We start from the raw sequence: 110391 nt of genomic DNA, 5'->3' as shown, positions 1-110391 counted from the left end.
CGGCGGCCAGCGCCGTCGCCTGGCCGGTCTCGCGCGCCAGCCGGATCGCCTCCTCGTAGCGCGCGCGGGCCACCGCGGGACGGTCGCTGGTCGCGGCGTCGCGCGCGGCCAGCCAGAGCGGGAACGGCAGCGCGCCGACGGCGCCCTCGGCGCGGGCGGCGTCGATCGCGCGGGCGATGAGGCGGCGCGACTCGGAGCGCTCGCGCAGCCACAGCGGGCCGAGCGCGGCCGACGTCAGCAGGCGGGGATCGCGGTGCAGCGCCTCGGAGCCCTCCAGCACCTCGATCGCCTCGCGCACCAGCGCCGCGCCCTCCTCCCCGCGCCCGTTGTAGATCGAGGCCATGCCGAGCGCCAGGCGCGCGAGGAAGACGTCGCGCTCGCCGGGATCGGGGTCGGCCCCCAGCGCGTCGTGCGTGCGGACGGCCGCGACGAGCATCGCCGCCGGGCGCGCCGCGTAGGCACAGGCGTTGGTCGCGTCGGCCAGCAGCGCGACGGCGTGGTCCGGGTCGCGCTCGGCGGCGGCCACGAACAGGTCGTAGGCCTCGGCGACGCGGCCGGCGCGCAGCGCCGCGTGCCCGCGGTGATGGGCGACCTCGGGGTCGTCGTCGGCCGCGCCGACGGCGGCGAGCAGGCGGTCGGCGCGCTCGCCGTGGCCGGCCAGCCACGCGGCGTCGGCGGCGGCCAGCAGGCGCGTGCGGCGCCGCGCGTCGTCGCCGGTCAGCCGCGCGGCGCGCTCGTGGGCGGCGGCCGCGGTGGCGTAGGCGCTGCGGGCGCGGGCGCGCGCCCCGGCGGCGTCGAGCTGGGCGGCGACCTCCTCGTCGGGGCCGGTCGCGGCGGCGGCCAGGTGCCAGGCGCGGCGGTCCGGGTCCGCGACGGCGGCGGCCAGCGCGCGGTGGGCGGCGCGGCGCTCGGCGGGCGCGGCGCAGCGGTAGGCGGCGGAGGCGGCCAGCGGGTGGACGAAGGTGATGGTGTCGGTCAGCGTGACCAGGCCGCGGTCGGCGGCGGCGTGCAGCGCGTCGGGCTCCAGGCCGAGCGTCGCGGCGGCCGCGACCAAGGCCTCCATGTCGCCCGTGGCCTCGGCGGCCGCGAGCGCGAGCGCCCGGCGCGGGGCGTCGGGCAGCGCCTTGACGCGCGCCGCGTACGCGCGCTCGACGCTGGTCTCGATCGGCAGGGCCACGGTGTCGGAGACCGCGGGCGCGACCGCGGCCAGCTCGGCCAACGCGAGCGGGTTGCCCGCGGTGCGCTCGTAGGTGAGGTCGGCGACGTCCGGCGGCAGCGGGCGTCCGGCGCGGTGCTCCAGCAGCGCACGGGAGGCGTCGCGGTCCAGGCCGGTGAGCCGCAGCGTCGGCAGCGAGCCGTCGTCGAGCGTGCCGGGGCGGGTGGCGACGAGCACCGCGGCCGCGTCGGCCAGCAGCCGGCGGGCGGCGAACGCGACGGCGGCCAGCGAGGCCTCGTCCAGCCACTGCGCGTCGTCGAGGGCGACGAGCAGCGGCCGCCCCTCGGCGGCGGTGGCCAGCAGGCCGAGCGTCGCGGCGCCGATCGCGAAGCGGTCGCGCTCGCGGCCGGCGTCGAGCGCGAGCGCGACGCGCAGCGCGCGGGCCTGCGGCTCGGGCAGCGCGTCGAGGAGCCCGAGGAGCGGCCGCAGCAGGCCGAGCAGCCCGGCGAACGGGACGTCGGCCTCCTGGTGGACGCCGCGGGCGCGGAGCACGAGCATGCCGTCGCCCTCGGCCTCCGCGATCGCCTGCTCCAGCAGCGTCGTCTTGCCGATCCCGGGGCCGCCGGAGAGCACCAGCACGCCGCTGGTCCCCAGCCGCGCGGCGGCCAGGGTCTGCTCGATCCGGGACAGCTCTCGGGTGCGGCCGAAGAACATGCCGCGGCGATCGTACGCCCGGCCGGCCGCCGTTCATGTACGGCTAGCGCGACCTACAGCTGGTAGTCGAGCCAGATCCGGTGGGTGCGGTCGGCGTCGATCGCGATGCCGCCGGTGCCGGTGAGGCCGGCCAGCTCGTCCGTGCCGGAATCCGGAACGATGAAGAACACCTCGTTGGAGCGGTCCTCACCGGAGGTCGAGGCGCTGTGCACGAAGTTGAAGGCGCCCGCGCGGCCGTCGACGGTGCCGGTGAACGACTCCAGCGCGACGTAGGTCCCCAGGCCCTTGTCGGCGTCGAAGGCCGAGGTGAAGATCGTCGCCGCGCGGCCCTCGATCGCACCGGTGAACGTCTTGGTCATGGTCGCGACGCCGACCGGCAGCGCGGTCGTGACGTCGGAGGCCGGGACCGGCGCGGGGGTGAACTCGGCGACGGTGAAGGTGGCGTCGGCTCGCATGGCCGCGGATCTTAGGCGTCCAGGGCGGCGCGCAGGTAGCGGTCGGGCGCGTCGAGGAAGCCGCGCATCAGGCGGACGGCGTCGAGCGCGTCGTAGGAGCACGGCGCGGCGCCGTCGGCGTCCAGCTCGTAGATGCGCGCGCCGGGGGCCGCGAGCAGGATCGGGGAGTGCGTGGCGATGACGAACTGCGCGCCGGCCGCGGTCGCGCGGGCGATCACGGCGAGCAGCGCCAGGCACGACGTCGCCGACAGCGCGGCCTCGGGCTCGTCGAGGATGTACATGGACTCGCCCGCGAAGCGGTGGGAGGCCAGCGCCAGGAACGACTCGCCGTGCGACTGCTGGTGCAGCGGCCGCCCGCCGTACAGCGACAGGTCGGGCGAGTGGATGTCCTGCTCGTCGACGTAGGCCGCGACGTTGAAGAACGACTCGGCGCGCAGGAAGTAGCCGCCACGCGGCTTGGCCGCGGTGAGGACGGGCTCCAGCGTCTCGTCCAGGACGGGGCGCGGCGTGGCGGGCAGCGCGCCGGAGCGCTCGTACTCCCCGCCCTGCTCCGGGAAGCCCAGCGCGGCCGCCAGCGCCTCGATGATGGTGGACTTGCCGGTGCCGTTCTCGCCGGCCAGCAGCGTGACCGGCTGGTCGAGGCGCAGCTGCGGCAGCTGGGCGACCGCCGCGACGTCGAACGGGTGGCCGTCGCCCCAGGCCTTGTCGGTGCGCGCGAGCCCGGCGAGGTACGGCCCGCGGCCGAAGCTCCGCCGGTCGCGCGGCCTCATCGCGCGGCGCGCTCGCGCAGCGTGAAGTAGAGGACCGCGGCGGTGAGCGCGGAGATCGGCGCGGTGGCCGCGTTGAACAGCCAGGTGATCGCCGCGCTCGCGCCGTCGCCGAGGCCGTGGGTGAGGACCGCGACGAGGAAGTTCGCGACGGCCAGGCCGACGAAGACGATCAGGATCACGACGAACACCGGGCCGCCGTTGCCGCGCACGAGGTCGTGGCTGCGGCGGAACGCCTCGAGCAGGCGCGTGCGCTCGATGACGATCACCGGCGCGACGACCGACCAGATCGTCAGCAGGAACAGGCCCGGGACGATCAGGAGCACGAGGCCGATCGCGACGCCGAGGCCGTTGACGATCGCCGCGGCGATGAGCGTGATCAGCACGGGCGTGACCGAGGCGAAGAGCCCTTGCACCGACTGGTCGCGCCGCCCGTCCTGCACGTCCTGGACCAGCTCCACCACCATGCCTTGATAGAAGGTCGACAGGACCATCGAGACGACCGAGACGACGACGCCGAGCACGTTGCTGAACGCGACGACGACGATCGCCTGGATCGCGAAGACGACGAGCGCCGCGGGCAGCAGCACCGCGATCTGGTCTCGGTAGATCTGCAGGGCCCGGTTGATGACCAGGCCGGGGTCGAGCGGAAGGTACGCGGACATGGGTGCGCGGAGCCTAAGCGATGGGCGCGTCAGGTCGCCTTCGGCAGCGCCTTCGGCGGCGCGGCCGGGACGATCACGCCCTGGGCGCCGATCCGCTGGGCCTCCGCGACCGAGACGATCCGGCGCCCGAACGGCCGCAGGCACACGTTGATGAGCTTGAAGTTCGCGATCCCCAGCGGGATCCCGATGATCGTCAGGCACAGCAGGATCCCCGTCACGAGGTGGGCCAGCGCCAGCCACCAGCCGCCGAGGAGGAACCAGATGACGTTGCCGATCGTCGAGCCCGCGCCCTTGTCCGGCTGCGGGATCACCGTTCGGCCGAACGGCCACAGGCTGTAGATGCCGATCCGCACCGCCGCGACCCCGAACGGGATCGTGATGATGAAGATGAACGCCAGGATCGCGGCGATCATGTAGGCGACGAACAGCCAGAACCCCGCGAGGACCAGCCACACGACGTTGAGGACGACACGCATGCGCGAAGGCTACGTCTCCCACGGCACGCTGTGTCCCCCTCAGCGATGGCCTGACACCGAAGATGACGAGGACATGGCGCTCGACGCTGGGCCGGCGGACGCGGAGGTGGCGGCGGACCTGCTGGCGGTCGTCACCCGCGTCGCGTCGCGGCGCGCGCTGAGCGATGAGCTCGCCACGCGGGCGCCGTGAGGGGACATGGAGCCTCGACGGCGCCTGTCCCTACGGCGGCGCCTGGGACGGCCGATCTTCGTGCTGACCCACCATCCCGAGGACGCGCGGCCCGCCGAGGGCGTCACGTTCCTGGACTGCGACGTGGCCGAGGCCGTGCGGATCGGCCTTCAGGCGGCCGACGGCGAGAACCGAGGGCATGTCGTTCGTCAAGCGGTCGGACCCGACCGAGCCCTACACCTATCGTCGTCGGACGTCTTAGGTCTGGTAGCGTCCGACCACGTGGAGACGACCGCGTCCGCCGTCACGTCGCGCACGAGCCTGCGCCGTCGCCACGCCAAGCGCCTGATGATCGTCGGTGGCCGCGCTCACCCCGCGCTGGCGTCGGCGATCGCCGCCCAGCTCGGCATCGAGCTCACCCCCGCGACGCTGAAGACGTTCGCCGGCGGCGAGACGTACTGCCGCTACGAGGAATCCGTCCGCGGCGCCGACGTCTTCGTCGTCCAGCCCACGTGCGCCAACCCGGAGACCGGCGTCGGCCTCAACGACGCGCTGATGGAGCTGCTGCTGCTCGTCGAGGCCGCCCGCGGCGCCTCCGCGCACCGCGTCGTCGCGGTCACGCCGTGGTTCGGCTACTCGCGCCAGGACCGCAAGAGCGCGCCGCGCGAGCCGCTCTCGGCCCGGCTGGCCGCGCGTCTGCTGGAGACCGCGGGCGCCGACCGGATCCTCGCGATGGACCTCCACGTCGGCCAGATCCAGGGCTTCTCCAACCGGCCGGTCGACCACATGACCGCGCTGCTGATGCTGACGCGGCACTTCGCCGAGCGGGACCTGCCCAACCCGGTCGTCGTCGCGCCCGACGTCGGCCGCGCCAAGCTCAACCAGAAGGTCGCCGCGCTGCTGGGCTCCGACCTGGCGATCCTCACCAAGGACCGCCCGGCGCACCAGGAGGCCGAGGTCACCAACGTCATCGGCGACGTCGAGGGCAAGACCGCGATCATCATCGACGACATCATCGACACGGCCGGGACGCTGCGCGCCGCCGCCAAGGCGCTGCGCGCCAACGGCGCGATCGCCGTCCATGCCGCCGCCACGCACGCGGTCCTCTCCGGCGACGCGCCGAAGAACCTCGCCGACGGCTTCGAGGAGGTCGTCGTCACCGACACGATCCCGCTGCGCGCGGGCATGCCGCCGAGCGTCCGCGTGCTGCCGACCGCCGAGCTGCTGGCCGACTGCATCCGCCGGATCTTCACCGACGACTCGGTCTCGCAGGCCTTCGCCGGCGAGAACCAGCTGTTCTAGCCCTCAGTCGGTGCGGCGACGCACCACGTGGAAGCTGAACATGTCGCCGCGGTGGTAGTCGCGCGAGTACAGGACGATCCCGCCGGTGTCGTCGAAGCAGCGCTCGATCGTCAGCAGCCACGGCTCGTCGACGGCGTCGGACGGCATCGTGTCGCGCAGGTCGTCGGGCAGCCGCGCCGCCCGGATCTGCGCGGCCGACGACTCCGGCGTCGCGCCGCGGTCGCGCAGCCACTGGTGCAGTGAGCCCGAGAAGTCCTGCTGGGCGACGTCCTCGTCACCCAGCAGGCTCGCGCGGAAGCTGTTCAGCGAGAGCACGAGCGGCTTGGTGCCGCTCGTGCGCAGCCGGGCCAGGCGGACGACCGCCTCGCCCCGGGCGATGCCCAGCGCGGCGGCCTCCTCCTCGTCGGCCTCGGCGACCGAGACCGAGACGATCTTCGTCCGGGGCGAGAACCCCAGGGCGCGGAGCATCTCGGTGACGCCCTCGAAGTGCGTGATCGGCCGGTTGACGCCGAGCCCCGCGACCGCGGACACGAAGCGCCCGCGGCCGTGGTGGACGTCGACGAGCCCGTCCTGCTCCAGCAGCTTGAGCGCTTCGCGGATCGTGCCACGCGCGACCCCGAAGCGCCCGACCAACTCGGACTCCGACGGCAATTGCTCACCGGGCTTCATCTCCCCGATGAGGTCCCGCAGCGCATCGCGCAGCTGAACCACCATCGAGCGCCGATCACGCGTGTCGATGCTCACGCCGCCAACAATACGTCAGACGTCCGACGCCGGAGCGGGCCAATCAGCACGAGCGCTTGTCCATGGCGGCCTTCGCCTCGGGCGAGTTCATGTTGTCGCGGGTGATCGTCGTCGAGCCGGTGCCGATCTTGGCCTTGACGGGCTTGCCCTCCAGCGCGTTGACGGCCTGCTCCACTCCGAGCCGGCCGATCTCGGCCGACTGCTGAGCGATCAGCGCCTGGACCAGGTTCTGCTTGAGCTGCTCGACCTGCACCGGGCCGGCGTCGAAGCCGACGATCTTGACCTGGGCCTGCTTGCCGGCCTCGCGCAGGCCGGTCGACGCGCCCTCGGAGGCGAACGAGTTGGTGGCGAAGACGCCCTTGAGGTCGGGGTCGCGGGCCAGCGCGGCCTTGACGATCGACGCGGCCTTCTCCGGCTTGTTGTCGTTGTACTCGCTGGCCACCAGGTCGAGGCCCAGCTCCTTGGCGCCGTCCTTGAAGCCCCGCCCGCGCAGGTCGTCGGTCGAGACGCCGGCCTTGAAGCCGATCAGCAGGACCTTGCCCGAGCCGCCGATGAGGTCGGCCAGCGCTTTGGCCGCGGCCTTGCCGCCGGCGTAGTTGTCGGTGGCGATCTGCGAGGCCGCGATGTCCGCGCGCTGCAGCGTCGTGTCGACGAGCACGATCTTCGCGCCGTTGTCGGCCACCTGCTTGATGGGGTTGTAGAGCGCGGAGTCGTCGGTCGGCGCGATCAGCAGCGCGTCGGGCTTGGAGGCCGCGACCGCATTGACGATCGGCGTCTGCTTGGACGGGTCGAACTCGTCGGGCGACTGCACGTTGAGCGACACGCCGAGCTTCTTGGCCTCGGCCTGGGCCCCGCAGGCCATCGTGATGTAGAACTCGTCGCCCTTGACGCCGGTGACCAGCGTGAGCTTCTTGCCCGACGACGAGCCTCCGCCGCTCGCGCTCGACGAGCTGTCGTCGCTGCCGCAGCCGGCGACCGCCAGCGCGGCGGACGCGGCGACCACCGCGGCGAAGGAAGGCAGTCCAGGGTTCATCGCATCTCTCCAGTGATGGGGGTGGGAACAGCCGCGGGTCGGGCCGCCTCGAGGGCGGCCGCGGCCCGCAGGACCAACGGTTCGGCGTGTCGTGCCCCCACCAGCTGCACGGCCGGCGGCAGCCCGTCGGCGGTCCGGCCGAAGGGCAGCGTCAGCGCGGGCTGCTGGGTGAGGTTGAACGGCCAGGTGAAGAGGGTCCAGCTCGGCCGGCCGTCGCCCGGCCAGGCGTCGGGCAGCGTGGTGGCGGTCGTCGCCATCGACGTCTCGGCGCCGAGGTCGGCGAGCGTGCGCGCGGCGGCGAAGGCGGCCGGCAGCGCCGCGGCGGTCATCGGTTGCGGCTGCGCCGGAGCTGGTCGAGGTACACGGCCGCCACGAGCACCGCGCCGACGGCGATCTGCTGCCAGAACGGCTGCACGCCGGTGATGACGAACCCGTTCTGCAGCACGGCCGGGATGAACACGCCGAAGACCGTGCCGAGGATCGACCCGATGCCGCCGAAGAGGCTCGTGCCGCCGATGACGACCGCGGTGATCGACTGCAGGTTGTCGGTCGAGTGGCCGCCGATCGTCGTCGTGCCGAAGCGCGCCAGCGACAGGAAGCCCGCCAGCCCGGCCAGCACGCCGGCCAAGGTGTAGACCTTCATCAGGTGCCGGTCGACGTCGATGCCCGCGCGCCGCGCCGCCTCCGGGTTGGAGCCGATCGCCAGCGTGTAGCGGCCGAAGCGCGTCTGGGCGAGCAGGATGCCGAAGCCCAGCGCCACGCCGAGCGCGATCACCACCAGCCACGGGACCTGTCCGAAGACGCGCCCGGTGCCGATCCCGTCGATCAGCTTGTAGGGGATCTCGCGCTCGTCGATGCCCTTGGTGATGACCAGCGCGGCGCCGAGCGCCATGCCGAACGTGCCCAGCGTGACGATCAAGGGCGTGATCTTGGCCTTGGCCACCAAGAACCCGTTGAGCAGCCCCCACGCGCCGCCGGCGACCAGGCCGCTGATCAGCCCGACGACCACCGTGCCGCCGTTGTCGCCGCCGGTCGTGTGCATCATCTTGGCCGAGATCACGCCCGCGAAGACGAGCGTCGAGCCGACCGCGAGGTCGATGCCCGCGGTGATGATCACGAACGTCTGGCCGACGGCCAGCACGAGCAGGATCGCCGCGTCGGTCGAGATGTTGCGGCCGTTGTCGACCGACAGGAACGTGCTGGGCTCGAGGATCGAGAAGGCCACGATCAGCCCGACGAGGATCAGGCCGATCCACAGGCTCGACACCGTCGCCAGCCGCGCCCACCACGCCGAGCTCTCGGTCGGCACGGCGTCGTCCAGCTCCGCCTCCTCGGCGGCCAGGGTCGCGTCGGTCCGGCTCATGCTGCGTCCTCCGTGTGCTCGATGGCGCCGGTCATGGCGCCCACGATCTGCTCCATCGTCACGTCGCCGCGCGTGAACCGCGCGACGCGGCGGCCGAGCCGCAGCACCTCGACGCGGTCGGCGACCTCCAGGACCTCGGGCATGTTGTGGCTGATGAGCACCACCGCGATGCCGCGCTCGCGCACGCGCTTGATGAGGTCCAGGACGTTGCGGGTCTGCACGACGCCCAGCGCGGCCGTCGGCTCGTCCATGAAGACGACGCGGCTGGCCCACATCACCGCGCGGGCGACCGCGATGCCCTGGCGCTGACCGCCGGACATGGCGGCCACCGAGGCCGACGTGTCCTGGATCTTGACGCCGAGGTCCCTGAAGGACTCGTCGCCGCGGCGGCGCATCTCGCGCTTGTCCAGGAACCCGAGCTTGCCGAGCACGCCCGGCCGCGTGATCTCGCGGCCGAGGTACAGGTTGGAGGCGGGCTCCAGCTCGGAGGCCAGCGCGAGGTCCTGGTAGACGACCTCGATGCCGGCCTCGCGGGCGTCGACCGGCGACGCGAAGTCCACCGGCTTGCCCTCGACGAGGATCTGGCCCTCGTCGGGGCGGTGGACGCCGGCCAGGGTCTTGACCAGCGTCGACTTGCCCGCGCCGTTGTCGCCGACCAGCGCGACGACCTCGCCCGGGAAGACCGTGAAGCTCGCGCCGCGCAGCGCGCGGACGCGGCCGAAGCTCTTGACGACGCCGCGCGCTTCCAGAAGGGGAACCCCACCCACCCCCGCCGTCGTCGTGCCGGCCGGCGCGCTCATGCGCCGATCACCTGCACCACGGCCTCGCGGTACAGCGGCCCGTCGAGCTCGACGAAGTAGATCGTCTGCCGGCCGCCCATCACCATCTCGCCGTCGGCGATCGGGAACATGCACTGGAAGCCCAGCAGCGCGCCGCGCAGGTGCGAGGGCGCGTTGACGGCCATCTGGCCGTCGGAGTGCAGGAACCGCGCGTGGCGGTAGTCGCCCTCGGCCGGCGCCAGGCGCTGGAGCATCTCCACGATGTCGTCCTCGAGGTCCGGCAGGCCCTCGTTGACCGTGATCGCGGTCGTGGTGTGCAAGGTCATCACCAACGCGAGGCCGTCCTGGACGCCGGTCTCCCGGACCATGTCGCGGACCCGCTCGGTGATGTCGATCGTCTCGGTGTCTCCGGTGGTCTGGATCCCGAAGCGGATCACCCGCGACGTCATGCCGCCACCTGCGCGTTCATGTTGAGGAGCTCCCTCGCGTTGGTGTCGAAGATCTTGCGCTCCAGCGACGGGCGCAGCCCGAGCCGGCGCACGCCGTCGGCGACGCGCTTCGGGTCGACGCGCGGGTAGTTGGAGCCGAAGAGGACCTGGGCGTGGAGGCTGCGATCCAGGGCGTCGAGGCCGACGCGCTCCAGCGTGTGGCGGATCGACTCCGGCGGCGTGCCGCTGTGGAGGATCGACGTGTCCAGGTACACGTTGCGGTGCTTGAGCGCGAGCATCACGGACTCGTCGACCCACGGCCAGCCGAAGTGCGGGATGACGATCTTGAGGTCCGGGAAGGCGTGGATGACCTCCTCCAGCGCCAGCGGGTGCGCCTTGGAGGAGCGGCCGACGCGCGCCCAGCTCAGGCCGCAGTGGATCAAGACGGGGATGTCGAGTTGGAGGGCCTGCTCGTAGACCGGGAACGCGTGGTCGCGGTCGGCCGGGTCGAAGAGCTGCAGGGCCGGGTCGAGCTTGAGGCCGACCAACCCGTACTCCTTGACGGCGTGCTCGAGCTTGGCGGGCGCGTCGGCCTCGTTGGGGTCGACCGAGGCGAAGCCGATGACGCGGTCGGTCTGCTCCATCAGCCAGGCGACCCCCTCGTTGGACACCACCTTGGCGCCGTGCGCGGTCGTGCAGTCGATCGGCAGCACGACGGCCTGGTCGGTGCCCGCCTCGTCGAGGTGCAACTCGTAGGTGCGCAGCGGCTGGGGCGGCATGAACAGGCCGAAGACGTCGCGGACGGCCCGCGGGAGGTCCGGGTCGCGGTCGAGGAGCTCGGCGACCTGGACGGGATGGGTGTGGATGTCGATCACGAGGGGTCGGTCGGGTTGGTGGGGTCGGGGATGGACGGGAGCGCGACGCCGAGCGGCTTCGCGGCCGCGACGGCTTCGGGCGCCGTGGCGTGGCGCGCGGTCGCGCGGGAGACGTAGAGGCCGGCGGCGGCGGACGCGAAGGCGAGGGCCTGGCGCAGCGACCAGCCGGCGAGGTGGGCGAAGAGGAAGGCGGCGTTGAAGCTGTCGCCGGCGCCGACGGCGTCGACGGCCTCGACGGCGATCGCGTCCATGCGCTCGGTCGCGCCGTCGGCCGTGAGGGCGACCGAGCCCTCGGCGCCGCACTTGACGACGATGAGGTCCGGGCCGTGGGCCCGCAGCGCGCGGGCCGCCGCGAGCGGGTCGCGCTCGCCGGTGATCGCCGTGGCCTCGTCGAGGTTGGGCAGGAAGATCGTGGTCGCGGCGAGCATCTCCTCGACGCCCGCGACGGTGGCGTCGCTCCAGCCGTCCGGGTCCCAGCCGGTGTCCAGGACGGTGCGGCGACCCTCGGCGCGAGCGCGCGTGAGGAGCCGCGCGCCCGCCCCGGGGTCGAGGCCCGGAATCGAGAAGAGGCCGACGAGGCAGAGGACCGGCGCGGCGGACCCCGTGGACCACCGGCGCTCGATCAGCGCCTCGTCGAGCTCGCCGAGCGACGCGAAGTGCGACAGGAACGCCCGCTCGCCGTCGGGGCGGACGGCGGCGACCGAGATGCCGGTGGCGCCCTTGGAGATCTCCACCCCGTCGGTGGCGACGCCGGCCGATCGGAGGTCTTCGAGGATCGTCGCGCCCTGGTGGTCGTCGCCGACGTTGGCGATGAGCGCCGTGGGCACGTCGAGCTTGGCCAGGCCGAGCGCGAGGTACCCCGCCTGGCCGGAGGTCACCAGCGCGTGGCTGGTGCCGGCGACCTCCTGCCCCCACTCCGGGAGCGCGGGGACGCCGCGGACGATGAGGTCGGCGTTCAGGTTTCCGACCACGCACACGGCGGGCTCGCGGCCGAGGCCGCTGGTGGTGTTGGTGTCGCTGTTCAAGGCCAACTTGTTGGACGTCTTACCTGCCATCCGGGACCCTAGTGGTCCCGGACAGCAGGGTCAACCGCGGTGGATCTAGTACTCGACCCGGCGGTAGTAGCGGCGGGTGGTCAGCGGGTGGTCGCGCAGGACCTCGAGGTGCGCGCTGAGGCGCTCCAGGACCGCGGCGAGCAGGACCGGGGTGATGAGCGCGCGGACGCCCTTGGACACGCCCGGCAGCTCGAAGCTCGCGGGGTCGACGACCTCCAGCTTGTCGGTCACCGTCGGGACGAACGACTCGACGCGATCGGCCAGCGCCCGCGCCTCGTCCTCGCTCTTGAGCAGCAGGACGCTGACGCCCTGCTCGACGAGCTCCAGCGTGCCGTGGAAGAAGTCCGACGCGTGGACCGGCCGCGTGCGGATCCACTGCATCTCCTCCAGGATGCACGTGCCGTAGTACCAGGCCTCGGCCCAGGCCGAGCCCCCGCCCACGATGATGTGGTACGGCTCGTCCTTGTAGGCCTCGGCCAGCGACGCCGCGCGATCCTCGAAGCCGCGCTTGACCTCGACCAACGCGTCGGGCAGCAGCGCCAGCTCCTGGACGATGGCGTCGTAGCCGCCGCCGTCGCCGTCGCCGTCCAGCTCGCCGCGCGCGTCGAGGATCGCCAGCGCGATCAGCAGCGACTGCAGGTAGAACGACTCCGACGAGGTGTCGTCCGCGGCGAAGTTGGTGAAGTTGACGTCGGCGCCCTGGGCGACCGGCGTGTCCTCGTGACCGGTCAGCGCGATCACCTTGGCGCCCTTGGCCTGGGCGAACTCCATGACCGCGACGCTCTCCTTCGTCGTGCCCGAGAGCGACGGGATGACGACGATCGAGTTGGCGCCGAGCGCGGCGGAGTCGGTCAGCACGATCTCGGCGGCGTGCACGAGCTGCATGGGGAACGCCGAGCGGCGCTGCAGCAGCTGCGCGGCCGGGAGCATCAGCACGCCGGCGCCGCCGGCACCCAGGAAGTACACGTTCTCCGCGCCGCCGTCGAGCAGCTCGCCGACGGTCTCGCGGATCGGCTCGGCGAGGGCCACCGCACCACCCTGGATCTTGCGGAAGCGCTCCTCGTCGAAGTTCAGCATGCGTTGGGGTCCTTGGTCGGGTTGAGGGGAGTCGACCTGCCGAACTCGTAAGACGTCCGACAAGTTGGCGTGGACCGTATGCCGCCCTTTGGCGCTTGTCAAGCGAGGGTGTACAACCTGATGAGCGGGCGGCGGCGGACCTCGCCACGCCGGGCATCGACCGCCCGGCGTGGAGAAGGCGTACGCCTCAGGCGTCGACGCGCGGCAGCGCCGCGACCTGCGCGTCGCCCGCCACGCGGCGGACCTCGGCCGGGATGTCGGTGAGGGCGACGTTCCGGACCATGTCGAGGTCCTTGCCCAGCGGCGAGAAGAAGTTGTCGTAGTGGGTCGGGACGACGTAGCGCGGATCGAGCTTGGGCAGCACGCGCTCCCAGTAGCGCGGCGTGACCTGCCGGCCGGCGACGCCGGCGAGGAAGACGTCGACCGCGCGGTTGGGAAGCTCGGCGTCCTGGAGGTCGGCGCTGCCCTGGTGGTAGATCGAGATCCCCGCGACCTCGATCCGGATCCCATACACCGCGCCGCACCGGTACCGACCCGGGGCCAGGCCGTCGAGATGGTCGCACGTCAGCGGCCCGTCCATCGGGACCTTGCGACCGAAGAGGAGCTTGGAGTGGCGGCTGGGGATGAACGTGACGACGAACGGGCCCAGCTCGTACGGGCGGTGCGTGGCGACCTCGACCGCTTGGCGCTCCAGGCCATGCAGGCGCATCAGGTGGGTGAGCGACGCCGACCCGTACGCCTTGGTCGCGTGGATCCTCGCCAGCGCCGGCGCGTCGACGGCATGGTCGAAGTGCGTATGGCCGACGAGGACACCCGCCACCGGCCCCGGCGCCTGGGCGTAGCGGGCGAGCATTCGCGCGTCGGGGAGCGCGGTCCTGCGCAGCAGCAGCGACCGCAGCGGCACGCGCGACACGTAGGGGTCGATGAAGAGCGAGACGTTCTCGTAGGTGATGCGGTAGCCGGACACGCCGAGCCACCGGATCTCCAGACCCGCGGGCAGGTCGACGTCGACCCGCTCCAGCTCGGCCATCGCCTGTAGGTCGTCGGTGCCGGTCATGGTGCTGCGGATCTTGACGATGTCGCGCGCGGTGAGCCTCACGTTGTCGACTGCGCCGCCGGCGCCTTCCTCGTCGCCGTCTCCCCCGCCCTGTCGCGTTTCTCCTTGGCGGGCAGCGTCACGTCAGACGACCACCGCACCCCCAGCGTCGCGGCGACGTCCACGACGCGGTCCAGGCTGGCCGACCGGTAGCGCTCCTTCTCGTAGCGCTGGATCTGCTGCTCCTTGAGCCCGAGCCTGTCCGCCAGATCCTTCTGCGTCCATTGGCGGGCGATCCGGGCCTCGATCAGCGCCTCAGGCAAAGCCTCGAGCCCGTTGAGCCTGCGGACCCGCACCTTGCCCTCGCTCACCCGCCGGTACCGCGTGAGCTGCTTGTTGAGGTCTTTGAGATCGCACTCCATCGCCTCGACCATCGCCGCGTGCACGCGCGGATCGACACCCCGACGTGGCTTGGCCTCACGGGCCTCCGCGATCGCCTGCTCGAACTTCTCGGCTTGGGCAGCCGTGATGCGGTACTGACGCTCGTTCGTGATCACGTGAGGTCCTCGAGGTCGATCCGGATGATGCCCTTCGCGGCGCATCCGCGATAGCGCCTCTTCTGCGAAACGCGAGGCGCCTTGATCCGCCGCAGGCTCGGATGGAGGTCATCCCAGCTCACGCCGTCCGCCTCCAAGCAGCCGTCGAAGCCTACGGGCAGCTTAGCTTCGACACAACACGAAAGTTGTGTCAAATGCAGGTGAAGCGTCCTCGATCTCGTTGTCGCTCAGACCAGGACCACGGGCCGGTGGTAGGCGTTCACGACATCGCGCGAGACGCTGCCGAGCACCGCGCTCTTGAACCCCGACAGACCGCGCTGCCCCATCACGATCGCGGGGGCGTCGAGGTCCTCGGCCGCCTGCGCGATCAGCTCGGCGGAGCGGCGATCGGCGACCTTCAGCAGCGGCTCGGCCTCGAAGCCGGCCTCCCGCGCGATGGCGACGCCACGGGCCACGATCTCCTCCGCCTCCGGCTCGCTGTGCACCGGCGCGTCGATGCTGCCGCCGCTCAACGCCTGCGCCACCCCGAGCGACCGCTCGGTCGGCTTATAGGCGTACAACAACCGCGCCGGCCGTCCACGACCCACCAGGATCGGCGCGATCCTGATCGCCCTCTCCGCCGCCTCCGACCCGTCGTAGCAGAGGACCAGGGGCCCGCTCGGGTTCTCGACGCTCATCGGTTGCCTCCAGTGTGGTCGTGTCAGCGTGAGCCGTCGCCGCTGACGCTACGCCTCTGGGCAAGCGCTGTGAAGCGCAGGGCGCGCTGCGGTCGACGCGCCGAAGACCTGGCAGCGCCGGCAACGTCAGCACGCGCTCACTCGCGCCGCCTTGCCCGGCGTCGCGGTTGGAGGCGGTTGACGTTGGCGCAGCCGCGAGCCGGTCGCTCACGTCCTCGTCGTCGCGTGGTCCGCGGAGCCGTCCAGAGCGGGAGGGAATCACTCTCGCCCCCTCCCAAGAGCACGAGACCGCACGGGACGGCGAACCATCCCGGACAACCCCACTGTGACGCCGGATGTCTCCCGAAGGACGCCGAGCGCCGATCTCTCGTCGCCCCATAAACACGCAGCAAATCTGAGCGCCTTCTTCTACACAGCGAAATGTTTAAAGGACCGGCTTTCCAAGTCAATCGGTCGTGTTCGGTACGTCGTGCGGTGGGCAAGTGGGGTGCGTCGGTCCAACCATGGAGGCGACCACCGTCGGTCAGAGCCGTCGCCTCTCCAACAACCCATAGGAGTTCTCGATGTCCTTCAGTTCTCGGCGTCTGATGCCGATGCTGGTCGGCGCCTTCGGTGCGCTGGCCGTGATCCTGCTCCTGGCCCTGTCGTCGCCCGCGGCGAAGGCCAGCCCGTTCTGCGGTGGCCAGACCGTCAGCCCCAACAACCCGTGCTACGGCGCGGCGCGCGCGCTGAACGGCGTCAACGGCTACGGCGACTCGCACTCGGTGTGCGTCGGCGCCGACATCCTCGCCGGTCCTTGCTCGAGCGGACCGGGGCAGATCGCGACGATGAACCTCGGCTTCACGTACACGGGCGCGCCATGGATCGCGGACAACGCGTCCGGGCCGACGGTCGTCCACGGCGACACGTTCTGAGCCATGAGCTCGGCTACGGTGAGCCGGCGCGCCTGCGCCGGCTCACTCGCCGCGCTGACGCTGGCCGCGGTCGCGGTCGGGTGCGGCGAGACCACGAACGAAGTCCCCGCCCGCCCGATGGCGGCAGCCTCCACGCCTGCCACGCCCGCGGTCGTCACGCGCGTCCCCGCGGCGCAGGCGGCGACCTTCGCCCTGCTGCGGACGGCCCCCGAAGGGCTGCCGCCGGCGATCCGCCAGACGCTGCGGACGCCGATCGCAGGCATGAACTACGCGCTCGCCCAACGCATCCCGGCGCCCGCCGCGGGCCGCTACTGGCTCGTCCCGGGACGCGGATACCTGTGCGTCGTCTCGCAGACGCCCGACACGGCCGGCGTCGGGACGGTCTGCTCGAAGACCGCGCAGGCCCGCACGAGCGGCGTCGCGACGACCTCGATCCCACGCGCGGGCCAGAACGCGCCGGTGACCGGCCCACGGCTGATCGTCGGCGTCGCGCCCGATGGCGCCCGGGCCGTGATCGTTCACACGCGCGGCAAGATCGCCGTCGCTCGAGTAGTCGACGGGCTCTTCGTACGCCGGGACGACAGCGTCGACCCGCCCGATCGAATCACCGTGCGCCGGTGAGTCGCACACGTCGGGCCGCGGTCTTCCGGAGTGCCTCGTGGATCGGGACCGACGAAGCCGGAACGCGAACCGCTCCGCGACCGCGCGGATCCCCTTCACTTGCAGGAGATCCTTCGAGCGCCCCGGGCTGGACTCGAACCAGCGACCCACGGCTTAGAAGGCCGTCGCTCTATCCAACTGAGCTACCGGGGCAGTGTGGGGATCCTCGCACGTGGCGAGCGTGGTCGCGACCGATAGCGTGCCGGAGCGATGGACGATCCGTATCGGATGTATCTCGTCGTCAGGCGTGGGGCGTTTGAGGATCTCGCGACGGGGTGTGTGCTCGCGGGGGCGGCGGCGGTCGCGTGCCTGCGTCGGTTCGAGGCCGATGAGGCGTGGAGCGAGGCCGTGGACGCGTGGCGGCAGCGCCCCGGCAAGGTCACGCTGCGCGCGCGTGGTGGGCAGTGGGATGCGGTGCTGCGCGAGGAGGACTTCGCGTACGCCGGCGACCTCGACGGCGCGGCGGTGCTGGCGCTGCCGCCGCGGAGGCGGTCGGCGCGGAGCGAGACGCTGACCAAGTTGCAGGCGATGGCGTCGGAGCTGGAGCCGGTGCCGACGGTCGAGGACGTCCCACCGGCCGGCGACAGCGACCGCCTCGTCTACGTCATCAACCCCAAGATCGAGATGTCGACGGGCAAGACGATGGCCCAGGTCGCGCATGCCGCGACGGGGGCGGCGGCGACGGGCCGGGTGGAGCCGTGGGTCGCGAAGGGCTGCCCCGCGCGCGTCGTGGTGCCGAAGACCGGCCGAGCCTTCGACGAGCTGTGCGCCGGCGACCGCCTGGTCGCCAAGGTCGAGGACGCCGGCCTGACCGAGGTCCCGCCCGGCACCATCACCGTGCTGGCGATCGCATAGGGTCGCCAGGACATGAGCGACAGCGTCGACCCGACCGGCCAGGACCTGAAGCGCTACCTCGCCGAGGACGACGGCGAGCCGGTCGTGATGCTGAACCTCCTGCGCTTCAAGCCCGGCGGCGGCCGCGAGTCCTACAACCAGTACTCGCGCGCGATCGTGCCGTTCCTCGAGCAGGTCGGCGGCGAGGTCGTCTACTTCGGCGACACGTCCACCCCGCTCGTGCAGCCGCCGGCCGGCAACGACTGGGACGCGGTGCTCCTCGTCCGCTACCCGTCGCGGCGGGCGTTCTCCCAGATGGTCGCCGACCCCGACTACCAGGCCATCACGCACCTGCGCACCGAGGCCCTGGACGCCGCGGTGCTCCAGCCGACCGCTACGCGGCGCGGCTGAAGACCCAGCGGCGACCGATCAGGTACGTCGCCACCGGCATCACGGGCATCAGGACGGCCTGGGCGACGATCGGGCCCCACCCCACGCCGTCGACCAGGAGCGCCAGCAGCAGCAGGTTCAGCAGCGTCGCCCCGCCCTGCGCCGCCAGCCAGGACACCCAGCCGCGCAGCGTCGGCGTCGCGCCCTTGAACGTCCAGTGCTCGTGCAGCCAGTAGCCGATCGACGCGGACACGACGAAGGCGATGAGCGCGCCCAGCAGGTACGGCACGCCGAGCAGATGCAGGGCCGTGTATCCGCCGAAGTACGTCGCGGCGTTGAACCCGCCGACCAGCCCGAACCGGATCAGCTCGTGGATGCGCTGTCTCGTCGCCATTCGCCCGTAGGTCTACAGGACTAGATTGTCAGGAGGATGGATGCCCGGGGCTACCAGGTTCTGACCGCCGCGGCGCCGGCCGAGGCCTTACACGCGTACGCGCGCGAGCGCGAGGAGGCGGGCGACGGCCTGCTCGTGCGCGAGGGCGCCGCCGGCCAGGTGGAGCTCGCGGCCCGCGCGCCCGCCGGGGCGGGCGCGATCGACCCGTACGCCGTTCTCCCCGCGGCGCGCGCGGCGCTGCTTCCGGACGCCGTCACGACGGCGCTGACGCGGGACTTCGGCGGCGACGCCCCGCTGCTGTTCGACGCCGCCGAGACCACCGCCGCGGCGCCCGAGGACGGGCCGTACCGCGACGCCACCTACACCGCGCTCGCCGCCGAGCCGGAGACCCTCGTCACGCTCGTCGTCGCGCTCGGCGACGCGCACGTGGAGGTCCACGACGCCTCCCAGACGATCGCCACCACCCCGTTCTCCGGTCGCTACGCGCACTTCAACCCCGAGCGCGACGGCGACGACGCGATCGCCCGCCACCGCGAGGAGCTGGCGTCCGCGCTGGACGCCGGCGAGCGCCTCGCCCTGAGCGCCGGCGACGTCGTCCTGCTCGCCGGCGGCACCGTCCACCGCGCGCCCGAGGGCCCGACGCTGGTCGCCCACGCCTGCCCCGCGCGCGTCAAGCCCGGCTGGTTCGCCTACCGCCCCGAGCGCGCCCGCTACGCCTCGATCGACGGCGGCCGCGCCTGGATCGCCTCCCAACACTACGACCTGGTCGACGCGATCGAGCCCGAGAACGCCCCGGCGCCCGAGGCGATCGAGCAGGTCGAGGAGGCGCTCCGGCAGCACGACCGCGACCTCGCCACCGACCCGTCGCCGTCGCCGACGCCCACGCCGGACCCCGCCGCCGGCCCGCGCCGCGCCGGCGGCCTCGTGGACTCCGTGCGCGGCATGCTCGGCCGCCGCGGCCGCCGCTGAGAGCGCGCCCGCGCCGGCCTACCGGCTCACAGCCGCGGCTCCAGCCACCGCGGCGTGGTGAACCACACCAACTTGCGAAGCGCGTCGCTGACGGGGCCGGGCTCGCGACCCGCCTCCTCGGCGCCCTCCGCGCGCCGCACCGCGTCCCGGACGACCACGCCGCCGAGGAACCGCGCGGGCTCGGGCGGCAGGTAGGACGGCGGCCCGGAGCTGATCGCGTTGTTGGTGTACTCGTCCTGGAGGTCGAGCGCCCGGTGCGCCGCGATCCGCCCGAGCAGCACCGACGGCGCCACGCCGTTGCCCGAGAAGCCGGTGACGTACTGCACGCCCTCGCCGAGCGACCCGGCGAACGGCATGTGGCCGGGCGCGCGGTCGACCGCCCCGCCCCACGCGTGCGTCAGCTTGACGTCGCTCAGCTGCGGGAACCAGCGTCGGAAGCCCGCCGCCACGATGTCCACCGTCTTGGGATCGGTGAAGTGCCGCGGCATGACGTGCCCGCCCGGGCCGATCGCGCCGCCGCCGCGCCCGAAGGCGATCCGGCCGTCGCGCGTGACCTGCGCGTAGTGCACCAACAAGCGCGTGTCCCCCAACAACTCGCCGCCGGTCCACCCCAGCCGCTCGATCCGCTCCGGGATCGGCTCGGTCAGGACGATGTGCGAGCCGACCGGGACGACCGCGCGGCGCAGCTCGCGCACGCGGGCGGCCCAGGCGCCGAGCGCCAGCACGACCTTCCCCGCCGTGACGTGCCCACCCGGCGTCACGACCGTCGCGGGCTGCCCGCGGCGCAGCGACGTCATCGGCGTGTGCTCGAAGATCCGCACGCCGCGGCGCAGCAGCGCGCGCCGCAGCCCGCGCACGAGCAGCGCCGGCTGGATCGCCGCGCCCTCGCGCATCAGCGTCCCGTCGAGCAGGACGGGCGAGCCGGTCCGGGCCCGCAGCTCGTCGCCGGAGACCCGCTGCAGCGGCGGGCGTCCCAGACGCTCCGCGACCTCGATCTGGTGCTCCCAGCCGCCCGCCTGCGCGGGCGCGGTCGCGGCCACGAGCGCGCCCGACCGCCGCATGTGGCAGTCGATGCCCTCGATCCCGCAGACCTCCTCCATGCGGTCGATCGCCCACGTCGACCGCTCGGCCAGCCACGCGGCCTGCGCCGCGCCGAAGCGCTCCTCCAGCTCGGCGATCTCGTCGACCCACGACGTCGCCCAGCCGCCGTTGCGCCCCGACGCCCCGAAGCCGCAGCGGCGGGCCTCGACCACGACGACGTGCAGCGACGGGTCCAGCGCGACCAGCTCATAGGCCGTCCAGAGCCCCGCGAAGCCGCCGCCGACCACGCACACGTCGGCGCGCAGCGCGCCCTCCAGGGGCGCCGCGACGTCGTCGTCCCGCTCCAGCGCCTGCTGGAGCCAGAAGACCGACGACGCGGTCCGGGTGGCGGGATCGCGCGTGGCCGACACCTACAACTGCTCGATCAGGTCCGCCGCGCGCACCGTGCCCGGCGCCGCCCGCAGCTCGCGCGAGATCGCGGCCAGCCGCGCCGCGACCGCCTCGTCGCCCAGCAGCCGGTCGACCGCGCCGCGCAGCTCCTCGGGCGCGTGCCCGTAGGTGTCCAGCCGCACGCCGAGGCCGGTCTCGTGGATGCGCTGGGCGTTGTCGTACTGGTCCCAGAACAGCGGCAGCAGGACCATGGGCTTGCCGAAGGACAAGGACTCGGTGACCGTGTTGTTGCCGCCGTGGGTGATGACGAGATCCACGTGCGGCAGGACCGACGTCTGCGGCAGGAACTCGGCGCCGACCATGTTGTCGGGCAACGTGAGCTGGTCGTGCTGCGGGCCCTTGGAGACGATCACCCGGTGCCCGGACGACGCCATCGCGTCGATCAACCCCTGCATCAACGCGACGTCCGCGCTGCCCAGCGAGCCGAGCGACAGGTAGATCAGCGAGCCCGGCCCGTCGGCCAGCTCGGCCGGCACCTCCCAGGCGTCGTCGGTCGTCCGCACGGCGGCCTGGAGGTTGTGCCACGTCGGCCCGAGCGGGCGCGCACGCGCGTAGTCCACCGCCTCGGGGTACAGGTACAGGTTGAGCCAGTCCGACTCGTGGACGAACTCGCCCTCGGGCAGCGGCGGCGCGCCGCGCTGCTCGCAGAACGCGCTGAACGACGCGTGCAGCTCGGCGTGGGCGGCGTGGTACTCGTCCCAGTAGGCGGCCCAATCGGATCGGTCGTCCGTCGCGTAGCCGGAGAACGGCGGCGGCACGTCGTCGTCCTTGACCTCCGCCGGGTTGCACGACACCACGCGTACCCACGGCCGGCCCGACGCGAGGATCGCCGGGAACGTCAGGACGTTGTCCTCGACGATGACATCGGGCTGGACCTCCGCGATGATCTCGGCCAGCCGCTCGTCGACGTAGCGCGCGCCGTCCAGCAGCGCCTCGAACGTCGGCGCGGTGAAGTCGCGGATCTGCTCGATCGTCGGCTTGCGGAACACCGGCGCGGTGTCGCGGATGAAGTCCTTCCAGAACTGGCCCGGGACCTCCTCGACCTCCGGCGGCGGCGTGAGGCGCATCAGCCGCTCCTCGAAGCCCTTGGCCTCCAGGGTCCCGGCGAAGGACTCCTCGACCACGAACACCACGCGGTGCCCGCGCCGGCGCAGGACGTCCCCGATGCCCACGCAGTTGTTGGTGGGGCCGTAGGCGCCCTCGGGGAAGAAGATGATGGTCTTGCTCATGCGACGGCGACCTCGCCGACGCCCCAACCGTAGGCCATCTTGTGGATCTCCAGTACCAGGAAGGACTCGGTCGACGTGACGCCGTCGACCAGATGCAACCGCTTCAACAACTCCGTGAAGTGCCCCGTGTCGCGGCAGACGACCTCGACGATCGCGTCGAACGACCCCGCCAGCGCGGCGACGTAGGACGTCTCGGGGAACTCGGTCACCGCCGCGCAGACGGCGTCCATCGACCCCGGCCGGATCTTCAGCCCGATCAAGGCCATGCGGTCGAAGCCGATCCGGAGCGGATCGGCGATGCCCACCACCTGCAGCACGCCCGCCTGCTCCAGTCGCTGCGCGCGGTAGCGGACGACGGACTCCGACACGTCCAGGTCGGCCGCGATGCGGCTGTAGGGCCGCCGGCCGTCCGCCTGGAGGGCGGAGATGATGCGCTTGTCGACGTCGTCGAGCTTCACGGATTCCACAACCTTGCCTCACTGAAGTTGCGTGATCTAGGGTTGTCGACGTCAGAAGTACCGAAATCAGCAGACCCATGTCAAGCGAGAACGTAGATCTCGACGCGCTCCAGGAGGCGCGCTGGTTCGCCGGCAAGGGCCGGGCGATCGCCGGCGCGCGCGTCGTGGCGGAGCCGGCGGGCGGCGCGCTGCGGGTGGCGGAGATCGCCTACGCCGACGACGGACGCGGCGCGCCGGTCGAGCGCTACCTGCTCGGCGCGGAGGCCGTGCGCTGGGCCGACCTGCTGCGGGCGCCCGGGGAGCTGGAGCTGCGGGTCACCGACCGCGCGCTGCTGGACGCGCGCGGCGCCGAGGCGGTCCCGTCGACCGACCAGTCCAACACCTTGGTCACCATCGACGACACCTTGCTCGTCAAGGCCTACAGGAAGCTCGAGGCGGGCGTCCACCCCGAGGTCGAGCTGGGCGCCGCGCTGGCGGGCACGCCGGCGCCCGTGCCGCGCCACGCCGGGTCGCTGCACTGGGGCGACACGGCGATCGCGCTGCTGCAGGAGTTCGTCCCGGGTGCCGAGTCCGGCTGGGAGGCGCCGATCGAGGCGGTCGCGGCGGCGCTGCGCGCGGGCGACGCGACGACCGACGCGCTGATCGCGCCCTACGCGGCGGCGGGCGAGGCGGCGGGCGCGCTGCACGCGGCGCTGGCCGACCGGCTCGGGACCGCCGAGGATCCCGGAGCGCCCGCGCGCTGGGCGGCGGACGCGCACGCCGCGCTGGACGCCGCGGTCGCGCTGGAGCCGCTCGCGGCCGAGTCAGAGCCCATGATCCGCGCGGGCCTGCACGCCCTGACCGCCGCGCGAGCGCCCCGCGTCGGCCGCGTCCACGGCGACCTCCACTACGCCCAGCTCCTGCGCACGCCCGACCGCCTGCTGATCGTCGACCTCGAGGGCGACCCGACCGCGCCGCTGGCCGCGCGCCGCCGCCCCGACACGCCGCTGCGCGACCTCGCCGCGCTGCTGCGCTCGATCGACCACATCGGCACCGCGGGCTCGCGGCGCGCCGGCTGGGCCGGCCCCACGCGCTTCGTCGCCGCCGCGAGCGACGCCGCCCGCGAGGCCTACGAGCGCGCGACCGGCGCGCCGGTCGACCGCCCGCTGCTGGCCGCCCTGGAGCTGGCGAGCGAGTGCCGCGAGCTGGTCTACGCCCACCGCGTGGTGCCCGAGTGGGCCTACGCGCCGCGCGCCGGCCTCACGCGACTCCTCCAACAAGGACCGACCCCATCATGAACCCCGACGGCTTCCTCGCCGACGTCCTCGACGAGCCGCGCACCCTCGCCCACCTCGCCGACCACGCCGACCCCGCGCCGCTGCGCGACGCCATCGCGCAGGCGCGCCTGGTCGTCCTGACGGGCATGGGCTCCAGCCGCTTCGCCGCGCTGACGGCGGCCGCGCGGCTGCGCGCGCAGGGGGTCGCGGCGGTCGTCGAGTACGCCTCGACCGACCTCCCGACCAAGCCCGCGCCCGACGTCCTGGCGATCGGCATCAGCGCCACCGGCACCAGCGCGGAGACCGTCGCGGCGCTGGAGCGCCACCACGGCACGAGCCGGACCATCGCCATCACCAACGCCGACGACGGCGGCAGGCTCGGCGCCCTCGCCGACCGGACGGTCGCGCTCCACGCCGGCCCCGAGACCGGCGGCGTGGCGTGCAAGACCTTCCGGGCCACGCTCGCCCTCCTGCTGCTCGCCGCCGGGGCGGACCGGGCCTCGCTGGCCCGCGCCGCCGACGCCCAGCAGGTGCTCCTCGACGCCCGCGGCGACTGGGTCGACCCGCTGCTCGACGCGCTCGACCCGGGGCGCACCACCTACGCCATCGCCCCGGCCTCGCGCATCTCCTCGTCTTTGCAGTCCGCGCTCATGCTCCGCGAGGGCCCGCGCGTCCCCGCCGACGCCACCGAGACCGGCGACTGGTCCCACGTCGACGTCTACCTCACCAAGCACCCCAACTACACCGCGCTGCTCTACCCCGGCTCGCCCTACGACGCCGAGGCGCTGGACTGGCTGCGCGAGCGTCGGAGCACCTACATCTCGATCGGGCGCGCGATCCCCGGCGCCGCGCTGCACATCCCCTTCCCCCACGCCGACGACGACCTCGTCGCCGCGCTGGTCGACGTCACGGTCGCCGAGCTGGCCGCCGCCACCTGGTGGCGCCGCCGCCTGGACTCCGACGCGATGCCGTAGCGGATCGATCGCCAACGATCAAGCGCTTCGCGACGCGAAGCACAACGTTGGCCGTCCCCCGACCACGGGAGTTCCGACGCTGACGGGAACGCCTCGCCCGAGACCTCTAGGCTTGGCCTACAAGAAGTCGGGACGGCCGGATTCGAACCGGCGACCCCCTGCTCCCAAAGCAGGTGCGCTACCAGGCTGCGCCACGTCCCGTCGTGGCGAGTCTAGTGGTGTTGTCCGAACGCCCCAAGAGCGCGCGACGCGATCGGGGGATCCTGCGTCAAGGGGAGGGTGGACGCCTTGGCGGGTCTGGTCGCTGACTTTGAGTAGAACAGACGTCCAGGATCACCCTGGGCGGCCACATGACGCGTCGCCGGCGGCCGAACACCGGAGGGAGGCCGGCGACGAGGTCCCACGTCGTCCGTCCCGGTCCTCCCCTCCCTCCTCCGACCCTGATGCCTGTGCCCCGAGCCGCCATGCGCCGACTCCGATTCCTGCTGCCCGCCCTCGCTCTCCTCGCGACGCTGCCGGGCCTCTTCGCCACCTCCGCCGACGCCGCCACCTGCCGTGGCGCGCACCTCAAGCCGTCCCGCGCGCACGCCGCCGCCGTCCGCCACGCGACGCTCTGCCTGCTCAACCGCCAGCGCGCCGCCCACGGCCTGCGGCGCCTGCGCTCGCAGCCCTCGCTGTCCACCGCCGCCACGAGGTACGCGCGGCTGATGGTCGCCCAGCGCTTCTTCGACCACGTCTCCCCCGCCGGCTCGACGATGTCCTCGCGGATCCAGCGCACCAACTACCTCAAGAACACCCGCTCCTGGTCGTTGGGCGAGAACATCGCCTGGGGCGCGAGCGGCCAGGAGACGCCCGCGCGGATCGTCAAGGCCTGGATGCACTCGGCCGGCCACCGCGCCAACATCCTCAACGGCGCGTTCCGCGAGGTCGGCGTCGGGATCGCCCTCGGAGCGCCCAACGGCGGCTCCGGCGCGACCTACGTCAACGACTTCGGCCGGCGAGCGTAGCGCTCGTCGGCGAGGGCCTCGGATACCGTTGGCCGCACCATGGCCGACGTCCAAGCTTTCCGCGCCCTCCGCTACGACCTCGGCGTCGTCGGCTCCCTGCAGTCGGTGATCGCCCCGCCCTACGACGTCATCGACCCCGAGCAGCGCGCGGCGCTGGCCGCGCGCTCGCCGCACAACGTCGTCAACATCGACCTGCCGCAGGCGCCGCTGGGCGGCGACGCCTACGAGGAGGCCGCGCGCCTGCTCGACCTGTGGAAGCGCCAGGGCGCGGTCGTCCGCGACGCCGAGCCCGCGATGTGGGCGCTGCAGCAGGACTACGCCGCGCCCGACGGACGCCGGCTCACCCGCCGCGGGATCTTCGCGCGCGTGCGCGTGGAGGAGTACGGCCCCGGCCGGATCCGCCCGCACGAGCGCACGCATCCGGGCCCGAAGGAGGACCGCCTGCGGCTCACGCGCGCGACCCAGGCCAACCTGTCGCCGATCTTCAGCCTCTACGACGATCCGGGCCAGGACGCGTGGGGCGCGGTCGCGCCGTTCACCTCCGAAGACCCGTTCGGCACCGCCACCGACGCCGACGGCACGCTCAACACGCTCTGGCGGATCACCGACGGCGCCGCGCTCGCCCGCGTGCGGATGGCGCTGGGCAAGACCGAGCTGCTGATCGCCGACGGCCACCATCGCTACGAGACGGCGCGCGTGTACGCCGAGGAGATCGGCGGAGCCGGCCATCACGGCGAGGGTGGCGACCATCATCGCGGTGGAGAGGGCGATCACCGCTACGTGCTGATGTGCCTGGTCGCGCTGCAGGACCCGGGGCTGACGATCTTCCCGACGCACCGGCTGCTGAACCAGGTCAAGGATCCCGAGACCCAGCAGAAGCTCGGCGCCTACCTGCGCGAGGCCTTCGAGGTCACGCCGATCGACCGGGCCGAGCTGGCGCCGCCAGACGACCCGACCGCGTCGACGCCCCTGACCATGGGCTACATCGACAGCCACCACCGGCAGGCCTACCGGCTGGTGCTCAAGGACCAGGCGATCGCCGACGCCGCGCTGGCGTCCTATCCCGAGCCCTACCGCCACCTCGACACCGCGGTGCTCGAGGCGCTGATCCTCCAGGGCGTCCTGGGGATGACCGAGGACGACGTCGCCCACCTGAACGGCCTGGGCTACTCGCGAACCGACGAGGAGGCGCTGGCGCTCGTCGAGTCCGGCGAGTACGACTGTGCCTTCTTCCTGCGCGGCGCGCCCGTCCAGCAGGTCCGGGACATCGCCGCCGCGGGCGTGAACATGCCGCCCAAGTCCACGTTCTTCTACCCGAAGGTGCCAACCGGACTGATGTTCAACCCATTGGCCTGATCCGTTTGCCATCATCGAGGCCATGAAGGCCACCGCGACGCGGTCGGGCTCGCTCCGTCAGGCGATCCGCATCCGCGACCACCAGCTGACCATCGACGAGCCCTCCGACAAGGGCGGCGAGGACAGCGGCCCCAGCCCCCAGGAGATGCTGGCCGCATCCCTGGCGGCGTGCACCGCCATCACGATGGAGATGTACGCCAAGCGCAAGGGCTGGGACGTCGGCGACGTGGAGGTCGCCTGCGACTACACCCCGGCGGAGCGCGGCTGTCCCACCCGCTTCAACCTCGTGATGCGCTTCCCGGACTCCCTGTCCGACGAGCAGGTCGAGCGCCTGCGGGTGATCGCGGCCAAGTGCCCGGTCCACCGCACGCTCGAGGGCGAGGTGATGTTCGACGAGCGTGTCGAGCGGGTCTCCCTCGCGAGCTGAGCTGAAGCGGCTCCTCGACGGCGTCCTCCTGGATCCCCGGGAGGCCGCCGCGCTCGACGTCCACGGCCGCACCGATGCGGCCGTGCTCGTCCCGCTGTTCCTCGACGCCGCCGGCGCGCCGCGCGTCGTGCTGACGCGCCGCCGCGAGGACCTGCGCCGCCACGCCGGCGAGATCTCGTTCCCGGGCGGGCGGCAGGATCCCGAGGACGAGGACCTGTGCGCGACCGCGCTGCGCGAGGCCGAGGAGGAGATCGGCCTGGCGCCCGACGGCGTGGAGCTGATCGGCGCGCTGCAGCCGACGCCGACCATCGCCACCAACTTCTCCGTCTATCCGTTCGTCGGCCTGATCGAGCCCGGGCAGACCTGGCTCCCGGCCGAGGCCGAGGTCGCCGAGGTCCTGGAGCTGCGGTTGGACGACCTGCGCGACGGCTACGGCCGGCGCCGGCTGACGCGGCGCGGCGTGCCGTTCCGGACCGACACCTACGTCGTCGGCGACCACCTCGTGTGGGGCGCGACGGCGCGGATGCTCGGCGACCTGTTCGAGCGGCTGGACGCGGCGGCGGCCGCGGCGACGACGCCGTGACCCGCGTCCCCGTCCTCCTGGACTGCGACCCCGGCCACGACGACATGGTGGCCATCCTGCTGGCGGCCGCGTCGCCGGCGCTGGACCTGCGGGCGATCACGACCGTCGGCGGCAACGGGTCGCTGGAGCAGGTGACGCGCAACGCGCTGCTGGTGTGCACGCACGCCGGGATCGTCGACGTGCCGGTGGCGGCGGGCGCGCCGGAGCCCCTGCTCGGCCGGCCGTCCGGCCACGCCTCGCGGGTGCACGGCGAGTCCGGGATGGACGGCGCGGACCTCGGCGAGCCGACGGTCGCGCTGGATCCGCGCCACGCGGTCGACCTGATGGCCGACGTGCTGCGCGCGTCGCCCGAGCCGGTGACGCTGATCCCGACCGGGCCGCTGACGAACGTCGCGCTGCTGCTGACGCGGCACCCGGAGCTGGCGGCCGCCGGTCGGATCCGCGAGATCGTCCTGATGGGCGGCGCGATCGCCACCGGCAACTGGCAGCCGTTGGCCGAGTTCAACATCTGGTGCGACCCGGAGGCCGCGCACGTCGTCTTCTCCAGCGGCCTGCCGGTGACGATGTGCGGGCTGGACGTCACCCACCAGGCGCTGGCGATCGAGGACGTGCTGGCGCGGCTGCGCGCGATCGGCTCGCCGCTGAGCGCGCTCGTGGTCGACCTCCTGGACTTCTTCGCCGACCGCTACCGGTCGCTCTGGGGCTTCCCGGCCGCGCCGGTGCACGACCCGGTCGCGGTCGCGCGCGTGATCGCCCCGGAGGTCGTGCGCTGCGAGCCGGCCAACGTCGTGATCGAGCTGCACGGCGAGTTCACGCGCGGCGCGACGGTCGTCGACCGCTTCGGCGTGACCGGCCGCGAGCCCAACGCGCAGGTCGCGCTGGACCTCGACCACGGCGCGTTCTGGGCGCTGGTGGTCGACGCGGTGGCGACGTTGAGCGTGCCTCGCGCCTGACCCGCGACCTGCGCGGGTCGGACGCGACGCGCCGATCGGGTCAGCCGCGGGGTGCCGCGAGCACGCCGTCGATCTCGGCCAGGATCGCGCTCGCCCAGGCGCCCTCGTCCGCGCGCGGCGTGTCGAGGATCGCGTACGGGATCTCGTTGTAGGCCGCCATCTTCTCGACGACCGCGGCGCCCTCGGGCGTGCCCTCGTAGACGACCCCGCGCACGGTCGTGTCGATCGTGCGCTCCATCATCATCGTCAGGCGCGAGCCGTGGAGGTCGCCGTCCGGCGCGCGGCCCATCAACCACAACAACACGGTGACGTTGTCCAGGCCGTAGCGCAGCGTGCCGATCCGGTCGGGATCGCCGAGGTAGGCCTCGCCCCCGGCCGCCTCGATCTCCTCGCGGAAGGCCTCGTTGCGGGTGACGAACCGGACCGCGTGGCCGTCGGCGCTCAACCGGCGCGTCAGCTCCAATCCGGGCCGGCCGCCGCCGACCATCAGGACCCTCACGCGTCGCTCCGCAGGCCCGCTTCGTACTCCTCGCGGGTGATCTCCGGCAGCCCTTTGGCGCGGCGTCGTTTGTTCTTGGCGTCGAGCATCTGGACGACCTCCAGGTCGGCGAGGTGGTCCTCGCGGCGCTTGAGGGACTCGGCCATGTGCGCGCCGACGTCGGCGCGCAGCGAGTCCTCGGTGAGCTCGGGATCCCCACGCCGCCGCCGGCGGACGTTGGCCGCCTCGAGCATCTGGTCGAGGTCGTCGATCTCGTTCTGGATCTCGAGCTCGGCCGAGCGCGTCGGCCGCCAGTCGAGGGCCTCCGCGCCGGTGCGCGGATGGAACAGGCCGAGCAGCAGCAGGGCCACGACCAGCCCGCCGACGACGCCGAGCATGATGACGGCGAAGGGGTCCACGGCGGCCGAGTCTACGCCCGTATAGCGTGCCGGGCATGGACGCACCGAAGGTCATCGGCGTTGTTGGCGCCGGCACGATGGGATCGGGCATCGCGCAGCTCGCGGCGCAGAGCGGCGCGACGACGCTGCTCTTCGACGCGATGGAGGGCGCCGCCGAGAAGGGCGCCGACCGCGCGCGGGCCGGGATCGCCAAGTTGGTGGAGAAGGGCCGCCTGTCGGGGGACGCCGCCGAGATCGGCGCGCGGCTGGAGGCGATCTCGTCCTACGACGGCTTCGCCGACGCCGAGCTGATCGTCGAGGCGGCCCCCGAGCGCCTGGCGCTCAAGCACGAGATCTTCGGGGAGCTGTCGCGCGTCGCGCCGGGCGCGGTGCTCGCGTCCAACACGTCGTCGATCCCGATCACGGCGATCGCGCGGGCGACCGCCGACGCGTCGCGCGTGGTCGGCATGCACTTCTTCAACCCCGCGCCGCTGATGAAGCTCGTCGAGGTCGTCGCGGGCGTCGCGTCGTCGGAGGACGCGCTGGAGCTGGCGCGCGCCACCGGCCGCGCGATGGACCGCCGCGTGATCGACGCCGTCGACGGGCCCGGGTTCCTCGTGAACCGGTGCAACCGGCCGTTCACGCTGGAGTCGCTGCGGCTGCTGCAGGAGGGGATCGCGTCGGTCGAGGAGATCGACCAGATCGTCCGCGCCGCCGGGTTCCGGATGGGGCCGTTCGAGCTGCAGGACCTCGTGGGCGTCGACGTCAGCCTGGAGGTGTCGAAGTCGTTCTACGAGCTGAGCTTCGGCGAGCCGCGCTGGCGGCCGAGCGTGCTGAAGGCGCAGAAGGTCGCGGCCGGGCACCTCGGGCGCAAGAGCGGCCAGGGCTGGTACGAGTACCGCGAGGGCGTGCCGCACCGCGAGGAGGACCCGCCGTCGCCCGAGCCGGGCGTGCCGGACGACGTGACGGGCGCGGTCCTGATCAGCGGCTTCCTGCCGCTCGCCGACGAGCTGCGCGCGCTGGCCGACGAGGCCAGCTTCGCGGTCGCCGAGGAGGCCGACGGCGACGTGCCGTGGCTGATCGTCGAGTGCGGCCCGTCCGAGGACGACGCCCCGCCGCTGCAGGGCGCGCCGCGCGTCGTGCTGTGCGCCGAGGGCCCGCTGCAGGCGCTGGACCAGGGCGGCGCGGCCGCGGGCTTCCACGCGCTGTCGCCGGTCGGGCTGGTCGAGCTGACCCGCACCGAGGCGACCTCCGAGGTGGCCGCCGACCGCGCCGAGCAGTTCTTCTCCGCCCTGGGCCGCCCGACCGTCTGGGTCGCCGACGCCCCGGGCCTCGTGCTCGGCCGCATCCTCGCCCAGGTCGTCAACGAGTGCGCCTTCGCCGTCGGCGAGTCCGTCGGCTCCCCCGAGGACATCGACGCCGGCATGCGGTTGGGGTTGAACTACCCCATCGGCCCGCTCGAATGGGCCGACACCGTCTCCCTCGACCACATCGTGATGATCCTCGACGGCCTCTTCGACGAGTACCGCGAGGAGCGCTACCGCACCGCCCCGCTCCTGCGCCGCGTCACGGCCTTCCACGACCACGAGCACTTCGGGCACGACCACGGCGAGCCGTAGGCCGCGGGCGCACCGCCGTGCCACGACGCGAGCCGCGGTCCAACCACGGGGAGCCGTAGGCCGGCGGGCGGCCGCGCTTCGCGGCGTCTTCGCCACGAAGCGCAAGCGATTCGCAGGAGCCGTGATCGTCTCGCTGTGCGCGCCGTCACCATGACGCACCGGTGAGCGGCCTCGAACAGATCGCCTACGACAACGCCATCCGCGCGCTCGACAAGCAGGAGAAGCTGGTCGAGGACCTGCGGGCGCGCACCGGCGTGCTCCTGGCGGCCGCCTCGCTGGCGGTCTCGCTGCTGGGCGGGCGAGCGTTCGCCGACGATCGCCCCGTTCCGCTGGTCGTCGCCGCCCTGGCAGCGCTCGTTCTCGCGTTCGCCGGAAGCCTGTTGGTGCTGATGCCACGCGCGTTCGTCTTCGCCGTCGCGGGCCCGCCGGTGTACGAGCGCTACTACGGGATTCGCGACGACCCGGCGGAGATCCACCGACGGATCGCGTATCAGCTGCATCGGTTCTGGGAGCGCAACGAAGCGCTGTTCGTCCCGGTGGACCGTGCGTTCCGGGTGGCCGTGTGGAGCCTGGTCGTCGAGATCCTGACCCTGGCCGCGTTGGCGTCGGGTATCTTCTAGACACGATGGCTGACAAGGCGACGCCTCCTCCGCCTCCGCCGCCGATGCCGGAAATCGGGTTGCCGGAGTTCAGCTACCCGAACGGCAAGCCGCTGAGCGTCCGGGTGCTGGACTGGCTCTTCGGCGTCAGGGACACGCCGCGCTAGCTCTCACGTCCGCGCCCCGCGTAGCGTTGTAGGGGCAGTGAACCGGCCGTTTCAGAGATTCCTCGACGAGCAGCGGGAGCCGGTGTTCCGGTTCCTCGTGGCGTCGGTGGGCCGTGAGGCGGCTGACGACTGCTTCCAGGAGACGTTCCTGGCGGCGCTGAAGGCGTGGCCGAAGCTGCGCGCCGGGTCGAACGAGCGGGCGTGGGTGATGACGATCGCGCATCGCAAGGCGATGGATCATCACCGGGCGCGCGCGAGGCGGCCGGTGCCGGTGGAGGAGGTGCCGGAGGTCGCGGTGCACGACGCGCCGCTGGCCGACGACGAGACGTGGGCGCGGGTCCGGGCGCTGCCGCCGAAGATGAAGGCCGCGGTGCTGCTGCGCTACGCGGGCGACCTCACGCACGCCGAGGTCGCCGTCGCCCTGTCCTGCTCGGAGGAGGCGGCCCGCCGCTCCGCGCACGAGGGCCTGAAACGACTGCGTGCCCAGATGAGCCCGACATGACCGACAGCACCAACGACTCGACCCCCGCCCTCCCGGCCGTGGACGCCGCCGCGCTGGACGCCGCGACGCGGCGCTTCCTCGACGCCGCGCGACCGGACGTCGCCTACGCCGTCCTCGACTCGCCGGTCGGCGAGCTGGTCGCGGCGGTCACGCCCACCGGCCTGGTCCGCCTCGCCTACGAGGACTTCCACGGCGGCGTCGACCCGATCCTCGAGGACCTCTCGCGCCGGCTGAGCCCGCGCGTGCTGGAGGACCCGCGCCGCCTCGACGCCGTCCGCCGCGAGCTGGACGAGTACTTCAACAACACGCGGACGGACTTCGACCTGCCGATCGACTGGTCGCTGTACTCCGACTTCGGCCGCCGCGTGCTGCAGGCGACCGCCGCGATCCCGTTCGGGCACACCGCCAGCTACGGCGACGTCGCCGCGCGCGCGGGCAACCCGAAGGCCTCGCGCGCCGCGGGCCGGGCGCTCGGCGCCAACGCGATCCCGATCGTCGTGCCGTGCCACCGCGTGATCGGCACGAGCGGCAAGCTCACCGGGTACACCGGTGGCATGCATCGCAAGGAGGCGCTCCTGCGGCTGGAGGGCATCGCCTTCTGAGGCGACCCCGGGCTGTGTGGTGGGCCCTGGGGTCTACCGTGCCGGGCGCTGCGGCTTGGCCGCGGCGGCGGGCGTCGTCGCCGGCTTGGAGGCCTGGGCGACGGGGGTGACCTTGGGGTACTGGAAGGTGTGCTTGGGCTGCTGCATGGTTCTCTCTCAACTACGCATGGGAGCGGCCGGAGTTTCGGCGCGGGCGTATTAAGCGATGTTGTTCGCCATAAGCCGCAACGTTCCTTGCTCGCAGTTGACCTAGTCGTTGGTTCCCTTCAGCAGGCACGGGATCGTCGCCGACGACGAGCCGCTCGCGCCGTCGGCGTAGGAGAACGCCCCCAGGAACGGCCAGCCCGGCTCGGCGCACGACGTCGGCGCCTCGATGAACGGCACCTTCTTGCGGCCGATCCCGCCGACCTTCACCTCGAAGCTCGTGATCGCCGCGTCGTTCTCCTCGCCGACGGTCATGATCCGCGGCACCGGCAGGTCGAGCACCCAGCCGTAGCGGCCCGCGGTCTTCTTCAGCGTCCCGGGCATCGGGATCGACACCGTCCCCAGCGCCCGCGCGTAGACGACCAGCTGCCGCCCACCGGCGACCTTCGGGCCGTTGTACACCGTGACGGTCGCGTCGAACGTCGTCTGCAGCGCGGCGGCGACCGCCTTGCCGCTGCCGACCCGCGACGCCGCCGGGCACGCCGCCGGCCCGCGCTTGGTGATCGTCGCGAAGCCGCAGGTCGCGAACGCCTCCGGGTGCACCCGCGCCCCGCGCGTGAACGAGAAGACCATGTGCCGGACCGGCGACGGGACCGTGCCGTCGTCCATCCCCAGCTGCGCGCCGAGCACGAGGTTGACGATCCACGGCTTGCCGCCGGGCTGCTGGCGCACCAGCTCGGCGCCGACGTCCAGGCGCTGGGTGTGGCTCGCGGCCCGCGCGCCGGCGGGCGCGCACGCGAGGGCGCAGACGAGGGCGAGCGCGCCGACGGCGAAGGTGCTGCGGATCATCGAGGTCTCCTCCGGTGCTGCGACGATCGGGACGAGCGGGGATTCTCTCCGCGACGGCCGTTCCCTGCCACATAGGGCACTGATCTCACCCTCGACCTGAGCGTTAGGTCAGGTCTCGCGCACCGTCGATTACCAGGAGCAAACGGTCTCCATCGGCGAGATCCCGCGTTCCTCAAGCCAAGTTCACCCTTTGGGATGACGAAGATCAGCCATCGGGTGGATGTCGGCGCCGCGGAGCCCGGAATACGGTCGCAGTCCGTGTCGCGGGAGCTCGCGATCCAAGGAGGAACCCGAGACGTCGGCACGGGATGGCAGGGGAAGGTCAAACCATCAAGGAGGAGGACTGGTGTCCCTCAGAAGTAGCCTTTGGCGCTACCTCGGACTCCTCGCGGTTGCCGCTCTGGCGGTCGGCGTCATGGCCGGCCCGGCGTCCGCGAAGAAGATGTCCGCGAAGCAGCGTGCCGCGGTCCGCGCGCAGCTCAAGAAGGAAGTCAAGAAGAACCCGAAGGTCGTCGCCCGGAAGTCGTTCATCAAGCGCGCGTCGCTGGTGAACTTCAAGCTCCCGGTCACGATCGCCCTCCGTGGCGGCCGCACCGCCACGAACCCGAACAAGGCGACCGTCGACCTCGGGGCCTCGCTCGGCACCCGTGAGATCGACCTGGGCGGCTCGCTGTCCGCGGAGCTCGTGTTCCACGACTCCTACGACGGTGGCGCGCTGGGCAACGTGGATCTGTCGATCCTGCCCTCCGCCAACCACCACCTGTCGTCGACGTCGATCCCGCTGCTGTGGAACGACCAGGTGTCGAAGGGCACGACCCGCTACGACGCCAACTCGCTGGGCATCCCGGAGAGCGCGGGCCTGTCGGGCTGCGGCGACTTCCTCGGCACCAACGCCCTGCCGTTCGGCTCGGCCCTCGCCGCGAGCGGCACGGTCGGTGGCATCCCGCAGCCGGGCGGCCTGCCCGGCTACCCGTTCATCGACCCGTCGGTGAGCGCGTCCACCCCGGCCGGCTTCCTGCCGATCACCCCGGGCATCGACTCGATCGACCAGGTCAAGGCGGGCGTGACGGTCGGTGACGACAACGTCGTCGGCGGCAACCCGAACCCGTTCCCGTACTCGGCGTCGTCGCAGCCCGGTGGCTTCACCGCCCCCGGCGCCTCCGACACGGTGCTCCGCACCAACGCCCTGAGCCTCGACATCGCGGCCGCGGGCACCGAGGTGCCGCAGGCCGCCAACGCCGACGGCGTCTCGGGCTCGCAGAACATCGTCATCGGCAAGTCCGGTGGCCAGGCCAACCTGTTCGGGAAGATCCCGGGCAAGAACTACGGCATCGACGTGACGGTGTCCCTGAAGACCCGGATCAACTCGATCCTGCGCGTGGTCGACCAGGACTCCTTCGGGTCGCCGCTGATCACGGGCAACAACTACCCGGCGGGCATCTTCAACTGCCGCCAGATCTGGACCGGTGGGATCGACAACTACATCCCGTCCGTCCGCCTGGCCGGCAACCTGAAGATCTCCCCGGGCATCACGGCCGACGGCAAGCTCCGCATCGCCAAGGCGACGGTCTCCTCGCTGCCGGGCTCCGAGGCCCGCTTCGCGGTCGCCGCCTGCCTGGCGCCGTACGCGAGCTACGACGCCCCGCAGAACGGCTCGGACACCACGGCGCCCACCATCCCGGCGGGCTCCGCGGCGACCGGCCCGGGCGGCACGGTCCCCAACGGCGGGCTGCCCGCCGACACGGGCCACTCCCGTCCGGCCCCGAGCGGCGTCGCGTGCAACGCGGACCCGACGGCGCTCGTCGCCGCCAGCGCCCTCAGCCCCGCCTCGGTGTCGAAGCTGACGCCCGCCGCGGCGGCCGACGGCTACACGACGACCAACAGCGGCTCCGCCGTCACGGTCGGCGCTGACCTGAACGTGTCCGGCATCTCGCTCGACGTCCTCGTCGGCGACGTGGCGGCCAACTAGGTCCACCCCACACACGGGCTCACGCCCACGTTGTTCAGGTAGTTCAGGTGGGACGCGGGCCCCGGTCTTCGGACCGGGGCCCCGACCCTCCGGCAGGGAACGAAACTTCTCCGGGAGAGAGACAGGATGTCCACCCTCACGCGACTGGTCGCCCTCTGCGCCGTCGCCTTCGCCCTCGTCGCCGCGAGCGTCAGCGCCGCCCCCACCGGCGCGACACCCTCCGTGCCCAGCGCGAGCGCCGCCGCCACGACGTGCCCGGCGCAGATCCTCAAGAACGGCAAGCTCGCCAACGCGTACGAGAAGTACTACAAGTACGCGTACAAGAGGATCAAGGGCACCAAGAAGTACCGCAAGGTCGTGGTCTCGGCCAAGCGCAGGATCATGGTCTCCTGCGCGCGCACCTGCGTGCGGACGAAGACCAAGAAGGTCAAGCGCTACAGGTACAAGACCGTCGTCCGCAAGGGCAAGAAGGTCAAGGTCCGCACCGGCAAGCCCAGGACCGTCAAGGTCACCGTGCCGATCTACAAGACGGCCAAGCGGACCGTGACCGTCAAGAAGGGCAACCGCCTGGTCAAGGTCAAGAAGAAGGTCCGGGTCTACACCTACGAGAAGTGCAAGACCTCGACGAACAGCTCAGCGGGCACGCCGGTCAAGATCACGATGCTGGACGGCTCCTACGCGCTGCTGGACTTCGGCGCCTTCCAGCGCCAGGCGCCGATCACGGGCACGCTCACCGGCCTGATCCCCGGCGGCTACAAGCTCAGCCAGGACAACCAGATCAACCTCACGCGCGGCAACCTGCAGCTCGGCCGCACCGACGTCTTCATCGACGACGACTGCCACGGCGGCCAGGTCTCGTCGGCGATCCGCACGGGCACGCCGACCAACGTCAACCTCGACCCGACGCGGCAGTCGATCTCGACGCTGACCGCCGAGGGCGGGGTGACCGCCACGGCCTACACGAAGATCCAGCTGCCGCTGGAGCTGCGCAACGACGACGACGGCTGCGACCAGCCCTACATCACCACGGGCTACACGGAGTTCACGCAGACGTTCTTCCTGAAGGGCAAGATCGGCAAGACGACCGGCCTGGCGAAGCTGAACCTCACCTCGCCGCCCGACCCGCTGGACGTGCAGGCGTGTCTGTCGCCCGGCTCGCCGACCTCGCCCTGCAACAACTCGGCGATGATCATCCCGCTGCCGATCATCGTGTCGACCAACCTCACCGTGAGCATCAAGGTGGGGTGACCCGACGTGCGACGGAGGACCGCGATCGCCGTCCGGGTCGCGGCCGCCGTCGCCGGAGCCGGGGCCGTGGCGACGGCCCCGGCGGGGCCCGTCCAGGGCGCCGAGCTGGCCCTGCCGCCGGCGGGCTATTGCGTGCCCGCCCCGGACGACCCGGCGTACGTGCCGAGCACCGTGGGGGCGCCCGGCGCGGTCGCGACCAAGCCGATCGCGATCCTGGACACCGGGGTGGACCCGACCGCGCCACCGCTGGCCGGCCGGGTCCTGCCGGGCTGGGACGCGGCGACCGGCGCGCCGGTCGCCGACGACTGGGACGGCCACGGCACGACCGCGGCCGGGCTCGCCGCGGGGGCCGGACCGGGGATGGCCGGCGTCTCCCCGGCCTCGCCGATCCTGCCCATCCGGATCTACGCCCCGGGCCTGCGCACGGCGCCGCTGAGCGTGGTCGTCAAGGGCATCGCCCGGGCCGTGGCCCAGGGCGCGGGCGTCGTCGTGGTCGAGGGCGCGGTCGCCGACGCGGCCGCCACCGAGGACGAGGTCCGCGCGCTCTCCAAGGCCGTCGACGCGGCGCTGGCCCAAGGGGTCATCGTCGTCGCGGGGATGGCCGACCAGTCGGTCGCCGACCCGTGGCTGCCGTCGAGCCTCCCCCACGTCCTGGTCGCCGGCGCGGCGACCGCGACCGCGACGCCGGGCCGCAGCGCGCCGGTGGACACCGGGCCGTGGCTGGACCTGCTCGCGCCGGGCGAGGGCGTGACCGGACCGCTGCCGCTCGCGGTCTGCCCGCACGGCTTCGGGTTCTCCAGCGGCTCCTCGTTCGCCGCGCCGCAGCTGGGCGCCGCGGTCGCGATCGTCCGGGCGGCCCGCCCCACGCTGACGACCGCGCAGCTCTTCGAGGTCGTCCGGCGCGCGGGCACCGACCTCGGCGTCGCCGGCCGCGACGACGACTCCGGCTACGGCCTGCTGAGCCTCCCGGCGGCGCTGTCGGCCGCGCCGCCGGCCAAGGACACCTCGCCCGAGCCCGACGACGACCCGTTCTGGGTCCGGTCCAAGGCCTACGCCAAGCTGCACCCGGCGCTGCTGACCAGGACGAGGATGCGCTTCAAGGCGGTGGGGTCGGTCAGCCCCGCCAAGGACCCGGCCGACGTCTACCGGATCGCGCTGGTCAAGCGCGAGCGGGTGGTCGTCTCGGTCACCGCCGCCGACCCCGACGCGCTGCTGGAGCTGGCGATCATGGACCCGCGCGTGGAGGACTTCGACGTCACCGACGATGTCGACGAGTGGGCCGACGTCGCCACCGGCGGCCTGTCCGACGACCCGCGGCTGGAGCTGACCGCCAGGCGGTCGGGGACCTACTACGTCGCGGTGACCGCCCAGGACGCGGTCGACCCCGACGACCCGACGGCCACGGCGGCCGAGGTCGTCCCCTACACGATCAGCGCCTACAAGCAGCGCAAGAAGGCCAAGGTCAGGAAGAGGAAGCGCTAGGCATCGACCATCTAGGCCGCGCGCCGTCCCGTCGCGAGGAACAGGCTCACGGCCTCGGTGCGGTTGGCCGCCCCGAGCTTGCGCAGGATGTGACGCACGTGCGACTTGACCGTCGCCTGCGAGATCACCAGCGCCTGGCCGATCGCCGCGTTGGACGCGCCGTCGGACATCAGCCGCAGGACCTCGAGCTCGCGCGCGGTCATCGACGCCAGCCGGCCCGGCGCGCCCGACAGCTCGCCGTCCAGCTCAGTCCCGGCCATCCGGGCCTGCGCGGACGGGTCGTCGGCGACCGCGTCGTCGCCGTCCTGGGCCGCGCGCCGCAGGCCGCGGCCGGCGATGTCGTCCATCGCCCAGCCGATGCCGGTCGCGAACGTCCACAGCAGCTCGCGGTCCAGCTCGTCCAGCCCGCGGTCGGTGCCGAAGTGGTCGGCGTGCAGCAGCCCGACCGTGTGCCCGTCGCGGACGATCGGCGCGATGACGTAGGACGTCGTGCGCGCGACATGGGTGAGCGGCCGGAACAGCCCGCTCGCCTTCTGCGTGTCGCGGACGAGCACCGGCATCTGCCGGACGACCGCCTCGTGCTCGGGGGCGCAGCGGTCCAGCCGGGGCCGGACGGCCCGGGCCAGCCGGGCGAAGTCCGCGGCCATGATGGGGTCGGCCTCGAAGCTGACGCTCGCGAAGGCGAGCCGGTCGCCGCGGATGTGGGACAGCATCGCGCGCTCGAACCCCACGCCGCGGCAGATCTCGCGCGGCGCCGCCGCGACCAGGCGCGCGACCGAGTCGAGGCTGGACAGCCTCGTCATCGCGCGCTGCACGCCCCGAAGCCGACGGGCGGCCTCCGCGACGGGACCCGATGGATGAGTGAGCACATCCATGGCAGACAAGTGACCCTTTCTCCTCCCTAAGAAGGACGCGATCGTACCCCCGGTTTGGGTGGTAAGCAAGAGTCAGGGTTCCGGAGTGTCAATCTGGGCCCATCGGATCGGCCCACCGGAAAGCGGTAGACGAACGTCCGGTGCCAACGGGGCCGAAAATGCGGCCAACGCGGCGCCCGCGCGCTCATCCGCAGGCCCCATGCGACCGATGGCCGGACCGGCGGGCACGGATGCCCGCCACTCCTCCGCCATGGACGGCCGCCGCCCCTCGCCCCTCGTCACGCTCGTCTGCGCGCTCGCCCTCGCCCTCGCCTGCGCCGGCCCGGCGGCGGCCTCCTCGCCGTCCGGTCCTCCCGCCGCCCGCTGGCCGGCCGGCGGCTCGACGCTGCGCGCCGCGCTGGCGATCGGCGCCGAGCGCTGGGGCATGGCGCCCTGCCGCGGCCGCGTCGCGGTCGGCTGGGCGCCGCTGGGCCGCGCGGTCAACGCCCGCTCCTCCTGGGCCAACGACGTCGACCCGTACCTCCAGCCGTCCTTCAACGTCGACTGCGCGATCGCGCTCTCCACGCAGGTCGAGTGGGACTGGCCCAAGCTCTGCACGGTCGTCGTCCACGAGGTCGGCCACCTCGACGGCCACGAGCACGCCGATGACCCCGACGACGTGATGTACCCCGCCTACCTGGCCCCGGTCGCCGAGTGCGCGGCGACGCCCGAGCCGGTCGAGACCGGACCGCCGGCCGCGCCCGCCAGGCCCGCCGCCGCGCGGACGACCGCCAAGCCGCGCGCGGCGGCCCGGCGGCGGGCCGCCGCGGCCCGGCGCCGCGCGGCCGCCCGGCGCCGCCACCGCTAGCGGCCCGTCCTTCCGGGCAGTGGCGCCGCGCCCCCGCGCGCGGGTAGGATCGCGCGGTCGTATGGACCGCCGCCCGTCCCGGGGCGGCCAGGGGAGAACATGGGTCATCACGCAAGGACGCTCACGGCGCTCGCCGCCGCGATGGTCGCGACGCTCCTCGGCGCCGCGCCCGCCGGCGCGCACGCCGTCGTCGTGCGCGCGGAGAGCACGACCGCCACGTCGATCGGCTCGGCGTTCGTCGACCGCGTCGCGGTCGACACGGCGGGGCCGGTCACGATCGCCGACGCCAACGATCCGACGGTCACCGCCACCTGCGCCGCCGACAGCCCGGTCGCGGCCCTGACCGCGGCGATCGGCGCCCCGCAGGTCCGCACGATCAAGGACCCCACCAGCGGCGCGTGGCTGATCTCGCTGGTCCGCGGCCTCGCCGAGCCCGCCGGCACGCCCGCCTCCCCGCCCGCCTGGTTCTGGCGCGTCTACGTCGACCAGGGCCCGGTCGACCACGGCGCCAACACCTACAACACGCAGGAGGCGTGCACCTCGTCGGTGCCCGCGGGCTCGGAGGTCCTGCTCTACCAGGCCTGCGGCGCCAAGACCACCGGCTGCTTCCCCGGCACGCCGCTGTACGGGCGCGTCCGCGAGGGCGGTCCCTACGACGTCGCGCCGCAGACCGTGCCCGGCCGCGACGCGCCGGTCGTGATCCGCACGCGCGGCGACGGCGGCCCGACCGGCGCGACCGTCACGACCGACGAGGGCGCCCGCTCGGTCTCGCTGGACTCCGGCCCGCTCTTCGGCCAGACCAGCGTCGGCTTCACGACCTACGGGCCGCACACCATCATGGTGTCCAAGGGCGACGGCAGCCGCCCGCCGGTCCGCCTGCCGGTCTGCGTCAGCGAGGGCAACGACGGCTACTGCGGCTCGACCAAGGTGCAGGCGCCGCCCGAGATCCCCTACGTGATCCCGTCGCCGTGCGACACCAACGGCCACGACGGCTTCTGCGGCACGCCCGACACGTCGGGCCCCGTGACGCACGTCACGAACATCGCCAACAACAAGGTCTTCAAGGCCAGGAAGGGCCCGGGCCAGGTCAAGGGCACGATCGAGGTCGACCCCAACAGCGTCCAGGACGTCCGGCTGCGCCTCACCCGGACGGTCACGGTCAAGACCAAGGTGAAGGTCAAGACCAGGAAGCGGCACGCGAAGCCGCGCTACCGGACCAGGACGGTCAAGCGCTGCTCGGCCTGGGACGACGGCACGCTGCTGATGAAGACCACCAAGAAGTGCGGCCCCTCCGCGGGCGCGTTCTTCCCGGCCGACCTGACCGACCTGCGCGACGGCTTCAGCTACGCGTTCGCGCTGACGCTCCCGCGCGGCAGCTACGTGCTGGAGGTCGTCGCCCGCGACGAGAACGGCTTCAAGGACGCCCCGGCCGCCGGCCGGAACGTCCTGAAGTTCACCGTGAAGTAGAGGCAGCCGCACGGGCGCGGCGCGCTACGCCTGGGTCGGCGCCCACTGCGCCTCGGCGAGGTCGCCGGTCTCGGCGAGCGCCTCCGGCGTCGGCACCTGCGGCGTGTCGCGCAGGTACCACTCGGCGTCCAGCGCGGCCTGGCAGCCGCTGCCCGCGGCGGTGATCGCCTGGCGGTAGGTGTGGTCGACCAGGTCGCCCGCGGCGAAGACGCCCGGGCGGTTGGTGCGCGTCGAGCGGCCGTCGACCTTCACGTAGCCCTCGTCGTCGGTGTCGATCACGCCGTCGACGATCTCCGAGGTCGGCTCGTGGCCGATCGCGATGAACGCGCCGCCGATCTCGACGTCCTCGACCTCGTCGGTCCCGCTGTGCTTCAGGCGCGCGATCCGCTTGAACGGGCCCTCGCCGTCGAGGAACGCCTCGACCACGTACGGGGTCTTGAACTCGATGTTCTCCATCGCCCGGGCGCGGGCCTCCATGATCTTGGAGGCGCGGAACTCGTCGCGGCGGTGGACCAGCACGACCTTGCGGCCGAACTTGGCGAGGAACATCGCCTCCTCCATCGCGGAGTCGCCGCCGCCGACGACCATGATCACCTGGTCCTTGAAGAACGCCGCGTCGCAGGTCGCGCAGTAGGAGACGCCCGAGCCCGACAGCTCGGCCTCGCCCGGGACGCCCAGCTTCTTGTGCTCGGCGCCCATCGAGAGGATCACGGTGCGGGAGCGGTAGACGTCCTGGCCGACGTGGACCTCGTGGATCCCGCCGGGCTCCTCGGCGAGCGTGACGCTCGTGGCCTGGTCGGTGACGTAGCGCGCGCCGAAGTCCTCGGCCTGCTCGCGCATCTTGGTCATCAGCTCGGGGCCCTGGATGCCGCCGCCCGGCCAGCCGGGGAAGTTCTCGACCTCGGTCGTCTGCTGGAGCAGCCCGCCCCACATGAAGCCCTCGATGACGAGCGGGCTCAGGTTCGCGCGAGCCGTGTACAGCGCGGCCGTGTAGCCCGCCGGGCCACTCCCGATGATGATCACGTTCTCGACGTCGGCCATGCTGTGGTTCCTTCCCGTTTCAGGTCGCTTCAGTTTGTATAGTACCCGTTCCCGGACGGGCGTTACGTCGGGCCCTGCGCTGCTCGGTCCAGCGTGCCACGGTGCGCCGCAGCTGGAAGTAGGCGATCGCGCCCGGGATCGTCGGCAGGTAGAAGGCGAAGAGCCGGTAGGTCAGCACGGCCACGACGATCGAGTCCTTCGACTCGCCGCCGAAGGCGACGAACGCGCCGATCATCCCGCCGTCGACCCCGCCCACGCCGCCCGGCAGCGGCAGCAGGTTGGCGAGCATCCCGACGAAGTAGCCCATCACGACGACCGCCCACGGCGGCGCCTCGCCGAAGGCCTGGAACGAGGCCCAGAGCACGGCGATGTTGAAGCCCCAGTAGGCGATCGAGCCGACCAGCGCGAGGTCGCCCTGGCGCACGAGCGACACGCTGATCCGGATCCCGGAGGAGATCGCCGCCGGCAGGTTGGCCGCCTTCTGGGCCAGCCTCCCGACCCGGCCGTGGCGCTGCGCGTAGCCCTCCAGGCGCCGCTGCAGGTCGGTCGGCGTCAGCGACGCCAGCAGCGCGAATGCGAACGCGATCAGCCCGATCATCGCCGGCAGCAGCGTGATCGCCCAGTCGTCGTTGCCGGGCAGGACCCCGAGGTAGAGGCCGAAGCCGCCGAGCACGACCGCGGCCATGTAGACGCCGTAGGTCAGCACGAGGAACGCCAGCGTCTGGTCGGCGACCGCGCGCTTGGGCATCCCCGCGCGGCGCAGCGCCCACGCGGTCAGCGCGATCCCGCCCGCCCCGCCCGCGGCGAAGACGCGCGTGGCGGCCAGCCCGGCCATCGTGATCTCGTAGGACTCGCGCGCACTGAGCCGGAAGCCGTCGCGCACGTAGACGCCCTGGAAGAGGACGACGTAGCCGGCGAACGACAGCAGCGTGAACACCAGCGCGACGAGCAGCCACAGCGGGTCGCCGTCCTTGACCTGCTGCCACGTGTCCCCCAGCCCGGCCAGCTGCGGCAGCACGACCGCCAGGAAGACGATGCACGCGACGACGAAGACGCCGCCGATGACCAGCGTCCGCCGGGTGACCTTGATGATGGGGATCTGCTCGTCGTCGTCGACCTCGTCGAGGTCGTCGTCGCGATCGACGGCGCTCGTGTCCGCCGTCATGGATGCGCCAGCCGTTCGAGCCGCTGCAAGAGGCGGCCGACCCGGCTGACGGCGGGCGCCACCGCGGGCGCGGCGGCGCGGACGCTCTCGGTCAGCGTCGCGCCGACGAGGAGGTCGATCAGGTAGTGCTCGCCGAGGTAGACGAGCGCGAAGCCCAGCGTCAGCGCGTAGGACCACCCCACCGCGCCCTCCACGGGCCCTGCCTCGGTGAGGAGATGCGCGGCCATCAGCGATGTCGCGAAGTGCAGCGAGGGCATGGCGGCGAGGGGGTTGCCTCCGAGCACACTGTAGAGCGGCTCCCAGCTGTCGCGCCAGAACGCCTCGCCGTGCTCGACCATCATCCGGCGGACGGCGACGTCGCCGCTCTCGCCCAGGCGGCCGTGCAGCGACGCGTACCACGGCGGCGCGGTCGGCACGGCCCAGTAGCCGACCAGGCCGAGGTCGAAGACCGCGTACGTCAGCGCCGCCGTGCGCGGGAAGCGGTCCGGGTGGCGCCACAGGATGTAGGCGACGGTCCCGTGCGGGAAGAGGAACCACAGCCAGTGCGACCACACGAGCACCTGGTCGCGCTTGCGGATCCGGTCGGGCACCGCGAACCACCTCTGCAGCCGCACGTTGGGCATCTCGCCCAGGCCCAGGATCCGGTCGACGCGCACCGGGTAGTCCAGGTGGACGCGGCGCTCCAGCGCCTCCGGATCGTCGTTGGGCATCTGGTAGGTGACCGTGTAGGCGTACATCTGCAGCATGCAGAGGGCCACGTCGCGCTTCGTGGAGCGCGGCAGGACGATGCTGAGGGCCAGCGGGGCGGCGACCGCGGAGGCGGTGACGACGGGCGGCGGGATCCGCGCGCGCCTGCGGACGAGCGGGACCGCGACACCGGCCGCGACAACACTCCACGCGGCGACGCGGACGGCAGAGGACAGGCGCACGAGGCGAGGATTCTATTGCGCGAGGCGGGCGGCACCTTGCGACGGCGCGGCGACGCCGCGATTGTCGATACCTTCGCGAGCGGTGAGAGGCTCGCGCCACGAAAGGTCGGCCGCCCTGCGTACCCTCATGGTCTTCGCGTGAGCGCCCTCGACACGGAGCTCCAGCCCGGGGACGAGATCGCCGGATTCCGCGTGACCGGCGTCGCCGGTCGCGGCGGCATGGGCGTCGTGTACCGCGCCGAGCAGCTGGACCTCCAGCGCCCGGTCGCGCTGAAGCTGATCGCCACCCCGCTGGCGCGCGACGAGGACTTCCGCGAGCGCTTCGTGCGCGAGTCGCGCGCCGCCGCGGCGATCGACCACCCCAACGTGATCCCCGTCTACAGCGCGGGTGAGGAGCGGGGCCGCCTGTACCTGGCGATGCGCTACGTCGACGGCGAGGACCTGCGCACGCTCGTGCACCGCGACGGCCCGCTGAAGCCCCACCGGGCCGCGTCGGTGATCGCGCAGGTCGGCAACGCCCTGGACGCCGCCCACGCGCGCGGCCTGGTGCACCGCGACATCAAGCCCGCCAACGTCCTGCTCGACGGCGACCACGCCTACCTCACCGACTTCGGCCTGACCAAGCGGCTGACCGGCGAGACGACGATGACGGGCTCGGGCCGCTGGGTCGGCACGCTCGGCTACATCGCGCCCGAGCAGATCCGCGGCGAGGGCGTCGACGCGCGCGCCGACGTCTACGCGCTGGGCTGCCTGCTGTTCTACATCTTGACCGGCGTGGCGCCCTACCGGCGCGACTCCGACGAGGCCACGCTCTACGCGCACCTGCACGACGCGCCGCCCGACGCGCGCAAGCTGTCGCCCGACGTGCCGGCGGAGCTGGCGCACGTGGTCGAGCGCGCGCTGGCCAAGGACCCCGACGACCGCTACCCGTCGGCGGGCGACCTCGGGCGCGCGGCGCTGGCCGCGGTCGGCGGCGGGCCCGCGCCGGGCCCGGAGCGGACGGTCGCGCGCGGCGCGGCGGCGCCCGGCGGCTTCGCCGACGACGAGACCGTGGTCCCCGGCGGCGCGGCCACCGCGACGGCGACGATGCCCACCGCGCCGGCGCGCGGCGACCAGCAGCCGGGGCCGACCGCGCGCGGGCTGCCGCCGTGGCTGACGCCGCTGCTGTCGCTGCTGGCCGGCGCGGCGGTCGTGCTGATCGTCGTCCTGCTGGCCACGCGCGGCGACGACCACCACGCCGCGGGGACCGGCGACGCGACGCGGACCACGACGACCCCGGCCAAGACGGGCCCGATCGCGACCAAGGACTTCCGGGTCGACCCGCGACCCAATGCCATCGCCTACGCGGCCGACCGCGTCTGGGTCGGCTCGTCGCGCAGCAACCGGCTCATCGGGCTGCCCGCGTCGGGCGGCGGCACGCCGCGCCGGATCCGCCTGCCCTGGAACGGCGGGACGACGTCGATCGCCGCGGGCTTCGGCTCGCTGTGGGTGACCAACGGCGACCAGGGACGGCTGGTGCGGATCGACCCCAAGAGCGGGCACGTGCAGGCCGACCGGCTCGTCGGCGCCGGCCAGGCCGTCGTGGTCGCCACCGGCGCCGGCGCCGTCTGGGTCGGACGGCGCGCCGCGAAGTCGACCGACCCGCCGTCGTCGGTCGTCAAGATCGACCCGCACGGGGGCACGACCGAGGACATCCCCTTCGGCGAGGAGGGCATCGGCGACATCGCGACCGGCGGGGACTTCGTCTGGATCGCCAACCACCGGCGCGCCAAGCTCAGCCGCCTGTCGCCGCGCACGGGCGAGCGCATGTCCACCAACATCGGCCGCGGCGCCCACCGCGTGACCTACGGCGCCGGGCAGATCTGGGTCACCAACTACGACGACGGCACGGTCACCCAGAACACGCGCGCGCTCGACAACCCGGCGACCGCGCCGCTGAACATCCGCGGGCCGCAGGGCATCGTGGTGTCCAACGGGTCGGTGTGGGTGGTCAGCAACCTCGACGACCAGGTCGTGCGGCTGGACCCGAAGACCGGCAAGACGGTCGGCGACGCGATCGACGTCGGGCGCAACCCGTTCGCGATCGCCGCGCACGGCAAGCGGCTGTGGGTGACCAACCTGGCGTCCGGGTCGGTCACGCGGCTCACGCTGCCGTAGCCCGTTGTCCTACAGGTCGCGCTGCGTGACCAGGCCGCGCTGGAACGCCTCGGCCACCAGCCGCGAGCGCTTCTGGTTCTGCGGCAGCGACTCGATGCCGAACTTCTGAAACAGCGAGCGCAGGTGGGCCTTGACCGCGTCGACGCTGAGGTGCAGCTCGTCGGCGATGTCCTGGTTGGTCGCGGGCGTCGCGAACTCCGCGCCCTTGTAGGGCCGCGCCAGCGCGACGAGCACGGCGCGCTGGGTCGGCGGCAGGTCGCCGAGCGCGACCGGCTCGCCGGCGGCGACCGTGCGCTCCACCGTCTCCTCGGCGTCGGGGCGGCGGTAGGCCAGCGTGGTGCGGCCGATCCGGATGACGTCGCCGTCGCGCAGCCGCAGGCGGCCCGAGACGCGCGTGCCGTTGACGAACGTCCCGTTGCGGCTGAGGCCGTCGTCGATGATCGTCCACTCGCCGGCGATCCGCTCCAGCTCGGCGTGCAGGCGGCTGACCTCGGTGTCCCACGGCAGCGGCACGTCGTTGGACTCGGCGCGCCCGACGCTGAGCCGGTCGCCCTCCAGCGCCAGCAGGCGCTGGCGTCCGTCGCCGTCGCGCAGCACCAGGAACGGCGCGCCGTCGCGCTCGGCGCTCAGGCGCTCCCGCACCTCGGCGGGCGAGGCGGCGTGGGCGGCGAGCGGGGAGTCGTCGGACGCGGACATCTGCGTCCGCAGGCTAGAGCGCGGCGCGGATCGCGCGGAACCCGCGGCGCGGATCGCGCGGCACTCGCCGGCATGGAACGCGCGGCACTCGCCGGCGTGGAACCCGCGACCGGCGCGGACACCGCGCGCCTCACCGGTGCGCCCACACCCAGGTGTGAGATCGCCACACCTGGGGTGATGAGGTGTAGCCCCGGGGGTGCTGGGAGCGCGACGCGCGCGCGGCGACCATGTCGGACATGAGCAGTCCGGTCCTCTCCTCCCCCAAGCCGAACCCCGCCCGCCCCCGCGTGCCCCGCGCCGGCTCCGCCTCCGACGAGGCCCTGGTCGCCGCCACGCGCGCCGGGTCCGACGCCGCCTTCACCGCGATCGTCCAGCGCTACGAGGCGCCGCTGGTCGCCTACGCCCGCCAGGTGCTCGGCGGCCACCACCACGACGCCGAGGAGTGCGTGCAGGACGCGTTCGTGCGCGCACTGTCGTCGCTGCGACGCAACGACGCCGAGATCGCGCTGCGCCCGTGGCTGCACGCGATCGTCCGCAACCGCTGCCTCGACCAGCTGCGCAAGCCGCAGCGCACGACCGACCTGGAGCCGATGCAGGCCGTCCTGGCCGACCACGGCCCGGGCCCGGTCTCGATGATCGCCCACCGTCAGCGCCTGTCCGACGTGGTCGACGGCATGGAGGCGCTGCCCGAGCGCCAGCGCCGCGCGCTGGTCATGCACGAGCTGGAGGACCGGTCGCACTCGCAGATCGGCCGCGTGCTCGGCGTCTCGGCGGGCGCGTCCAAGGCGCTGGTCTGCCGCGCGCGCCAGGGTGTCGCGGCCGCGCTCGGCGGGCGCACCGCCGCCTGAGCTCCGGCGGCGCGGTTACCCTCATCGACGATGAGCACCGCGCGGGCCGCCGAGCCCCACGCTGCCCAGCGCGCCGTCCCGCGCACGCCGCCCTCGTGGCTGCCGGTGGCCGCCCTCTTCCTGATCGCCGCCGTCGTGTACGCGGTGCTGGCGCTGCGATCCCCGCTGCCGATCCTGTTCCCGGACGAGTTCCGCTACTCGCACTTCGCGCGCGGGATCGCCGACGGGACCGGCACCGCCTGGCGCGGCGCGCCCGCCAACCAGACCGCGATGCTCTACGTCTACTTCCTGGTGCCGGCGTGGGCGCTGCTGTCCTCCAGCGTGGACGCCTGGCAGGTCACCAAGGTGATGGGGACGGTCGCGCTCTGCGCCCAGGCGTTCCCGGTCTGGTGGCTGGCGCGCGACGTGCTCGACGGCGACCGCCGCCTGGCGCTGCTGTGCGCGGCGCTGTCGCTGCTGGGCACGTGGATGGTCACCAGCGCCGAGACCGTCACCGAGGTGCTGGCCTTCCCGCTGAGCACCGCGTCGCTGTGCTGCGCGGCGATGGCGCTGCGCCGACCGGGGTCGCGTCTGGGCTGGCTGGCGCTGGGCTTCCTGGCGCTGGCGACGTGGGCGCGGCTGCAGACCGCGGTCCTCGCGCCCGCGTTGGTGGTGGCGTTGCTGATCGACGTCGTCCGGGCGCGCGGGCCCGAGGCCCGCGCGGCGCGCGTCCGCGCCCACGGCGGGCTGCTGATCGTCGCCGGCGCCGCGTTCCTGCTCGCGGCGCTCGTCGCGCTGGCCGCGCCCGACGCGTTCGGCGACTACGGCGGGTTCTTCCACTTCCGCCCCGACCTGGGCCGGATCGTCGACAAGAGCGCGCTGCAGCTGGCCGAGCTGGCGGCGGTCGCGGGCTTCCTGCCGGTCCTGCTGGCGGCCGGCGCCGCGGTCTCACCGCGCGCGTGGCGCGACGACCGCGCCGGCCCGCTGCTGGCGGTCTTCTGGCCGGCGGCGATCGCGACCGTGCTGCTGTCGGGGTTCTTCCTGGCCGGCTACACGCCCGCGCTGTCGGCGATCGGGCGCTACGTCACCTACGCGGTGCCGCTCGCGCTGATCCTGATGGTCGTGCTGCTGCGCGAGCGCGCGGCGCTGCTGACGCGGGCGTCCTACGCGGTGGCGGCCCTGGCCGCGCTGGGCTTCGTCTTCCGCCCGGCCGTGCAGATGATGGGCGAGGAGCGCGCGACCTGGGGGCTGGCCTACCGCCTGCACCAGCTCAGCGGCGTCGGCGTGGCGGTCGGGCTGACCGTGGTGTCGCTGGCGCTCGTCGCGCTCGCGGCCCTCGTGCCGCGCGGCCGCGCGCTCATGGCCGCCACCGTCGCGGTCGCGCTCGTGCTCGTCGTCCAGTCGCAGGCCGCGTGGTGGCAGGTGACCGACACCGGCCGCGCGTTCCGCTCGGTGATGGCCGACGACCTCGAGTGGGTCGACCACCACGCGACCGGCGACGTCGCGCTGCTGGCGATCACCCAGAACGCGCCGCAGTTCGACGACATCGACTTCTTCAACCGCAAGATCACCCAGGCCTACGAGCCCGAGGAGGGCATCCTCGGGCGGGCCGTCCAGGGCAAGGTCTGCTCGATGCGCTTCGACACCAGCGGCCTGCTCGTGCTGGGCCGCGGCTGCGGGCCCACGCCGCACCGGTTCCTGATCAACGACCCCTCGGCGCGCGTGACGTTCCAGCACGAGCGCGCCGCGTGGTCGGAGCCGACGATCGGGCGGCTGGTCGAGGTCGATCCGAGCAGGCCGACGCGCGCGCGGTCGCTCGTGGTCCTCCCCTGCCCGCGCCGGACGCCGGGCTTCAGCGCCTCCTCGCCGGACATCGTGCCCGCCGACGCGCCGATCGAGTGCGCGCGCGACCTGACCGCCGCGCTGTGGCTCGACGCCGACGCGACGCTGGTCGTCCGCTACCGCGGCGGCGCGCGCGACGAGCACGTGACCGTCGGCGGCCGTGTGCTCTCGGTCCCGCGCCGGGTGGACACGACCGTGCGCGTGCCGGTGAAGGCCGGCTACTCGCAGAGCGTCGTGTCGCAGTCGTGGCGCTCGAGCGTCGGCACGCCGACGATCGCGTCGGTCGACCTGGACGACGGTGCCGGGGGCACGACCCCGCTCGCATGAGCGACTGGGTGTTCGGCTACGCCTCGCTGGTGGCGCTGCCGGACGCCGCGCCGGCGACGCTGCGCGGGTGGCGGCGCGTGTGGGGCGTGGCGATGGACAACTCGATCGCCGTCCCTGGGTACAAGGTCTACGAGCGGCCCGACGGCGCGCGCCCGGCGTGCGCGGTGGCGTTCCTGGACCTGGAGCGCGACGGGGCGGGCGGAAGCGGCGAGGCCGACGCGGTCGAGGTCGACGGCGCGCTGATCGCCGCGGGCCCCGAGGCGCTGGAGCGGCTGGACGCGCGCGAGCGCCAGTACCGCCGCGTCGAGGTGACCGACGCGCTGGCGGACGCCCCGCCCGCCGGCGATCGCGTCTGGACCTACGTCGGCCGCGGCCCGGGACGCGCGCGGGTGGCCGCCGGGCGCGCGGGCGACGCCACGGTGGTCATCCAGCGCGCGTACGCCGAGCGGGTCGAGCGCGCGTTCGCGGCCCGCGGCGCGGACGCGCTGGCGCGCTACCGCGCCAGCACCGAGTCGCCGCCGTTCCCGGTCGTCGAGCTGGCGCGCGTCGACCTGCCGCCGACGGCGTAGTCGCGCGCGTCGGCGACCAGCGCCGCGATCAGGCGGCTGGTCTCGTCGACCTCCGGGTGCCACTGGACGCCCAGCACGAAGGCGTGGCCGGGCAGCTCGATCGCCTCCGGCAGCTCGTCGAGCTCGGAGCGCCCGGTCACCACGAGCCCGTCGCCGACGGCGTCGACGCCCTGGTGGTGGTGGCTGAGCGTGCGGTGGGACTCCTCCCCCGCCGCGCGCGCGGCCAGCGACCCGGCGGCGAGGCGCACCTGGTGGTCGGCGCCCTCGAACGAGCCCGGGGTGCGCCGGTGGTGCTCATGGCCGTGGGACTCGGGCAGGTGCTGCAGCAGCGTCCCGCCGCGCGCGACGTTCAGCACCTGCATCCCGCGGCAGATGCCCAGGAACGGCATGTCGCGGTCGATCGCGCGGTGCGCCAGCGCGATCTCGAACGCGTCGCGCTCGGGGTTGGTCCCGTTGGTCTCCGGATGGCGGTCGGCGCCGTAGGCGGCGGGGTCCACGTCGGAGCCGCCGGCGAGGATCAGGCCGTCCAGCAGGTCCAGCAGCGGGTCGGGGTCCTCGACGGCGCCGGGGTCGGGCGGCAGCAGCAGGGCGATGCCGCCGGCGCGCTGCACGGCGTCCGCGTACTCCCGCGGCAGCAGGTGCGCCGCGGTCGTCCACACGCCCCACGTCGCGGTCTCCGTCGCCCCGCACAGGCCGATCACTGGTTTGGCGGGCATACCTTCAACGATATTCGCCCCGCCGGAGCCTTCGTCGCGCGCGGACCGGGCGCGGTCGGCCGGCCGGACAGCCAGGAGCCGTAGGATCCCCGCCCATGAGCACCACCGAGCTGGAGACCGTCAAGATCCACCGCCGCGGTGGCGTCGCGACCGTCGAGCTGTCGCGACCGGAGACGATGAACGCCTGGAACAAGCAGTTCGGGCTCGACCTCGGCGCGGCCATCGCCGAGGTCGCCGCCGACGATACCGCGCGCGCCGTCTGCATCACGGGCGCGGGCCGCGGCTTCTCCTCCGGCGCGGACCTGCGCGACATCTCCGACGAGCAGACGCCCGAGGGCCGACCCGACGTCTACAAGGTGCTCACCGAGCGCTACCACCCGATCATCACGGGGATCCGCACGATGCCCAAGCCGGTCGTCGCCGCCGTCAACGGCCCGGCCGTCGGCATCGGGCTCAGCCTCGCGCTGGCCGCCGACCTCGTCGTCGCCAAGGAGTCGGCGTACTTCCTGCTGGCCTTCGTGAACATCGGCCTGGTGCCCGACGGCGGCTCCTCGCTGTTCGTCCCCGAGCGCGTGGGGTTCACGCGCGCGATGGAGATGGCGATGCTCGGCGAGCGCGTCGCGGCGCCGCAGGCCAAGGAGTGGGGCCTCATCAACCAGTGCGTGGCCGACGACGCGTTCGACGCGACGGTCGAGCGCCTGATGGACCGCCTGGCCACCGGCGCGACCGGCTCCTACGCGGGCATCAAGCGCCAGCTCAACGCGTGGCTCTACGCCAAGATCGACGAGCAGCTGGAGCTCGAGGCCCGGATCCAGCGCGAGTCCGCCAACTCCGACGACTTCGTCGAGGGCGTGATGGCGTTCCTGCAGAAGCGCGCCGCCGACTTCAAGGGCCGCTGACGGCCCGGCAGGTCACGGTCGGGCGTCAGCGTCACGACGACCGACACGCTGTACGGCCCCGAACCGAGCAGGTCCGCTGCTCACCTCACCCGAGGGAGCGACCGCCGGAGGGCCGTTCATGAATAGAATCCGCGCCGCCTTGGACACCTCACGCCTTCGCAACCTCATGACTTCGCGCCGACTCATCTTCACCCTGCTTGCCGTCGTCGCGGGCGCGCTGCTTCTGGCGCCCGTCGCATCGGCGGATCTCCTCTCGCCGGAGTCGGGCGGTTCGCCGAACGCCGACGACATCGACACGCTCTACTGGTTCATCTTCGCGGTCGCGGCCGTCGTCTTCGTGGGCGTCGAGGGCGTGCTGCTCTACTCGATCTTCAAGTTCAAGGCGCGCAAGGGCGCCGTGCCGGCCCAGATCCGCGGCAACACGCGCCTGGAGATCGGCTGGACGGTCGGCGCCGCGGTGATCCTCGTGATCCTCGCCACGCTGACGTTCATCAAGCTGGACGGGATCCGCAACCCGCCGGACTCGTCGGCCAACGGCCTGCAGCTGGCGGACACCTCCCGCCGCCTGCCGCCCAACGGCAAGTCGCTGAACATCTGCGTCAACGGCCAGCAGTACATCTGGCGCTTCACCTACGCGCAGGACTGCAAGTCCGGCAAGAACCTCGGCGAGCCGTTCTCCTACGAGGAGCTGGTCGTCCCGGTCGACACGACGGTGACGCTGGACATCAACGCCCAGGACGTCGCGCACGCCTGGTGGATCCCGAAGCTCGGCGGCAAGATGGACGCCATCCCGGGCTACACGAACCACACCTGGTTCAAGATCCCCGGCAAGCTCGCGGGCACGACCTTCTTCGGCCAGTGCGCCGAGCTCTGCGGCCGCAACCACGCGAACATGACCGCGCGCGTCAAGGCCGTCACCCCGGAGCAGTTCACGCAGTGGCTGAACGAGCAGAAGGCCAACATCAAGTCGGCCGAGGAGCAGGGCGCTGCGCAGCGCAAGCAGCTGCAGTCCGGCTCCACCACGAACCCGTAGTCCCGAGGACCTGACACAGAGATGGCCGCCACCGTCGAAGCACCCACCACCACCGTCACGCCTGTTCCGCAGGTCGTCGCGCACAAGGTCGACAAGCCCGCCACCGGCTGGGTGTCGTGGGTCACCACGACCGACCACAAGCGCATCGGGATCATGTACCTGGTCCTGACGTTCGCCTTCTTCCTGATGGGCGGCGTCGAGGCCCTGCTGATCCGTCTGCAGCTCGCGGTCCCGAACAACGACCTGCTGACGCCGCAGACCTACAACGAGCTGTTCACGATGCACGGGACGACGATGATCTTCCTGTTCGTCGTCCCGATCATGGCCGGCTTCGGCAACTACTTCGTGCCGCTGATGATCGGCGCGCGCGACATGGCGTTCCCGAAGCTCAACGCGCTGTCGTTCTGGCTCCTGGCCGCCGGTGGCCTCGTCTTCTACGCGTCGGTCTTCTTCTCCCCGCCGGAGTGCGGCTGGACCTGCTACTCGCCGCTGAGCGACACGGAGTACCTCCCGTCCGGCGGCGTCGACGCCTGGATCTTCCTGATCCACCTCACGGGCCTCAGCTCGCTGGTCGGCTCGATCAACTTCTACGCGACGATCGCGAACATGCGCGCGCCCGGCATGGGCTGGGGCCGCCTGCCGCTGTTCGTCTGGGCGATCCTGACCTACTCGGTGCTGCTGATCCTGGCGCTGCCGGTCATCGCCGCCGCGGTCACGCTGCTGCTGACCGACCGCCACTTCGGCACGAACTTCTACGACGCGTCCAACGGCGGATCGCCGCTGCTGTGGCAGCACCTCTTCTGGTTCTTCGGACACCCAGAGGTGTACATCATGGTGTTGCCGGGCTTCGGCATCATCTCCGAGGTCCTGCCGGTCTTCGCCCGCAAGCCGATCTTCGGCTACAAGGCCATCGCCGCCGCGACGCTCGTGATCGCGTTCCTCGGCCTGCTGGTCTGGGCGCACCACATGTTCACGACGCCGTCGCCGTCGCTCGTCCTCATCTTCTTCATGATGAGCTCGTTCCTGATCGCGGTCCCGACGGGCGTCAAGATCTTCAACTGGATCGCGACCCTCTGGCGCGGCACGATCGAGTACACGACGTCGCTGCTGTTCGCCGTCGGCTTCATCGGCACGTTCCTCATCGGCGGCATCACCGGCATCTTCGTCGCGGTGTTCCCCGTCGACTGGCAGCTGCACGACACGTACTTCGTCGTCGCGCACTTCCACTACGTGCTGATGGGCGGCGCGGTCTTCACGATCTTCTCGGGCCTCTACTACTGGTTCCCGAAGATGTCGGGCCGCCTGCTGAGCGAGCCGCTGGGCAAGGCCTCGTTCTGGTTCATGCTGATCGGCTTCCACGTCACGTTCCTCGTGCAGCACTCGGCCGGCATGGAGGGCATGCCGCGACGGATCTACGAGTACTCCAACACCAACGACCTGGCGGCCCTGAACCTGATCTCGACGATCGGCGCGTTCATCCTGGGCTTCGGCATCCTGCTGACGCTCATCAACGTGCTGAAGTCGGTCAAGGGCGGCGCCGTCGCCGGGCCGGACCCGTGGAAGGCGAACACGCTGGAGTGGTTCACCCAGTCGCCGCCGCCGGTCAACAACTTCGACGCCGTGCCGCGCATCCGCTCGGTCGAGCCGATGAAGGACATCCGCCGCCAGATCATCGCCCAGACGGGCGCGGCGGAGCCGGCGTACATGACGGCGATGGAGGCGGGTCGCCTGCCGAACGACGGCCACTAGGCCCTCGTTCGCTGTTAGGCTCGCCACGCCATGGAGGCTTCTCGCGCATCTGGCACCGCCGCCGCGCTCCCGGCATCGTCGGGAGCGCGCCAGCTGGTCGCCGACCTCGTCGCGCTGACCAAGCCGAAGGTCCAGTCGCTGCTGCTGCTGACCACGGTGACGACGATGCTCGTCGCCGGGTCGCCGTCGATCGGCCTGATCCTCGCGACGTGCATCGGCGGCTACCTCAGCGCCGGCGGCGCGGGCGCGGTCAACCACTGGTTCGACCGCGACATCGACGCGCAGATGGCGCGCACGGCCACGCGGCCGATCCCGTCGGGGCGCATCGCCCCGCGGACCGCGCTGTGGTTCGGCATCGCGCTCGGCGTCCTGGCCTTCGTCTGGCTGACGCTGACGACCAACGTCCTGGCGGCCGCGCTGTCGTCCTCGGGCTTCGTCGGCTACACGCTGCTCTACACGGTCTGGCTCAAGCGCCGGACGTGGCAGAACATCGTCTGGGGCGGCGCCGCGGGCGCCGTGCCGCCGCTGGTCGGCTGGGCCGCGGTGACCGGCGGCCTGACGGGCCTGCCGATCTACCTGTTCGCGATCGTCTTCTTCTGGACCCCGCCCCACTTCTGGGCGCTGTCGCTGCTGATGAAGGACGAGTACGCGAAGGTCGGCGTGCCGATGCTGCCGGTCGTCCGCGGTGAGGACGAGACGCGCCGTCAGATCCTGCTCTACAGCATCCTGCTCTACGCGGTGACGCAGCTGCCGTTCTGCGGTGGCGGCGGCCTGGACTACCTGTACGTCGCCGCGTCCGCCGTCCTCGGCCTGATGTTCATCGCGTTGGCCGTCGCGCTGCAGCGCCTGAAGACCCGCAAGGCCGCGCTGCGGCTGTACCTGTTCTCGTTGTTGTACCTGGCCCTGCTGTTCGCCTCGATGGTGGCGGACGTCAAGCTCTAGGGCCTTTCTGGGAGAATCAAGACCCGTATGGATCGCAACCTCGCCCGCAAGAACGTGCGCACCGGCCTGATCGCCGCCGCCGTCTGCTTCGTCATGTTCGGCCTGACCTTCCTGGCCGCGGCCATCTACGTCGCATGAGCCGAGATCCTGAGATCCCGCCCGTCGGCGAGGAGATCCACCTCCCGGGTGGCTCCGTCCAGCCGCTGCTGCTGACCATCGGCATCACGGTCGCGCTCGTGGGCGTCACGACGTCCTGGATCCTCTGCGTCTTCGGCGGCGTCCTCGCCCTGTGGACGCTCATCCGCTGGATCGGCGACACGCGCCGCGAGATCGGCGAGCTGCCGCTGCACCACGACCACGGTCACGCCCCCGCCGCGCCCGCCTCGGGCGCGCCGAGCGGCGGCGAGCAGCACTAGCCGCCCGCTCCGCACCACACGCTTCGCTCGAAGGGCGGCCCTCTGGGTCGCCCTTCGTCGTCGTGGGGGTCAGGATGTCGGCGATGCCCCGCACGACGATCGACGACCTCCTCGCCACCGCCCGCGCCCGCCTGGCGCGCCTCTCCCCTCCTGATGCGGCCCGCGCCGCCGCGAACGGCGACGCGCTCCTGGTCGACGTCCGCTCCGAGACCCAACGCCGCGCCGACGGCGCGATCCCCGGCGCGGTCTGGCACCCCCGCAACGTCCTCGAGTGGCGCGTCGACCCCTCCGCGTCGCACCACGACCCGCGCCTGTCGAGCGACCTCGACGCGACGCTCGTGATCGTCTGCGACGAGGGCTACCAGTCCTCCCTGGCCGCCGCGACCCTCCAGGACCTCGGCTTCGCCCACGCGACCGACCTCGTCGGCGGCTTCCAGGCCTGGCGCGCCGCGGGGCTGCCGGTGGAGCCGGCCTCCTGAAGCTCCGGCCCTCCTCTCACCAGATCCAGAGAACCCACCGGCCGCCGCGGTAGAGGTAGATCGCGTATCCCCCGGCGACGAGGGTGACGAGCAGCGCGCCGGCATGGTGCAGGCCGAGCACGGCCGCCACCGCGGCGATCCCCGCGTAGTACATCCAGGCGGCGCTGCGGCGCGCCCCGTTGCGCGCCTCGCGCGTGACGTCCCGGCCGCCGCTGAACAGGTAGGCGGCGTAGCCACCAGCCGCCACCGCGATCACCAGGGCCGGGGCCCAGGTGAACCCCGCGATCAGCGCCACGCCCGCGACCGCGCCCCAGGCCAGCCAGGCCCGTGCGCGGGCCGTCCCGTCGCCACGGACGCCGGTGATGTCCCGACCTCCGCGATAGAGGTGGTAGGCGTAGCCGCCGAACAGCGCCACGGCGAGCAGGCTCGAGGGCTGCGAGAAGCTGGAGATCAGCGCGACCGCGGCCAGGATCCCGCAGACGACGACCGCCGTGGTCACGCGCGGACGGGACTCCGCGGCCGGCGGCACGTCCTCGTCGACCGCCGGCGCGTCCGACGGAACCTCAGGGTCATCGATGGTGGTGTCGATCATGGGGCGGCGACCATCCGGGAACCGCCGCGTCGATGTCAAGCCACGTCGAGCGATCCTCGACGATCGAGCAGGAACCTGGCGCTCAGCAACGCTGACTACCTATTTCTGGGACGCAACCAGGACCGATGTTCTATGGCCCCGCCGGGCCCCGGCGGATGCAATGCGCGGCTCGATGCTCGGAAATCCCGACCGACAGCGGCGCCGTTCGCCACGCGCCATCACCCTCCTGACCGCGGCGATGGCGCTGGCGGCCCTGGCCTTCGCCACCGGCTGCGGAAGCGAGCGCAGCACCGCCGCGTACTGCAAGGCCTACAACTCCGGCTTCGACAGGATCAAGTCCGAGTACCCGGACGTCGACCAGTACAGCCACGCCAAGAACCCGTTGCTCCTGCTGCTCCGGACGACGAGCGCGCTGGGCGACATCGTCGCGCTCATCGGCGACATGGCCGGCGCGGCGCCCGACGACATCAAGACCGACACGCAGCGGGTCCACGACTCGATGCGAAAGCAGCTCGACCTGGTCGGCGGCACGAGCGGCTCCGCGGCCACCGGCGACCTGAAGGGCCTCCTCAGCGGGATCGGCGGGGCGTTCGTCGACTCCATCACCAACGCCGGCGCGTATCAGCGCATGGACGCCTACATCGTCGCCAACTGCGGAGGCAGGCACATGTTCTCGGCGAGCCCGCAGACGTGATCGACCAGGCCTGCGCGGCGCCCGTGCCGGTCCCGGTGCCCGCCCCGCAGGAGCGGGTCGTGCTCGGCTCCGATCCGAGCAGCGACCTGGTCCTCGAGCATGGCTCGGTGGCCGGTCGTCACGCCGAGGTCGTGGGCGGTCCCGACGGCCTCATGCTGCGCGACCTCACCAGCGACCTCGACCATGGCACCCGCCTCAACGGCCAGCTGGTCGCGAAGGCGCTCCTCGTGGACGGGGACGTCATCGGCGTCGGGTCCTGGGCCGTCCACCTTCGCGAGGGCCGGCTCGTTCCCGAGCTCGTCGACGCGCTGCCGCTCCAGGCCGTCGGCGCCGGCATCGCCGTCGGGGACGCATGGCTGCTGCAACCGACCGACGTCGCCGTCCAACGCGGCGAGCTGATCGCGATCATCGGGCCCAGCGGCGCGGGCAAGAGCACGCTCCTGCACAGCCTGGCCGGACTCCGCACGCCGACCGTGGGCACGGTGCTCGTGCACGGGGACGAGGTCGTCCGGCGCCAGGCGGACCTCGGGTTCGTCCCGCAGGAGGAGACCGTCCACCGCTTGCTCTCCGCACGCGAGGCGCTGAGCTTCGCGGCGCGGCTCCGGCTGCCCGGAGGACGCGCCATCTGGGACACCGCCGTCGACGACGCCCTCCGGGAGGTCGGGCTCGCCGAGCGCGCCGACCAGCCCATCGCCACCATGTCCGGCGGACAACGCAAGCGCGTCGCGCTGGCGCAGGAGCTGATCGGGCACCCATCCGTCCTGCTCCTCGATGAGCCCACGAGCGGGCTCGACCCCGGCCTCGACCATCGGATGATGGTGCTCCTGCGGTCGCTCGCCGACGGGGAGCGCACCGTTGTCGTGGTCACGCACAGCGTGGCCCATCTGGAGGCGTGCGACCGGATCCTCGTGATGGCGCCTGGGGGCCGGGTCGCCTACCTCGGACCACCGTCCGAAGCACCGTCGGCGTTCGGTGTCGAGCTGCTCGCGGAGATCTTCGACCGACTCGAAGACCAGGAGCAGCCGCCGGCAACGCCCATCGACGGCGCGCCGGCGGAGAACTCCATGTCGGGCCGGGTGATCGTCCGCCGTCGTGGCGTCCTGACGCAGGCGCTGGTCCTGACCCGACGCTTCTCGATCCTCACGCTGCGCGACCGCCGCAACCTCCGTCTCCTGGCGATCCAGGCCGTCGCCCTGAGCCTCGGCGCGGCGCTCCTGTTCGAGCACGACGTCTTCCGCTTCTCGCAGGGTGTCGCACGGCACGCGGGAGAGAGCGCGCAGCTGCTGTTCCTGATGGTGACGATGGCCATGTGGTTCGGGGCGATCTGTTCGGCTCGGCAGATCGTCGCGGAGCGGTCGGTCCTCACCCGGGACCTGGCGTCCGGCGTGTCCACCGAGGCGTACCTGCTGTCCAAGGCGATCGTGCTGGGCGTCGTGGCCGCCGTGCAGACGATGCTGATGGCGTTGATCATCTTCGCGCTGCGGCCCTTGGGGGCCGAGCCCGGGGAGGCTCAGATCGTGGTGATGGTGCTGGTGCTCACGGCCTGGGTCGGCGTCGGATTCGGGCTCGTGGTCTCCGCGTTCGCGCGGAGCGAGGACCAGGCGACCAGCTACATCCCGCTCGTCCTGCTGCCTCAGCTCCTGTTCGGCGGTGCGGTCGTTCCGACGGCGCAGCTGTCGGGGTTGATGGCCTTGGTCTCGCATCTGGCCGCGGTCCAGTGGGCCTTCGCGGGAGCGGGCCACGTCATCCACATGAACGACCGCATCGCGGGCGACCCCGTGTTCGCGCAGGCGAGCCGCTACAGCCACGCCTTCTTCGCGGCGGGCACGGTGACGACCGTGATCGTGTTGTCGTCGTTCGTCGCGGGGTGCGCCGTCGTGCTCCAGGCGCATCTTCGACCCAGCGTGGAGGACACGTGGTGGACGCAGGCGCGCACCTGGCTCAGGGCGCGGAGGATCACCGAGACCATGCGCGCGGACGACGCCGCCGGCGACGCGGCGTGAACGGCGCCCGCGCGCGGGAGTGTTAGGGTGCCCTAACACATGACCCGCCACCCGACGCCCCGATCCGCCGTCCACCCTCTGGCCCCGCATGCGCGCAGCACCCGGCGCGGGCTGCTGCTCGGCGCCGCGGGCACCGCCGCGGCGGTCGGGTTGGCCGCGTGCGGTGGCAGCGACGGCGGCGCGGCGTCGTCGGCCGCGGGCGGGACGAGCGACGCCGCCGGCGCGTTCCCCGTCACCGTCAAGCACACGCTCGGCGAGACGACGATCCCGACCGCCCCGAAGCGGGTCGTGACGTACGGCTACACCGACCAGGATCCGGCGCTGGCGCTGGGCACCGTCCCGGTGGGCACGCTGCGGTGGATCCCGCAGTGGAAGCGCGGCGTCGGCGAGTGGGCGGAGTCGCGGCTCGGCGACGCGAAGCCCAAGCAGTTCTCGGGCGACCAGATCGACTTCGAGGGCGTCGCGTCGGTCCGCCCCGACCTGATCCTGATCGTCAACTACGCGCTGCCCAAGGGCGACTACGACAAGCTCTCCAAGATCGCGCCGACGGTGCCGACCGTCGGCGGCTACCCGGACTGGAGCGTGCCGTGGCAGGCCGTCACCGAGCAGATCGGCCGCGCGCTGGGCCGGCCCGCGCAGGCGCGCAAGCTCGTCGCCGACGCCGAGGCGCGGTTCGCCAAGGCCAAGGCCGACCACCCGTCGTTCGCGGGCAAGGAGGTCCTGATCACCGCGCCCGGCCCCGGCGGCAAGCTCAGCGTCTTCGCGCCGACCGACACCCGCGGGCGCTTCACCGACGCGCTCGGCTTCACGCAGCCCGCCGCCATCGAGCAGGCGACCGGCGGCGAGTTCTACGCCTACCTCAGCTCCGAGCGGCTGGACCTCGTCGACGTCGACGCGCTGATCGTCCTCGTCGACGACCCCACCACCCGCAAGCAGCTGCTCGCCCAGCCCGCGTTCACGAGCCTGAAGGTCGTCCGCGACGGCCGCGCGATCATGGTCGAGGACCTCGACGTGAGCATGGCGCTCTCGGCCTCGTCGGTCCTCAGCATCCCCTACGCGCTGGACCGCGTCGTGCCCCGGCTCGACGCGGCCCTGGCCAAGCTGTAGCCCTCAGTCGCGGTCGAACCGCCCCACCGCGTCCGCCCCGACGGCGGCGCCCGCCGGCACGTCGCAGATCGCGCCGTCGTCCGTCCAGCAGCGGACGACGTCGCGCACGCTGAGGATCCCGGTGATCTCCGACGCCTCGCAGACGATGAGGTGGCGGAAGCCGCCGCGAACCATCGCGACCGCGGCCTCCTCCAACGACCAGTCGGGCGAGGCGAAGACCACGTCGGAGGTCAGGTGCTCGCCGACGCGCTCGACATCGACGTCCTGGCCCTGGCCGATGGCGTCGAGCACGTCGCGCTCGGTGAGGATCCCGGGGCCGGCGGCATCGGGGTCCAGCACGACCGCGGCGCCGACGCGACGCTCGGCCATGAGCCTGGCGGCCTCGCGCAGCGTGTGACCCGGCCCGACCGTGAGGACCATGCTGCTCATCCCGTCTCGCACCTGCATCCGTGGAACGCTCCTCTCCGAGCTTCGTCCTACGACTTTGCAACGATTGACTCAAGCATCACCGTATCAGGTGATGTCGACCACGCCAACGGCGCCGGATGATCTGATCTCATCGCAGTGACGTATCCCCCACGGAGCCATGCACCGACCTGCCACCATCCGCCTGCGGACCAGCCTCTTCGAGGACGCGGTCGCCATCGTCGAAGCCGAGTACGCGTCGGACCTGTCGCTGGATGACATCGCGCGCCGCGTCGCGTCCTCGCGCCGCCAGCTTCAGCGTGCCTACTCGGAGATCGGCGAGACGACCTTCCGCGAGCACCTGACCGCCATCCGCATGGATCGCGCCGCCGAGCTGCTGCGCATCCGCGGCCTGACCGTGCGCGACGTCGCGCACCGCGTCGGCTATCGCCAGCCCGCGCAGTTCGCCAAGGCCTTCCGCCGCCACCACGGCATCGCGCCCTCGGACTACCGGTCCGGCGGCCGCTTCGTGCGCCCCGAGGCCGCCCCCATGGCGTCCGACGGCGCCGCCGCCTGACGACCGTTCTGGCCGCCTAGGCACGACCGGAGGTCCGCGAGTCGCGGATCTCCATTGCGTCGCGTCTCGGACTGCGGATAGGCTCGCCTCGCTATGGGTGAGGAGAGCGCTCGAGCGGAGGCCGATCCCCTGTCTGGACGAGGAGGCCGGCGCACCATCACGCAGATGGTGGTCGTCGGCCTGATCGCGTCGGTTCTGGGTATCGCCCTCGGGCTCATCATCGACTGGTTCCCCACGCAGGGGTCAAAGCAGGCCGAGAAGATCGACACGTTCTGGGACGTGCTGATCATCTGTTCGGTCCCATTCTTCGTCCTCGTGACGACGGTGGTGCTGTTCTCGGTCAAGACGTTCCGGATGCGTCCGGGCGAGGAGCACCTGGACGGCCCGCCGATCCACGGCAACACGCGGCTCGAGGTCGTCTGGACCGCGGTCCCGGCGATCATGCTCGTGGCGCTCTGCTCCTACGCCTACATCACGCTGCACGACATCGAGAAGGCGCCGGCCGCGTCGCTGGGCCCCGAGCGCCAGATCACGGTCAACGGCCAGCAGTTCACGTGGACGTTCGACTACGACGAGGGCGGCAAGAAGTTCAGCTCCGCCCAGCTCTACGTGCCGATCGGCCGCTCGGTGAAGTTCAACGTCAAGACCAAGGACGTGCTGCACGACTTCTGGGTCCCGGCGTGGCGGATGAAGATCGACGCGGTCCCGGGCATCACGACCGACTACCGGATCACGCCGACCAGGGCCGGCACCTGGCCGGTGGTCTGCGCCGAGCTGTGCGGCCTCGGGCACGCGTTCATGCGCCAGACCGCGCACGTCGTCCCGCAGGCCGACTTCGACAAGTGGGTCACGAAGATGACGACGCGCACCGCGGCGCCCGCTCCGGCCGCCGGCGGCGGCGCCGCCGTCGACGCCAAGGCGCTGTTCACCCAGGGTGAGACCACCTCGGGCGCGACCGCCTGCGGCGCCTGCCACAAGCTCGCCGACGCGGGCACGGCCGGCGGCGTCGGCCCGGACCTCGACCAGGCCCTCAAGGGCAAGGACGCGGCGTTCATCAAGCAGTCGATCGTGGACCCCAACGCCGTGATCGCGAAGGGCTTCAACGCGAACATCATGCCGGACAACTACGCCAAGCTGCTGAGCGCGGACGAGATCGACGCGCTCGTCAAGTACCTGGGGGAGGTGGCGGGCAAGTGACCGCGACGGTGCGGCGGCCCGGGTGGTACCGGGCGGCCTTCTTCATGACGATCGCTGCCTCGTTCAGCGTCGGCCTCAGCTGGCTCGTGCGGATGCTGTACGGGCACGACAAGTTCGCGCACTTCCTGGACGCCGAGTCGTTCGTCCTGATCGGGATGTTCGCGCTGCCGATCGCGTTCCTGATCGGCCTCGGCTGCTTCGACTACTGGTTCTACTGGGCCGCCGGCAGGCCGACGCGGCCCGAGGACCACTCGGCGCACGGCGCGAGGTCGTGGAAGGACTACTTCCGCCCGAACACCGACCACAAGGTCATCGGGATCCAGTACACCGTCCACTCGTTCTTCTTCCTGTTCGTGGGCGGCCTGATGGCCATGCTGATGCGCGCCGAGCTGGCGCAGCCCGGCCGTCAGTTCGTGGACTCCAACACGTTCAACGGGCTGTTCTCCGTCCACGCGTCGATCCTGATCTTCCTGTTCATCATCCCGGTCCTCGCCGGGCTGGCGAACTTCGTCCTGCCGCTGATGATCGGCGCGCCGGACATGGCGTTCCCGCGCCTGAACGCGCTGTCGTTCTGGCTCCTGCCCTGCGCGGGCGTGCTGATGCTCGCGTCGTTCTTCGCGCCCGGCGGCTCGTTCGCCTCGGGCTGGACGGCCTACGCGCCGTTGAGCACCACCGCCCCACTCGGGCAGATGTTCTTCACGATCGCGGTCCAGTTCGCGGGGGCGTCCAGTATCGCCACAGCGCTGAACTTCCTGGTGACGATCATCACCATGCGCGCGCCCGGCATGTCGTTCTTCCGCATGCCGCTGCTGGCCTGGGCGAACTTCTCGACGTCGCTGCTGGTCGTCATCGCGACGCCCTTCATCGCCGCCTCGCAGTTCTTCGTCCTGCTGGACTACGCGCTCGGCTTCCACTTCTTCGACGCCGACAAGGGCGGGGACGTGCTGATGTACCAGCACGTCTTCTGGTTCTACAGCCACCCGGCCGTCTACATCATGATGTTGCCGGGCTTCGGGATCATCTCGGAGGTCCTCTCCGTCAAGTCCCGCAAGCCGGTCTTCGGCTACCGGATGATGGCGTTCTCGCTGCTGGCGATCGTCGTGCTCGGCTTCACGGTCTGGGCCCACCACATGTTCGTGTCGGGCATGCAGTCGTGGATCCGGATCCCGATGATGGTCACGACGGCGATCATCGCCGTGCCGACGGGCATCAAGATCTTCTCGTGGCTGGCGACGCTGTGGCGCGGGGTGCTGCGGCTCGACACGCCGATGCTCTTCGCGCTCGGGTTCCTGACGATGTTCACCTGCGGCGGCATCTCGGGCGTGATGCTCGCGATGGTCCCGCTGGACATCCACGTCAGCGACACGTACTTCATCGTCGCCCACATCCACTACGTGCTGTTCGGCGGGTCGTTGTTCACGATCTTCGCCGGCGTCTACTACTGGTTCCCGAAGATGACGGGCCGGATGTTCGACGACCGGCTCGGCAAGCTGCACTTCTGGACGACGTTCGTGTTCTTCAACGCGACGTTCGCCCCGATGCACATCATCGGCGTCAACGGGATGCCGCGCCGCGTCGCGGACTACTCCGACCAGTTCGCCACGTGGAACCTGGTGATCTCGCTCGCGTCCTTCGGCCTCGGCCTGAGCACGCTGATCTTCGCCTACAACATGGTCGCCTCGTGGCGCGGCGGCGCCCGCGCGTCCGCCAACCCGTGGCGCGCGCTGACGCTCGAGTGGCAGGTCTCGTCGCCGCCGCCGGTGTTCAACTTCGACCAGGTGCCGACCGTCGTGGGCGGCCCTTACGAGTACGGCGTGCCGGGCGCGGTGCACGGCATCTTCGGCCCGGCGGCCCCCGCCGAGGCCAAAGGGACGCCGGCGGGTACCCATGCACAACCACCAACCGAATGATCTAGCGGGAGGAGCTGGCTCATGAGCACCATCTTGGTTGTCGCGAACGAGACGTTGGCGGGCGCGAAGCTGCTGGACACCGTCAAGGAGCGCGCGGCGGCCGGCGGCGACGGAACGCGCGTCGTCGTCTGCGTGCCGCGCAACAAGCCCAAGCACGGCAACATCATCTACGACGACTTCGTCTTCGACGCGGCCAAGGTCCGGATCGACCTCGCCCGGCGCTTCCTGCGCGACGAGGGCATCACGGCGATCGGCGACATCGGCGACTCCGACCCCTACACGGCGGCGCTGGACGCGGTGGCCGAGCACCACCCGGACGAGATCATCGTGTCGACCTACCCGGCGACGGTGTCGGGCTGGCTGCGGCGCGACCTGATCGAGCGCATCGAGCAGGCCTCGGGGCTGCCGGTCACCCACTGCGAGCAGGACATCGACGCCGAGGGCATCCCATTCAAGGTCACGCTGGCCGTGGCGGCCAAGACGGCGTCCGGCGACGAGCTGCTCGGCGCGCTGAAGGACAAGGCCGACGAGGCCGACCGCCGCACGCTGTTCATCGTGATCGTCCCGCAGGAGGGCGGCGAGGGCCACCACGCCGCGCGCGCCCGGGCCCGGATGGCGCAGGTCGTCGACCGGCTCGTGTCCGAGGGCCTGATCGCCGCGGGCATGATCGGCGACCCCGATCCCTACACGGCGACGATGAACGCCCTGCAGTTCTTCCGCGTCGACGACATCGTGATCTCGACGCTCCCCGCGACCCGTTCGGGCTGGCTGCGCGCCGACCTGATCGACCGCGTCCGCAAGGTCACCAACAAGTCCGTCGAGCACGTCGAGGCCACGGAGCGCGCGCCCAGCGCCGCCGCCTAGCCCGCCGCCGTCTGTCCTAGGAGAAGCCATGGAAGCCGCCTCGATCGCCGCCGCCCACGACGGGCACGGCCACGACCACCACGGCCCGCCTGCCGCGAACCGCAGCTCGCGGGTCGAGCCCGCGCTGCTCGGGATGTTGTTGTTCATCATCTCCGAGGTGATGGTCTTCGGGGCGTTCTTCACCGCCTACTTCTTCATCCGGATCGTCGCGGACCCGGGCGGATGGTTCCCGATCGACGGCAAGGACCTCCCGGTCGCCGTCGCCGGCGTCAACACGGCGATCCTGGTGTCGTCGTCGTTGACGCTGCACTGGGCGCAGACGTCGATCAAGAACGGCAACCGGTTCGGGCTGCAGGCCGGGATGACGGCGACGTTCCTGCTGGGCCTGACGTTCCTCTTCATCCAGATCAACGAGTACGTCCACATCGGCTTCTCGCCGCAGGACCACGCGCAGGCGACGGTGTTCTTCTCGTTGACGGGCCTGCACGGCGCGCACGTCACGATCGGCCTGATCCTCCTCGGGATGGTGACCGTGCGCGCGTTCCGCGGGCACTTCTCGGCCGAGGAGCACCACGGCGTCGAGATCCCCGGGATCTACTGGCACTTCGTCGACGTCATGTGGATCATCGTCTACACCGCGGTCTACGTCCTGTGACCGAGGCCGACTGGAACGCGCGGCTGGAGCGGATCCTGCGACCGTTCCGGTCCGAGGCCGCCGCGTTCCGCGTGCTGCTGGGGACGATCGCGATCTTCGTCGTGATCGTCCTCGTCGTGCTGGTCGTCCGGGCGCTCTAGATGGTTGATGCGAAATCGACCGTGGTCGTGCGAGCACGACCACGGGAATTTCGCATTCACCATCTAGCCGGCCGAGCGTCCGTCCAGCGCGCCTCAAGGGCGCGCGCCGGGCGACGACATCCGTTGGTGTGCGGGGGCTGAGCAGGCGCCGGTCGGTCGACGTCGCGGTGAGCGGCGTGCTCGTGGCGATCCTCGGGGCGCTGGCGATCGGGGTCGCGCTGGCGCCGGGCGGCGCCACGCGGGGCCGGGAGGCGGCGGGCGCCGTCGCGGACGCGAGCGCGGACGCAAGCGCAGGCGCAGGCGCCGTGCCGCGCGTGCGGGTGCGCGGGGCGGGCGAGGAGGCGCGGCTGCGGATCCCCTACTCCGACCGGGTCTTCCAGCTCTCCGACGAGCGCCACGTGCCCGACGCGCGCGACGCGCCCGATCCGCGGCAGAGGGCGGTCGTCGGCGGCGGTCCGGGCCTGGCGACGGTCCTGGCCTGCTGCTCGATCGGCGACGCGCCGGCGACGATCGCGCTGCGCGACGGCCGCCCACCGGCTTCGACGTGGTCGCAGGCGGCCGAGACCGACCTCGACCTGCCCAGCGGCCACCTGGCGATCACGACAACCGACGGCCTGCTCGCGGTCGCCGAGCTGCCGCGCGGCGCCTATCGCCTCCGGGTCTCGGGCCGCGGCGCGCGCGAGCTGCAGCAGCGCCGCGAGCGGTTCTTGATCGAGCTGTGGCGGCGATGACGGCCGAACGACGCGCCCTGGGCGCTACTTGACCGTCAGCGTGCCCTGCATCCCCGCCTGGCGGTGGCCCGGCACGGAGCAGTAGTACGTGTAGGTCTTGCCCGCTTCGAGCGTCGCCTTGAAGGATGAGGTGCCGTCGGAGACGACCTCGCCCTTGCCGAGGCCGTCGATGACGATGTCGTGGCCGATGCCGGACTTGTTGGGCATCTCGATCGTCACCGGGCCGGCGGTGGCGGTGGCCTTGGCGTCCTCGTAGGCGAGCTGGCCGTTGGGATCGGCGGGGATGCTGAGGGTGCCGTCCTTCTCGACCGCGGTGCCGCCGCCGGCGGCCTGGACGGCGGTCGCCAGGCGGCCGGTGTCCTTGCCGGGCTTGGCCGTCACGCTGGCGACGTAGGCGGCGACGTCGTGCGCGTCCTCGCCGCTGACGAGCTTGGACGGCATCTTGATGCCCTGGGCGTTGGGCAGCCGGTTCGGATACAGGATCTGCTTGTAGACGACCCCGCGGACCGCGGTCTCGCCGAAGCCCTCCTGCAGCGACTGCTGGAAGGCCTCGTCCAGGTTCGGACCCGTCGTGCCCTTCGTCCCGGCGTGCGACAGCGTGTGGCACGCGCCGCATTTCTTGACGAACAGCTGCTTGCCGGCGACGACGTCGGCTTGCTGGTCCTTGACCCCGCCACAAGCGGAGAGCGCCGGCACGGCGGCGACGATGGCAGCGCAGAGCGCCGCACGCGGCATGATCCTCTTCCCCATGATCGAGAGCGATCCTAACCGCAACCCCGGAGGGGAACGCAAGGGTTTGCGTCAGGGCCTGGGCAGTTCGTCATGGTCGCCCACGGCCGCGCGGGCGACGGTCTGGGCGACGCCGTCCCACGAGAAGCGCTCGCGAGCGACGCGGATCAGCGCCTCGCGGGTCGCCTGACGCAGGTCCTCGGGGGCGGTCAGCCAGGCGATCAGACGGTCGGCCAGCGCGGTCACCGCGTCGTCGTCGACGGGGAAGCCGAGCCAGCCGGCGGCCCGCGGCGGGACGGTCGCGGCGAGGATCGCGCGCACCTCCCCCAGCCCGGACTGGTCGGCGACGACCGGCAGCGCGCCGCACGCGGCGGCCTCGACGGCGACCATCCCGAACGCCTCGGGGAACGTGGACGGCACGACCTGCGCCTCGGCGACGCCGAGCAGCGGCGTGAGCTCCTCGTGCTCCAGGCGGCCGGTGAGCACGACGCGCTCGGGCAGCGCGCGGGCGGCCTCGGCGTAGCCGACGGGGCGCCGGTCGAGGAACGCGCGCAGGTGATGCAGCGGCGCGCGCGGGCCGCCCTCGGGCGCGCGGCCGGCCTCGACGATCGCGGAGATCGCCTCGTCGTCCCCGGCGGCGAGCGCGGCGACGAGGTCCTCCAGCGTCCGGCGGTAGGCGCCGAAGCCGACGATCGCGAGCTTGGCGTCGGGCACGCGCGCCAGGACGAGCGGCCAGGCGGCGACGAGCAGGTCGACGCCCTTGGAGACGATGAGCTTGCCGACGAACGTGACGATGCGGTCAGCGGCCGGGTCGAGGCGCTCCAGCGCGCGGGCGGCGGCGTGCGGGTCCAGCGCGAAGGCGTCGTGGTCGTCGTCGGCCGAGAGCGCGGGCGCGGCGGCCAGGCGCGACGTGACGTCCTGGAGGTCGGTCGGGGCGTGCGGGCGGAAGGCGTCGACGTCGACGCCGGGCGGGCCGAGGCGCGTGCGCGCCCGGACCGTGGGATCGTCCATCGTCGCCCACAGCGACTCGGCGGTGTGGCGCGATCCGACGAGGATCGTCTTGGCTCGGGCCAGGCCCTCGCGGGCGGCGGGCAGGAAGCGCTCGGGCTGCGGCTTGACCGTGTACTCGAGCGCGCTGCCGTGGATCTTGACCGCGTAGGGCACGGGCTCCGGCAGCGCCCGCGCGAGGATCAGCGGGCCCATCACGAGGTGGTTGGCCAGCGCCGCGTCGGGCGCCGCGCGGTCGGCGACCTCGCGCACGGCGGCGACGTTGCGCTCGACGTAGGCGGCGATCTCGGCGTCGGTCAGCTCCGCGAACGTCCGGGCGATGACGCCCTCGTAGCGGTCGGCCACGTAGACGGGCAGCAGGCCGCCGAGGTCGGGGCGGTAGACGGTGACGGAGCCTGGCCCCGAGGTGGCCCGACCGACGCCCAGCTCGCGGACGCGCAGGACGCCGCCGTCGTCCCAATCCCCCGCCGCGCCGACCGCCTCGACGTCCTCCGGGCGCCGCTCCTGGCAGAGCAGGTGCACCTCGTGCCCGGCGCGGGCCAGCGCCGCCGCCAGCCGCGCGTTGTAGACGTTGGAGCCGGTGCCGCGCAGCAGATAGCCGTGGAAGATGAGGACGCGCACGCCGGGCAATCATGCCTGCTCACGCCGCCTCCGACGCGAGAGGCCGGTAGGCTTCATGGTGTGAGCACGAAGCAGCGCTACCGCATGCGCACCCCTTCCACGGGGCGCGAGATCTTCCTCGAGGCCGAGCCCGGCAAGATCTACCGCGACCGCGAGACCGGTGAGGAGCTCGAGGTCGTCGGCAAGGTCGTGCCGCTGGCGCCGAGCGCGTCGACCCTGCCCTGGGCCGTCGAGAACCTCCGCTTCTGCAACTGGTGCGACTCGCTCGCCCAGCGCGACCTCAACGACTGCCCGACCTGCGGCCGGCGCATGGAGCCCCTCGCGGGCCCCGCCGCCGGCTGACGTCCGGAGCCTTCCTCATGCGCCGTCGTGCCGCGGCCATTGCCCTGATGCTCCTCGCGGGTGGCGGACTGTCCGCCTGCGGGGGCGGCAGCGTCCAGCACGACGTGGTCCCGAAGAACACGGCCGAGCTCATCGCGCCGCAGAGCACGTCGATCGGCGGCGCCTCCGGCTCCTCCTCCAACGACACCAGCTCGACGACGTCGAGCGACGAGGCGACGACGTCGTCGCCGTCGGACACCGCGCCTTCGGGGACGACCTCCGGCTCCGGCGGCAGCGCCGTGACGCCGAGCACCTCGTCCTCCGGGACCGCCGGGTCCGGGACGTCCTCCGGCAGCGCCGGGACCGGGTCGTCCGGGACCTCGGGCGCCGCGACGGGCGGGACGTCGTCGGGCGGCACGGGCGCCGGCGCCGGCGCCGGGTCGACCGGCGGGACCGGCTCGACGGGTGACACCGGCTCGACGGGGACGTCGGGTTCGGGTGGCGACAGCGGAAGCGGCACGAGCACGTCGAGCAGCGGCGGCTTCAGCGACTTCTGCTCGCAGAACCCGGGCGCCTGCCCGGGGTAGGGGCCAGCGGCGCCGAGGGCTTTGTCGTCGAGGGCTTTGTCGTGGTGCTGCGGGTGTGGTGGCGCTGGCGCGCCGGGCGTTGGGTGGTGCCGCGTGCGCTGGTGGCCAAGCTCACCGAGGGGAACGAGCCGTCGCGGCGCGCCCGGCGCCCGCGGTGCGGCTGGGCGCTCGTGGTCCGGGCAGGTCGGGATGCCGGTGCCGGCCCGCGGGCGGGCCGTTCGGGCCCGAAGCCTCACGCGACGCATCGGACACCGAAGATCCGGGTCGCCTAATGACTGCCATATGCGCACCACGCGACCCGCATCCACAGTTCGTGCCCGAACCGCCCGCCCGGTCCCGGAACAAGCGCCCCGAAGCACCCGCCCCACCGACGCCGAGCCACACCACCGGCGCCGGCCACGCCACAACAGCTCGTTCCCCCTCGGTGAGCTTGGCCACCAGCGCACGCGGCACCACCCCGGCCCAGCGCGCCAGCGCCACCAACGCAAGCGCCCGCGCCCGCGCCCTCAGCCCCTACGGCGTCGAGATGATCCGCGCCGAGTAGACGATCCGCGCGGTGCGGTAGAGGCAGTAGTACTGCCCGACCTGGTTGACGGCCTGGGCGGTCTGGGTCTGCGAGTCGTCGCAGGTGCCCTTCTTGCGCGAGGCGCGCCAGGAGGTGTCGTTGCCGAGGCCCGCGGCCAGCGCGGGGGCCCACGTGGGCACCGTCAGGCCGATCACGTAGCCCTTCTTGACCGGGATCGGCTTCTGCAGCGCGAACTCGACGGTCTGGCCGAAGTACGGCGTCAGCTTCTGCACCTCGCCCTGGGCGACCAGGCGGGCGTGGAGCTTGTTGCCCATGCGCAGCACCGCGATCGCCGCCTGCGACTCGCCGCCGAGCGACTTGTCGAAGAAGTCGATCTGCTTGTCGGTCGGCTTGGAGAGCTTGACCGACCAGGACACGAGCGTGCCGTCCTTCTGGACGGTGTACAGCCCGCGGTTGGTGCCGACCTTCGCCTGGTAGCCCGTGGTGCGCCCGAGGGCGTAGCAGGGCTTGTCCGGGCAGGACGGCGTGGCGTCGCCGGGGTCGAGCGTCGGGATCGGGTCCAGGGTCGCCGGAGCGACGGCCGGCAGGGCGAGGCCCGCGCCGACGAAGACCGCCAACAAGGTGCGCAAACGGAGCATCGGAGGAATTCAACACGACCGCGCGGCGAAGTTGCGGGCGGACGCGCCCAGCGCGGGCGCCGTCAGAGCCCCGACGGTCGGCCCGCGACGACCATCTACCCTGCAGACATCGCCGTCTCCTCCCCCCGCGCCCTCGACCGGCGGCTGGTCCTCCTGCTGGCGATCGCCTGCGGCGCGGCCGTCGCCAACCTCTACTACGCCCAGCCGCTGCTGGACGTGATCGCGCGCGACCTCGGCGTCTCGTCGGGCGCGGCGGGCCTGCTGGTCACCGCCTCGCAGGTCGGCTACGCGGCCGGCCTGGTCCTGCTGGTCCCGCTCGGGGACCTGGTCGACCGCCGCCGGATGGTCTGGCGCCTGCTGCTGGTCACCGCCGCCGGGATGGTCGTCGCGGGCCTCGCGCCGTCGTTCGCCGTCCTCGCGGTGGCGATCGGGATCGTCGGCGTGACCGCGGTCGTCGCGCAGGTGCTCGTCCCGCTGGCGGGCACGCTCGCCGCCGACCACGAGCGCGGCAAGGTCGTCGGCAACGTCATGAGCGGCCTGCTGCTCGGGATCCTGCTCGCGCGCACCGCGTCGGGCCTGATCGCCGCGGCCACCTCGTGGCGCACGGTCTTCTTCCTCGGCGCGGCCGTGATGGTCGTCATCGCCGTGGTGCTCCGCCGCGCGCTGCCTCCGACCCCGCCCGCGACCGACCTGCCCTACCGCGCCGCGCTGCGCTCGGTCGTCGCGCTCGTCCGCGACGAGCCGCTGCTGCGCCGGCGCATGCTCTACGGCGCGGCCGGGATGGCGTCCTTCAGCGTGCTGTGGACCGCGATCGCGTTCCTGCTCTCCGGCGCGCCGTTCCACTACGGCGAGGGGACGATCGGGCTCTTCGGCCTCGCGGGCCTGGCGGGCGCGGTCACCGCGCAGGGCGCGGGCCGCCTCGCCGACCGCGGCCACACCCACACGGCCACCGGCCTGTTCCTGGTCACGATCGCCGCCGCCTGGGCGCTGTTGGCGCTGGGCGACCGCTCGGTCGCGCTGCTGATCGCCGGGATCATCGTGCTGGACCTCGGCATCCAGGGCCAGCACATCCTCAACCAGAACACGATCTACACGCTGGCGCCGGACGCGCGCAGCCGCGTCACGACGGCGTACATGACGTCGAACTTCACCTTCGGCGCGCTGGGCAGCGCGGGCGCGTCGCTGGCCTGGAGCGCGGGCGGCTGGGGCGCGGTCAGCGCGCTCGGCCTCGGCCTGGCCGCGATCGCGCTGCTGGGCTGGGCGCACGAGCACGTGACGGCGGCGCCCCGCGACGCGCAGGCCGTGGCGGCGGCTCAGGAGACGATCGCGTAGATCTTGCGCAGCGTCTCGTGCACGGTCCACACCGTGCGCGCGCCCTCGGGCAGCTTGACGACGTCGCCCGGGCCGACCTCCAGCACCGGGCCGTCCTCGAAGGCGATCGTCGCGCTCCCGGACAGGACCACGAACAGCTCGTCGGCCTCGACGTCGGTGACCGTCCCCGGCGTGAGCTGCCAGATCCCGTGCTGCACGGTGCCGTCGTGCGACGTCCACAGCTCCTTGGAGGACGTCGCCGGGTCGCCCGCCAGGACCGTCGTCGGGTCCAGCTCGTCGGCGTCCAGGACGGCGTCGGCGACGCTCAGCTTCCAGGGCTCGGCAGGGTCGACGGCGGCGCTCACGACTTGTCCTTCCTCAACGTCAGCACCAGCGCGGCGCCCTGCTCGGGCGAGCGGTCGATGCAGCTCGCGCGCGTGCATCCGGCGCGCGTGGTCTCGGCCTGCAGCTCGACGGCCGCGGGCTTGCCGATCGCCGTCTGCGAGAAGCGGATCGTCACCGTCCGCGTCGACGGCCGCGTGATCGTCGCCGAGCCGACGCGCGCCGGCAGCTGGTTGGCGCGCGCCTTGAGGATCGAGCCGCGCAGGTCGCCGTCGGCCTGCGCGGTCACGCAGACGAGGTGGTCCGGCGTCGCGTCCAGGTTGGCCGGGGACGCGGTCCACAGCTTCAGGCACAGCGAGCCGGGCGGACCGTCGTCGCTGAGCAGGTCGTCGCCGTCCCAGGCGCTCGCGAGCGTCAACGACACCCGGATCCGCCCGTCGGTCCCGCGCGCCAGCACGACCTGGCGCAGGTCGAGCTTGCCGCTGACGTCGCCCGCGGCGTCCTTCTGGACGATCGGCTTCGGCGACGGCGACGGCGACGGCGGCGCGGCCGCGAGCGCGGGCACGGCCAGCGCGCCGGCCGCTGCCAGCGCCGCGAGCGGGACGCCGATCCGGCGGCGGCTCATCGGCCCTCGTAGGTCGCCTTGCCGGGGCCGTCGGTCAGGAACGAGCGGACCGCGTTCTGGAGGTCCTCGGTGGCGAACAGCGGCCCGCTCACCTCGGCGACGATCGCGTCCGCGGCGCGCGCGCCGCCCTCCTTCTGCGCGGCGACCAGGCGCTTGGTCGCCGCGTGCGCCTTGGTCGGCCCGTTGGCGACCTTCTGGGCGAACGCGCGCGACTCGGCCTCGAAGGCGTCCGGCGCGTACAGGCGGTTGACGACGCCCCAGCGCTCCATCGTCGCGGCGTCGAACAGCTCTCCGGTGAAGATCAGCTCCTTGGCGCGGTTGGGGCCCGCGCGCTCGGCCAGCCGCTGCGGGCCGCCCATCGACGGCGTCAGCCCCACGACGATCTCCACCAGGCCGAACCTCGCGCGCTCGGACGCCAGCAGCACGTCGCAGGCCAGCGCGATCTCGAAGGCGGCCGTCAGGCACAGGCCGTGCGCGGCGAAGACCGTCGGCAGCGGTAGCTCGTCGAGCACGTGGATCGTGTCGAGCAGGTCGTCCCACAGCTGCCCGCCGGCCTCGGGCGACATCCCGTCGAAGACCTTGCCGACGTCCACCCCGCCGCTGACGACCTTGCCCTCGGCGCGGATCAGCAGGCCGCGCGGCGGGTCGGCGGCGACGGCGCGGACGGCCCGGTCGAAGCCCTCGAAGACCGCGTCGTCGAAGAGGTTCAGCGGGGGCGAGTCGAAGGTGATGACCGCCAGCGGCCCGTCCTGCTCCAGCTTGACCACGTCGCTCACGCGTAGTGCTCCTTCAACTCGGCGCCGGTGGCGGCGATCTTGTCCAGGTCGCCCGCCTCGGGGACCCACGGCAGCTTCAGCGGGTCGCCCTCGTAGCGCGGGATCACGTGCAGGTGGAAGTGGAAGACGGTCTGCCAGGCCAGCGAGCCGCACGAGTTGATGAGGTTGATCCCGTCGGCCTCGAGCGTCGTCTTGGCGACCTTCGCCAGGCGCTGCCCGGCCCGGGCAACAGCGGCGAGGTCCTCGGGATCGATCTCCAGCAGGTCGCGCGCGTGCGTGCGCGGCACGACCAGCGCATGGCCGCGCGTGGCCGGGTTGATGTCCATGAACGTGACCGTGCGTTCGTCGCTCGCCACGATCGTCGCGGGGATCTCGCCGGCGACGATCTTGCAGAAGAGGCAGTCGGGATCGGTGGCGGACATGGCTGTGGACCTTATCCATCGCATCCCTCAGTACGCTGGGGCATGGATGTCGACGACCCCGATCGAGGCCGCGCTGCACGCCGACGTGGCCCACCTCGCCGCGCTGGACCGGCTGCCCTGCTCCCCTGGCGAGGCCGCGGCCGCGGCGTGGATCGCGGACCGCATGACCGAGGCGGGCGCCGCGCGCGTGCGCGTCGACGAGGAGCTGGTCCACGGCACGTACTTCACGCCGCTGGGGATCCTGAACGTGGTCGGCGCGCTCGGCGGGATCGCCGTCCTCGGCGGCCGCCGCCTGGTCGGCGGCGTCGCGGCGACGGTCGCCGCGGCCGGCCTGTGGCAGGACCTCACCGGCGGGCGCAAGCGCACGCTGCGCCGCTTCCTCAAGCGCCAGACCACCACCAACGTGATCGCGGAGTTCGGCCCGGCCGACGCGCGGCACACGTTCGTCGTCCACGCCCACCACGACGCGGCGCGCACGTCGTTCATCTTCGACCAGACCGTCACGCGGTTCGTCGCCGAGAAGACCGCGCTGATGGAGAAGACCGACCGCTGGCCGCCCCTCATGGGCCTGGTCTTCGGCGGCCCGGCGGCCGTGGCCGTCGGCGCGGCGACCCACCACCGCAAGACCGTCGCGGTCGGCACGCTCTTCGCCGCGGGCACCGCGGGCGTGATGCGCCACATGATCCACGAGCCGGTCGTCCCCGGCGCCAACGACAACCTCTCGGGCGTCGCGGTGCTGCTGGAGGTCGCGCGCCGGCTCGGCGGCGACGGGCCCGACGGCCCGGTCGAGCTGCCCGACGACGTCCGCGTGATCCTGCTCTCGGCCGGCGCCGAGGAGGCCAACCAGGAGGGCATGCTCGCCTTCGCCCGCCGCTACTTCGGCAGCCAGCTGCAGCCGGACAGCGCCTCGTTCCTCTCCCTGGACACCGTCGGCTCGCCCGAGCTGGTGCTGATCGAGGGCGAGGGCTTCCTGCGGATGTACGAGTACCCCTCGGCGATGAAGGAGCGCGTCGCCGCCGCCGCCCGCGGGGCCGGCGTCGCGCTGCGGCGCGGCATGCGCTTCACGTTCGCGACCGACGGCCTGGTGCCCCTGCGCCGCGGCTACCAGGCCGCGTCGATCGGCTCGGTCTCCGAGCACCTCGTGCCCTCGAACTACCACTGGCCGACCGACACGCCGGATCGCGTGCACTACGACACGGTGGCCGGCGCGGTGGAGATCGTCATGGAGACGATCGCGCGGTCGGGGGAACCGCTGGGCTGAGGGGCTGGTGGCGCTCCGCGGTGGTGCTGCGGGCGTGGTGGCGCTGGCGCGCCGGGCGTTGGGTGGTGCCGCGGGCGCTGGTGGCCAAGCTCACCGAGGGGGAACGAGCTGTTGTGGCGCGGCCGGCGCCGGCGGTGCGGCTGGACGCTCGTGGTCCGGGCGGCGCGGGATGCCGGCGCCGGCCCGCGGGCGGGCCGTTCGGGCCCGAAGCCTCAGGCGACGCATCGACCAAAAGATCCGGGTCGCCTAATGACTGCCATATGCGCACCACGCGACCCGCATCGACAGTTCGCGCCCGAACCGCCCGCCCGGTCCCGGAACGAACACCCCGAAGCACCCGCCCCACCAACGCCGAGCCACACCACCGGCGCCGGCCACGCCACAACAGCTCGTTCCCCCTCGGTGAGCTTGGCCACCAGCGTGCGCGGCACCACCCCGGCCCAGCGCGCCAGCGCCACAAGCGCAAGCAGCACCCGGACCAAGCCCCGACCAACCGCCAACCCTCAGCCGCCCTCCAGCCTCCGCGCCAGCGCCACCGCCTGCTCCGCGTCGGCCACCTCGCCCGCGTAGCGCGCGGCGTCGATCTCCTGCAACAACTCCCCGATCCGCGGGCCCGGCGAGATGCCCAGCGCGCGCGCCAGCTCGTTGCCGCGCACCAGCGGCGGCTGGGCCCGCCAGGTCGCGAAGTCCAGCGCGCGCGGCAGCACCGCGCGGGCGATGTCGAGGTGCTTGGCGATCGCCTCCTCGGCCTTGCGGCCGCGTGTCGCCAGCCGGTCGGCGATCGACAGCAGGGAGACGTCGACCTCGACCGGCGCGGTCCGGACCAGGTACTCCCAGATCGTCCGGCGGTCGAGCGGCGCCTTGTGCACCAGGTAGCCGAGCCCGAGGTGGTGGCGGGCCAGCAGCGCGACGTGGGCCCGGAGCTTCTCGGAGGCCTTCAGCCGGGTCAGCGTCGCGCGGGCCATGTCGGCGCCGAGGTCGGCGTGGCCGGGGAAGCCGAGGACGCTGCCGTCGTCGTGGAAGGCCTGGGTGTCGGGCTTGGCCGCGTCGTGCAGCAGCGCGCCGAGGCGCAGCGCGGTCCCGCGCGAGATCTCGTCGGAGAACGGCTCGGCCAGGTACGTGCGCAGGCGCTCGCTCAGCTCGGCATCGCCGAGGATCGCCTCGGGCGACAGCTCCAGCGCGACGGTCTCGGCCAGCACCTGGATCGTGTGGTCGTGGACGTCGAGGTGGTGGTAGCGGTTCTGCTCGACGCCGCGCAGCGCGGTCAGCTCGGGCAGGACGTGCGGCGTCAGGCGCAGCGTCGTCATCAGCTCCAACCCGTCCAGCACCCGGTCGGCGGCGACCACGCGCTTGAGCTCGGCGAAGACGCGCTCGGCGGCGACCTCCTCGATCCGCGGCGCCCGCCGCGCCGCGGCGTCGACGGTCTCGACGTCCGGCGTCAGCGGCAGCTCGGAGGCGAACCGCGCCAGCCGCAGCACGCGCAGCGGGTCGTCGTCGAAGGCGCCCGGCGCGACCATGCGCAGGCGCCGCTCGTCGAGGTCGCGCGCGCCGCCGTGCGGATCGACGAGCCCGCCGGGGTCCCCGACCGCGCGCGCCATCGCGTTGACCGTGAAGTCCCGGCGCGCCAGGTCGTCCTCGATCGTCTCGCCCTGCAGCGGCGCGAGGTCGACCTGCCAGGCGCGGTCCGGGCCGATGACGCGCCAGGCGCCGAACTCGCCCGACAGCTCGAACGCGGGCCCGCGGACCGCCCGGCCCAGCGCGCGCGCCGCGCCGCGGACCGCGTCGGCGGGCAGCGCGACGTCCACGTCGGCGACCGCGCGCCCGAGCCGCTCGTCGCGCAGCGCGCCGCCCACGATCCAGGCGCGCTCGCCGCCCAGGGCGGCGGCGACGGCGTCGAGCGCCGCGTCGCTCACCCCCGGTCGCTCCCCTCGACCACGCCGTCGCGGTGGTGCAGCCGCGGCACCCGCGCGGTCAAGCCGGTGGTGATCTCGTAGTTGATGGTGTCGATCAGCGCGGCGAGGTCCTCGGCGGTGATCTGCTCGGCGCCCTGCGCGCCGATCAGGACGACGTCGTCGCCCAGCGCCGCGCCGAGGCCCTGCTCGCCGACGTCGAACGTCACGTTGTCCATCGACACGGTCCCGATCAGCGGGATCTTGCGCCCGTGGAGCAAGGCCATGCCCTTGTTGGTCAGCGCGCGCCGGTAGCCGTCGCCGTAGCCGATCGGGACGGTCGCCACGAGCGTCTCCCGGGACGCGACCCAGCGGCGGCCGTACCCGGCGCTGTCGCCCGGCCGCGCGGTCTTCAGCGCGGCGACGTAGGACGACAGCTCCAGCGCGGGCTCCAGCTCGCGCGCGGCCGGGTCCTCGCCGAACGGGTCCAGGCCGTAGATCGCGACGCCCGGGCGGACGAGGTCGAAGTGCGAGGCGGCGTCGCGCAGCATCGCCGCGGAGTTGGCGGCGTGCAGCAGGACGCCGGGATGGTCGGCGCGCAGCGGCTCGGCCCACGCCTTGAAGCGCGCGAGCTGCTCGCCGAAGAAGCCGTCGCCGCGCTCGTCGGCGGTCGCGAAGTGGGTCCAGACGCCCACCAGCTCCAGATGCTCGGCGGCGTCGACCGCGGCGACCACCGCGGCGGCCTCCTCGGCACAGCGCGTCCCGAGCCGGCCGAGGCCCGAGTCGTACTTGACGTGCACGCGCGCCGGACGGTCGCCGGCGGCCAGCTCCCGCGCGCGGTCGATCGTCCAGACGCTGATGTCCACGTCGGCGTCCAGCGCGATCGGCAGCTCCTCGTCGCTGAGCGCGCCGAGGATCAGGATGCGGGCGTCCTCACCGAGCCCGGCGCGCAGGTCGCGCGCCTCCAGCGCGGTGGCGACGGCCAGCCACGTCGCGCCGCCCGCCAGCGCGGCGCGCGCGCACGGGACCATCCCGTGGCCGTAGCCGTCGGCCTTGACGACCGCGCAGACCGCGGAGTTCGGGGCCTCGCGCGCGAGCCGCGCGACGTTGCGCTCGACGGCGCCCAGGTTGACCTTGGCCAGCGCGCGAACCGCCACGCGCGCTCAGCCCCCCACCGGCGTCTCGAGGGCGGACGGCGGCGCCGGCATGTCCTGCGCGGGCAACGGGGCGACGGTGTGGGCGGCAAGCATCCGCCCGGGACTCTATTCGAGGGTGCTCGCCAGCTCTCGCGCCACGTCGCCGGCGATCACGCCGTCGGGCCCGCGCAGCGCGGCGGCGGCGCGACGGCCCGCCTCGGCGTGGGCGAAGACGGCGGCGCAGGCGGCGTCGAAGGGCTCCATGCCGCGGGCCAGGAACGCGCCGAGCACGCCGGAGAGGACGTCGCCGGTGCCGGCGGTGGCCAGCGCGGGCGAGCCGCCGCGCGAGACGCCGACGCGGCCGTCGGGCTCGGCGACGATCGTGTCGTCGCCCTTGAGGACGACGATCGCGCCCGAGGTCGCCGCCGCGCGCCGCGCGTGCTCGAGGCGGTGGCGCTCGACCGCGGCCGAGTCGGTGTCCAACAGCCGCGCCAGCTCGCCGGCGTGCGGCGTCAGGATCGTGGGCGCGTCGCGCGCCGCCAGCTCCGCCAGCCGCTTGCCCGCGTGGGCGTTGAGCCCGTCGGCGTCGAGCACGAGCGCGACCGTCGCCTTGCGCGCCAGCCTGCGCGCGAACGCGAACGCGTCGTCGGTCCGCCCCAGGCCCGGGCCGAGCACGAGCGCGCCGCCGCGCTCGGCCTTCTCCAGCACGCCGTCGACGCCGGCCTTGGTGTGGCCGCCGGCGCCGTCGTCGGGCAGCGGGACGCTCATCACCTCGGTCAGCTTGATCTCGAAGATGTCGTTCAACGCGGCCGGGACGCACACGGTCACGTAGCCCGCACCCGCGCGCATCGCGGCCGTCGAGGCCAGGCACGGCGCGCCGGTCAGGCCGCGCGAGCCGCCCGCGACCAGGACGTGACCGGAGGCGAACTTGGTGGACTCGGCCCCGCGGCGCGGGTAGGTCCGCAAGCTGTCGTGGTCGATCAGCCACATGCGGGGCTCGACGGGGTAGCCGGGGTCCTCGCTCGGGATCCCGATGTCGACGACCGTCACCTCCCCCGCGCGCTGCTTGCCGGGCGCGATCCACAGCCCGGGCAGCGCCGCGTGGAACGTCGCGGTCGCCACCGCGCGGATCGCCGGCCCCCGCACCGCGCCGGTCGACGCCTCCACCCCGCTGGGCACGTCGCAGGCGACGACCGGGACGCCGGCGTCGTCGATCGCCTCGATCGCGTGCGCGGCGTCCTCGCGCGGCGCGCCCCGGAAGCCGGTGCCGAGGATCGCGTCCACGACCACCGCCGCGCCGTCCAGCGCCTGTGGCGCGAAGCGCTCCACGCCCTCGCCGCCGAGGCGCCGCGCGTTGGTCCCCGCGTCGCCCTTCAGCGTCTCGGGCGCGCTCGTCCACAGCACGTGGACCTCGCGCCCCCGCTCGCGCAGCAGCCGCGCGACCGCGTAGCCGTCGCCGCCGTTGTTGCCGCCGCCGCAGACCACGACCACGCGGCCCTCCGGCGCCACGTCCTCGACCACGCCCCGCAGGCCCTCGGCCGCGCGCTCCATGAGGTCGATCCCGGGCATGCCGCGCTCCTCGATCGCCCACGCGTCGCTCGCGCGCAGCTGCTCGACGTCCAGCAACGGCTCCATGCTCACCTCACGACCGCCACGGCTCCTGCGGTTCCCCGCGAGTGCGTCAGCGACACGTCGATCGCGACGTCGCGCTCCGCCAGCGCGCCGTGCAGCACCACGCGCGGCGCCCCGCCGCCGGGCGGCGCGACGACCTCGATGTCCCGCCACGACCACGCCTCCAACCCCAAGGCCTTGGCCACCGCCTCCTTGGCGCAGAACCGGGCGGCCAGGTGCTGCCCCGGCCGCGCCTTGCCCTCCGCGTACGCGCGCTCGGCGTCCGTGAACAGCCGCGCGGCCAGCGACGGCCGCCGCGCCAGCGCGCGCTCCAGCCGCTCGATCTCCAGGAGGTCCAGGCCGACGCCGCTCATGCGACGCCGAGCGTACTCACTCGACCATCCGGCGAGTGGCTGCGCCCCGGATCCTCGTGGCTGACGCCGCACGGCGAGCGCCGGCGGGCGCCGGCCCGTCAAGCTCCGTCGGGTGGCGTCAGGCGCGGGGAGGCGGCGTGCAGCTACTCGACGGTGACCGTCTTGGCCAGGTTGCGCGGCTGGTCCACGTTGAGCCCGCGCAGGCGGGCGATGTGGTAAGCCAGCAACTGCAGCGGGACGACGGCCAGCAGCGGCTGGAGCATCCAGTCCATCGCCGGGATCCGGACGACCTCCTCGGCGTGCTCCCCGATCTCGATGTTGCCCTCGGAGGCGATCGCCACGACGTGGGCGCCGCGGGCGCGCACCTCCTGGACGTTGGACACCACCTTGTCGAGGATCGGCGAGTCGGTGGCGATGCAGACGACCGGCGTCGACTCGTCCAGCAGCGCGATCGGGCCGTGCTTCATCTCGCCCGCCGCGTAGGCGTCGGTCGGGATGTAGGAGATCTCCTTGAGCTTCAGCGCGCCCTCCAGCGCGACCGGCAGCCCGACGTGGCGCCCCAGGTACAGGAAGAACTCGCGGGCGTGATGCTGCTGGGCCACGTCCGCGAGATCCAAGGACTTCAACAACGCGTCGATCTCGTGCGGGACGCGCTTGAGCTCGCCGATCAGCCGCGTGCGGGCCTCCGCGTCCAGCGTGCCGCGCAGCTCGGCCAGGCGCAGCGCCAGCAGGTACATGACCGCGACCTGGCAGAGGAACGTCTTGGTCGCCGCGACGCCGATCTCCAGCCCCGCGCGCGTGTAGAGGACGCCATCGGCGTCGCGCGTGGCCTGCGACCCCATCACGTTGGTCACCGCCACGACCTTCGCGCCGCGCTCGCGCGCGAGGCGCATCGCGGCCAGCGTGTCGGCGGTCTCGCCCGACTGCGTGATGCCGACCACGAGGTCGTTCGGGCCGACCACCGGGTTGCGGTAGCGGTACTCCGAGGCGATGTCCATCTCGACCGGGAGGCGCGCCCACTCCTCGATCGCGTAGCGGCCGATCAGGCCCGCGTGGTACGAGGTGCCGCAGGCGACGACGACGATGCGGTTGACGCCCTGCAGCAGCGACTCGTCGAAGGAGGCCTCCTCGGCCAGGTCGACCCCGTCGGCGCGGACGGTGCGGTCGGCGATCGTCTCCGCCACCGCGTCGGCCTGCTCGTGGATCTCCTTCAACATGAAGGTCTCGTAGCCGCCCTTCTCGGCGGTCTCCTCGTCCCAGTCGATCTCGACGACGTCGCGGTCCAGCTCGTCGCCCTCCGGCGTGAGGAACGTCGTGCCCGACGGCGTGACGACGACCAGCTCGCCGTTCTCGATGTACTGGACCTTGCGCGTGTACGCGAGGAACGCGGGGATCGCGGAGGCCAGGAACGTCTCGCCCTCGCCGCGCCCGACGATCAGCGGGCACTCCTTGCGGGCGCCGACCAGGACGCCGGGCTCGTCGAGGGCCATCGCGACGAACGCGAAGTGGCCCTCCAGCTCGGCGTAGGCGGCGCGCACGGCGTCGGTCAACGAGCCGGCGGCGAGATGGTGGGAGACGAGGTGCGCGATGACCTCGGCGTCGGTCTCCGACGTGAACCGCGCGCCCATGTCGGCGAGGCGGTTCTTCAACGCCAGGTAGTTCTCGACGATCCCGTTGACGACCACGTGCACGCGGTTGGTCGTGTCGAAGTGCGGGTGGGCGTTGTCCTCGTTGACGCGCCCGTGGGTGGCCCAGCGCGTGTGGCCGATGCCGGTCGTGGCCGGGTGGTCGGCGTCGGCGGCGGCGTCGTCGTCGTCGTCGGGCATCGTCGCCGTGGCCACGCCGCCCTCCGACGGCGCGCGCAGCGCCTCGTCGGCGGCGATCGCGGCCTTCAGGTTGGCGAGGTTGCCGACCGCGCGCACCGACTCGATCGCGTCGGCGCCCGTGATGACGGAGATCCCGGCGGAGTCGTAGCCGCGGTACTCGAGCTTCTGCAGGCCGGCGAGCAGGATGTCCTGCGCGGAACGCTGGCCGACGTAGCCGACGATGCCACACATGGGCGCCTCCTTCGGGATCTCGGTGGGATGGGGCGGGGCCGATCGGGCTCGAGCCGCCCGTCGGAGGGTCGTCCTTCGAGGGTACCAACGCGGGTTCCTGCCGCCCTGGCCGGACGGCGGGGACCCGTGGGGTGCCTTCCTACACCCGCGCGGGCAGCGCCTCGACGATCTCGACGAGCCGTGCGCAGACGCCGTCGGTCTCGTCCTGCGAGGGCGCCTCGACCATCACGCGCACCAGCTGCTCGGTGCCCGACGGGCGCACGAGCACGCGGCCGCGCCCCTCCAGCGCCTCGCTCTCGCGCGCGATCGCCTCGGCCAGCGCCGCGCTGTCCATCGCCGCGTCGCGGTCGGCGACCGGCACGTTGACGAGCTTCTGGGGCAGCTTCTCCATCGCGGCGCGATCGGCGAGGTCGCCGCCGCGCAGGGCCTCCAGCGTCAGCAGCGCGCTGGCGATGCCGTCGCCCGACGGGACGAAGCCCATGTCGATGATGTGGCCGGACTGCTCGCCGCCCAGCGACCAGCCGCGCGAGCGCAGCTCCTCCAGGACGTAGCGGTCGCCGACGCTGGTGATCGCGACGTCGATGCCGGCCTCGCGCATGCCCGCGTGGAAGCCGTAGTTGGTCATGACGGTCACCGCGACGCCGCCGGCCAGCCGGCCCGAGTCGCGCATCGAGACCGCGGCCAGCGCGATCAGCTCGTCGCCGTCGACGACGACGCCGTGGCGGTCGACGGCCAGCACGCGGTCGCCGTCGCCGTCGAAGGCGAAGCCGACGTCGTGGCCGCCCTCGCGGACGGCGGCGATCAGCGCGTCGAGGTGCGTGGAGCCGCAGCCCGCGTTGATGTTGCGCCCGTCGGGCTCGTCGGCCAGGACCGTCACCTTCGCGCCCAGGCGGCGGAAGATCTCCGGCGCGGCGCGGTAGGTCGCGCCGTGCGCGCAGTCCAGGACGACGTCGACCGCGCCGAGGTCCAGCCCGCTGAACCGCGTCCGCAGCTCGCGCAGGTAGTCCTCCAGCGTGCCGTGCTGCTGGCGCACGCGGCCGATGGCCCGGCCCCCGCCCGCGCCGGACGACGCGGTCTCCGCGTGCTCGGCCAGCACCGTCTCGATCGCGGCCTCGTCGGCGTCCGACAGCTTGAAGCCGTCGGGGCCGAAGAACTTGATGCCGTTGTCGGCGAACGGGTTGTGCGACGCGCTGATGACGGCCGCCAGGTCGAACCCGTAGCGGCCGATCAGCAGCGGCGCGGCCGGCGTCGGCAGGACGCCGCCGAGCAGGACGTCGCCGCCGGCGGACGTGATGCCCGCCGCCAGCGCGGCCTCCAACATCTCGCCGGACTCCCGCGTGTCGCGGATGACCAGCACTCGCGGACGCTCGGCGGGCGACTGGGCCGTGACAGCACGGCCCAGTGCCAGAGCGAGCTCCGCGGTGAGGACCTCTCCGGCGACGCCGCGAACGCCGTCGGTTCCGAAGAGCCGGCGGCTCGGCGTCGCCAACCCAGGCGCCCTAGCGCTTGGAGAACTGCGGCCGCTTGCGGGCCTTCTTCAGGCCGGCCTTCTTGCGCTCCTTGGCACGCGCGTCGCGCGTCAGGAAGCCGCGGCGCTTGAGCTCGGTGCGCAGGTTGGGGTCGGCCTCCAGCAGCGCGCGCGAGATGCCGTGGCGCAGGGCGCCCGCCTGGGCCGAGACGCCGCCGCCGTGCATGCGGGCGATGACGTCCATGCGGTCCTCGTAGCCCACCGTCTCCAGGGGCTGGCGGATCGTGCGCTGCAGCGTGGCGCGCGGGAAGAACTCATCCAGCGTGCGGCCGTTGATGAGGTAGTTGCCGGTGCCCGGCTTGAGGATGACGCGGGCGATCGCCGTCTTGCGCTTGCCGGTCGCGCGGTAGCGCGCGTCCTCGGCCAGCTGGATCTGAGCCGTGATCGGCTCCTCCTCGACGACGTCGTCCTCGTCGCCCTCGGCGACGGTCTCCTCGGCGTCCGGGTCCTCGTCCTCGGAGTAGCGCGGGCGGTCCTCGCTCTCCAGGACGATGTCGACCTCGAGGTCGGCGCCCGGGATGGCCGGCTTCTCGCGCGGCTTGGGCTCCTCGTACTCCTCGTCGTCGGCGGCCTCGGCGGAGGGGGCCGGGGCCTCCTCGGCGGCGGGGGCCTCGGCGGCCTCCTCGGCCGGAGCGGCGTCGGCCTCGGCGTCGGCCTCGGCGGGCGCCTCGTCGGCGGCCTCGATCGACTCGACGTCAGCCTCGACGACGGGCTCGTCGGGGATGCCGCCGGCAGCCTGAAGCTGCTCCTCGGCGGCCTGCTCGTCCTGCGGGTCCTGCGGCGTCTGGTCGGACATGCCTAAGAGTTGATCTCCAGGGGCTGGGGCTGCTGCGCGGCGTGCGGATGCTCCGGGCCGGCGTAGACCTTCAGCTTCGTGAGCTGCTTGCGGGCGAGGCGGTTGCGGGGCAGCATGCCCTTCACCGCCAGGCGGATGACCTCCTCCGGCCGGCGCTCGAGCATCTCCTCGAGCGTGCGGGACTTGATCCCGCCCGGGTAGCCGGAGTGGCGGTAGTAGCGCTTCTCGGCGCGCTTGTTGCCGCTGACCGAGATCTTCTCCGCGTTGATGACGACGACGAAGTCGCCGGTGTCCACGTGGGGGGTGTACTCGGGCTTGCGCTTGCCGCGCAGAGCGTCGGCGATCTGCGTCGCGAGGCGGCCGAGCGTCTGCCCGGTGGCGTCGACGACGAGCCAGTTGCGCTCGCGGTTTTCTGAGTTGGCGACGTAGGTCTTCACGGCGTGAGTGAAGCCGTGCGATAGGGCGCACGGCGACGGACGATTGTAGGGAATCGCAATCGGACCGGGATGCTCGCCCATGGCGAGGGACCCCGTTCCGGCCGGAAGAGCGTAGCGAACCCGCACCTCGACGTGTCGTCCGGTGGGGTTCGATCCCGAGATCCCCAGCGTTCTCAGGCGTTCCCGCCGTCCAGTAGCTCTACGTTAAGCTCTACGCCAATGCGACGAGCACGACGCGCCGGAGCCATCGCGGCCGAGATCGACGACCTCGTCGCCGAGTTCGGCGTGCCGCTGCCCACCGCCGCCGTGCGCGTGCTGCTGGCCGACCGGGACCGCCCCACCACCGCCGAGCACCTCGCGCGCGTGGCCGCCTCCGAGCGCGCCGAGCACCTGCGCACGCGCGTCGCGCCGCGCCTGTGCTGCGCGATCGCCCCCGACGGCGCGCTCGTCGCGCCGCGCTGGTGGGCGTCGGGCGAATGGCGCCTGCCGCGCCGGATCCTCACCGAAGACGCGCTGCCGCTCTGGCGCGCCAAGCTCGCCGAGCAGGTCTGCTCCGACCTCATCGCCCGCCGCCGCCCCGCCTCGGGCGAGCTGACGACGCTCGTCCGCGGCACGGTCGCGCTGCTCGGGCTGGCCGACGAGCTGGAGCGCCTGCCCGACCCGTCGGACTGGAGCGAGGTCCGCGCGCTGGTGCTCGACTACTACCCGGGCGTGACGTTCGCCCACGACGTCTCCACCGACCAGCAGGACGAGGCCGAGCGCGCGCTGCTGGAGGCCGGCCTGCCGGTCGCCGACCGCTACTTCGGGATCTCCCGGCACCGCGGGCGCGGCTGAGCGGCGCGCGTCCGGCCCCGGACCCAACATCCGTCCATGCGCTGGACCCGCGCGCGAAGCGGCCGACCTACCGGGTGTGTCGGTCCCGCCTCCCGCATCTCGCCCCGCCAGCACGACGTCCCCGGCGATCCCGGACCATCATCCGCCGGTCTCCGACGTCCCCGGCCTGATCGCGCCGCTGTCGCGCGGTCGTTCGACGCGCCTCATCGGCCAGGTCGTCGTCGAGCTGGGGTTCGCGAAGGAGGCGGACGTCGAGCGCGCGGTGATGCACGCCCGCGAGAGCGGTCGGCTCACCGGCCGCGTGCTGATCGAGGACGGCGTCCTCACCCCGCAGCAGCTCGCGCGGGTGCTCGCCGAGCGGTTCGGCATCGAGCGCGTCGACCTGGCGATCTTCAAGATCGACACCGACCTGGCGCGGCTGGTCGACCCGAGCTTCGTGCGTCGCTACGACGCGATCCCGGTCGGCCAGGACGGCGACGGGCAGCTCCTGCTGGCGATGGCCGACCCGGCCAACATGCTGGCCATCGACGACGTCACGATGATCACCGGCATGGCGGTCCGGCCGGTCGTCGCGGCCTACGACGACATCCACCGCCTCAGCGTCAAGCTCGGCAACGACCTCCCGGACCTCTCCGACGAGGGCGGCGACGCCGGCGACGGCGAGATGGACCTCACGGCGCCCGCCAACGAGGTCACCGACCTCGGCGCCGACGACCAGGCGCCGATCATCAAGCTGGTCAACTCGGTCCTCAAGCGCGCGATCCGCCGCGGCGCCTCGGACATCCACTTCGACCCGTCCTCGGAGGACATGCACGTGGTCTACCGCGTGGACGGGATGCTCGACCAGGCCGTGCAGATCCCGCGCCGCATGTCGGTCGGCGTCGTCTCCCGACTCAAGGTGATGGCCTCGCTGGACATCGCCGAGCGCCGCACGCCGCAGGACGGCCGCGTGTCGCTGCTGATCGACGGCCACGAGATCGACCTGCGCATCGTCACGCTGCCGACGGTCTACGGCGAGGCGGTCGTGGCCCGCATCCTGGACTCCTCCAGCGCCCCCGTCGGCCTGGAGCAGATCGGCATGCTCGAGGACGACCGGCTCGACGTCGAGGAGGCGATGGCGCGCCCCTATGGCGGCGTGCTCGTCACCGGCCCGACGGGCTCGGGCAAGTCCACCACCTTGTACTCGTGCCTCGACCACGTCAACAACGGCACGCGCACGATCGTGACCGTCGAGGACCCGGTCGAGTACCGGATGGACGGCGTCAAGCAGATGGCCATCAACGCCAAGGCGAAGATGACGTTCGCCGGCGGCCTGAAGGCCATCATGCGCGCCGACCCCGACATCATCATGGTCGGCGAGATCCGCGACGGGGAGACCGCGCACATCGCGGTCGAGGCGGCGCTGACCGGCCACCTCGTGCTCTCCACGCTGCACACGCGCGACGCGCCCAACGCGGTCTCGCGCCTGCTGGACATGGGCGTCGAGCCGTTCCTGCTGTCCTCGGCGATCGACTGCGTCGTCGCCCAGCGGCTGGCGCGCAAGCTCTGCGACGACTGCAAGAAGCCGGTGACCGTCGCGGCGTCGGTCATGCGCGACCACGGCTTCGACGTCGAGGGCGACGTCGAGATCTTCAACCCCGGCGGTTGCGACCGCTGCAACCAGACCGGCTACCGCGGCCGCGTCGGGATCTTCGAGGTGTTGGTCCTCGACGAGGAGCTGCGCTCGCTGATCCTGCGCCGCTCGTCGGCCGACGAGATCGCCGCCGTCGCCGTGCGCAAGGGCATGAAGCGCCTGCGCGAGGACGGCCAGCGCAAGGTCCTGCTCGGGCTCACGTCGCCCGAGGAAGTGCTGCGGGTCACCGCGGCCGGCTGAGCGACCGCCCTAGCCCGGCAGGCGCTGCTCGATCCACGTCGTCGCGGGCTTGGCCCCGGCGACGACGATCCCGCCGTGGTCGACGCCGTCGAGCTTGCGGTAGTACAGGCGCCCGTCGGTGCCGTTGTGGCGCAGCTCGGAGGCGAGCTGGTCGGTGAAGACCGGGAAGACCGTCGTGTCGGCCGTCCCCTGCTCGAGCAGCACCGGCGTCCGGATGACCAGGTGCGACGGGTCGTTGAGGTCCAGGAGCCGGGCGATCGGCCCGAGGTCCGCGCCGGGCTGAAACAGCGCCGCGGGCGCGACGCCCTGCGCGTCGGCGGTCAGCTGCGACAGGCACGTGCTCTGCGTCTTCAACGCGAGCTGCACGCCTTCGGGGCTGAGGAAGCTCGCGAGGTCGACGCGGTCGGGGTAGGCGGCGTGGAGGCCGTAGCCGATCGTCGCGATCAGCGCGCTGAGCCCGGGGTTGGGCGTCGTCAGCCCGGTCGTCAGCGGGATCTGCTCGTCGAGGTGCGACGCGGGCGCGAACGCGACCGTCCCCTTGACCTTCAACTCGGGCGTGTACCTCGACGCCAGCGCCGCGGCGAACAGCGCCGCGTGGCCGCCCTGCGAGTGCCCGGAGATGATGATGTTCTTGCTCAGCCGCGGGTCGACCTGCCGCGCGGCGCGCACGATGTCCAGCACGCCGCTGCCCTCGGCGCGGCCGTTGAGGTACTGGTGGTCGTAGGGCGTGCCGAGGCCCTCGTAGTCGGTCCGCACGACTGCGTACCCGGCCTTCAGCCAGGACGACAACAACGGGTAGACGTAGGAGTTGTAGGCGTGCGCGGGCCGGCCGTCGTCGCGCGACGGCGCGCAGGCGTCCGCGATCCCGGTCGTGCCGTGCGCCCAGGTGATCACCGGCCAGCCGCCGCGCGGCGCCCTGCCCTTCGGGATCGAGATCACGCCCGAGACCGGCACGTTGGCGCCGTGCGCGTCCTGGGAGCGGTAGAGCACCAACTCGGTCGCCGACGAGCCCGGCACGACCACGCCGCCGTGCGCGGCCTTCGCCCAGATCGCGTCGCCGTGGCGGTGGCCCGGCAGCGGCTTGGGCGGCGTGTAGAACGCCAGGCCGGCGGGACCGGTCCGGACCTTCGCCGACGCGGTGGTGGCGGCGGCGACCGAGAGCACGAGCGCGAGCGCGGCGACCACCGCGACCAGACGGGACGAGCGGGACATCGGCCGACACTACACCCGTCCCGAGGCCGTGGTGGCCAGTCCTCGGCGGGACGCTCCCGGCCCCGCGCGCGTCAGCCTCAAGACCGACCGGTGCGTCCCGCGGCGTCGCGCGGCCGACCACCGGGTCCGATCCCTGCTCCCCGTCACGAAGTGAGTGAACGCCTTCCCATGCGCCGACGCCGCGCGCTCCTGGTCGCTGCCGCGACCACGACCCTGACCCTCTCCTCCGCCGCCACGGCCTCCGCCGACTGGCTGGGCCCCGACTACCTCAGCGCCGCCTCGCACACGGCCTCCCGGCCGCAGCTCTCGCTCGCCGCCGACAACTCGGCGACCGCCGTCTACACCGACGCCGACGACGGCGTCGTCGCCGAGCGCAAGGCCGAGGACGCGTCCGCGTTCACGGCGCCCGAGCAGCTCTCGACGCCCGGCGCGACGGTCGGCGGCCTCGTCTCCGCCACCGCGTCCGACGGCCGCGCGATCGCGGCCTGGACCGAGGGCGGCAGCCGGCTGCTCGTCGCGATGCGCGACGTCGACGGCGACTGGACCACGACGCCGGTGACCGCGCCCGACGCGGGCGCGACCTCCCCGGCCGTCGCGCTCGGCGCGCACGGCCACGCGTACGTCACCTGGGCCGAGGGCTCCACGCTGTACGGCGCCTACTGGGACAGCGACTCCTGGGGCGCGCCGACCGCGCTGTCCACGGGCTCCGGCGATCCGATCGCCACGACGTCGGCCATCGCCACCGACACCGGCATCACGTGGGTCGTCTGGGCCGACGCCCACCACACCCACGCGGGCTTCTACACCGGCTACGGGCTGATCAACGAGGCCGTGCTGGGCGACGCGTCGGGGGCGACCCGGATCCAGCTCGCCGCCGACGCCGGCGGCGGCGTGACCGCGCTGTGGAGCGCTCCGTCGCTCGGCGAGCAGACCGCCTTCGCCGGCGGCTTCGCCGGGTTCGGCCCGACCCAGACGCTGAAGTCCGGCAGCGGCTCCGGCTACCACCCGCCGGCGCTGAGCGTGGCGTCCGACGGCACGGCGCTGGCCGTGTGGGGCGAGGACGGCCCCGCCGGCGACCGCAGCTACGCCGCCACGCGCGACGACGCGGGCACGTGGGCGACCCCGGTCCCGATCGTCGGCGGCGTCGCCCAGGGCGCCGCGGTCGCGCGGCCCGGCGGCGAGTCGGCCGCGCTGACGACCGACGACGCCGGCGACCTGTACGTGACGCGCCACACCGCCGGCGGGTGGACGGGCCAGGAGCGGATCGCCGGCCACGCCGCCGACGTCACCGCCGTGGGCGCGGCCGACGGCACGCTGCTGGTCGGCTGGACGACCGACGACCGCGCGGCCTGGGCGCTCGACGACCGCACGCTGCCGGCCGTCGGCGACGTGTCCGTGCCGATCCTGCTGACCGCCGGCGTCGAGGCGACGTTCGGCGCGACGGCGACCGACACGTGGTCGGGCGTCGACCGTCTCGTGTGGGACTTCGGCGACCACACCGGGCCGGTCGTCGGCGACGCGCCGACGCACGTCTACGCGCACGCCGGGGAGTTCACGGTGACGGTCACCGCCTACGACCGGGCGGGCAACGAGCGGTCCGAGACCCGCGACGTGACCGTCGTCGCCGCCCCGGCGGGCGGCGGCGCGGGCGACAGCGGCGGCAACGCGGGCGGCGACGGCGGCAGCGACGGCGGCGCCGGCCAGGACGACGGGCCGACCACGACCACGCCCGCCACCACCACGACCACGCCCGCCCCGGGCACCGGGACGCCCGCACCCGCGCCGGGCGCCCCCGCTCTCGCGCCGCTCGGCCGCGCGCGGCTGCTGCACGCGCACACGCTGCGTCTGCGGACGCTGCTGGCCCGTCGCGCGATCCGCACGGTCTACACCGCGCCGGCCGACGGCACGGTGACGATCACCGCGACGCTGGGCGGCAAGCGCCTGGCCGCGACGAAGGCGCTGGCGGTCCGCGGCGGCACGGCGACCAAGGTGTCCGTGAAGCTCTCGGCCGCCACGCGCGCCAAGCTCGCCCGGCGGCGCTCGGCGAAGGTCACGCTGAAGGCGACCTACCGCGCCGCCGACGGTCGCACGGTCACGACGACCAGCACGATGGTCGCCCGCTAGCGGAACAGCGCGCGCCGGCGCCCGCCGGCGCGCACCCGTCCGCGCTCGGACGGCCCCGCAGCGGCGGGCCGTCCGAGCGTCCAGACCCCCGCAACGGGTCGTTCAGAACCCGCCTGACCGGCCGAACAACGGTAGGCCGCCTCTGTTCCCCAAACCAAGTTGGTGATGTACTCCATGCGCCGAAGCGCGCTCGCGGTCGCCATGACCGCCGTCTTCCTCCCCACCGTCGCCGCGTCGATCGCCGACGCCGACCCGATGACGCCCGACAACTGGACCGCGCCGGTCGCGCTCGGCGTGCCCGGGCACATCAGCCAGTACCCGACGCTGTCGATGGGCGCCGGCGGCGACGTGACCGCCCTCGTCAAGGACTTCACCGCCGGCGACCTCGTCGTCCAGAGCCACCCGGCGGGCGGCGCCTGGTCGACGGCCGAGCCGCTGTCGAACCCCGGCGCGAGCGTCGTCGGCGGCTACCAGGTCGTCACGTCGTCGACCGACGACGGCGCCATCGCGATCTGGACCGAGTACACCGAGTCGGGCACCCCGCCCTTCACGACGCGCAGCCCGTACCGCGCCTACACCGCCTCCCGCACCGCCGGCGGCGCCTGGGGCGCGCCCGTCGCGCTCTCGCCCGCCGGCGTCTCCGCCATCGGGCCGGTGATCGCGCTCGGCGCCGACGGCCGCGCGATCGCGCTCTGGTACGAGAGCGACGACTCCACCCTGCACGCGGCGATCCGCGCGGCCGACGGCAGCTGGGGCGCCCCGATGCTCGTCGCCACGACCGCGGGCATGGTCGACCAGAGCGACGTCGTCCTGCGACGCGACGGCACGGCCGTCGCGGTCTGGCAGGAGAACGGCAACCTGAAGTCCTCGACGCTGCGCGACGCGACGTGGTCGCCGGTCACCGACCTCGGCCGCGGCGGCGGCATCACCCTCGCCACCGGCGGCGACGACGACGTCACCTTCTCCTACGTCAACGTCCCGATCACGGGCCAGTTCGTGCGCTCGCTCGACGGCGACGACACGTGGACCGCGCCGCGCAAGCTCTCCGTCGACGGCGCCCTCAGCTACTACCAGGCAGCGCTCGACATCGCTCCGGACGGCTCCGCGGTCGCCGCCTGGCCGCAGGCCGACACCGGCGGCGCGGGCAACCAGATGCACGTCGCGCGACGCGACACGGACGGCACGTGGTCGGCCGACCAGACGCTCGGCAAGTCGGTCAGCGACGTGCCCGGCGCCGCGGCGGGCGCCGGCGGGCTCTCGACCGTGGGCTACCAGGGCGCCACGACCGGCGCCCCGTTCATGGCGGCGCTGTCGACGCCGGGCAACCCCTTCGCGGCGGCGGCGTCGATCTCGGGGTCCGGCGCCACGGGCAGCAACGTCGCGGTCGGCGGCGACGGTCGCGGCTCCGCGGCGGCCGTCTACATGGACACCATCAACAACGTCATCGCCGCGACGTTCCAGGATCGCTCCGGCCCGGACCTCCGGGACCTGAACGTCCCCGACCACGCCACCGTCGGCGACGAGGTGTCCTCGTTCTCGGTCCGCCCGGTCGACGCGTTCAACGGCGTCGACGAGACCGAGTGGGACTTCGGCGACGGCACCGGCCCGGTGGTCGGCGAGCACCCGGCGCACACCTACGCCGAGGCGGGGAGCTACACGATCGACGTGTCCTCCAAGGACACGCTCGGGTGGGTGACGACGAAGCACTTCACGATCACGGTGCGCGCCGACGCGTCGGACGACGACGACGGCGGCGACAACGACGGCGCCGGCACGCCGGGCGGCCAGACGCCGGGCGGCTCCGGCGGGCCGGACAAGATCACGACGACGCCGCCCGCCACGGTCCCTGCGCCGGCGCCGGCGCCGGCCCCGGCGCCGGCCCCGCCGGCCGAGCAGGCCAAGGCGCCGGCCTTGGCCGCGCCGTCGATGATGCTGGCCCACCGCCAGAAGCTGGCGACGGTCCTGTCGCGCAAGGCGATCCGCGCCACGATCGTCGCGCCGGCGGCCGGCTCGGTGAAGGTCACCGCCACGGTGTCCCGCGCCGACGCCAAGCGCCTCGGGCTGAAGTCCACGCGCCTGGCCCTGTCGACGACCAAGGTGAAGGCCAACGCCAAGACCCAGGTGTCGCTGAAGCTCTCGGCCGCCGCGCGCAAGCGCGCCGCGAAGCTGAAGCGGTTGAACGTGACGCTGACGGTCGTCTTTACGGCGGCCGACGGCCGCACGAGCTCGACGAAGACGACGCTGGCGACGCGCGCGTAGCCCGTCCTCGTCGTGAGCGGTACCGCGGGGCGCCTGAGAACGGCGCCCCGCGGTCGTTCCGGCGCGACGGGTCGCCGGCCGGCGGCTCTATGATCGGCGTCCTCGGGCTCGTCGCCCACCGGCCGGGTCCGCGGACCTCGCATGACGCACGGTCGCCGCCTTCACGCCACGCTCGCCGCGACCGGCCTGGTCGCCCTCGCCGCCCTCGGCGCCGGCTGCGGCCACCACCGCGCCACGCCCACGGCGACCACGCCGACCGGGACCGCGAACGCGAACGCGCCCGGTCCCGACTGGCCGATGTTCGGCCTCACGCCCACGCGGCCCAACGCGACCGACCGGGCCACCGGCGTCACCGCCGCCGACCTGCCGCGCCTGCGCAAGGCCGTCGTGCGGCTGCCGGGGACCGTGGACTCGTCGCCGATCGTGCTGCGCAATGTCCGCGTCGCCGGCGCGACGCGCGATGTCGCCTTCGGCACGACGATCTACGGGATCACCGTCGCCGTCGACCTCGACCGCGCGAAGCTGCTGTGGACCTACACGGCCCGTTCGACGGCAAGGGCGACCGGTCGGACTCGGTCCTGCGCCTCGACCCCGAGACGCTGGACCTGAACCGCAACTGGACGCCGACCGCGACGAGCGGCAGGACCTCGACCTCGGCTCCTCCTCGCCGGTGGTCCTCGGCGACGGCCTGCTGCTGCAGTCCGGCAAGGACGCGCGCGTGCACCTGCTCGACACCAAGACGCTGAACGGGCGCACGGGGCCGGGCGCCCGTCCCATACACCTTGCGGGCACGGTTGCCCGCTTAGGTCGGCACGAGTGCCCGGTTCTGGAGCGGCCGGCCGGCTACGTGGTGGTGATGTGCTCCAGGACGATCGTCAGCGCACGTTCCATCCGGCGTTCGGGCCCTGACCGGCCGGTGGCGTGCGCGGCGCCGGCGACCATCGCGACGAGCAGCAGCGTGTCCTCCGGCTTGAGGTCGCCCCGGACGCGGCCGGCCTTCTGGGCGTGGCGCAGCGGCTTGGCGGCGAGCGCGCGATAGCGCGCGGCCAGCTCCTTCTGCACCTCGGCCGGCACGCGCTGGTCGCTCAGCTCGAGGAAGCCGCGGTCGCGGCGCAGCTGCTCGGCGGTCGCGCGCAGCAGCGCGACGTAGGCCTCGTCGGGCGGGCTGTCGCGCACGACCGCCGCCAGGTCCTCGAGGTTCTCCTCGAACAGCGCGGTCAGCAGCGCCTCTCGGTTCGGGAAGTGCCGGTACTGGGTCCCACGCCCGACGCCCGCGGTCCGGGCGATCAGGTCCAGCGGCGCGTCGATGCCGTGCTCGGCGAAGACCTCGCGCGCCGCGCGCAGCATCGCCGCCCGATTCCGGCGGGCGTCGGCGCGCAACAGCGGAGCGGCATCGTCCATCATGTGAGTGTCCCACAGCGGTCGCCCCGTCACACGGCGACCGGCAGGTTCTCCCGGGCCCGTCCCACGCGCGATGGGCGCTCCAGCGCCCTGCTCCACCGCCCTGCTCCCACGCGGTGGCCACTCCAGCGTCCTGCTCCACCGCCCTGCTCCCGCACGCGGTGGGGGCGATCTCGGCCCCGCCTAGGTCACTCCCACTCGATGGTGCCGGGCGGCTTGGACGTGATGTCCAGGACCACGCGGTTGACCTCGCGCAGCTCGTTGATCATCCGCGAGGCGATCTGCTCCAGCAGGTCGTAGGGCAGCCGCGCCCAGTCGGCGGTCATCGCGTCGTCGGAGGTCACCGCGCGGATGACCACGACGTAGCCGTAGGTCCGCTCGTCGCCCTGGACGCCGACCGTCCGCACGTCCGGCAGCACGCAGAACGACTGCCACAGGTCGCGGTAGAGCCCGGCGTTGCGGATCTCGTCCTGCAGGATGTAGTCGGCGTCGCGCAGGACGTCCAACCGCTCCTTGGTCGCCTCGCCGCCGACGACGCGGATCGCCAGGCCCGGCCCCGGGAACGGCTGGCGCCAGACCAGGCGCTCGGGCAGCCCCAGCTCGGCGCCGACCGCGCGGACCTCGTCCTTGAACAGCGCGCGCAGCGGCTCGACCAGCTCGAACTCGAGGTCGTCCGGCAGGCCGCCGACGTTGTGATGGGACTTGATCGTCGCCGCGCCGGTGCCGCCGCCGCTCTCGATCACGTCGGAGTACAGCGTGCCCTGGACGAGGAACTTGGCGTCGCCGATCTTGGCCGCCTCCTCCTCGAAGACCCGGATGAACTCGGCGCCGATGATCTTGCGCTTGGCCTCCGGCTCCGAGACGCCCTTGAGCTTCTCCAGGAACCGGTCCTCGGCGTCCACGGCCACCAGCGGGATCTTGTACTGGTCGCGGAAGGCCTTGATGACCTGCTCGCCCTCGTTCTTCCGCATCAACCCGTGGTCGACGAAGATGCACGTGAGCTGGTCGCCGATCGCCTGATGCACGAGCACCGCGGCCACCGACGAGTCGACGCCGCCGGAGAGGCCGCAGATGACCTTGGCGTCGCCGACCTGGGCGCGGATCCGCGCGATCTGCTCCTCGACGATCGACGCCGCCGACCACCCGAGGTCGGCACCGCACACGTCGCCCAGGAACGTCTTCAGCACGTCGGTCCCGTAGGGCGTGTGCACGACCTCGGGGTGGAACTGGATGCCGTAGATGCCGCGCTCGGTGGACTCGAACGCCGCCACCGGCGAGGCCGTCGACGACGCCAGCGCGGTGAAGCCGGGCGGCGCCTCGAAGACCGTGTCGCGATGCGACATCCAGCACGCCTGGTCGGCCGGCAGCCCGTCGAACAGCCGCCCGTGCTCGCGCACGGTCAGCTGCGAGCGGCCGAACTCGCCGACCTCCGCGCCCTCGACCTTGCCGCCGAGCTTCAAGGCCAGCAACTGCATCCCGTAGCAGATGCCCAGCACCGGGATGCCGAGCTCCAGCAGCTCCGGGTCCAGCTTCGGCGCGCCGTCGGCGTACACCGACGCCGGGCCGCCGGAGAGGATCAACCCCTTGGGGTTGCGCTTGCGGACCTCCTCGGCCCCGACGTGGTGCGGCAGCAGCTCGCTGAACACGCCGCACTCGCGGACGCGGCGCGCGATCAGCTGCGAGTACTGCCCGCCGTAGTCGAGGACGACGACCTCGTCGACCGCCGTCGGGCGGTCGACGGGCGCCGACTCGTCGGCGAGCTCCGTGGCCGCCGTCGAGGCGGTGACGAGATGGTCGCTACTCACTGACGGCCTCCTCGACGCCGCTCGCGGCGTCATCGCACCGGACAGGTGCTGCCGCACGATGCCCGGCGCTCTTCCTGGCGAGCGACGACGATGAGGGCGTCAGCCTGCTCATGCTGGGTCAGGCCCCCGCGCCGACCGGCGTCTTGTCCGCGGCCTGGTCGCCCGACGGGCTGTGCGCGCCGACCGCCGCGCCGCGGGAGCCCATGCCCACCGCCTGCGAGGTCTGCAGCTGCTTGCCCTCGGTCTGCAGCGACGGGGCGATCATCAGCTCCGCGCGGTTGAACTCGGCGATGTCCTGGTAGCCGCAGGTGGCCATCGAGGTGCGCAGGCCGCCCATCAGGTTGAACGTGCCGTCGTTCTCGCGGGCCGGGCCGACGAGGATCTCCTCGAGCGTGCCGTTCTGCGTCGTCGCCACGCGCGCGCCGCGCGGGAGCGTCGGGTGGAACGTCGCCATGCCCCAGTGGAAGCCGCGGCCCGGCGCCTCGTGGGCGCGCGCCAGCGGGGAGCCGATCATCACGGCGTCGGCGCCGCAGGCGATCGCCTTGGAGACGTCGCCGCCGTTGCGCATGCCGCCGTCGGCGATGACGCGGACGTACTCGCCGGTCTCCAGCATGTGCTGCGAGCGGGCGGCCGCGACGTCGGCGATCGCCGTCGCCTGCGGGACGCCGATGCCCAGCACGCCGCGCGTCGTGCACGCCGCGCCCGGGCCGACGCCGACGAGGACGCCGGCCGCGCCCGTGCGCATGAGGTGCAGGCCCGTGTGGTAGCTGGCACAGCCGCCGACGACGACCGGGACCGGCAGCTCGGCGATGAACTCCTTGAGGTTCAGCGCCTCGGAGGTCTGGGAGACGTGCTCGGCGGAGACGACCGTGCCCTGGATGACCAGGATGTCGAGGCCCGCGTCGAGGCACTTCTCGTAGTACTTGTTGACGCGCTGCGGCGTGAGCGAGGCGGCGGTGACGACGCCCTGCTCCTTGATCTCGCGGATGCGCTGGACCATCAGGTCCTCGTCGAGCGGCGCGCGGTAGATGTCCTGCATCTCGCGCGTCGCGACGTCCTTGGGCAGCGAGGCGATCCGCTCCAGCTGCTCGTCGGCGTCCTCGTAGCGGGCGAAGATGCCCTCGAGGTTCAGGACGGCGAGGCCGCCGAGCTTGCCGATGATGCCCGCGGTGCGCGGCGAGACGACGCCGTCCATCGCCGACGCGAGCAGCGGAAGCTCGAAGCGGTAGTCCCCCAACTTCCAGGAGACGTCGACGTCATCGGGGTCCCGCGTGCGCCGCGAGGGCACGATGGCGATGTCGTCGAATCCATAAGCACGGCGGGCCTTCTTCCCGCGGCCGATCTCGATCTCCATTAGCGAATCCTAGGTCTGGGGCCGGACGAAAAGACCCCGCGCAGGCGGGGTCCGGGGACGGGTCGTTGCGGCGTGATGTGGCGGCAACCAAACACGCATTGGCAGCGTAGCAGCGGGTTCGTACGGAACCGAACTGGGGCGCGCCCCGCCGACCCCACGGGCGTGTGATTCAGCTCACATCCGCCGTCGGGGCGGACAGCTGTCGCACGTCGACGTCGTCGAGCAGCTTGTCGACCGCGCGCGGCTCGACGATGCCCGCGCCGAGGTGGTCGGTCGACTCCGCGCCGCAGGCGACGCCGAACGCGAGGCAGTCGGCGGGCGCCTTGCCCGAGTAGCGCGCGGCCACGTAGCCGGCCAGGAACGCGTCGCCCGCGCCCGTGCCCGCGACGGTCTCGCGCGGCGGGATCGTCACGCGGAACCGGGCGCGGTGGCCGTCGACCTTCATGCAGGCCACGCAGCCGTCCTCGAGCGTCATGACCGCCTCGTGGGCGCCCTGCTCGACCATCTCCCCCACGGCGATGACGCGGTCCTCGTCGTCGTTGAACTCGTGGCCGACGAGCTCCTCGGCCTCGATGACGTTCGGCGAGATCACGTCGGGCTCGGCGCGCACGGCGTGGCGCAGCGGCTCGCCGTCGGTGTCGATGATCGTGAGGACGCCGGCCTTGCGCAGCTCGCGGATCAGGCCCGCGTAGATGTCGGCGTCGACGCCGCGCGGCAGCGACCCGGCCATGACCACCATGTCGGCGCCGCGCGCGAGGTAGAGCAGCTTGTCGCGGAACAGCTCGATCTCCTTGTCGGAGACCGCGGGACCGCGCTCGTTGATCTCGGTCGTCTGCCCGTTGGTGGGGTCGTAGACCGCGGTGTTCGTGCGCGACTCCTCGCGGATGCGCACGAAGTCGTTGAGGATCGACTCCTCGGTGAGCTGGTCGACGATCCGCGTGCCGGTCGGGCCGCCCGCGAAGCCGGTGGCGATCACCGGCTGGCCGAGCGTCTTCAGCGCCCGGGCGATGTTGACGCCCTTGCCGCCCGCGGCGGTGCGCTGCTCGACGGTGCGATGCCGACGCCCGAGCCGGAAGTTCGGCACGGAGAGCGACTTGTCGATCGCTGCGTTAAGGGTGACGGTGATGATCACGCGACGGGGGCCCCTCGGCCGGCGCGACGCCTCTGCCTGCGCCGCACCGCGCGCCGCCGGAGCAGCACGAGGTAGAGGCTACAGACGGCGAAGGCCGCGAGGAGGACGAGGGTCACCGGGCTGTCGAGCCAGTCGCGCAGCCGATCGAAGAACGAGGCGGCGTCGACCGCGTCGGCGGTGACCAGCGGCACGCGCGCGACGACCTTGCCGCGCTGGACGACGTTGACCGTGCCGACGCGCGCGCCCTTGGGCAGCGGGCCGTCGATCGTGGTCGGCGCGCCGGTGACCGTGACGACGAGCTGGTCGCCGCGCCGGGTCGTGCGCTTGACCGTGTCCGCCGCGGTCAGCGCGACCCGGTCGTCGCGGTGGCTGAGGGCGGCGTGCGCGACGACCTGGCCCCGCCGGACCGCGGTCACGACGTGGTAGCGCGCCAGGCCGTACTTCAGCAGCGCGAGCGAGTCGTCGTCCCGGGCGTTCTCGGACGGGTCGCCGAGGACGACCGAGATCACCGTGATGCCGGCGCGCGAGGCGCTGCCGACGAGGATGTAGCCGGCGCTGTTGGTGTGGCCGGTCTTGACGCCGTTGGCCGGGCCCCAGCTGCGCACGAGCAGGTTGCGGTTGGCGAACGTGCGCGGGTGGTCGCCGGACTTCAGCGTGACCGAGCGCAGGTCGGTCGTCTCGCGGAAGAACGCGTTGCGACGCAGGATCAGCGTGAGCTTGGCGAGGTCGGCGGCCGTGGAGTAGTTCGAGGAGCCGTCGAGGCCGATCGGGTTGTCGTAGTGCGTGCCGTCCAGGCCGAGCTGCTTGGCCCGCTCGTTCATCATCTCCACGAACTTCGCCCGGGTGCCCCCGACGCGCTGGGCGAGCGTCGCGGCGGCGTCGTTGGCGGAGGTGATCAGCAGCGCGCGTAGGAGGTCCCGGACCGTGACGCGCTCGCCCCGGCCGAACCCGGCCAGCGACTCGGCGGGGCTGGCGTGGTAGTCGATCGTCGTCATGACGTCGTCCAGCGACGCGTGCTCGAGCGTGACGAGCGCCGTCATGAGCTTGGTCGTGGACGCGATCAGCGCGCGCTTGTCGGCGTTGCGCTGGTAGACGACGTCGCCAGTGGCGGGCTCGACGAGGATCGCCTCGGGCGCCCGGATCGACGGGAGCTTGGGAGCGTCGGCGCTGTCGGTCGCGGCGGGTGCGGCGGGCGCGGTCTCCGGCGCCGCGGGCGCGACCGCGGCGTGGGCGGCCGGGAGCGCGTGCAGCAGCAGGACGACGAGCGCGAGGACGACGGACAGCCCCGTGCGCGTCGCTCGCCGCGTGGATGCGGGCGAGCGCTGCGTCATCGTGGCAGCTTGAGCTTCTGCCCGGGATGGAGCGCGGACGCGTCCACCTTCGGGTTGGCCTCCTGCAGCGCCTCCACCTCGACCCCTTCCTTGTCGGCGATCGCCGAGAACGTGTCCCCGGACTTCACCGTGTACGTCTTGGCCTTCTTGGCCGTCTTCTTCTTCGTCGTCGACGCGCCCTTGCCGCTCGTGCTCGTCTTCGACGTCGTCGTCTTCGCGCCGCCGTCGTCCTGCAGCAGGCCCTTGTCGACGACGGTGTAGATCGCGAACGCGCACGCGATCAAGGCGATCGGGGCCAGCCAGCGGGCGGGAGAGCGACGGCGCATTGGCGCAGGAGGATATGGGGCCGGTCGGTCTGGACGTGTCAGGCGTCGACCGGACGGCCGCCGATCAGCCCAGCGCCCAGGCGGCGGCGCGCAGCCGCTCGGCCTCGGCGCGGGCCGCGTCGGCGGGCGACGCCCCGGCCTGCTCGTGAGCGCGAACGATCGAGCGCGACGCGGTGACGAGCCCGGCGGCGCGGTGCGGCGCGAACGCCGGCTCGAGGTCCTCGACGCGGCCGCCCTGGGCGCCGACGCCGGGCAGCAGGAAGATCGCGTGCGGCAGCAGCTCGCGCGCCCGGGCGAGGTGCTCGGGCTGGGTGGCGCCGAGCACGGCGCCGACGTCGGCCAGGCCGGACTCCGGGCCGCGACGCTCGTCGCCCAGCTCGGCGACCAGCTCCGCGACGCGCTCCCAGACCGTGCCGCCGCGGGCCAGCGGCTCGTCCATGACGTCGGCGGCGCCGGGGTTGGAGGTGCGCACGAGCGCGAACAGGCCGGCGTCGGCGTCGCGCGCGACCGCGGCGAAGGACCGCAGCGTGTCGAGCCCCATGTAGGGGTTGACGGTGAGCGCGTCGGCGTCGAGGCCCGCGACCGCGCCGCCGACGAAGAAGCCCTGCGCGTAGGCGGTGGCGGTGACGTCGATGTCGCCGCGCTTGCCGTCGGCCAGGACGAAGAGCCCGGCGCTGCGGGCATGGTCGGCGACCGCGCCGAGCGCCGCCCACCCGGGCGCGCCGAGGCGCTCGAAGCACGCGACCTGGGGCTTGACCGCCACGACCGCCGGGGCGACCGCGTCGATCACCGCGCGGCAGTGGTCCAGGACCGCGGCCGCCGCGTGGGCGGCGGGCGCCGCGTCGGCGTCGAGCGCCTCCCCCGCCCCGCCGTGGCGCGCGGCCTTCGGCCACAGGCGCTCGGGGTCGGGGTCCAGGCCGAGGACGACCTGGGACTCGCGCCGCGCGACGAGCGCGGCGAGCCGGTCGGCGACGTGCGCGCGCGCCGCCACGGCCTACGCCTTGACGGCCTTCTTGAGGCCCGAGCCGGCGGTGAAGCGCGGGACCTTGGAGGCGGCGATCTGGATCGGCTCGCCGGTGCGCGGGTGGACGCCCTCGCGCGCGCCGCGCTCGGCGACGTGGAACTTGCCGAAGCCCGAGAACGAGACCTCGCCGCCGCGGGCCAGGGTCTCCTCGATGACGGCGAGCGCGGCGTCGACCGCCGCGGCGGCGTCCTTCTTGTCCAGGTTGGACTTGTTGGCGACGTGGTCGACGAACTCGCTCTTCGTCATGTTCGGCGGTCCTTTCCGAAGGGTGGTGGGTGGGCGGCCGGGCAGTGTGGACGGCGCTCCGGACGGACCGCCGTGCAGGCCTCCGGCGCAGTCAGCAGAATGATGGCTTCGATGACCCTGCAGCGCATCGCCTGGCTGGTGACCGTGGTGGCCCTCCTGATCGGGGCGCTCGTCATGCTGCTCTCGCACTATCAGGGCTACGCCGCGCTCTTCACGGCCGTCGCGCTCTCCGCGGCGATCAACCTCCGCTAGGCGCCCGCGCGCGGGTGGGCCGGACCGGCCGCCTGGGCCGGCTCGGTGTGGACGATGACCTCGTCGATCGTGGGCGCCCGCTCGCGGATGCGGCGCTCCAGCTCGCTGGCGACGTCGTGGGCCTGGTCCAGCGTCTGCGCGCCCTCCAGGCGCACGGTGAGCAGCACGACGAGCCCGTCGTCCCCCGCGCGGAAGCGGAGGTTCTCGGCGGGCGCGCCGGTGAGGTCCTCGACCACCGCGCGCACGACCGCCTCCTCCTCGGCGACCTCGCGGCGCGTGGGCTCGGCGCCCGCCGCGCCGGTGGCCAGCGGCTCGATGTGCGTGTGGACGTCCACGACCTCCGGGACCGCGGCGTGGATCGCCTCCTCCACCGCGCAGGCGATCTCGTGCGCGGCGCCGAGGTCGAGGCCGGCCGGGAGCTTGAGGTGCAGCGACAGCTCCAGGTGCCCGTCGACCGACGTCGTCCGCACGTTGTGGACCTCGCGCACGCCGCGGACGGTCAGCGCCGCCGCGCTCGCGCGCTCGCGCACGTCGGCGCCCGCCGTGCCCGGCTCGACGTGGACGACGACGTCGCTGCCCGGCAGCGCGTGCCGGACCGCCTCCTCGATCGAGTCCGCCACCGCGTGGCCCTCGCCCAGCGCGGCGTCGGGCGGCACCGCGATCGTCGCCTCCACGAAGTTGCGACCCGCCGCGGCGCGGACCCGCAGCCGCCGCAGCTCGACGGTCGGCTCGGCGGCGACGATCGCCGCGCGCGCGGTCGCCTGCGCCTCCTCCGGCGTGGCGTCCATCAGCACGTCCACGTTGCGGCGCATCAGGCGCACCGCGGCGGTGACGACGAGCACCGCGACGACCAGCGCCGCGACCGAGTCGGCCGCGGGCGTCCCGGCGCGCGTGAGCAGCAGGCCGATCAGCACCGCGATCGTGCCGACCATGTCGGAGGCGAAGTGCAGGGCGTTGGACGCCAGCGCCGGGCTGCCGTGGCGGACCGCGGCGCGACGGGAGACCGTCATCCGCGTGATGTCGACGACCAGCACGACGGCCAGCACCCCGAACGTCCACACGTTGGCGTCGACCTGGTGGTCGCCGCCCTCGACCAGCCGGCCGATCGCCTGGATGCCGATGAACGCCGAGGCCAGCACGAGGAACCCGCCCTCGCCCAGGGCGGCGAGGTGCTCGGCCTTGCCGTGGCCGTAGGGGTGGTCGCGGTCCGGCGGGCGGATCGCGACGCGCAGCGCCAGGAACGTCAGCAGCGCGGCGACGAGGTCGGTGCCCGAGTGCACGGCCTCGGCGACGAGGCCCAGCGACCCGGAGACGAGGCCCGCGACGAGCTTGAGCGTGACCAGGAACGCGGCGGCGACCACCGAGCCCAGCGCCGACCGCAGCAGCGTCGGGGAGGCCCCGCCGTCCGGCGCCGGGGCAGGGGTGTTCGCCGGCGTCGCGCTCATCCGCCCAGGTGTTCCCGCAGCAGCGCGGCCGCACGGCCGCGGTGGCTGATCGCGCCCTTCTCCTCCGGCGTCAGCTCGGCCATCGTGCGGCCGGCGGGCGCCGGGATCTCGTCGTCGGGCAGGAACGCCGGGTCGTAGCCGAAGCCGCCGTCGCCGCGCGGCTCGGCGGCCAGCGTGCCGGTGCAGCGCCCCTCGAAGACCTCCTCGGTCCCGGCGACCGGGTCGACGAGCGCGATGACGCACACGTAGGCCAGCGCGCTGCCCGCGGGCGCCTCGGCCAGCAGCTTGTCGAGGTTCTCCTGGTCGGTGGCGTCCTCGCCCGCGAAGCGCGCGGAGTAGACGCCCGGACGGCCGTCGAGCGCGGCCGACTCGACGCCCGAGTCGTCGGCGATCACCGTCACGCCCAGGGCCTGCGCGGCCGCGCGCGCCTTGCCCAGCGCGTTCTCGGCGAACGTCGTCCCGGTCTCCGGCGGCAGCACGACCTCGTCGGGCAGCGGCGCGACCTCGTGGGGCGCCAGGAGCTTCTCGAACTCCTCGGCCTTGTGGGCGTTGCGGGTGGAGAGGACCAACTTCATGACGTCGCTCCCGCCGCGCCGGCGCCGGCGGCGGCGATCGCCTCGTCCTGGGCGACGCGGAGCCGCGCGATGCCGACCTCGGCCAGCGCCAGCAGCTCGTCGAGGTGCGCGCGGCTGAGCGGCGTGCGCTCGGCCGTCGCCTGGACCTCGACCAGCCCACCGTCGCCGGTCATGACGACGTTGGCGTCGACCTCGGCCGAGGAGTCCTCCGGGTAGTCGAGGTCGAGCAGCGGCACGCCGCCGACGATCCCGCAGGAGATCGCCGCGATCGCGCCGGTCAGCGGCGAGCGCGCGATCTTGCCCGCCGCGCGCAGCTGCTCGCACGCGAGCGCGAGCGCCACGTAGGCGCCGGTGATCGACGCGGTCCGCGTGCCGCCGTCGGCCTGCAGCACGTCGCAGTCCAGGTAGATGGTGTTCTCGCCCAGCGCCGCGAAGTCCACGACCACGCGCAGCGAGCGTCCGATCAACCGCTGGATCTCGATCGTGCGCCCGTCCTGCCTGCCGCGCGTCGCGTCGCGCTGCTTGCGCTCGCCGGTGGACGCCGGGAGCATCCCGTACTCGGCGGTGACCCAGCCCAGCCCGGACTGGGCGCGCCAGCGCGGGACGCCGTCCTGCGCCGAGGCGGTGCAGATCACGCGGGTCTCCCCCATCGTGATCAACGCGCTGCCCGTGGCGGTCCGGACGAAGCCGGGCTCGATCGTCACGGGGCGCAGCGCGTCGGCGGCGCGGTCGTAGCTGCGGGTCACGGCCTCGGCCATGCGGGAACCTCCGGGGTCGTCGTCGGCGGTGTCGTCGGCACGAAGGACGACGGCGTGAGGTCGACGGGCTCGACCTCGGTCAGGGGCATCTGCAGGAAGCGCGTGCCGAGGCGGTGGAACGCCTCGGCGTCGCCGGTGCAGAGGAAGGAGTAGGTGCCCTCGCCGGAGCGGCGCGAGGCGAGGTCGCGCGAGCCGAGCACGTGCTCGGCCTGCCGGGCCAGCGCGGCGCCGGAGGTCACGATCGTCACGCCGCGGCCGAGCATGCGCTGGAGCATCGAGCGCACCAGCGGGTAGTGCGTGCAGCCCAGGATGACGGTGTCGACGCCGGCGGCGACCAACGGGGCGCAGTAGCCGCGGACGACCTCCTCCAGCTCGCGCGTGAACAGCTCGCCGCCGGGCGGGTCCTGGATCAGCGGCGCGAGGTCGGGGCACGGCACCGCGACGAGGTCGACGTGCGGGTCGACCGCCGCGACCGCGCGCTCGTAGGCGCCGGAGGCGACGGTCGCGCGCGTGGCCAGCAGGCCGATCCGGCCGGTGCGCGTCACCGCGACCGCCTGGCCGGCCTCGGGCTTGACGACGCCGATGACGTCGACGCCCAGCGTCGTCTCCAGCATCCGGCGCTGGAGCGCCGGCAGCGCCGCGGCCGTCATCGAGTTGCATGCGACGATCAGCAGCTTGGCGCGCCGGGCGACCAGCTCGTCGGCGATGTCCATGCCGAACGCCTCCAGCTCCTCGGCCGTGCGCTCGCCGTAGGGGAAGCGCGCGCTGTCGCCCAGGTAGACGTAGTCCTCCTGGGGCAGCGACACGAGCAGCTCGTGCAGCACGGTCAGGCCGCCGACGCCGGAGTCGAAGACGGCGATGGGGCGGTCGCGCGGGTCGGCGGCGGGCACGGGGACCATCGTACGAGGGCCGCCCGCCGCCAGGCGAGGCCGCGCCGGAGCCCGTCCCGTCGACCGCCTAGTCCTTGCCGGAGCCGCCGACGTCATCGATCGTGTCCTTGACCTTCTGGACGATGGACTTGGCGATCGAGCCGTCGTGGCCGGACTTGACGACCGCGACCATCACGCCCGCCAGCAGGAGGATCAGGCCGATGTACTCGACGGTCCCCTGGCCGTCGTCGGCCGCGAGGCGGCGGTGGGCTCTGCGGAAGGCGTGCCAGGCGGTGGCGTGGGCGAAACCCAGGACGGGGTACATGCGTCTCTCCAGGTGATGGCGATGAACGAGATCGACGCGCATGCTGGGCGGGAAGCGGTGACCGAACCACACGCGATCGTCACGAAACGCAGCAGCGCTGCCGCCGGGACCCGCTGGTATCGTCCGACGCGGCGCCGCGCAGGCGCCTTCTTCCTATGAAGGGTCCCTTCCGACGCAACCGTTCCGATCGGCGTCCGGCCGACGACCCGGGCCAGCAGCAGGACCCGCAGGCGACGATGATCGTCCCGCCGCCTGTCGCGCCCGGCGCCCCCGAGGCCACGCCCACGACCGTGGATCAGCCCACGGCGGTGGATCAGCCGCCCGTCGTCGAGCCGCCCGCGACCGTGGACCAGCCGACGGCCGTCCACCCGCCGCCCGAGGCGCTGCCCGCGGGCGTCGCGCCCGAGGACGTCGCGCCGAGCCGCCCGAGCTTCCGCGACCGCGCGCGGCTGCGCCGCCGCCTGCGCTACCTGCGCCGCGTCCGCGAGCTGGGCTTCCGCGACCTCGGCGGCCTGGCCTTCGACCTGCACCGCTTCCGCCGCCGCAACGACGAGCTGGTCCTCGGCAAGCTCGCCGCGTTGGACGCCGTCGACCGCGAGCTGCGCGCGATCGAGCGCGTGCTCGACGAGCGCCGCGACATCATCGAGCTGCGCGAGCCGGGCGTCGCCGCCTGCCCGCGCTGCGGCGCGCTGCACGGCTCCGACGCGCACTTCTGCCCCCAGTGCGGCACGCAGTTCTCCGGCCCGCGCGCCATCGGCGAGGTCGGCCCGGGCGCGACGTCCGGCCCCGAGGTCTCGCCCGCGCAGGAGTCGCTTCCGTTCAGCGGCGCCGAGCAGGTCGCGACGCCGGTCTCCGGGGCGCTCGCGGGCAACCCGCCGCCCCCGGCTCCGCCCGAGCCCGAGCCGGCCCCCACCGCCGCGCCCGAGGCAGGAGCGGAGGCCGCCCCCGCCGCCGAGCCCGGTCCAGGAGCCGCACCCGGGCCCGCCGAGGCCCCGGCCCCCACCGGCACCGAGCCCGCCGACCAGCAGCCCACCACCGTCCAGCCCTCGTCGGGCGTCGACCAGCCCACGCAGGCGTTCCCCGCCCTCGGCCCGGACGAGGACGGGTCGACCCTGACCAG

The 110391-nt window shown here is 73.1% G+C and carries 115 protein-coding genes and 2 tRNA genes (2 of these 117 only partly in view); 54 read left to right on the top strand and 63 right to left on the bottom strand.

All coding sequences use genetic code 11. From position 1 onward, the window contains the following. The 5 genes in view from VFG42_RS13515 to VFG42_RS13495 are tightly spaced (at most 53 nt apart) and all read right to left on the bottom strand, a layout consistent with a single transcriptional unit that may run on beyond the window. A protein-coding gene (locus VFG42_RS13515) for a helix-turn-helix transcriptional regulator (protein ID WP_324909250.1) crosses the window boundary here: on the bottom strand, window positions 1-1870 show its 5' portion. Its footprint begins 902 nt before the window's first position; only the first 1870 of its 2772 coding nucleotides appear in the window; the start codon lies at window positions 1868-1870; its stop codon lies beyond the left edge, outside the window. A 53-nt stretch (window positions 1871-1923) separates the two neighbouring features. Beyond that, window positions 1924-2325: a DUF3224 domain-containing protein gene (locus tag VFG42_RS13510; RefSeq protein WP_324909249.1), complete on the bottom strand. Its 402-nt coding sequence runs from the start codon at window positions 2323-2325 to the stop codon at window positions 1924-1926. Between the two features lie 11 nt (window positions 2326-2336). Beyond that, the gene (locus VFG42_RS13505) at window positions 2337-3095 is read right to left on the bottom strand and encodes an AAA family ATPase (protein WP_324909247.1); all 759 of its coding nucleotides are present in this window, start codon (window positions 3093-3095) and stop codon (window positions 2337-2339) included. Next, window positions 3092-3757 carry a hypothetical protein gene (locus VFG42_RS13500; RefSeq protein WP_324909245.1) on the bottom strand — a complete coding sequence of 222 codons (666 nt, stop codon included), beginning with the start codon at window positions 3755-3757 and terminating at the stop codon, window positions 3092-3094. Before VFG42_RS13500 ends, VFG42_RS13505 begins: the two co-directional genes overlap by 4 nt. 29 nt (window positions 3758-3786) lie before the next feature. After that, entirely contained in the window at window positions 3787-4233 is a 447-nt protein-coding gene (locus tag VFG42_RS13495; protein WP_324909243.1) for a YccF domain-containing protein, read from the bottom strand. 517 nt (window positions 4234-4750) lie between these two features. Between VFG42_RS13495 and VFG42_RS13490 the strand changes: the two genes are divergently transcribed. Then, a complete protein-coding gene (locus tag VFG42_RS13490) occupies window positions 4751-5704 on the top strand; it encodes a ribose-phosphate diphosphokinase (RefSeq protein ID WP_349260421.1) in 954 nt (317 codons plus the stop codon). Between the two features lie 3 nt (window positions 5705-5707). Here VFG42_RS13490 and VFG42_RS13485 read toward each other — a convergent pair whose 3' ends face one another. The 12 genes from VFG42_RS13485 to VFG42_RS13430 form a co-directional block, all read right to left on the bottom strand. Then, the gene (locus VFG42_RS13485) at window positions 5708-6448 is read right to left on the bottom strand and encodes a GntR family transcriptional regulator (RefSeq protein WP_324909239.1); all 741 of its coding nucleotides are present in this window, start codon (window positions 6446-6448) and stop codon (window positions 5708-5710) included. Window positions 6449-6491: 43 nt separating this feature from the next. Continuing rightward, window positions 6492-7481 carry an ABC transporter substrate-binding protein gene (locus VFG42_RS13480; RefSeq protein ID WP_324909237.1) on the bottom strand — a complete coding sequence of 330 codons (990 nt, stop codon included), beginning with the start codon at window positions 7479-7481 and terminating at the stop codon, window positions 6492-6494. Then, complete coding sequence (locus tag VFG42_RS27545) at window positions 7478-7810, bottom strand: amidase family protein (RefSeq protein WP_324909235.1); 333 nt, start codon at window positions 7808-7810, stop codon at window positions 7478-7480. The genes VFG42_RS13480 and VFG42_RS27545 overlap by 4 nt, the downstream gene beginning before the upstream one ends. Next, window positions 7807-8844, bottom strand: a complete 1038-nt coding sequence (locus VFG42_RS13470) for an ABC transporter permease (protein WP_324909233.1) — start codon at window positions 8842-8844, stop codon at window positions 7807-7809. The genes VFG42_RS27545 and VFG42_RS13470 overlap by 4 nt, the downstream gene beginning before the upstream one ends. Next, window positions 8841-9644 (bottom strand): ATP-binding cassette domain-containing protein, encoded by an 804-nt coding sequence (locus tag VFG42_RS13465; RefSeq protein WP_324909231.1) that lies wholly within the window; start codon window positions 9642-9644, stop codon window positions 8841-8843. Before VFG42_RS13465 ends, VFG42_RS13470 begins: the two co-directional genes overlap by 4 nt. Then, on the bottom strand, window positions 9641-10072 hold the full coding sequence (locus VFG42_RS13460) for a secondary thiamine-phosphate synthase enzyme YjbQ (RefSeq protein WP_324909229.1): 432 nt from the start codon (window positions 10070-10072) through the stop codon (window positions 9641-9643). The genes VFG42_RS13465 and VFG42_RS13460 overlap by 4 nt, the downstream gene beginning before the upstream one ends. Then, window positions 10069-10926, bottom strand: a complete 858-nt coding sequence (locus VFG42_RS13455) for an amidohydrolase family protein (RefSeq protein ID WP_324909227.1) — start codon at window positions 10924-10926, stop codon at window positions 10069-10071. The genes VFG42_RS13460 and VFG42_RS13455 overlap by 4 nt, the downstream gene beginning before the upstream one ends. Next, window positions 10923-11981 (bottom strand): carbohydrate kinase family protein, encoded by a 1059-nt coding sequence (locus VFG42_RS13450; RefSeq protein ID WP_324909225.1) that lies wholly within the window; start codon window positions 11979-11981, stop codon window positions 10923-10925. The genes VFG42_RS13455 and VFG42_RS13450 overlap by 4 nt, the downstream gene beginning before the upstream one ends. Before the next feature lie 45 nt (window positions 11982-12026). Beyond that, window positions 12027-13058, bottom strand: coding sequence for an SIS domain-containing protein (locus VFG42_RS13445; protein ID WP_324909223.1), 1032 nt, complete (start codon window positions 13056-13058; stop codon window positions 12027-12029). A 187-nt stretch (window positions 13059-13245) separates the two neighbouring features. Continuing rightward, the gene (locus VFG42_RS13440) at window positions 13246-14157 is read right to left on the bottom strand and encodes an MBL fold metallo-hydrolase (RefSeq protein WP_324909221.1); all 912 of its coding nucleotides are present in this window, start codon (window positions 14155-14157) and stop codon (window positions 13246-13248) included. Then, complete coding sequence (locus VFG42_RS13435) at window positions 14154-14651, bottom strand: helix-turn-helix transcriptional regulator (RefSeq protein ID WP_324909219.1); 498 nt, start codon at window positions 14649-14651, stop codon at window positions 14154-14156. The genes VFG42_RS13440 and VFG42_RS13435 overlap by 4 nt, the downstream gene beginning before the upstream one ends. Window positions 14652-14878: 227 nt before the next feature. Further along, window positions 14879-15328 carry a universal stress protein gene (locus tag VFG42_RS13430; protein WP_324909217.1) on the bottom strand — a complete coding sequence of 150 codons (450 nt, stop codon included), beginning with the start codon at window positions 15326-15328 and terminating at the stop codon, window positions 14879-14881. 563 nt (window positions 15329-15891) lie between these two features. On the opposite strand from VFG42_RS13430, the gene VFG42_RS13425 reads away from it, so the two are divergent. Both VFG42_RS13425 and VFG42_RS13420 read left to right on the top strand, forming a co-directional pair. After that, the gene (locus VFG42_RS13425) at window positions 15892-16242 is read left to right on the top strand and encodes a hypothetical protein (RefSeq protein ID WP_324909215.1); all 351 of its coding nucleotides are present in this window, start codon (window positions 15892-15894) and stop codon (window positions 16240-16242) included. 3 nt (window positions 16243-16245) lie between these two features. Next, window positions 16246-16863, top strand: a complete 618-nt coding sequence (locus tag VFG42_RS13420) for a hypothetical protein (protein ID WP_324909214.1) — start codon at window positions 16246-16248, stop codon at window positions 16861-16863. A 118-nt stretch (window positions 16864-16981) separates the two neighbouring features. Here VFG42_RS13420 and VFG42_RS13415 read toward each other — a convergent pair. Next, window positions 16982-17055 (bottom strand) — tRNA-Arg (locus tag VFG42_RS13415). A gap of 126 nt (window positions 17056-17181) precedes the next feature. Between VFG42_RS13415 and VFG42_RS13410 the strand changes: the two genes are divergently transcribed. Beyond that, window positions 17182-17757: a peptidyl-tRNA hydrolase gene (locus VFG42_RS13410; protein WP_324909212.1), complete on the top strand. Its 576-nt coding sequence runs from the start codon at window positions 17182-17184 to the stop codon at window positions 17755-17757. A gap of 12 nt (window positions 17758-17769) precedes the next feature. Continuing rightward, complete coding sequence (locus VFG42_RS13405) at window positions 17770-18147, top strand: DUF1330 domain-containing protein (protein ID WP_324909210.1); 378 nt, start codon at window positions 17770-17772, stop codon at window positions 18145-18147. Here VFG42_RS13405 and VFG42_RS13400 read toward each other — a convergent pair. Beyond that, complete coding sequence (locus VFG42_RS13400; RefSeq protein ID WP_324909208.1) at window positions 18131-18520, bottom strand: GtrA family protein; 390 nt, start codon at window positions 18518-18520, stop codon at window positions 18131-18133. The two genes, VFG42_RS13405 and VFG42_RS13400, sit on opposite strands and share 17 nt — an antisense overlap. Window positions 18521-18556: 36 nt before the next feature. Here VFG42_RS13400 and VFG42_RS13395 point away from each other — a divergent pair, with 36 nt between their 5' ends. Continuing rightward, a complete protein-coding gene (locus tag VFG42_RS13395; protein ID WP_324909206.1) occupies window positions 18557-19489 on the top strand; it encodes a hypothetical protein in 933 nt (310 codons plus the stop codon). 26 nt (window positions 19490-19515) lie between these two features. On the opposite strand, the gene VFG42_RS13390 is transcribed toward VFG42_RS13395, so the two are convergent. The 3 genes from VFG42_RS13390 to VFG42_RS13380 are packed head-to-tail and all read right to left on the bottom strand — an operon-like array spanning window position 19516 to window position 22667. Continuing rightward, window positions 19516-20940 carry an FAD-dependent oxidoreductase gene (locus VFG42_RS13390; RefSeq protein ID WP_324909204.1) on the bottom strand — a complete coding sequence of 475 codons (1425 nt, stop codon included), beginning with the start codon at window positions 20938-20940 and terminating at the stop codon, window positions 19516-19518. Continuing rightward, window positions 20941-22209 carry a glycosyltransferase gene (locus VFG42_RS13385; RefSeq protein WP_324909202.1) on the bottom strand — a complete coding sequence of 423 codons (1269 nt, stop codon included), beginning with the start codon at window positions 22207-22209 and terminating at the stop codon, window positions 20941-20943. It abuts the gene before it with no gap. Continuing rightward, window positions 22206-22667, bottom strand: a complete 462-nt coding sequence (locus VFG42_RS13380; protein ID WP_324909200.1) for an Lrp/AsnC family transcriptional regulator — start codon at window positions 22665-22667, stop codon at window positions 22206-22208. Before VFG42_RS13380 ends, VFG42_RS13385 begins: the two co-directional genes overlap by 4 nt. 77 nt (window positions 22668-22744) lie before the next feature. On the opposite strand from VFG42_RS13380, the gene VFG42_RS13375 reads away from it, so the two are divergent. Beyond that, on the top strand, window positions 22745-23944 hold the full coding sequence (locus tag VFG42_RS13375; protein WP_324909198.1) for a hypothetical protein: 1200 nt from the start codon (window positions 22745-22747) through the stop codon (window positions 23942-23944). Further along, on the top strand, window positions 23941-24897 hold the full coding sequence (locus VFG42_RS13370) for an SIS domain-containing protein (RefSeq protein WP_324909196.1): 957 nt from the start codon (window positions 23941-23943) through the stop codon (window positions 24895-24897). The genes VFG42_RS13375 and VFG42_RS13370 overlap by 4 nt, the downstream gene beginning before the upstream one ends. Before the next feature lie 127 nt (window positions 24898-25024). Here VFG42_RS13370 and VFG42_RS13365 read toward each other — a convergent pair. After that, window positions 25025-25098, bottom strand: a tRNA-Pro gene (locus tag VFG42_RS13365). Between the two features lie 263 nt (window positions 25099-25361). On the opposite strand from VFG42_RS13365, the gene VFG42_RS13360 reads away from it, so the two are divergent. Genes VFG42_RS13360 through VFG42_RS13340 form a run of 5 tightly spaced genes read left to right on the top strand, consistent with a single transcriptional unit; the run spans window position 25362 to window position 29223 of the window. Continuing rightward, complete coding sequence (locus VFG42_RS13360) at window positions 25362-25904, top strand: CAP domain-containing protein (protein WP_324909194.1); 543 nt, start codon at window positions 25362-25364, stop codon at window positions 25902-25904. A 39-nt stretch (window positions 25905-25943) separates the two neighbouring features. Continuing rightward, window positions 25944-27260 (top strand): DUF1015 domain-containing protein, encoded by a 1317-nt coding sequence (locus tag VFG42_RS13355; RefSeq protein WP_324909192.1) that lies wholly within the window; start codon window positions 25944-25946, stop codon window positions 27258-27260. A 22-nt stretch (window positions 27261-27282) separates the two neighbouring features. Then, window positions 27283-27687 carry an OsmC family protein gene (locus tag VFG42_RS13350; protein WP_324909190.1) on the top strand — a complete coding sequence of 135 codons (405 nt, stop codon included), beginning with the start codon at window positions 27283-27285 and terminating at the stop codon, window positions 27685-27687. Further along, on the top strand, window positions 27659-28270 hold the full coding sequence (locus VFG42_RS13345; protein ID WP_324909188.1) for a CoA pyrophosphatase: 612 nt from the start codon (window positions 27659-27661) through the stop codon (window positions 28268-28270). The genes VFG42_RS13350 and VFG42_RS13345 overlap by 29 nt, the downstream gene beginning before the upstream one ends. Beyond that, window positions 28267-29223, top strand: coding sequence for a nucleoside hydrolase (locus tag VFG42_RS13340; RefSeq protein WP_324909186.1), 957 nt, complete (start codon window positions 28267-28269; stop codon window positions 29221-29223). The genes VFG42_RS13345 and VFG42_RS13340 overlap by 4 nt, the downstream gene beginning before the upstream one ends. A gap of 40 nt (window positions 29224-29263) precedes the next feature. Here the strand turns inward: VFG42_RS13340 and VFG42_RS13335 are convergent, their stop codons facing one another. After that, window positions 29264-29722: a hypothetical protein gene (locus VFG42_RS13335; RefSeq protein WP_324909184.1), complete on the bottom strand. Its 459-nt coding sequence runs from the start codon at window positions 29720-29722 to the stop codon at window positions 29264-29266. After that, window positions 29719-30120, bottom strand: coding sequence for a hypothetical protein (locus VFG42_RS13330; RefSeq protein ID WP_324909182.1), 402 nt, complete (start codon window positions 30118-30120; stop codon window positions 29719-29721). The genes VFG42_RS13335 and VFG42_RS13330 overlap by 4 nt, the downstream gene beginning before the upstream one ends. Before the next feature lie 35 nt (window positions 30121-30155). Here VFG42_RS13330 and VFG42_RS13325 point away from each other — a divergent pair, with 35 nt between their 5' ends. From VFG42_RS13325 to VFG42_RS13305, 5 genes are all read left to right on the top strand, one after another. Beyond that, window positions 30156-31718: a 3-hydroxyacyl-CoA dehydrogenase NAD-binding domain-containing protein gene (locus VFG42_RS13325; protein WP_324909180.1), complete on the top strand. Its 1563-nt coding sequence runs from the start codon at window positions 30156-30158 to the stop codon at window positions 31716-31718. Window positions 31719-31879: 161 nt separating this feature from the next. Next, complete coding sequence (locus VFG42_RS13320) at window positions 31880-32338, top strand: hypothetical protein (RefSeq protein WP_324909178.1); 459 nt, start codon at window positions 31880-31882, stop codon at window positions 32336-32338. A gap of 5 nt (window positions 32339-32343) precedes the next feature. Beyond that, window positions 32344-32484: a hypothetical protein gene (locus VFG42_RS13315; RefSeq protein WP_324909176.1), complete on the top strand. Its 141-nt coding sequence runs from the start codon at window positions 32344-32346 to the stop codon at window positions 32482-32484. Window positions 32485-32566: 82 nt separating this feature from the next. Further along, complete coding sequence (locus VFG42_RS13310) at window positions 32567-32986, top strand: RNA polymerase sigma factor (RefSeq protein WP_324909174.1); 420 nt, start codon at window positions 32567-32569, stop codon at window positions 32984-32986. Further along, window positions 32983-33588, top strand: a complete 606-nt coding sequence (locus tag VFG42_RS13305) for a methylated-DNA--[protein]-cysteine S-methyltransferase (protein ID WP_324909172.1) — start codon at window positions 32983-32985, stop codon at window positions 33586-33588. The genes VFG42_RS13310 and VFG42_RS13305 overlap by 4 nt, the downstream gene beginning before the upstream one ends. A 249-nt stretch (window positions 33589-33837) precedes the next feature. Here VFG42_RS13305 and VFG42_RS13300 read toward each other — a convergent pair whose 3' ends face one another. Next, window positions 33838-34581 carry a hypothetical protein gene (locus tag VFG42_RS13300; protein WP_324909170.1) on the bottom strand — a complete coding sequence of 248 codons (744 nt, stop codon included), beginning with the start codon at window positions 34579-34581 and terminating at the stop codon, window positions 33838-33840. Window positions 34582-35023: 442 nt separating this feature from the next. On the opposite strand from VFG42_RS13300, the gene VFG42_RS13295 reads away from it, so the two are divergent. From VFG42_RS13295 to VFG42_RS13285, 3 genes are all read left to right on the top strand, one after another. After that, on the top strand, window positions 35024-36550 hold the full coding sequence (locus tag VFG42_RS13295; RefSeq protein WP_324909168.1) for a hypothetical protein: 1527 nt from the start codon (window positions 35024-35026) through the stop codon (window positions 36548-36550). A gap of 126 nt (window positions 36551-36676) precedes the next feature. Further along, entirely contained in the window at window positions 36677-37798 is a 1122-nt protein-coding gene (locus VFG42_RS13290; RefSeq protein ID WP_324909166.1) for a hypothetical protein, read from the top strand. Between the two features lie 6 nt (window positions 37799-37804). Beyond that, window positions 37805-39280 carry a S8 family serine peptidase gene (locus VFG42_RS13285; protein WP_324909164.1) on the top strand — a complete coding sequence of 492 codons (1476 nt, stop codon included), beginning with the start codon at window positions 37805-37807 and terminating at the stop codon, window positions 39278-39280. 11 nt (window positions 39281-39291) lie between these two features. On the opposite strand, the gene VFG42_RS13280 is transcribed toward VFG42_RS13285, so the two are convergent. After that, the gene (locus tag VFG42_RS13280) at window positions 39292-40083 is read right to left on the bottom strand and encodes a LuxR C-terminal-related transcriptional regulator (RefSeq protein WP_324909162.1); all 792 of its coding nucleotides are present in this window, start codon (window positions 40081-40083) and stop codon (window positions 39292-39294) included. A 322-nt stretch (window positions 40084-40405) separates the two neighbouring features. On the opposite strand from VFG42_RS13280, the gene VFG42_RS13275 reads away from it, so the two are divergent. Then, the gene (locus tag VFG42_RS13275) at window positions 40406-41002 is read left to right on the top strand and encodes a matrixin family metalloprotease (protein WP_324909160.1); all 597 of its coding nucleotides are present in this window, start codon (window positions 40406-40408) and stop codon (window positions 41000-41002) included. Window positions 41003-41101: 99 nt separating this feature from the next. Continuing rightward, window positions 41102-42469: a hypothetical protein gene (locus VFG42_RS13270; RefSeq protein ID WP_324909158.1), complete on the top strand. Its 1368-nt coding sequence runs from the start codon at window positions 41102-41104 to the stop codon at window positions 42467-42469. 24 nt (window positions 42470-42493) lie between these two features. Here VFG42_RS13270 and trxB read toward each other — a convergent pair whose 3' ends face one another. From trxB to VFG42_RS13255, 3 genes are read right to left on the bottom strand one after another with little or no spacing between them, the layout of a single operon-like run. After that, the gene (gene trxB / locus VFG42_RS13265) at window positions 42494-43510 is read right to left on the bottom strand and encodes a thioredoxin-disulfide reductase (RefSeq protein ID WP_324909156.1); all 1017 of its coding nucleotides are present in this window, start codon (window positions 43508-43510) and stop codon (window positions 42494-42496) included. Window positions 43511-43529: 19 nt separating this feature from the next. Next, window positions 43530-44675 carry a lysylphosphatidylglycerol synthase transmembrane domain-containing protein gene (locus tag VFG42_RS13260; RefSeq protein WP_324909154.1) on the bottom strand — a complete coding sequence of 382 codons (1146 nt, stop codon included), beginning with the start codon at window positions 44673-44675 and terminating at the stop codon, window positions 43530-43532. Next, window positions 44672-45604 (bottom strand): phosphatase PAP2 family protein, encoded by a 933-nt coding sequence (locus VFG42_RS13255; RefSeq protein ID WP_324909152.1) that lies wholly within the window; start codon window positions 45602-45604, stop codon window positions 44672-44674. The genes VFG42_RS13260 and VFG42_RS13255 overlap by 4 nt, the downstream gene beginning before the upstream one ends. Before the next feature lie 138 nt (window positions 45605-45742). On the opposite strand from VFG42_RS13255, the gene VFG42_RS13250 reads away from it, so the two are divergent. Next, window positions 45743-47761, top strand: a complete 2019-nt coding sequence (locus VFG42_RS13250) for a protein kinase domain-containing protein (RefSeq protein ID WP_324909150.1) — start codon at window positions 45743-45745, stop codon at window positions 47759-47761. Window positions 47762-47770: 9 nt separating this feature from the next. On the opposite strand, the gene VFG42_RS13245 is transcribed toward VFG42_RS13250, so the two are convergent. Beyond that, window positions 47771-48457, bottom strand: a complete 687-nt coding sequence (locus tag VFG42_RS13245) for an FHA domain-containing protein (protein WP_324909148.1) — start codon at window positions 48455-48457, stop codon at window positions 47771-47773. A gap of 236 nt (window positions 48458-48693) precedes the next feature. On the opposite strand from VFG42_RS13245, the gene VFG42_RS13240 reads away from it, so the two are divergent. The 3 genes from VFG42_RS13240 to VFG42_RS13230 are packed head-to-tail and all read left to right on the top strand — an operon-like array spanning window position 48694 to window position 52022. After that, a complete protein-coding gene (locus VFG42_RS13240) occupies window positions 48694-49305 on the top strand; it encodes a sigma-70 family RNA polymerase sigma factor (protein WP_324909146.1) in 612 nt (203 codons plus the stop codon). A gap of 30 nt (window positions 49306-49335) precedes the next feature. Next, on the top strand, window positions 49336-51453 hold the full coding sequence (locus VFG42_RS13235) for a hypothetical protein (protein ID WP_324909144.1): 2118 nt from the start codon (window positions 49336-49338) through the stop codon (window positions 51451-51453). Then, on the top strand, window positions 51450-52022 hold the full coding sequence (locus VFG42_RS13230; protein ID WP_324909142.1) for a gamma-glutamylcyclotransferase family protein: 573 nt from the start codon (window positions 51450-51452) through the stop codon (window positions 52020-52022). The genes VFG42_RS13235 and VFG42_RS13230 overlap by 4 nt, the downstream gene beginning before the upstream one ends. Here the strand turns inward: VFG42_RS13230 and VFG42_RS13225 are convergent. Next, the gene (locus tag VFG42_RS13225; protein ID WP_324909140.1) at window positions 51947-52738 is read right to left on the bottom strand and encodes a gamma-glutamyl-gamma-aminobutyrate hydrolase family protein; all 792 of its coding nucleotides are present in this window, start codon (window positions 52736-52738) and stop codon (window positions 51947-51949) included. The two genes, VFG42_RS13230 and VFG42_RS13225, sit on opposite strands and share 76 nt — an antisense overlap. A gap of 95 nt (window positions 52739-52833) precedes the next feature. On the opposite strand from VFG42_RS13225, the gene VFG42_RS13220 reads away from it, so the two are divergent. The 6 genes from VFG42_RS13220 to VFG42_RS13195 all read left to right on the top strand — a co-directional run bounded on the left by VFG42_RS13220 (window position 52834) and on the right by VFG42_RS13195 (window position 58256). Continuing rightward, complete coding sequence (locus tag VFG42_RS13220; protein ID WP_324909138.1) at window positions 52834-53637, top strand: enoyl-CoA hydratase-related protein; 804 nt, start codon at window positions 52834-52836, stop codon at window positions 53635-53637. 166 nt (window positions 53638-53803) lie between these two features. After that, window positions 53804-54670, top strand: a complete 867-nt coding sequence (coxB, locus tag VFG42_RS13215; RefSeq protein ID WP_324909136.1) for a cytochrome c oxidase subunit II — start codon at window positions 53804-53806, stop codon at window positions 54668-54670. 21 nt (window positions 54671-54691) lie between these two features. After that, entirely contained in the window at window positions 54692-56419 is a 1728-nt protein-coding gene (gene ctaD, locus VFG42_RS13210; protein WP_324909134.1) for a cytochrome c oxidase subunit I, read from the top strand. Window positions 56420-56449: 30 nt separating this feature from the next. Further along, window positions 56450-57361 carry a heme o synthase gene (locus tag VFG42_RS13205; protein WP_324909132.1) on the top strand — a complete coding sequence of 304 codons (912 nt, stop codon included), beginning with the start codon at window positions 56450-56452 and terminating at the stop codon, window positions 57359-57361. Between the two features lie 134 nt (window positions 57362-57495). Further along, complete coding sequence (locus VFG42_RS13200) at window positions 57496-57777, top strand: hypothetical protein (RefSeq protein ID WP_324909130.1); 282 nt, start codon at window positions 57496-57498, stop codon at window positions 57775-57777. An 83-nt stretch (window positions 57778-57860) separates the two neighbouring features. Next, window positions 57861-58256 (top strand): rhodanese-like domain-containing protein, encoded by a 396-nt coding sequence (locus VFG42_RS13195; protein ID WP_324909128.1) that lies wholly within the window; start codon window positions 57861-57863, stop codon window positions 58254-58256. Window positions 58257-58272: 16 nt separating this feature from the next. On the opposite strand, the gene VFG42_RS13190 is transcribed toward VFG42_RS13195, so the two are convergent. Beyond that, window positions 58273-58848 carry a hypothetical protein gene (locus VFG42_RS13190; protein ID WP_324909126.1) on the bottom strand — a complete coding sequence of 192 codons (576 nt, stop codon included), beginning with the start codon at window positions 58846-58848 and terminating at the stop codon, window positions 58273-58275. 238 nt (window positions 58849-59086) lie between these two features. Between VFG42_RS13190 and VFG42_RS13185 the strand changes: the two genes are divergently transcribed. Genes VFG42_RS13185 through VFG42_RS13175 form a run of 3 tightly spaced genes read left to right on the top strand, consistent with a single transcriptional unit; the run spans window position 59087 to window position 62652 of the window. Then, window positions 59087-59542 (top strand): hypothetical protein, encoded by a 456-nt coding sequence (locus VFG42_RS13185; RefSeq protein ID WP_324909124.1) that lies wholly within the window; start codon window positions 59087-59089, stop codon window positions 59540-59542. Then, window positions 59539-61545 (top strand): ATP-binding cassette domain-containing protein, encoded by a 2007-nt coding sequence (locus VFG42_RS13180; RefSeq protein WP_324909122.1) that lies wholly within the window; start codon window positions 59539-59541, stop codon window positions 61543-61545. The genes VFG42_RS13185 and VFG42_RS13180 overlap by 4 nt, the downstream gene beginning before the upstream one ends. Window positions 61546-61584: 39 nt before the next feature. Next, entirely contained in the window at window positions 61585-62652 is a 1068-nt protein-coding gene (locus VFG42_RS13175; protein WP_324909120.1) for an iron-siderophore ABC transporter substrate-binding protein, read from the top strand. A 3-nt stretch (window positions 62653-62655) separates the two neighbouring features. Here VFG42_RS13175 and VFG42_RS13170 read toward each other — a convergent pair whose 3' ends face one another. Next, a complete protein-coding gene (locus VFG42_RS13170) occupies window positions 62656-63099 on the bottom strand; it encodes a cyclic nucleotide-binding/CBS domain-containing protein (RefSeq protein WP_349260415.1) in 444 nt (147 codons plus the stop codon). 139 nt (window positions 63100-63238) lie between these two features. Here VFG42_RS13170 and VFG42_RS13165 point away from each other — a divergent pair, with 139 nt between their 5' ends. The 7 genes from VFG42_RS13165 to VFG42_RS13135 all read left to right on the top strand — a co-directional run bounded on the left by VFG42_RS13165 (window position 63239) and on the right by VFG42_RS13135 (window position 69131). Further along, window positions 63239-63634: a helix-turn-helix transcriptional regulator gene (locus VFG42_RS13165; protein ID WP_324909116.1), complete on the top strand. Its 396-nt coding sequence runs from the start codon at window positions 63239-63241 to the stop codon at window positions 63632-63634. Window positions 63635-63799: 165 nt separating this feature from the next. Next, window positions 63800-64831 (top strand): cytochrome c oxidase subunit II, encoded by a 1032-nt coding sequence (coxB, locus tag VFG42_RS13160; RefSeq protein WP_324909114.1) that lies wholly within the window; start codon window positions 63800-63802, stop codon window positions 64829-64831. A 44-nt stretch (window positions 64832-64875) separates the two neighbouring features. Next, the gene (gene ctaD / locus VFG42_RS13155; RefSeq protein WP_324909111.1) at window positions 64876-66741 is read left to right on the top strand and encodes a cytochrome c oxidase subunit I; all 1866 of its coding nucleotides are present in this window, start codon (window positions 64876-64878) and stop codon (window positions 66739-66741) included. 21 nt (window positions 66742-66762) lie between these two features. Beyond that, window positions 66763-67605 (top strand): hypothetical protein, encoded by an 843-nt coding sequence (locus VFG42_RS13150; RefSeq protein ID WP_324909109.1) that lies wholly within the window; start codon window positions 66763-66765, stop codon window positions 67603-67605. 28 nt (window positions 67606-67633) lie between these two features. After that, window positions 67634-68260, top strand: coding sequence for a cytochrome c oxidase subunit 3 (locus VFG42_RS13145; protein WP_324909107.1), 627 nt, complete (start codon window positions 67634-67636; stop codon window positions 68258-68260). Next, a complete protein-coding gene (locus tag VFG42_RS13140; protein WP_324909104.1) occupies window positions 68257-68400 on the top strand; it encodes a hypothetical protein in 144 nt (47 codons plus the stop codon). Before VFG42_RS13145 ends, VFG42_RS13140 begins: the two co-directional genes overlap by 4 nt. Before the next feature lie 167 nt (window positions 68401-68567). Then, window positions 68568-69131 (top strand): hypothetical protein, encoded by a 564-nt coding sequence (locus VFG42_RS13135; RefSeq protein ID WP_324909102.1) that lies wholly within the window; start codon window positions 68568-68570, stop codon window positions 69129-69131. A gap of 24 nt (window positions 69132-69155) precedes the next feature. On the opposite strand, the gene VFG42_RS13130 is transcribed toward VFG42_RS13135, so the two are convergent. Beyond that, window positions 69156-69881 (bottom strand): c-type cytochrome, encoded by a 726-nt coding sequence (locus tag VFG42_RS13130; protein WP_324909100.1) that lies wholly within the window; start codon window positions 69879-69881, stop codon window positions 69156-69158. A gap of 51 nt (window positions 69882-69932) precedes the next feature. Next, window positions 69933-71489 carry a glycosyltransferase family 4 protein gene (locus tag VFG42_RS13125; RefSeq protein ID WP_324909098.1) on the bottom strand — a complete coding sequence of 519 codons (1557 nt, stop codon included), beginning with the start codon at window positions 71487-71489 and terminating at the stop codon, window positions 69933-69935. A 60-nt stretch (window positions 71490-71549) separates the two neighbouring features. On the opposite strand from VFG42_RS13125, the gene VFG42_RS13120 reads away from it, so the two are divergent. Further along, on the top strand, window positions 71550-71831 hold the full coding sequence (locus VFG42_RS13120; RefSeq protein ID WP_324909096.1) for a hypothetical protein: 282 nt from the start codon (window positions 71550-71552) through the stop codon (window positions 71829-71831). A gap of 17 nt (window positions 71832-71848) precedes the next feature. Beyond that, window positions 71849-72397 carry a hypothetical protein gene (locus VFG42_RS13115; protein WP_324909094.1) on the top strand — a complete coding sequence of 183 codons (549 nt, stop codon included), beginning with the start codon at window positions 71849-71851 and terminating at the stop codon, window positions 72395-72397. A 513-nt stretch (window positions 72398-72910) separates the two neighbouring features. On the opposite strand, the gene VFG42_RS13110 is transcribed toward VFG42_RS13115, so the two are convergent. After that, the gene (locus tag VFG42_RS13110; protein WP_324909676.1) at window positions 72911-73561 is read right to left on the bottom strand and encodes a hypothetical protein; all 651 of its coding nucleotides are present in this window, start codon (window positions 73559-73561) and stop codon (window positions 72911-72913) included. 93 nt (window positions 73562-73654) lie between these two features. On the opposite strand from VFG42_RS13110, the gene VFG42_RS13105 reads away from it, so the two are divergent. Then, complete coding sequence (locus tag VFG42_RS13105; protein WP_324909667.1) at window positions 73655-74893, top strand: MFS transporter; 1239 nt, start codon at window positions 73655-73657, stop codon at window positions 74891-74893. Here the strand turns inward: VFG42_RS13105 and VFG42_RS13100 are convergent. Genes VFG42_RS13100 through VFG42_RS13085 form a run of 4 tightly spaced genes read right to left on the bottom strand, consistent with a single transcriptional unit; the run spans window position 74875 to window position 77037 of the window. After that, window positions 74875-75237 (bottom strand): cupin domain-containing protein, encoded by a 363-nt coding sequence (locus VFG42_RS13100; protein WP_324909092.1) that lies wholly within the window; start codon window positions 75235-75237, stop codon window positions 74875-74877. The genes VFG42_RS13105 and VFG42_RS13100 overlap by 19 nt on opposite strands. After that, window positions 75234-75839 (bottom strand): hypothetical protein, encoded by a 606-nt coding sequence (locus VFG42_RS13095; protein ID WP_324909090.1) that lies wholly within the window; start codon window positions 75837-75839, stop codon window positions 75234-75236. The genes VFG42_RS13100 and VFG42_RS13095 overlap by 4 nt, the downstream gene beginning before the upstream one ends. Next, window positions 75836-76615 carry an enoyl-CoA hydratase/isomerase family protein gene (locus VFG42_RS13090; RefSeq protein ID WP_324909088.1) on the bottom strand — a complete coding sequence of 260 codons (780 nt, stop codon included), beginning with the start codon at window positions 76613-76615 and terminating at the stop codon, window positions 75836-75838. Before VFG42_RS13090 ends, VFG42_RS13095 begins: the two co-directional genes overlap by 4 nt. Then, on the bottom strand, window positions 76612-77037 hold the full coding sequence (locus VFG42_RS13085) for an HIT family protein (RefSeq protein WP_324909086.1): 426 nt from the start codon (window positions 77035-77037) through the stop codon (window positions 76612-76614). Before VFG42_RS13085 ends, VFG42_RS13090 begins: the two co-directional genes overlap by 4 nt. Window positions 77038-77083: 46 nt before the next feature. Here VFG42_RS13085 and VFG42_RS13080 point away from each other — a divergent pair, with 46 nt between their 5' ends. After that, the gene (locus VFG42_RS13080) at window positions 77084-78298 is read left to right on the top strand and encodes a M28 family peptidase (RefSeq protein ID WP_324909084.1); all 1215 of its coding nucleotides are present in this window, start codon (window positions 77084-77086) and stop codon (window positions 78296-78298) included. A 503-nt stretch (window positions 78299-78801) separates the two neighbouring features. Here the strand turns inward: VFG42_RS13080 and VFG42_RS13075 are convergent. The 8 genes from VFG42_RS13075 to rplM all read right to left on the bottom strand — a co-directional run bounded on the left by VFG42_RS13075 (window position 78802) and on the right by rplM (window position 88126). After that, window positions 78802-80211, bottom strand: a complete 1410-nt coding sequence (locus VFG42_RS13075) for an HD domain-containing protein (RefSeq protein WP_324909082.1) — start codon at window positions 80209-80211, stop codon at window positions 78802-78804. Next, window positions 80208-81344: an alanine racemase gene (gene alr / locus VFG42_RS13070; protein ID WP_324909080.1), complete on the bottom strand. Its 1137-nt coding sequence runs from the start codon at window positions 81342-81344 to the stop codon at window positions 80208-80210. Before alr ends, VFG42_RS13075 begins: the two co-directional genes overlap by 4 nt. Window positions 81345-81449: 105 nt before the next feature. Beyond that, window positions 81450-82958, bottom strand: coding sequence for an NAD(P)H-hydrate dehydratase (locus tag VFG42_RS13065; RefSeq protein ID WP_324909078.1), 1509 nt, complete (start codon window positions 82956-82958; stop codon window positions 81450-81452). A gap of 2 nt (window positions 82959-82960) precedes the next feature. After that, on the bottom strand, window positions 82961-83308 hold the full coding sequence (locus VFG42_RS13060) for a holo-ACP synthase (protein WP_324909076.1): 348 nt from the start codon (window positions 83306-83308) through the stop codon (window positions 82961-82963). Window positions 83309-83451: 143 nt separating this feature from the next. Continuing rightward, on the bottom strand, window positions 83452-85365 hold the full coding sequence (glmS, locus tag VFG42_RS13055; RefSeq protein WP_324909074.1) for a glutamine--fructose-6-phosphate transaminase (isomerizing): 1914 nt from the start codon (window positions 85363-85365) through the stop codon (window positions 83452-83454). Window positions 85366-85504: 139 nt separating this feature from the next. Continuing rightward, on the bottom strand, window positions 85505-86854 hold the full coding sequence (gene glmM / locus VFG42_RS13050) for a phosphoglucosamine mutase (RefSeq protein WP_324909072.1): 1350 nt from the start codon (window positions 86852-86854) through the stop codon (window positions 85505-85507). A 10-nt stretch (window positions 86855-86864) separates the two neighbouring features. Then, the gene (rpsI, locus tag VFG42_RS27430; RefSeq protein ID WP_349260414.1) at window positions 86865-87689 is read right to left on the bottom strand and encodes a 30S ribosomal protein S9; all 825 of its coding nucleotides are present in this window, start codon (window positions 87687-87689) and stop codon (window positions 86865-86867) included. Between the two features lie 2 nt (window positions 87690-87691). Then, on the bottom strand, window positions 87692-88126 hold the full coding sequence (rplM, locus tag VFG42_RS13040) for a 50S ribosomal protein L13 (protein WP_324909070.1): 435 nt from the start codon (window positions 88124-88126) through the stop codon (window positions 87692-87694). A 219-nt stretch (window positions 88127-88345) separates the two neighbouring features. On the opposite strand from rplM, the gene VFG42_RS13035 reads away from it, so the two are divergent. Together VFG42_RS13035 and VFG42_RS13030 are read left to right on the top strand one after the other, a co-directional pair. Continuing rightward, on the top strand, window positions 88346-88960 hold the full coding sequence (locus tag VFG42_RS13035; RefSeq protein ID WP_324909068.1) for a hypothetical protein: 615 nt from the start codon (window positions 88346-88348) through the stop codon (window positions 88958-88960). Between the two features lie 76 nt (window positions 88961-89036). Continuing rightward, window positions 89037-90833 (top strand): GspE/PulE family protein, encoded by a 1797-nt coding sequence (locus VFG42_RS13030; protein WP_324909066.1) that lies wholly within the window; start codon window positions 89037-89039, stop codon window positions 90831-90833. Window positions 90834-90842: 9 nt separating this feature from the next. Here the strand turns inward: VFG42_RS13030 and VFG42_RS13025 are convergent, their stop codons facing one another. Continuing rightward, window positions 90843-92045, bottom strand: a complete 1203-nt coding sequence (locus VFG42_RS13025; protein WP_324909064.1) for a lipase family protein — start codon at window positions 92043-92045, stop codon at window positions 90843-90845. A gap of 168 nt (window positions 92046-92213) precedes the next feature. Between VFG42_RS13025 and VFG42_RS13020 the strand changes: the two genes are divergently transcribed. The 3 genes from VFG42_RS13020 (at window position 92214) to VFG42_RS13010 (ending at window position 97037) form a co-directional block, all read left to right on the top strand. Next, entirely contained in the window at window positions 92214-94169 is a 1956-nt protein-coding gene (locus tag VFG42_RS13020; RefSeq protein WP_324909062.1) for a PKD domain-containing protein, read from the top strand. Between the two features lie 201 nt (window positions 94170-94370). Next, window positions 94371-96428 carry a PKD domain-containing protein gene (locus tag VFG42_RS13015; protein ID WP_324909060.1) on the top strand — a complete coding sequence of 686 codons (2058 nt, stop codon included), beginning with the start codon at window positions 94371-94373 and terminating at the stop codon, window positions 96426-96428. 141 nt (window positions 96429-96569) lie between these two features. After that, a complete protein-coding gene (locus VFG42_RS13010) occupies window positions 96570-97037 on the top strand; it encodes a hypothetical protein (RefSeq protein ID WP_324909058.1) in 468 nt (155 codons plus the stop codon). 234 nt (window positions 97038-97271) lie between these two features. Here the strand turns inward: VFG42_RS13010 and VFG42_RS13005 are convergent, their stop codons facing one another. The 8 genes from VFG42_RS13005 to VFG42_RS12970 all read right to left on the bottom strand — a co-directional run bounded on the left by VFG42_RS13005 (window position 97272) and on the right by VFG42_RS12970 (window position 105047). Beyond that, a complete protein-coding gene (locus tag VFG42_RS13005; protein ID WP_324909056.1) occupies window positions 97272-97829 on the bottom strand; it encodes a helix-turn-helix domain-containing protein in 558 nt (185 codons plus the stop codon). Window positions 97830-98017: 188 nt separating this feature from the next. Continuing rightward, window positions 98018-99634 (bottom strand): glutamine-hydrolyzing GMP synthase, encoded by a 1617-nt coding sequence (gene guaA, locus VFG42_RS13000; RefSeq protein WP_324909054.1) that lies wholly within the window; start codon window positions 99632-99634, stop codon window positions 98018-98020. A gap of 118 nt (window positions 99635-99752) precedes the next feature. Then, window positions 99753-100988, bottom strand: coding sequence for a GuaB3 family IMP dehydrogenase-related protein (locus VFG42_RS12995; RefSeq protein WP_324909052.1), 1236 nt, complete (start codon window positions 100986-100988; stop codon window positions 99753-99755). A 169-nt stretch (window positions 100989-101157) separates the two neighbouring features. Further along, window positions 101158-102120: a 1-phosphofructokinase family hexose kinase gene (locus tag VFG42_RS12990; protein ID WP_324909050.1), complete on the bottom strand. Its 963-nt coding sequence runs from the start codon at window positions 102118-102120 to the stop codon at window positions 101158-101160. Then, on the bottom strand, window positions 102117-103451 hold the full coding sequence (locus VFG42_RS12985; protein WP_324909048.1) for a D-alanyl-D-alanine carboxypeptidase family protein: 1335 nt from the start codon (window positions 103449-103451) through the stop codon (window positions 102117-102119). Before VFG42_RS12985 ends, VFG42_RS12990 begins: the two co-directional genes overlap by 4 nt. After that, window positions 103448-103777, bottom strand: coding sequence for a LysM domain-containing protein (locus VFG42_RS12980; protein WP_324909046.1), 330 nt, complete (start codon window positions 103775-103777; stop codon window positions 103448-103450). The genes VFG42_RS12985 and VFG42_RS12980 overlap by 4 nt, the downstream gene beginning before the upstream one ends. 64 nt (window positions 103778-103841) lie before the next feature. After that, window positions 103842-104768 (bottom strand): orotidine-5'-phosphate decarboxylase, encoded by a 927-nt coding sequence (pyrF, locus tag VFG42_RS12975; RefSeq protein WP_324909044.1) that lies wholly within the window; start codon window positions 104766-104768, stop codon window positions 103842-103844. A gap of 3 nt (window positions 104769-104771) precedes the next feature. After that, complete coding sequence (locus tag VFG42_RS12970) at window positions 104772-105047, bottom strand: HU family DNA-binding protein (protein ID WP_324909042.1); 276 nt, start codon at window positions 105045-105047, stop codon at window positions 104772-104774. Window positions 105048-105158: 111 nt separating this feature from the next. Between VFG42_RS12970 and VFG42_RS12965 the strand changes: the two genes are divergently transcribed. Next, entirely contained in the window at window positions 105159-105299 is a 141-nt protein-coding gene (locus tag VFG42_RS12965; RefSeq protein WP_324909040.1) for a hypothetical protein, read from the top strand. Here VFG42_RS12965 and VFG42_RS12960 read toward each other — a convergent pair. The 5 genes from VFG42_RS12960 to VFG42_RS12940 form a co-directional block, all read right to left on the bottom strand. Beyond that, window positions 105296-106744 carry a cation diffusion facilitator family transporter gene (locus VFG42_RS12960; RefSeq protein ID WP_324909038.1) on the bottom strand — a complete coding sequence of 483 codons (1449 nt, stop codon included), beginning with the start codon at window positions 106742-106744 and terminating at the stop codon, window positions 105296-105298. The genes VFG42_RS12965 and VFG42_RS12960 overlap by 4 nt on opposite strands. Then, window positions 106741-107319, bottom strand: a complete 579-nt coding sequence (gene rdgB / locus VFG42_RS12955) for an RdgB/HAM1 family non-canonical purine NTP pyrophosphatase (RefSeq protein ID WP_324909036.1) — start codon at window positions 107317-107319, stop codon at window positions 106741-106743. The genes VFG42_RS12960 and rdgB overlap by 4 nt, the downstream gene beginning before the upstream one ends. Continuing rightward, entirely contained in the window at window positions 107316-108077 is a 762-nt protein-coding gene (gene rph, locus VFG42_RS12950; protein WP_324909034.1) for a ribonuclease PH, read from the bottom strand. Before rph ends, rdgB begins: the two co-directional genes overlap by 4 nt. Further along, complete coding sequence (gene murI, locus VFG42_RS12945; protein WP_324909032.1) at window positions 108062-108967, bottom strand: glutamate racemase; 906 nt, start codon at window positions 108965-108967, stop codon at window positions 108062-108064. Before murI ends, rph begins: the two co-directional genes overlap by 16 nt. 67 nt (window positions 108968-109034) lie before the next feature. Beyond that, the gene (locus tag VFG42_RS12940) at window positions 109035-109271 is read right to left on the bottom strand and encodes a hypothetical protein (RefSeq protein ID WP_324909030.1); all 237 of its coding nucleotides are present in this window, start codon (window positions 109269-109271) and stop codon (window positions 109035-109037) included. Window positions 109272-109579: 308 nt separating this feature from the next. Here VFG42_RS12940 and VFG42_RS12935 point away from each other — a divergent pair, with 308 nt between their 5' ends. Continuing rightward, window positions 109580-110391: the 5' portion of a zinc ribbon domain-containing protein gene (locus VFG42_RS12935; RefSeq protein WP_324909028.1), read on the top strand. 40 nt of this gene lie beyond the right edge of the window; only the first 812 of its 852 coding nucleotides appear in the window; the start codon lies at window positions 109580-109582; the stop codon falls past the right edge of the window.

Origin of the sequence: Baekduia sp., assembly GCF_035685985.1 — a bacterium.
Classification (GTDB): domain Bacteria; phylum Actinomycetota; class Thermoleophilia; order Solirubrobacterales; family Solirubrobacteraceae; genus Baekduia.
Note: the sequence above shows the minus strand (reverse complement) of the source record. Positions and strands in the feature narration are given on the sequence as shown.

Coding starts and splice junctions, on each gene's coding strand:
- VFG42_RS13450 (WP_324909225.1), bottom strand. CDS start 11,981: ATGGCAGGTAAGACGTCCAACAAGTTGGCCTTGAACAGCGACACCAAC.
- VFG42_RS13095 (WP_324909090.1), bottom strand. CDS start 75,839: ATGAGCCGCCGCCGGATCGGCGTCCCGCTCGCGGCGCTGGCAGCGGCC.
- VFG42_RS13325 (WP_324909180.1), top strand. CDS start 30,156: ATGGACGCACCGAAGGTCATCGGCGTTGTTGGCGCCGGCACGATGGGA.
- VFG42_RS13190 (WP_324909126.1), bottom strand. CDS start 58,848: ATGATCGACACCACCATCGATGACCCTGAGGTTCCGTCGGACGCGCCG.
- VFG42_RS13270 (WP_324909158.1), top strand. CDS start 41,102: ATGGGTCATCACGCAAGGACGCTCACGGCGCTCGCCGCCGCGATGGTC.
- VFG42_RS13420 (WP_324909214.1), top strand. CDS start 16,246: ATGAGCTCGGCTACGGTGAGCCGGCGCGCCTGCGCCGGCTCACTCGCC.
- VFG42_RS13445 (WP_324909223.1), bottom strand. CDS start 13,058: ATGCTGAACTTCGACGAGGAGCGCTTCCGCAAGATCCAGGGTGGTGCG.
- VFG42_RS12965 (WP_324909040.1), top strand. CDS start 105,159: ATGACCCTGCAGCGCATCGCCTGGCTGGTGACCGTGGTGGCCCTCCTG.
- VFG42_RS13205 (WP_324909132.1), top strand. CDS start 56,450: ATGGAGGCTTCTCGCGCATCTGGCACCGCCGCCGCGCTCCCGGCATCG.
- VFG42_RS13150 (WP_324909109.1), top strand. CDS start 66,763: ATGAGCACCATCTTGGTTGTCGCGAACGAGACGTTGGCGGGCGCGAAG.
- VFG42_RS13060 (WP_324909076.1), bottom strand. CDS start 83,308: ATGAGCGGCGTCGGCCTGGACCTCCTGGAGATCGAGCGGCTGGAGCGC.
- VFG42_RS13425 (WP_324909215.1), top strand. CDS start 15,892: ATGTCCTTCAGTTCTCGGCGTCTGATGCCGATGCTGGTCGGCGCCTTC.
- glmS (WP_324909074.1), bottom strand. CDS start 85,365: ATGTGTGGCATCGTCGGCTACGTCGGCCAGCGTTCCGCGCAGGACATC.
- VFG42_RS13300 (WP_324909170.1), bottom strand. CDS start 34,581: ATGATCCGCAGCACCTTCGCCGTCGGCGCGCTCGCCCTCGTCTGCGCC.
- ctaD (WP_324909111.1), top strand. CDS start 64,876: ATGACGATCGCTGCCTCGTTCAGCGTCGGCCTCAGCTGGCTCGTGCGG.
- VFG42_RS13465 (WP_324909231.1), bottom strand. CDS start 9,644: ATGAGCGCGCCGGCCGGCACGACGACGGCGGGGGTGGGTGGGGTTCCC.
- VFG42_RS13460 (WP_324909229.1), bottom strand. CDS start 10,072: ATGACGTCGCGGGTGATCCGCTTCGGGATCCAGACCACCGGAGACACC.
- coxB (WP_324909114.1), top strand. CDS start 63,800: ATGGTGGTCGTCGGCCTGATCGCGTCGGTTCTGGGTATCGCCCTCGGG.
- VFG42_RS13235 (WP_324909144.1), top strand. CDS start 49,336: ATGAGCACCGCGCGGGCCGCCGAGCCCCACGCTGCCCAGCGCGCCGTC.
- VFG42_RS13115 (WP_324909094.1), top strand. CDS start 71,849: ATGCGCCGTCGTGCCGCGGCCATTGCCCTGATGCTCCTCGCGGGTGGC.
- VFG42_RS13385 (WP_324909202.1), bottom strand. CDS start 22,209: ATGAGCAAGACCATCATCTTCTTCCCCGAGGGCGCCTACGGCCCCACC.
- VFG42_RS13025 (WP_324909064.1), bottom strand. CDS start 92,045: ATGTCCCGCTCGTCCCGTCTGGTCGCGGTGGTCGCCGCGCTCGCGCTC.
- rph (WP_324909034.1), bottom strand. CDS start 108,077: ATGGCCGAGGCCGTGACCCGCAGCTACGACCGCGCCGCCGACGCGCTG.
- VFG42_RS13170 (WP_349260415.1), bottom strand. CDS start 63,099: ATGCAGGTGCGAGACGGGATGAGCAGCATGGTCCTCACGGTCGGGCCG.
- VFG42_RS13280 (WP_324909162.1), bottom strand. CDS start 40,083: ATGACGAGGCTGTCCAGCCTCGACTCGGTCGCGCGCCTGGTCGCGGCG.
- VFG42_RS13405 (WP_324909210.1), top strand. CDS start 17,770: ATGAGCGACAGCGTCGACCCGACCGGCCAGGACCTGAAGCGCTACCTC.
- VFG42_RS13165 (WP_324909116.1), top strand. CDS start 63,239: ATGCACCGACCTGCCACCATCCGCCTGCGGACCAGCCTCTTCGAGGAC.
- VFG42_RS13430 (WP_324909217.1), bottom strand. CDS start 15,328: ATGAGCGTCGAGAACCCGAGCGGGCCCCTGGTCCTCTGCTACGACGGG.
- VFG42_RS13175 (WP_324909120.1), top strand. CDS start 61,585: ATGACCCGCCACCCGACGCCCCGATCCGCCGTCCACCCTCTGGCCCCG.
- coxB (WP_324909136.1), top strand. CDS start 53,804: ATGACTTCGCGCCGACTCATCTTCACCCTGCTTGCCGTCGTCGCGGGC.
- VFG42_RS13355 (WP_324909192.1), top strand. CDS start 25,944: ATGGCCGACGTCCAAGCTTTCCGCGCCCTCCGCTACGACCTCGGCGTC.
- VFG42_RS13470 (WP_324909233.1), bottom strand. CDS start 8,844: ATGAGCCGGACCGACGCGACCCTGGCCGCCGAGGAGGCGGAGCTGGAC.
- VFG42_RS13370 (WP_324909196.1), top strand. CDS start 23,941: ATGAACCCCGACGGCTTCCTCGCCGACGTCCTCGACGAGCCGCGCACC.
- rpsI (WP_349260414.1), bottom strand. CDS start 87,689: ATGTCCGACCAGACGCCGCAGGACCCGCAGGACGAGCAGGCCGCCGAG.
- VFG42_RS13005 (WP_324909056.1), bottom strand. CDS start 97,829: ATGGACGATGCCGCTCCGCTGTTGCGCGCCGACGCCCGCCGGAATCGG.
- VFG42_RS13375 (WP_324909198.1), top strand. CDS start 22,745: ATGTCAAGCGAGAACGTAGATCTCGACGCGCTCCAGGAGGCGCGCTGG.
- VFG42_RS12960 (WP_324909038.1), bottom strand. CDS start 106,744: ATGAGCGCGACGCCGGCGAACACCCCTGCCCCGGCGCCGGACGGCGGG.
- VFG42_RS13480 (WP_324909237.1), bottom strand. CDS start 7,481: ATGAACCCTGGACTGCCTTCCTTCGCCGCGGTGGTCGCCGCGTCCGCC.
- VFG42_RS13085 (WP_324909086.1), bottom strand. CDS start 77,037: ATGTCCGCCACCGATCCCGACTGCCTCTTCTGCAAGATCGTCGCCGGC.
- VFG42_RS12995 (WP_324909052.1), bottom strand. CDS start 100,988: ATGGAGATCGAGATCGGCCGCGGGAAGAAGGCCCGCCGTGCTTATGGA.
- VFG42_RS13260 (WP_324909154.1), bottom strand. CDS start 44,675: ATGACGGCGGACACGAGCGCCGTCGATCGCGACGACGACCTCGACGAG.
- VFG42_RS13395 (WP_324909206.1), top strand. CDS start 18,557: ATGGATGCCCGGGGCTACCAGGTTCTGACCGCCGCGGCGCCGGCCGAG.
- VFG42_RS13010 (WP_324909058.1), top strand. CDS start 96,570: ATGACGCACGGTCGCCGCCTTCACGCCACGCTCGCCGCGACCGGCCTG.
- trxB (WP_324909156.1), bottom strand. CDS start 43,510: ATGGCCGACGTCGAGAACGTGATCATCATCGGGAGTGGCCCGGCGGGC.
- VFG42_RS13110 (WP_324909676.1), bottom strand. CDS start 73,561: ATGCTCCGTTTGCGCACCTTGTTGGCGGTCTTCGTCGGCGCGGGCCTC.
- VFG42_RS13490 (WP_349260421.1), top strand. CDS start 4,751: ATGATCGTCGGTGGCCGCGCTCACCCCGCGCTGGCGTCGGCGATCGCC.
- VFG42_RS13350 (WP_324909190.1), top strand. CDS start 27,283: ATGAAGGCCACCGCGACGCGGTCGGGCTCGCTCCGTCAGGCGATCCGC.
- VFG42_RS13290 (WP_324909166.1), top strand. CDS start 36,677: ATGTCCACCCTCACGCGACTGGTCGCCCTCTGCGCCGTCGCCTTCGCC.
- VFG42_RS12980 (WP_324909046.1), bottom strand. CDS start 103,777: ATGCGCCGTCGCTCTCCCGCCCGCTGGCTGGCCCCGATCGCCTTGATC.
- VFG42_RS13220 (WP_324909138.1), top strand. CDS start 52,834: ATGAGCACCACCGAGCTGGAGACCGTCAAGATCCACCGCCGCGGTGGC.
- VFG42_RS13240 (WP_324909146.1), top strand. CDS start 48,694: ATGAGCAGTCCGGTCCTCTCCTCCCCCAAGCCGAACCCCGCCCGCCCC.
- VFG42_RS12985 (WP_324909048.1), bottom strand. CDS start 103,451: ATGACGCAGCGCTCGCCCGCATCCACGCGGCGAGCGACGCGCACGGGG.
- VFG42_RS12970 (WP_324909042.1), bottom strand. CDS start 105,047: ATGACGAAGAGCGAGTTCGTCGACCACGTCGCCAACAAGTCCAACCTG.
- VFG42_RS13510 (WP_324909249.1), bottom strand. CDS start 2,325: ATGCGAGCCGACGCCACCTTCACCGTCGCCGAGTTCACCCCCGCGCCG.
- VFG42_RS13145 (WP_324909107.1), top strand. CDS start 67,634: ATGGAAGCCGCCTCGATCGCCGCCGCCCACGACGGGCACGGCCACGAC.
- VFG42_RS13500 (WP_324909245.1), bottom strand. CDS start 3,757: ATGTCCGCGTACCTTCCGCTCGACCCCGGCCTGGTCATCAACCGGGCC.
- VFG42_RS13185 (WP_324909124.1), top strand. CDS start 59,087: ATGGCGCTGGCGGCCCTGGCCTTCGCCACCGGCTGCGGAAGCGAGCGC.
- VFG42_RS13035 (WP_324909068.1), top strand. CDS start 88,346: ATGCGACGAGCACGACGCGCCGGAGCCATCGCGGCCGAGATCGACGAC.
- VFG42_RS13315 (WP_324909176.1), top strand. CDS start 32,344: ATGGCTGACAAGGCGACGCCTCCTCCGCCTCCGCCGCCGATGCCGGAA.
- VFG42_RS13015 (WP_324909060.1), top strand. CDS start 94,371: ATGACCGCCGTCTTCCTCCCCACCGTCGCCGCGTCGATCGCCGACGCC.
- VFG42_RS13230 (WP_324909142.1), top strand. CDS start 51,450: ATGAGCGACTGGGTGTTCGGCTACGCCTCGCTGGTGGCGCTGCCGGAC.
- VFG42_RS13275 (WP_324909160.1), top strand. CDS start 40,406: ATGGACGGCCGCCGCCCCTCGCCCCTCGTCACGCTCGTCTGCGCGCTC.
- VFG42_RS13505 (WP_324909247.1), bottom strand. CDS start 3,095: ATGAGGCCGCGCGACCGGCGGAGCTTCGGCCGCGGGCCGTACCTCGCC.
- VFG42_RS13065 (WP_324909078.1), bottom strand. CDS start 82,958: ATGGAGCCGTTGCTGGACGTCGAGCAGCTGCGCGCGAGCGACGCGTGG.
- VFG42_RS13360 (WP_324909194.1), top strand. CDS start 25,362: ATGCGCCGACTCCGATTCCTGCTGCCCGCCCTCGCTCTCCTCGCGACG.
- VFG42_RS13400 (WP_324909208.1), bottom strand. CDS start 18,520: ATGGCGACGAGACAGCGCATCCACGAGCTGATCCGGTTCGGGCTGGTC.
- VFG42_RS13200 (WP_324909130.1), top strand. CDS start 57,496: ATGAGCCGAGATCCTGAGATCCCGCCCGTCGGCGAGGAGATCCACCTC.
- VFG42_RS12940 (WP_324909030.1), bottom strand. CDS start 109,271: ATGTACCCCGTCCTGGGTTTCGCCCACGCCACCGCCTGGCACGCCTTC.
- VFG42_RS13195 (WP_324909128.1), top strand. CDS start 57,861: ATGCCCCGCACGACGATCGACGACCTCCTCGCCACCGCCCGCGCCCGC.
- VFG42_RS13080 (WP_324909084.1), top strand. CDS start 77,084: ATGTCGACGACCCCGATCGAGGCCGCGCTGCACGCCGACGTGGCCCAC.
- ctaD (WP_324909134.1), top strand. CDS start 54,692: ATGGCCGCCACCGTCGAAGCACCCACCACCACCGTCACGCCTGTTCCG.
- VFG42_RS27545 (WP_324909235.1), bottom strand. CDS start 7,810: ATGACCGCCGCGGCGCTGCCGGCCGCCTTCGCCGCCGCGCGCACGCTC.
- VFG42_RS13130 (WP_324909100.1), bottom strand. CDS start 69,881: ATGGGGAAGAGGATCATGCCGCGTGCGGCGCTCTGCGCTGCCATCGTC.
- VFG42_RS13225 (WP_324909140.1), bottom strand. CDS start 52,738: ATGCCCGCCAAACCAGTGATCGGCCTGTGCGGGGCGACGGAGACCGCG.
- rdgB (WP_324909036.1), bottom strand. CDS start 107,319: ATGAAGTTGGTCCTCTCCACCCGCAACGCCCACAAGGCCGAGGAGTTC.
- VFG42_RS13495 (WP_324909243.1), bottom strand. CDS start 4,233: ATGCGTGTCGTCCTCAACGTCGTGTGGCTGGTCCTCGCGGGGTTCTGG.
- VFG42_RS13020 (WP_324909062.1), top strand. CDS start 92,214: ATGCGCCGACGCCGCGCGCTCCTGGTCGCTGCCGCGACCACGACCCTG.
- VFG42_RS13295 (WP_324909168.1), top strand. CDS start 35,024: ATGTCCGCGAAGCAGCGTGCCGCGGTCCGCGCGCAGCTCAAGAAGGAA.
- VFG42_RS13245 (WP_324909148.1), bottom strand. CDS start 48,457: ATGTCCGCGTCCGACGACTCCCCGCTCGCCGCCCACGCCGCCTCGCCC.
- VFG42_RS13305 (WP_324909172.1), top strand. CDS start 32,983: ATGACCGACAGCACCAACGACTCGACCCCCGCCCTCCCGGCCGTGGAC.